At 45.3% G+C, this 115,343-nt stretch carries 103 protein-coding genes, 5 pseudogenes and 1 riboswitch (1 of these 109 running past the window's edge); of the genes and pseudogenes, 2 read left to right on the forward strand and 106 right to left on the reverse strand.

Annotated features, from left to right (window positions below):
* Positions 1–134 precede the first annotated feature (134 nt).
* The 56 genes and pseudogenes from T456_RS24165 to T456_RS0113430 all read right to left on the reverse strand — a co-directional run bounded on the left by T456_RS24165 (position 135) and on the right by T456_RS0113430 (position 61,109).
* Positions 135–583, reverse strand: a pseudogene (locus T456_RS24165) (MarR family winged helix-turn-helix transcriptional regulator).
* A 119-nt stretch (positions 584–702) separates the two neighbouring features.
* Complete coding sequence (locus T456_RS21495) at positions 703–1,089, reverse strand: hypothetical protein (RefSeq protein WP_024866501.1); 387 nt, start codon at positions 1,087–1,089, stop codon at positions 703–705.
* 273 nt (positions 1,090–1,362) lie between these two features.
* Positions 1,363–1,692: an HAD family hydrolase gene (locus tag T456_RS22070; protein ID WP_081749104.1), complete on the reverse strand. Its 330-nt coding sequence runs from the start codon at positions 1,690–1,692 to the stop codon at positions 1,363–1,365.
* Positions 1,640–2,221: a hypothetical protein gene (locus tag T456_RS21500; RefSeq protein WP_024866502.1), complete on the reverse strand. Its 582-nt coding sequence runs from the start codon at positions 2,219–2,221 to the stop codon at positions 1,640–1,642. Before T456_RS21500 ends, T456_RS22070 begins: the two co-directional genes overlap by 53 nt.
* Before the next feature lie 308 nt (positions 2,222–2,529).
* The gene (locus T456_RS22075) at positions 2,530–2,667 is read right to left on the reverse strand and encodes a P-type ATPase (protein WP_197026898.1); all 138 of its coding nucleotides are present in this window, start codon (positions 2,665–2,667) and stop codon (positions 2,530–2,532) included.
* A 439-nt stretch (positions 2,668–3,106) separates the two neighbouring features.
* A pseudogene (gene minE, locus T456_RS24360) lies at positions 3,107–3,372 on the reverse strand (cell division topological specificity factor MinE).
* A 13-nt stretch (positions 3,373–3,385) separates the two neighbouring features.
* Positions 3,386–3,559, reverse strand: a complete 174-nt coding sequence (locus T456_RS22560; RefSeq protein WP_155838111.1) for a hypothetical protein — start codon at positions 3,557–3,559, stop codon at positions 3,386–3,388.
* A 229-nt stretch (positions 3,560–3,788) separates the two neighbouring features.
* The gene (locus T456_RS23260; protein ID WP_242835983.1) at positions 3,789–4,181 is read right to left on the reverse strand and encodes an AAA family ATPase; all 393 of its coding nucleotides are present in this window, start codon (positions 4,179–4,181) and stop codon (positions 3,789–3,791) included.
* A gap of 556 nt (positions 4,182–4,737) precedes the next feature.
* Positions 4,738–4,968, reverse strand: a complete 231-nt coding sequence (locus tag T456_RS24365; protein WP_024866504.1) for a hypothetical protein — start codon at positions 4,966–4,968, stop codon at positions 4,738–4,740.
* A 154-nt stretch (positions 4,969–5,122) separates the two neighbouring features.
* Positions 5,123–6,080, reverse strand: a pseudogene (gene tsf, locus T456_RS24170) (translation elongation factor Ts).
* Positions 6,081–6,129: 49 nt separating this feature from the next.
* On the reverse strand, positions 6,130–6,882 hold the full coding sequence (rpsB, locus tag T456_RS0113200; protein ID WP_024864830.1) for a 30S ribosomal protein S2: 753 nt from the start codon (positions 6,880–6,882) through the stop codon (positions 6,130–6,132).
* A 260-nt stretch (positions 6,883–7,142) separates the two neighbouring features.
* Positions 7,143–8,066, reverse strand: a complete 924-nt coding sequence (locus T456_RS0113205) for a hypothetical protein (RefSeq protein WP_197026900.1) — start codon at positions 8,064–8,066, stop codon at positions 7,143–7,145.
* Entirely contained in the window at positions 8,002–8,259 is a 258-nt protein-coding gene (locus T456_RS0113210) for a hypothetical protein (protein ID WP_024866506.1), read from the reverse strand. Before T456_RS0113210 ends, T456_RS0113205 begins: the two co-directional genes overlap by 65 nt.
* Before the next feature lie 15 nt (positions 8,260–8,274).
* Entirely contained in the window at positions 8,275–9,231 is a 957-nt protein-coding gene (locus tag T456_RS0113215) for a DUF6115 domain-containing protein (RefSeq protein WP_024866507.1), read from the reverse strand.
* A gap of 74 nt (positions 9,232–9,305) precedes the next feature.
* On the reverse strand, positions 9,306–9,692 hold the full coding sequence (locus tag T456_RS0113220) for a hypothetical protein (protein WP_024866508.1): 387 nt from the start codon (positions 9,690–9,692) through the stop codon (positions 9,306–9,308).
* A gap of 49 nt (positions 9,693–9,741) precedes the next feature.
* Positions 9,742–11,319 carry a DUF342 domain-containing protein gene (locus T456_RS20220; RefSeq protein ID WP_024866509.1) on the reverse strand — a complete coding sequence of 526 codons (1,578 nt, stop codon included), beginning with the start codon at positions 11,317–11,319 and terminating at the stop codon, positions 9,742–9,744.
* Between the two features lie 21 nt (positions 11,320–11,340).
* Entirely contained in the window at positions 11,341–12,114 is a 774-nt protein-coding gene (locus tag T456_RS0113230) for a FliA/WhiG family RNA polymerase sigma factor (RefSeq protein WP_024866437.1), read from the reverse strand.
* Positions 12,115–12,141: 27 nt separating this feature from the next.
* Positions 12,142–12,483 carry a hypothetical protein gene (locus tag T456_RS0113235; RefSeq protein WP_024866436.1) on the reverse strand — a complete coding sequence of 114 codons (342 nt, stop codon included), beginning with the start codon at positions 12,481–12,483 and terminating at the stop codon, positions 12,142–12,144.
* A complete protein-coding gene (locus T456_RS0113240; protein ID WP_024866435.1) occupies positions 12,480–12,965 on the reverse strand; it encodes a chemotaxis protein CheD in 486 nt (161 codons plus the stop codon). The genes T456_RS0113235 and T456_RS0113240 overlap by 4 nt, the downstream gene beginning before the upstream one ends.
* Positions 12,966–12,977: 12 nt before the next feature.
* Positions 12,978–13,610 carry a chemotaxis protein CheC gene (locus tag T456_RS0113245; protein WP_024866434.1) on the reverse strand — a complete coding sequence of 211 codons (633 nt, stop codon included), beginning with the start codon at positions 13,608–13,610 and terminating at the stop codon, positions 12,978–12,980.
* A 14-nt stretch (positions 13,611–13,624) separates the two neighbouring features.
* Complete coding sequence (locus tag T456_RS0113250; RefSeq protein WP_024866433.1) at positions 13,625–14,119, reverse strand: chemotaxis protein CheW; 495 nt, start codon at positions 14,117–14,119, stop codon at positions 13,625–13,627.
* Positions 14,120–14,138: 19 nt separating this feature from the next.
* Positions 14,139–16,260, reverse strand: a pseudogene (locus T456_RS24175) (chemotaxis protein CheW).
* Positions 16,261–16,405: 145 nt separating this feature from the next.
* On the reverse strand, positions 16,406–17,476 hold the full coding sequence (locus tag T456_RS0113260; RefSeq protein ID WP_081749097.1) for a protein-glutamate methylesterase/protein-glutamine glutaminase: 1,071 nt from the start codon (positions 17,474–17,476) through the stop codon (positions 16,406–16,408).
* 2 nt (positions 17,477–17,478) lie between these two features.
* Positions 17,479–18,201, reverse strand: a complete 723-nt coding sequence (locus T456_RS0113265; RefSeq protein ID WP_024866430.1) for a flagellar brake protein — start codon at positions 18,199–18,201, stop codon at positions 17,479–17,481.
* A gap of 42 nt (positions 18,202–18,243) precedes the next feature.
* Entirely contained in the window at positions 18,244–19,176 is a 933-nt protein-coding gene (locus T456_RS0113270; protein WP_024866429.1) for a MinD/ParA family protein, read from the reverse strand.
* Between the two features lie 17 nt (positions 19,177–19,193).
* Positions 19,194–19,967 carry a DEAD/DEAH box helicase family protein gene (locus T456_RS20230; protein WP_242835985.1) on the reverse strand — a complete coding sequence of 258 codons (774 nt, stop codon included), beginning with the start codon at positions 19,965–19,967 and terminating at the stop codon, positions 19,194–19,196.
* Positions 19,968–20,209: 242 nt separating this feature from the next.
* Positions 20,210–21,682, reverse strand: coding sequence for an ISLre2 family transposase (locus T456_RS0113280; protein WP_024864352.1), 1,473 nt, complete (start codon positions 21,680–21,682; stop codon positions 20,210–20,212).
* 94 nt (positions 21,683–21,776) lie between these two features.
* On the reverse strand, positions 21,777–22,262 hold the full coding sequence (locus T456_RS0113285) for a hypothetical protein (protein ID WP_024866510.1): 486 nt from the start codon (positions 22,260–22,262) through the stop codon (positions 21,777–21,779).
* A gap of 1 nt (position 22,263) precedes the next feature.
* A complete protein-coding gene (gene flhA, locus T456_RS0113290; protein WP_035802112.1) occupies positions 22,264–24,321 on the reverse strand; it encodes a flagellar biosynthesis protein FlhA in 2,058 nt (685 codons plus the stop codon).
* 38 nt (positions 24,322–24,359) lie between these two features.
* Positions 24,360–25,508: a flagellar biosynthesis protein FlhB gene (gene flhB, locus T456_RS0113295; RefSeq protein WP_024866511.1), complete on the reverse strand. Its 1,149-nt coding sequence runs from the start codon at positions 25,506–25,508 to the stop codon at positions 24,360–24,362.
* Positions 25,483–26,268: a flagellar biosynthetic protein FliR gene (locus tag T456_RS0113300; RefSeq protein ID WP_024866512.1), complete on the reverse strand. Its 786-nt coding sequence runs from the start codon at positions 26,266–26,268 to the stop codon at positions 25,483–25,485. The genes flhB and T456_RS0113300 overlap by 26 nt, the downstream gene beginning before the upstream one ends.
* Before the next feature lie 9 nt (positions 26,269–26,277).
* Positions 26,278–26,550, reverse strand: a complete 273-nt coding sequence (gene fliQ / locus T456_RS0113305; protein ID WP_024866513.1) for a flagellar biosynthesis protein FliQ — start codon at positions 26,548–26,550, stop codon at positions 26,278–26,280.
* 18 nt (positions 26,551–26,568) lie between these two features.
* A complete protein-coding gene (gene fliP, locus T456_RS0113310; RefSeq protein WP_024866514.1) occupies positions 26,569–27,513 on the reverse strand; it encodes a flagellar type III secretion system pore protein FliP in 945 nt (314 codons plus the stop codon).
* Entirely contained in the window at positions 27,514–27,849 is a 336-nt protein-coding gene (locus T456_RS0113315; RefSeq protein ID WP_081749106.1) for a flagellar biosynthetic protein FliO, read from the reverse strand.
* Positions 27,850–27,870: 21 nt separating this feature from the next.
* The gene (gene fliY / locus T456_RS0113320; protein ID WP_024866516.1) at positions 27,871–29,118 is read right to left on the reverse strand and encodes a flagellar motor switch phosphatase FliY; all 1,248 of its coding nucleotides are present in this window, start codon (positions 29,116–29,118) and stop codon (positions 27,871–27,873) included.
* 4 nt (positions 29,119–29,122) lie between these two features.
* Positions 29,123–30,106, reverse strand: a complete 984-nt coding sequence (gene fliM, locus T456_RS0113325) for a flagellar motor switch protein FliM (RefSeq protein WP_024866517.1) — start codon at positions 30,104–30,106, stop codon at positions 29,123–29,125.
* A gap of 41 nt (positions 30,107–30,147) precedes the next feature.
* Entirely contained in the window at positions 30,148–30,687 is a 540-nt protein-coding gene (locus T456_RS0113330) for a flagellar basal body-associated FliL family protein (RefSeq protein ID WP_024866518.1), read from the reverse strand.
* Positions 30,688–30,708: 21 nt separating this feature from the next.
* Positions 30,709–31,539: an OmpA/MotB family protein gene (locus tag T456_RS0113335; RefSeq protein ID WP_024866519.1), complete on the reverse strand. Its 831-nt coding sequence runs from the start codon at positions 31,537–31,539 to the stop codon at positions 30,709–30,711.
* On the reverse strand, positions 31,539–32,342 hold the full coding sequence (locus T456_RS0113340; protein WP_024866520.1) for a motility protein A: 804 nt from the start codon (positions 32,340–32,342) through the stop codon (positions 31,539–31,541). Before T456_RS0113340 ends, T456_RS0113335 begins: the two co-directional genes overlap by 1 nt.
* A gap of 49 nt (positions 32,343–32,391) precedes the next feature.
* A complete protein-coding gene (locus T456_RS22085) occupies positions 32,392–32,565 on the reverse strand; it encodes a flagellar FlbD family protein (RefSeq protein WP_081749107.1) in 174 nt (57 codons plus the stop codon).
* Between the two features lie 448 nt (positions 32,566–33,013).
* Positions 33,014–36,148, reverse strand: coding sequence for a flagellar hook-basal body complex protein (locus tag T456_RS23870; RefSeq protein WP_024866521.1), 3,135 nt, complete (start codon positions 36,146–36,148; stop codon positions 33,014–33,016).
* Positions 36,149–36,279: 131 nt separating this feature from the next.
* Complete coding sequence (locus T456_RS0113355) at positions 36,280–36,705, reverse strand: TIGR02530 family flagellar biosynthesis protein (RefSeq protein ID WP_024866522.1); 426 nt, start codon at positions 36,703–36,705, stop codon at positions 36,280–36,282.
* A 22-nt stretch (positions 36,706–36,727) separates the two neighbouring features.
* Positions 36,728–37,405, reverse strand: a complete 678-nt coding sequence (locus T456_RS21520) for a flagellar hook capping FlgD N-terminal domain-containing protein (protein ID WP_024866523.1) — start codon at positions 37,403–37,405, stop codon at positions 36,728–36,730.
* A 26-nt stretch (positions 37,406–37,431) separates the two neighbouring features.
* Positions 37,432–38,916 carry a flagellar hook-length control protein FliK gene (locus T456_RS0113365; RefSeq protein ID WP_024866524.1) on the reverse strand — a complete coding sequence of 495 codons (1,485 nt, stop codon included), beginning with the start codon at positions 38,914–38,916 and terminating at the stop codon, positions 37,432–37,434.
* A 172-nt stretch (positions 38,917–39,088) separates the two neighbouring features.
* Complete coding sequence (gene tyrS, locus T456_RS0113370) at positions 39,089–40,309, reverse strand: tyrosine--tRNA ligase (protein ID WP_024866525.1); 1,221 nt, start codon at positions 40,307–40,309, stop codon at positions 39,089–39,091.
* 380 nt (positions 40,310–40,689) lie between these two features.
* On the reverse strand, positions 40,690–42,585 hold the full coding sequence (locus tag T456_RS22100; protein ID WP_155838112.1) for a substrate-binding domain-containing protein: 1,896 nt from the start codon (positions 42,583–42,585) through the stop codon (positions 40,690–40,692).
* Positions 42,582–44,363, reverse strand: coding sequence for a cache domain-containing sensor histidine kinase (locus tag T456_RS0113380; RefSeq protein ID WP_024866527.1), 1,782 nt, complete (start codon positions 44,361–44,363; stop codon positions 42,582–42,584). Before T456_RS0113380 ends, T456_RS22100 begins: the two co-directional genes overlap by 4 nt.
* 35 nt (positions 44,364–44,398) lie before the next feature.
* Positions 44,399–45,403, reverse strand: a complete 1,005-nt coding sequence (yjfF, locus tag T456_RS0113385; RefSeq protein ID WP_197026901.1) for a galactofuranose ABC transporter, permease protein YjfF — start codon at positions 45,401–45,403, stop codon at positions 44,399–44,401.
* Positions 45,400–46,440, reverse strand: coding sequence for an ABC transporter permease (locus tag T456_RS0113390; protein ID WP_024866529.1), 1,041 nt, complete (start codon positions 46,438–46,440; stop codon positions 45,400–45,402). The genes yjfF and T456_RS0113390 overlap by 4 nt, the downstream gene beginning before the upstream one ends.
* Positions 46,437–47,939: a sugar ABC transporter ATP-binding protein gene (locus T456_RS0113395; protein WP_035802168.1), complete on the reverse strand. Its 1,503-nt coding sequence runs from the start codon at positions 47,937–47,939 to the stop codon at positions 46,437–46,439. Before T456_RS0113395 ends, T456_RS0113390 begins: the two co-directional genes overlap by 4 nt.
* 100 nt (positions 47,940–48,039) lie before the next feature.
* The gene (locus T456_RS0113400) at positions 48,040–49,086 is read right to left on the reverse strand and encodes an ABC transporter substrate-binding protein (RefSeq protein WP_024866531.1); all 1,047 of its coding nucleotides are present in this window, start codon (positions 49,084–49,086) and stop codon (positions 48,040–48,042) included.
* 213 nt (positions 49,087–49,299) lie between these two features.
* Positions 49,300–50,214 carry an Rpn family recombination-promoting nuclease/putative transposase gene (locus tag T456_RS0113405; RefSeq protein ID WP_024866532.1) on the reverse strand — a complete coding sequence of 305 codons (915 nt, stop codon included), beginning with the start codon at positions 50,212–50,214 and terminating at the stop codon, positions 49,300–49,302.
* A 215-nt stretch (positions 50,215–50,429) separates the two neighbouring features.
* Positions 50,430–51,647, reverse strand: a complete 1,218-nt coding sequence (locus T456_RS0113410; RefSeq protein ID WP_024866533.1) for a response regulator transcription factor — start codon at positions 51,645–51,647, stop codon at positions 50,430–50,432.
* Between the two features lie 67 nt (positions 51,648–51,714).
* Positions 51,715–58,089: a family 43 glycosylhydrolase gene (locus T456_RS0113415; RefSeq protein WP_024866534.1), complete on the reverse strand. Its 6,375-nt coding sequence runs from the start codon at positions 58,087–58,089 to the stop codon at positions 51,715–51,717.
* Positions 58,090–58,698: 609 nt separating this feature from the next.
* The gene (gene surE / locus T456_RS0113425; RefSeq protein ID WP_024866535.1) at positions 58,699–59,418 is read right to left on the reverse strand and encodes a 5'/3'-nucleotidase SurE; all 720 of its coding nucleotides are present in this window, start codon (positions 59,416–59,418) and stop codon (positions 58,699–58,701) included.
* The gene (locus T456_RS0113430; RefSeq protein ID WP_024866536.1) at positions 59,418–61,109 is read right to left on the reverse strand and encodes a DUF3298 and DUF4163 domain-containing protein; all 1,692 of its coding nucleotides are present in this window, start codon (positions 61,107–61,109) and stop codon (positions 59,418–59,420) included. Before T456_RS0113430 ends, surE begins: the two co-directional genes overlap by 1 nt.
* A 124-nt stretch (positions 61,110–61,233) precedes the next feature.
* Positions 61,234–61,332: riboswitch (THF riboswitch) on the forward strand.
* 59 nt (positions 61,333–61,391) lie between these two features.
* Here T456_RS0113430 and T456_RS0113435 point away from each other — a divergent pair.
* Positions 61,392–61,958 carry a folate family ECF transporter S component gene (locus T456_RS0113435; protein WP_024866537.1) on the forward strand — a complete coding sequence of 189 codons (567 nt, stop codon included), beginning with the start codon at positions 61,392–61,394 and terminating at the stop codon, positions 61,956–61,958.
* Between the two features lie 88 nt (positions 61,959–62,046).
* Here T456_RS0113435 and T456_RS0113440 read toward each other — a convergent pair whose 3' ends face one another.
* The 6 genes from T456_RS0113440 to T456_RS20255 all read right to left on the reverse strand — a co-directional run bounded on the left by T456_RS0113440 (position 62,047) and on the right by T456_RS20255 (position 70,429).
* A complete protein-coding gene (locus T456_RS0113440) occupies positions 62,047–63,405 on the reverse strand; it encodes a bifunctional folylpolyglutamate synthase/dihydrofolate synthase (protein ID WP_024866538.1) in 1,359 nt (452 codons plus the stop codon).
* Positions 63,386–64,255 carry an ATP-grasp domain-containing protein gene (locus T456_RS0113445; protein WP_051465035.1) on the reverse strand — a complete coding sequence of 290 codons (870 nt, stop codon included), beginning with the start codon at positions 64,253–64,255 and terminating at the stop codon, positions 63,386–63,388. Before T456_RS0113445 ends, T456_RS0113440 begins: the two co-directional genes overlap by 20 nt.
* Before the next feature lie 2 nt (positions 64,256–64,257).
* The gene (locus T456_RS22565; RefSeq protein WP_024866540.1) at positions 64,258–66,948 is read right to left on the reverse strand and encodes a hypothetical protein; all 2,691 of its coding nucleotides are present in this window, start codon (positions 66,946–66,948) and stop codon (positions 64,258–64,260) included.
* A gap of 100 nt (positions 66,949–67,048) precedes the next feature.
* Positions 67,049–67,726 carry a glycerol-3-phosphate acyltransferase gene (locus T456_RS0113455; RefSeq protein ID WP_024866541.1) on the reverse strand — a complete coding sequence of 226 codons (678 nt, stop codon included), beginning with the start codon at positions 67,724–67,726 and terminating at the stop codon, positions 67,049–67,051.
* A gap of 1 nt (position 67,727) precedes the next feature.
* Positions 67,728–69,056 carry a ribosome biogenesis GTPase Der gene (gene der / locus T456_RS0113460; protein WP_024866542.1) on the reverse strand — a complete coding sequence of 443 codons (1,329 nt, stop codon included), beginning with the start codon at positions 69,054–69,056 and terminating at the stop codon, positions 67,728–67,730.
* Between the two features lie 8 nt (positions 69,057–69,064).
* Positions 69,065–70,429 carry a radical SAM protein gene (locus T456_RS20255; protein ID WP_035802176.1) on the reverse strand — a complete coding sequence of 455 codons (1,365 nt, stop codon included), beginning with the start codon at positions 70,427–70,429 and terminating at the stop codon, positions 69,065–69,067.
* A gap of 130 nt (positions 70,430–70,559) precedes the next feature.
* Between T456_RS20255 and T456_RS0113470 the strand changes: the two genes are divergently transcribed.
* Positions 70,560–71,756, forward strand: a complete 1,197-nt coding sequence (locus T456_RS0113470) for a ribose-phosphate pyrophosphokinase (protein ID WP_024866543.1) — start codon at positions 70,560–70,562, stop codon at positions 71,754–71,756.
* A gap of 135 nt (positions 71,757–71,891) precedes the next feature.
* Here the strand turns inward: T456_RS0113470 and T456_RS21530 are convergent, their stop codons facing one another.
* From T456_RS21530 to T456_RS0113695, 44 genes and pseudogenes are all read right to left on the reverse strand, one after another.
* The gene (locus T456_RS21530) at positions 71,892–74,399 is read right to left on the reverse strand and encodes a sensor histidine kinase (protein WP_024866544.1); all 2,508 of its coding nucleotides are present in this window, start codon (positions 74,397–74,399) and stop codon (positions 71,892–71,894) included.
* Positions 74,396–75,091: a response regulator transcription factor gene (locus T456_RS0113480; RefSeq protein WP_024866545.1), complete on the reverse strand. Its 696-nt coding sequence runs from the start codon at positions 75,089–75,091 to the stop codon at positions 74,396–74,398. Before T456_RS0113480 ends, T456_RS21530 begins: the two co-directional genes overlap by 4 nt.
* A gap of 100 nt (positions 75,092–75,191) precedes the next feature.
* Complete coding sequence (pgeF, locus tag T456_RS0113485; RefSeq protein WP_024866546.1) at positions 75,192–76,061, reverse strand: peptidoglycan editing factor PgeF; 870 nt, start codon at positions 76,059–76,061, stop codon at positions 75,192–75,194.
* 3 nt (positions 76,062–76,064) lie between these two features.
* Positions 76,065–76,430 carry a YraN family protein gene (locus T456_RS0113490; protein WP_024866547.1) on the reverse strand — a complete coding sequence of 122 codons (366 nt, stop codon included), beginning with the start codon at positions 76,428–76,430 and terminating at the stop codon, positions 76,065–76,067.
* 17 nt (positions 76,431–76,447) lie between these two features.
* The gene (locus T456_RS0113495) at positions 76,448–76,747 is read right to left on the reverse strand and encodes an EscU/YscU/HrcU family type III secretion system export apparatus switch protein (RefSeq protein ID WP_024866548.1); all 300 of its coding nucleotides are present in this window, start codon (positions 76,745–76,747) and stop codon (positions 76,448–76,450) included.
* 11 nt (positions 76,748–76,758) lie between these two features.
* Entirely contained in the window at positions 76,759–78,591 is a 1,833-nt protein-coding gene (fliK, locus tag T456_RS0113500) for a flagellar hook-length control protein FliK (RefSeq protein ID WP_024866549.1), read from the reverse strand.
* Positions 78,588–79,349 carry a ribonuclease HII gene (locus T456_RS0113505; RefSeq protein ID WP_024866550.1) on the reverse strand — a complete coding sequence of 254 codons (762 nt, stop codon included), beginning with the start codon at positions 79,347–79,349 and terminating at the stop codon, positions 78,588–78,590. Before T456_RS0113505 ends, fliK begins: the two co-directional genes overlap by 4 nt.
* Positions 79,349–79,888, reverse strand: a complete 540-nt coding sequence (gene lepB, locus T456_RS0113510; protein WP_024866551.1) for a signal peptidase I — start codon at positions 79,886–79,888, stop codon at positions 79,349–79,351. Before lepB (T456_RS0113510) ends, T456_RS0113505 begins: the two co-directional genes overlap by 1 nt.
* Before the next feature lie 36 nt (positions 79,889–79,924).
* A complete protein-coding gene (ylqF, locus tag T456_RS0113515) occupies positions 79,925–80,797 on the reverse strand; it encodes a ribosome biogenesis GTPase YlqF (protein ID WP_024866552.1) in 873 nt (290 codons plus the stop codon).
* A gap of 14 nt (positions 80,798–80,811) precedes the next feature.
* Complete coding sequence (gene lepB / locus T456_RS0113520; protein WP_024866553.1) at positions 80,812–81,411, reverse strand: signal peptidase I; 600 nt, start codon at positions 81,409–81,411, stop codon at positions 80,812–80,814.
* A 90-nt stretch (positions 81,412–81,501) separates the two neighbouring features.
* Positions 81,502–81,852 (reverse strand): 50S ribosomal protein L19, encoded by a 351-nt coding sequence (gene rplS / locus T456_RS0113525; protein ID WP_022763985.1) that lies wholly within the window; start codon positions 81,850–81,852, stop codon positions 81,502–81,504.
* A gap of 104 nt (positions 81,853–81,956) precedes the next feature.
* Positions 81,957–82,382 (reverse strand): cytidine deaminase, encoded by a 426-nt coding sequence (locus tag T456_RS0113530; RefSeq protein ID WP_035802179.1) that lies wholly within the window; start codon positions 82,380–82,382, stop codon positions 81,957–81,959.
* Between the two features lie 33 nt (positions 82,383–82,415).
* Complete coding sequence (locus tag T456_RS0113535; protein ID WP_024866555.1) at positions 82,416–83,357, reverse strand: ABC transporter permease; 942 nt, start codon at positions 83,355–83,357, stop codon at positions 82,416–82,418.
* Positions 83,357–84,508 carry an ABC transporter permease gene (locus T456_RS0113540; protein WP_024866556.1) on the reverse strand — a complete coding sequence of 384 codons (1,152 nt, stop codon included), beginning with the start codon at positions 84,506–84,508 and terminating at the stop codon, positions 83,357–83,359. The genes T456_RS0113535 and T456_RS0113540 overlap by 1 nt, the downstream gene beginning before the upstream one ends.
* Entirely contained in the window at positions 84,508–86,052 is a 1,545-nt protein-coding gene (locus tag T456_RS0113545) for an ABC transporter ATP-binding protein (RefSeq protein WP_035802183.1), read from the reverse strand. The genes T456_RS0113540 and T456_RS0113545 overlap by 1 nt, the downstream gene beginning before the upstream one ends.
* Before the next feature lie 107 nt (positions 86,053–86,159).
* Positions 86,160–87,389, reverse strand: a complete 1,230-nt coding sequence (locus T456_RS0113550; RefSeq protein ID WP_024866558.1) for a BMP family lipoprotein — start codon at positions 87,387–87,389, stop codon at positions 86,160–86,162.
* A 54-nt stretch (positions 87,390–87,443) separates the two neighbouring features.
* Positions 87,444–88,220 carry a uridine phosphorylase gene (udp, locus tag T456_RS0113555; protein ID WP_024866559.1) on the reverse strand — a complete coding sequence of 259 codons (777 nt, stop codon included), beginning with the start codon at positions 88,218–88,220 and terminating at the stop codon, positions 87,444–87,446.
* Positions 88,221–88,328: 108 nt separating this feature from the next.
* Positions 88,329–88,856: a ribosome maturation factor RimM gene (gene rimM, locus T456_RS24370; RefSeq protein ID WP_442855982.1), complete on the reverse strand. Its 528-nt coding sequence runs from the start codon at positions 88,854–88,856 to the stop codon at positions 88,329–88,331.
* A pseudogene (trmD, locus tag T456_RS24375) lies at positions 88,839–89,552 on the reverse strand (tRNA (guanosine(37)-N1)-methyltransferase TrmD); the annotation flags it as partial. The gene rimM and the pseudogene trmD, both read right to left, overlap by 18 nt.
* Positions 89,553–89,604: 52 nt before the next feature.
* Entirely contained in the window at positions 89,605–89,832 is a 228-nt protein-coding gene (locus T456_RS0113565) for a KH domain-containing protein (RefSeq protein ID WP_024866561.1), read from the reverse strand.
* Between the two features lie 40 nt (positions 89,833–89,872).
* A complete protein-coding gene (rpsP, locus tag T456_RS0113570; protein ID WP_024866562.1) occupies positions 89,873–90,118 on the reverse strand; it encodes a 30S ribosomal protein S16 in 246 nt (81 codons plus the stop codon).
* Positions 90,119–90,200: 82 nt separating this feature from the next.
* The gene (ffh, locus tag T456_RS0113575; RefSeq protein ID WP_024866563.1) at positions 90,201–91,565 is read right to left on the reverse strand and encodes a signal recognition particle protein; all 1,365 of its coding nucleotides are present in this window, start codon (positions 91,563–91,565) and stop codon (positions 90,201–90,203) included.
* The gene (gene ylxM / locus T456_RS0113580) at positions 91,565–91,903 is read right to left on the reverse strand and encodes a YlxM family DNA-binding protein (RefSeq protein ID WP_024866564.1); all 339 of its coding nucleotides are present in this window, start codon (positions 91,901–91,903) and stop codon (positions 91,565–91,567) included. Before ylxM ends, ffh begins: the two co-directional genes overlap by 1 nt.
* An 87-nt stretch (positions 91,904–91,990) precedes the next feature.
* Complete coding sequence (locus T456_RS0113585; protein WP_051465036.1) at positions 91,991–92,836, reverse strand: AraC family transcriptional regulator; 846 nt, start codon at positions 92,834–92,836, stop codon at positions 91,991–91,993.
* 1 nt (position 92,837) lies between these two features.
* Complete coding sequence (locus tag T456_RS21535; RefSeq protein WP_024866566.1) at positions 92,838–93,923, reverse strand: glycoside hydrolase family 25 protein; 1,086 nt, start codon at positions 93,921–93,923, stop codon at positions 92,838–92,840.
* Between the two features lie 5 nt (positions 93,924–93,928).
* On the reverse strand, positions 93,929–94,807 hold the full coding sequence (locus tag T456_RS0113595) for a YitT family protein (RefSeq protein ID WP_024866567.1): 879 nt from the start codon (positions 94,805–94,807) through the stop codon (positions 93,929–93,931).
* A gap of 2 nt (positions 94,808–94,809) precedes the next feature.
* Entirely contained in the window at positions 94,810–96,033 is a 1,224-nt protein-coding gene (ilvA, locus tag T456_RS0113600) for a threonine ammonia-lyase (RefSeq protein WP_035802187.1), read from the reverse strand.
* Positions 96,026–97,021 (reverse strand): signal recognition particle-docking protein FtsY, encoded by a 996-nt coding sequence (gene ftsY, locus T456_RS0113605; protein ID WP_024866569.1) that lies wholly within the window; start codon positions 97,019–97,021, stop codon positions 96,026–96,028. The genes ilvA and ftsY overlap by 8 nt, the downstream gene beginning before the upstream one ends.
* The gene (gene smc / locus T456_RS0113610) at positions 97,021–100,578 is read right to left on the reverse strand and encodes a chromosome segregation protein SMC (RefSeq protein ID WP_024866570.1); all 3,558 of its coding nucleotides are present in this window, start codon (positions 100,576–100,578) and stop codon (positions 97,021–97,023) included. Before smc ends, ftsY begins: the two co-directional genes overlap by 1 nt.
* On the reverse strand, positions 100,578–101,273 hold the full coding sequence (rnc, locus tag T456_RS0113615; RefSeq protein WP_024866571.1) for a ribonuclease III: 696 nt from the start codon (positions 101,271–101,273) through the stop codon (positions 100,578–100,580). The genes smc and rnc overlap by 1 nt, the downstream gene beginning before the upstream one ends.
* A gap of 91 nt (positions 101,274–101,364) precedes the next feature.
* Entirely contained in the window at positions 101,365–101,601 is a 237-nt protein-coding gene (acpP, locus tag T456_RS0113620; RefSeq protein WP_024866572.1) for an acyl carrier protein, read from the reverse strand.
* A gap of 29 nt (positions 101,602–101,630) precedes the next feature.
* Complete coding sequence (gene plsX / locus T456_RS20275; protein ID WP_035802190.1) at positions 101,631–102,632, reverse strand: phosphate acyltransferase PlsX; 1,002 nt, start codon at positions 102,630–102,632, stop codon at positions 101,631–101,633.
* A gap of 123 nt (positions 102,633–102,755) precedes the next feature.
* A complete protein-coding gene (rpmF, locus tag T456_RS0113630; protein WP_024866573.1) occupies positions 102,756–102,938 on the reverse strand; it encodes a 50S ribosomal protein L32 in 183 nt (60 codons plus the stop codon).
* An 862-nt stretch (positions 102,939–103,800) separates the two neighbouring features.
* Positions 103,801–104,595 (reverse strand): hypothetical protein, encoded by a 795-nt coding sequence (locus tag T456_RS0113640; protein WP_024866575.1) that lies wholly within the window; start codon positions 104,593–104,595, stop codon positions 103,801–103,803.
* Between the two features lie 372 nt (positions 104,596–104,967).
* Positions 104,968–105,771, reverse strand: a complete 804-nt coding sequence (locus tag T456_RS0113645; protein WP_024866576.1) for an EFR1 family ferrodoxin — start codon at positions 105,769–105,771, stop codon at positions 104,968–104,970.
* A gap of 172 nt (positions 105,772–105,943) precedes the next feature.
* A complete protein-coding gene (locus tag T456_RS0113650; protein ID WP_024866577.1) occupies positions 105,944–106,804 on the reverse strand; it encodes an AraC family transcriptional regulator in 861 nt (286 codons plus the stop codon).
* Between the two features lie 193 nt (positions 106,805–106,997).
* On the reverse strand, positions 106,998–108,032 hold the full coding sequence (locus T456_RS0113660) for a branched-chain amino acid aminotransferase (RefSeq protein WP_024866579.1): 1,035 nt from the start codon (positions 108,030–108,032) through the stop codon (positions 106,998–107,000).
* 83 nt (positions 108,033–108,115) lie between these two features.
* A complete protein-coding gene (locus T456_RS0113665) occupies positions 108,116–109,483 on the reverse strand; it encodes an AI-2E family transporter (protein WP_024866580.1) in 1,368 nt (455 codons plus the stop codon).
* 30 nt (positions 109,484–109,513) lie between these two features.
* The gene (locus T456_RS0113670; RefSeq protein ID WP_024866581.1) at positions 109,514–110,329 is read right to left on the reverse strand and encodes an Mrp/NBP35 family ATP-binding protein; all 816 of its coding nucleotides are present in this window, start codon (positions 110,327–110,329) and stop codon (positions 109,514–109,516) included.
* Positions 110,330–110,359: 30 nt separating this feature from the next.
* Positions 110,360–111,346, reverse strand: coding sequence for a glycosyltransferase family 2 protein (locus tag T456_RS0113675; protein ID WP_024866582.1), 987 nt, complete (start codon positions 111,344–111,346; stop codon positions 110,360–110,362).
* A 110-nt stretch (positions 111,347–111,456) separates the two neighbouring features.
* A complete protein-coding gene (locus T456_RS0113680; RefSeq protein ID WP_024866583.1) occupies positions 111,457–112,113 on the reverse strand; it encodes a hypothetical protein in 657 nt (218 codons plus the stop codon).
* Between the two features lie 20 nt (positions 112,114–112,133).
* Positions 112,134–112,430, reverse strand: coding sequence for a hypothetical protein (locus tag T456_RS0113685; RefSeq protein WP_024866584.1), 297 nt, complete (start codon positions 112,428–112,430; stop codon positions 112,134–112,136).
* A gap of 31 nt (positions 112,431–112,461) precedes the next feature.
* Positions 112,462–113,319, reverse strand: a complete 858-nt coding sequence (locus T456_RS0113690) for a hypothetical protein (protein ID WP_024866585.1) — start codon at positions 113,317–113,319, stop codon at positions 112,462–112,464.
* Positions 113,320–113,390: 71 nt separating this feature from the next.
* Positions 113,391–115,343, reverse strand: the final stretch of a protein-coding gene (locus tag T456_RS0113695; RefSeq protein WP_024866586.1) for a type II secretion system protein. Its footprint extends 6,333 nt past the window's final position; the window shows 1,953 of its 8,286 coding nt (coding positions 6,334–8,286); its start codon lies beyond the right edge, outside the window; the stop codon is at positions 113,391–113,393.

Raw genomic sequence — 115,343 nt, forward strand, 5'->3', positions numbered from 1 at the left:
CTCAGAACTCATAAAAACCTCCATAAAGAATGTGCGTTTTTGTTAATTTTTTGACTTGTTAAGACAAAAAGAAAATAAAACGCACAAATGACCGATTATCATTATATTTCTATAAGTTGAAAAAACAATAAAGATTATCTTACATTTCCAATAATCTTATATAAAAGATTGTAGAGAAGCTCTGATTCTTCAGGGGACAGTTTAACACATGAGCCCATTGCAGGAGGAATAGAAAGAGCGCGCTCTCTAAGCTGCTCTCCCTCTTCGGTGATGGTAACCAGAAGATTACGCTCATCCTCATTGGATCTCTCTCTTGTTATATAGCCCTTGGATTCAAGCTTTTTAAGGACAGGAGTAAGTGTACCTGAATCAAGGTACAGTTTCTCCCCTAAGGTTTTTTACATTGAGTGACTTCTGCTCCCAAAGCACCATCATAGTAATATACTGGGTATAAGTCAGATCAATCTCATCAAGATATGGCTTATACTTTCTGATGATCTCCCCTTTGAACAAGGCATAAAGCGGGAAAGCAAAGCTGATTCCCAAGTTTTAAAGTTTCGTATTTTTCCTCTTTTGCACTCATGTAAAACCTCCAAGAATAAATTTTATACTATTTAATTATATCACAAATTTGCGAATGCGCACAATTAATTTTTTAAACCTTTTTTAGTTAATTCTATCTGAAATCTACTTTCGATATAGCTAAACAGCATAGTTTAAGTATCTCATAAACGGTTCTGTCGCTATTGCAAACAGCACAAACAACATAACACATTCAATCGAAACATATGATATAGAAAAAAGATCATTAAAAATAAATGCTGCAACCACGATACCAACAACGCATCCAAGTATTACTCTCAACCTGTATTTGTTAAGAGGCATACAGATATTGGCAAGGATAATGAATCCCACTATTGCAAGAAGGAAGGTGGCGGCAACTGAAACATCGGATGCCTTCACTCCAAAGGTATTGCCAAAAATAACCAGGGCTGCAATAGCCAGGAAATCCGTCAGAGCTGCGGCCATGGCCTTTAGAAGCACCTTAACAAGGAAATGTCCTTCTATCCTCTTGTTATTGGGCTCCATCGCAAGGAAGAATCCGGGAATTCCAATGTTAAAAAGACTTTATCATGGTTATCTGTGACGGCTGCAAAGGATATGTTACCACATTGATAATGGAGAACAAAGCTAAAAGCAGCGAGAAAATGGTTCTTTACCAGGAACAGAGTCGCAGTTCTTTCTATATTATTGATATTCCTTCTGCCCCTCTGCCACTAATCATCGGCATCTTGGAAAAGTCGCTGTCCATAAGAACTACCTGGGCCAGCCTGAACTGCAGCTCGGAACCGGCAGCCATTGCTATGGGAGCAGTCCAGCATCCTTCATGGCCAGTATATCGTTAACACCGTCCTCCCGTCCATGGCAACGGTAATGTCCATCTGCCTTAAGGGCTCTTACAATCTTCTGCTTCTGATCCGGTGTCACTCTTCCAAAAACGGTATACTTCCTGACAGCATGGGGAATATCCTCATCCATCAGAGTTGTCGCATCAACATACCTGTCGGCATTATCAATTCCTGCATTTTTAGCAACTTCCGATACTGTCAGAGCATTATCACCGGATATAACCTTAACATTAACATTCTGCTTTTTGAAAAATGCAAAGGTTTCGAGTGCTGATTCTCTGATCGGGTTCTGGCAAAAGGATAAACATCATGGGAACCGTATTGGCCCCGTCAAGGTACCCTTCCGGTGCAGGAATCGAAGTACTTTCGGAAGTGGCCTCCACTGCCTGCGTTCCGTCAGCTCCTCCGAAATATCTTGCAAAGCAAAGGACTCTCAGTCCCTTTGCAGCATAACTGTCTATTATCTCCTTATACGCAGGATATTTGTCCGTAAGAAACATATTCCGGCGCGCCCAGGACATATGTAGCATTCTAAACTGTACAGAACTGTACTTGTACTTGGATGTGAAGGGATGGAAAGAAACGCTTCCAAGGCTGCTCCTTAAGGGAAATAGTCTTTCAAGAGCTCTCATGGTGATATTCTCATCAGGGATACAGCTAATATATTCCGCAACAATATCCACCACTCTCGGGAATTCCTCCCCGTCCTTGGTTCCGTCCGGCAGTACAGCATCGGCTACAAGCATGCTGTTATCGGTTATGGTAACCTGTCTTGTCGACGCATATGGTATCAACTCTGGCAAGAGCTTCAAATACTTCTCATATCGTGAAGCATAACCCTCTGCCTTGCCAGTCTTATGGTACTAAGTCCGAGAGTAATACTAAGTAAAAGATATAATCCCTCCGGGATCATTCCGAATAACGGCTGCCACCATTGAAGGAACACTCTCGAAAAAGAATTACCCTGGATATAAAAGCTTTGTACAAAAAAGGCAGATTCCCGATAGGAATAATGATAAGTCCGGCAAAGGCTACAATCCTGTTAATGGATTTAACCATTTCACTCTGTTCAGAAGAAGGCATCTTCTTGGCTCTTAACATAAGCTGGGAAATATATGACTCATGTCCCACCTTTGTGAGCCTTTGCAAGACATTTTCCGGACACAACAAAGCTTCCGGACATAAGTGATGAACCGGCTGTCTTTACAATCTCATCAGCTTCACCGGTAAGAAGCGCCTCATTGACCGTTAACTTCACCGCTAATGACCTCTGCATCGCACAGATCTGAACTTCCCCGCAGAAAGAACTATCACATCCCCGAGAAACAAGCTTATCTATCGCAAACTATCTTCTCCTTACCGTCACGTATCGCAGTAACGGTAGACTGGAATTCAGGACCTTAAGAATCATCAAAGTATCTTCTTGCTCTTATCCCCTGAAATATTCCGATCAGCGCATTACATATGATAACAGGCAAAAAAGTCCAGCGAATAAAAGCGCCGGATATGATAAGCAATATAGCCATGAAAAGAAGATCAGGTTAAAGTAATGGTGAAGATGTTTCTCTTTAATGATCTGACCGTTGTCTTAACGATATTTTCAATTGTACATTGCCCTTCCTGATTATAAAGCTCTTTGGCTTTTTTCAGAGGAAAGGACCCATTATCTTATTATCCATAATCACTTAGAAGTATGATCATCGTTCTGTGATAGGTATATTTGCATAAAGTGCAGGAACAGTCTTACCCGTATTATCCTCAGTGTCCAGTCTGGGTAATATTGATATCTAGTATTCCATATCGATCTCTGCATATTGCGACAGAACTTCTATGATATCGCTGCGGATCTTCTGCATGATATCAGGTGAACATGTTGCTCTGTCAGATACAAGGACCAGTGTTTAAGTCTGTCTTTGCCACATCGCTGGAAGGATTTTTCCTTAAAAATATCAGATATTTTCATAATCAAATTCTCCTTATCTCTTCCTTGAGAGCCAGCCAAACAGTCCCTTTCTGGCTTCAAGATCCAGGAAAGGAAACGTTCTCACCGGTAAACTCTGCGCAAATATCATGTAAGGCCTGTCCGCAAAGGAATTAATCTCCAACCAGCGCTCACCGTTATTGTGGGCAAATGACAATGTTCTCATCATCGGGAACCTGACCAATGATGTTCAACAGCCAGAATCTCCACAAACGTCGTCTGCAGACATCATGGTCGCTCCCTTGAGAGAGGTCAGGACGAAAGTCTGTTTTACAAAAGCTGGTGATTCTTGATCTCTTTCGCCTCAAAGAAGACCGATGATGCCTGTCAGCATCAACGTACTGCAGATACTTCAGGTGTAGTTACAACAATTGCTCTGTCAGCACCTGCAATGGCAATTAAGGAAGCCCTGCTCGATTCCTGCCAGGACAGTCGAGAATGATGTAGTCAAACTCTTCCTTAAGTTCCTCTGTAAGTTTCTTCATCTGCTCAGGGTGTACGCTGTGCTTGTCCCTGGTCTGAGCAGCAGGCAAAAGAAACAGTGTGTCATATCTCTTGTCTTTAATAAGAGCCTGTCTTAAATTTACAGTTCTCCTCGATAACATCAACGATGTTGTAGACGATACGGTTCTCAAGACCCATAACCAAACGTCAAGGTTTCTAAGGCCTATATCCGTATCAATAAGAACTACTTTTTTGTTTAATTTGGCAAGGCCGGTACCGATATTGGCCGTTGTTGTGGTTTTACCAACTCCGCCCTTACCTGATGTGATAACTATTACTTCTCCCATACTTTCCTCCGTTTAAAATACTGTAAAATCTTCTTAAAAAATGAAGTGTCATACGATGTCTTAACAATATGACCATTCTCTATATAAGCTACTTCTGCCATCTTATCGTTCCAAGGAAATTTCTTCTTGGTTTTTGATCCTGGCACCCTTTTTCAGCATCAGGAGATATCGCGATTGCATCCCCGATCCTGACCTGAATAGGAGCAAGCTTAAGTGCCATTATGACTGAATCGTTGTCGCCTTCACATCCGGCAAAGGCATTTACCTCTCAGCTCTCCGAGAATAAATATACTGCCCTTGGAGACAACATTTCCTCCCGGTTTTAACATCTCCTAGAACTAATAATGCTCTTGTCGCTCTTAAAATCCTGACCGGATCGCAAATTGCCTCTGTAAATAACAGCATCTCCGTCAGCAAAGGTCGTTATCCTGTGAAGCTTTCGGAGCATCCGAAGTTCTCCGTTACTGCGAAGTACTCCAAGCCTGATAAGTTCCTCCTTCTCAGACTGCTCATCAATAATACAGATATGTGAAGATTGGAATTATCCTCAATGATCCTAACTATCTCCATCGGCTTCCACATCTGACAGGAACCTTCCTCTAAATATAAGTCCCATATCATGTTTGCCCAAGAAAAGAAGAATGCTTCCCGCGAATTTCTCCGCAACCTTCTGTTTGAGATCATTGAAAGGAACAGACGGATCCAAGACCAGAATTATCCCTGACTTGGTCCCCTTGATAGTGACATTTGGCTTCCAACTAAGATCACCCACCCTTTTTTCATACATCTTGTATGTTCGGTCTTTCCTGAACACACCATATACAAGTATATGCTATTTGCCTCTAAAATTAAAACCGACAAAATACATAAATAATGGATGTTTTTTATTACAAAAAAATGGAGCCCCGGGATAGTCCCGAGGCTCCGATTAAAATCAGATATTATTTAAGTGTACCAGCCTGCTTAGCAACTTCCTCAGCAAAGTTCTCGTTCTTCTTCTCGATACCCTCACCGGTCTCGAAACGAACGATCTTCTTGATCTTAATATTTGCGCCGTTGTTTCTTGCCAACCTGTGCAAGTACTGAGCTACAGTCTGCTTACCATCTTCAGCCTTAACGTAAACCTGCTCATTGAGGCAGATCTCCTTGAACTCTTTGTTAAGACGACCGATAAGCATCTTCTCGATGATCTCCTGAGGTTTTCTCTTTCCTTCAGGAAGCTCCTCGTTCTCCTTCATAGCCTGAGCAAGGAGGATCTCCTTCTCATGGTTTCTGTAATCCTCTGAAATATCCTCAGAAGAAATGAACTTGGGATTAAGAGCTGCAACCTGCATAGCTACATTCTTAACTGCATCCTTGATCTCATCGTTTACAACATCTGTATCAGCCTCAACAAGAACTGAGATTCTTCCGCCGCCGTGAACGTAAGGAACTACGATTACCGTTCTCAGCTACAACCTTCTCGAAAACGTCTGATTGAAAGCTTCTCAGAAATAACTGCTGTGATCTCAACAAGTGCATCGTTAACAGTCTTGGAACCGTCCTCGATCCACTTCTCAGCCATAAAGGAATCAAGATCCTTGGAATCAGACTCAACTGCCTGCTTAGCAACAGCCTCAACAAATGCCTGGAACTTCTCGTTCTGAGCAACGAAGTCTGTCTCTGAGTTAACCTCAACAACAGCTGCTGTCTTGTCATCCTTTTACTGCGATTCTTGTAAGACCCTCTGCAGCGATTCTGCTGGCCTTCTTCTCAGCCTTCATGATACCGTTCTTTCTAAGGTACTCTACGGCTGCATCCATATCTCCGTTAGTCTCTGTAAAGAGCCTTCTTGCACTCCATCATGCCGGCGCCTGTAGACTCACGTAACTCTTTAACCATTGCTGCTGTAATAGCCATTTATCTATCCTCCGTAAGATGTGTGTTTATTAAAATTCAAAAGATCAGATCAAGCCTCAACTGTCTCTTCTGCAGTAGCCTCTTCCTCTGCAGACTGCTCAGCTGCAACATCAGCCTCAGCACCCTGGTTAGCCTCGATAACAGCATCTGCCATCTTACCAACGATAAGCTTTACTGCTCTGATAGCATCATCGTTACCGGGGATGATGAAGTCAAGCTCCTCGGGATCGCAGTTTGTGTCGCCGATACCGATAAGAGTGATTCCAAGTGACTCAGCCTCCTGGATGCAGATTCTCTCCTTCTTAGGATCTACTACAAAGATAGCATCGGGAATTCTCTTCATGTCTCTGATTCCGCCAAGGTTAGCCTGAAGCTTTGAAAGCTCCTTCTTAAGCTGAGCTACTTCCTTCTTGGGAAGAACATCAAAAGTTCCGTCTTCCTGCATCTTCTCGATCTTCTTCATTCTGTCGATTCTTGACTGGATTGTCTTGAAGTTTGTAAGCATTCCGCCAAGCCATCTCTCGTTAACATAGTACATTCCGCAACGCTCTGCCTCAGTCTTAACTGCGTCCTGAGCCTGCTTCTTGGTACCTACGAAAAGGATTGTTCCACCCTGCTGTGCAATCTCGAATACTGCCTTGTAAGCCTCGTCAACCTTAACAACTGACTTCTGAAGGTCGATGATGTGGATTCCGTTTCTCTCTGTGAAGATGTAAGGAGCCATTTTAGGGTTCCATCTTCTGGTCTGGTGTCCGAAATGTACACCTGCTTCAAGTAACTGTTTCATTGATACAACGCTCATTTTGATACCTCCGTTTGGTTAATCTTCCGTACACCTTGTGCCCGCTACTCCTGCAGTGCGTCTCCTGTCAGGCAGGCTCCTCTTCTGATCGACAATGCCGACACCGGAAAAAGAATCGGATGTACGTGTGTATTTGTTACTGCCATAGCCTTAAATGGGCATAAACAGCCCTATAAGCCCACAGCTTTTATATATTATCATACGGATTTTGATAAATCAACAAAAAAATAAGACATTATCCACATTTTTACGGTAATGTCTTATTTCGTGATTATATTTGCAACCTGTTCGTAGCTTGCGCCCTCGGGAATTGTCTTTACTCCCGAACGAATTATTCTGTCTATATGCTGTTCAACAAGATATCTGTTAAAAGAGCTTGCGTTGTCGATAAGTCCTTCTCTTTCAAGGATGGCTGCCACCGCTTCAGAGCCAAGTCCGCCGGGGATTGTAACACTCTTTCCGGATGCTGTCTGAGTAGATGACTGCGAACCTGATGATGAGCTTGAACCTTGAGATGTCTCTGTTCCTGTCGATACGTTTGTACCGGTTCCCGTTCCTGTCCCGGATTCCGATGAGGTACTTGTTCCTGTTGAAGTACCGGAATTACCGGATGAAGTGCTTTCTGATGAAGAGCTTCCGGATGTATTGCCTGACGCAGAAGTCTTACCTGTACTTGTATCGCTTCCTTTCGTCGAAGAGTTTTTTCCGGAGGATGCAGTATCTGTGGAAGTGCCTGTCGCAGTTTCTGCCGAAGTACCGCTGGAAGTACCGGTTACCGTCTCTGTAGAATTACCACCGGATGACTTCCCGGTCGATGTTTCAGTTGAAGAACCGGTTGACTTCCCGGTTGATGTCTCAGTTGAAGAACCGGTTGACTTCCCGGTTGATGTCTCACTTGATGCGGAGGCTGACTTCCCGGTTGATGTCCCGGAACCCGTATCCTTGGCAGAAGCTACATCGGTAGTCTTTACCTGTCCTTCTGCTGCACCCTGAGCATCATCGCCTGAGCTTTCACTCTGAGATTCTCCCTCTTCTGCATCCGTACCTTCTCCTTCTTGCGCTTCTCCAGCCACGCCAGAAGAAGGTTGATCTGGCGAAGTGACTGTTTGGTCGACTTCCTCAGGTATTTTTTTCTCCTGCTTGACCCAATGGCGTATCGGATGAAGATGTATCTGTTTTTTCATTACTATTCCCTGCCTCTTTGCTGTTCTGAGAAAGTGTGCCGGTTCCGGCCTCTATCATTCCGAGCTCCTTGGCTCTTCTGATAACCTCGGCATCACTAATGGTGGTCTTCCTGCCACCAAGGGCAAAGCCCATGACGATAGCGGTGAGAATTATGCCGATTCCCATACCGCGAAGATAATACTTTAGTTTCATTAAATATCTTTTCCTTTATCTTACTTTTCTGTGTTTGTTTGAAAGATCGATAACCAGTTTCACTTCACCTATTCCAAGGCCAAGTTCTCTGGCAATGACCATATTTGATTTGCCCTGCTTGTGCATCTCAAGGATCTGTCTGTTCTGGGAAGCGGGATCATTGGCTGTAAGTTCCTCCATGGATGTGTCAGGATTTTTGGCCTTGCCCTGAACTCTGACTGCTTCCTTAATGGGAATCACCTTTGAATCGGATTGCTGCTCTGTGTCGCCCTTTCCTCCAATAATATGGAGTCCGTTTAAATCCTCCGCATTCAGGATCTCAGCCGGAATCTCCTCAAGAACTTCAAGTTCCTTAAGGTTCTTCTCATCGACGTAACCGCTCTCTATGCTGCCCTCAGGCTGGGGCTGTGAATTAACAGGAGCCGGTGCATCGGCGTCAGCCTGATCGTTCTTTTCTTTATATGGAATATGGATTCCACTGAGTTTATCCTCAGCTTCATCAATATACACTGCCCGAAGATTAGATGCCTCTTTTGCCTCCTTGGCTGTAGCCTGGGCATCAAGAACAGCCTGCTTGGCTTCATCAGTCTTTCTTGAGACTTCGGAGACAACAGACGTAAGATTTTTGTGCTTGTCATTGAGCATGTCATACATGAACATGACTTCATCATGATTTTTGTGGATATCATTGATAACGGTATCAGAGTACTCGCCGATGGCTGACATCTTCTCATTGGAGATGCGCTCCATTGCTCTCTCTGTCCTGTCCAGAGTATTGTCAACGGTATCGTCGACCATATTTTCGATGGTTTCCTTCTGATCCTCGACCTCACGTCTAACAAGCTCACGAATTTCTTTTTCCATGAGCATCTTTTCTTCTTCATCCATTTCTTTACCGGCAGGAAGAAGGTAACCCAATATTATCGCAGCGAATCCTGCGACGATGAGAACAATCTCTGTGATACTTATCATAACTCCGCCCAAAAAATCCCAACAAAAGAGTCGCGTTTTAAAAAAACACGTTTCTTTATTATAATATAGAACCGTTAAATCTTCAAATCAAACCCCGATGACAGATGAAGGTCCACAGGTTTCCCATTCCTGTCCCTCATGTTATCTGCTATTTTTTCCATCTGCTCTGTGGTCAGCTGACGCTCAACAACCTCGTCGTCGTCCCCCTGGTTTCTACGACGATTTTTGCCTCCGTCTCCCATGTACTCATTAGAGCCCTTGTCTTCCGCATCAGCGTTCATCCCGTCCTGTGAGATATCATTCTTGGTGTTGACCTGATGCTGTTGATTCTCAACCTCATTGTTGAACTGAGTCTGGAAGTTGTGCTGATCCGCAAGGGGTCTGGCTTCCTCTGCAGCTTTAATGCTGGTTACATCCGTTGACGTAGCCATTACGCCAAAATCAATTCTGGTTATGGACATCGCTCATACACCTCCTCTCTCCCTTTATATATCGGCCTGCGAGCCTTTATCATATAGGTGCAGTCCGTACATCTCCCGAGTTTATAACAAACTTACTGTATTGAACAGGCTTTTTTACTATCATGGAAAGCTCCCCTATGTTGACAGTCGTCCCGGGATATGCTGTCCCCTCAACAATAACTTCAGCTTCCTTGGACTCTGCCAGCTTTGCCATGAGCTCCGAATATTCTGCGGAATCCTGCTCAATCTGCTGCGTAAGGGTTTTGTTCATCTCTATAAGCTTCTTGGCATTGGCAACCTGGTCAGGAGTGAACTTGGCGCCGGCCTTAAGCATCTTGGTAAAACCATCGATGGTGGGCTTTATACTATCTATATTTTTGCTGGCTGTCTGGATGTTCTTCTGCAGCTCTTTTAACCGGATCTTAAGCTGCGGATCTGCACCGACTTCGATAATAGTATTGGCTCCCATCTCAGACCCCAGCACCTTTGCCCTTATCTTATCTGCTGCAGTAACCTTACCGCCTGCTATGAAGCCTCTTCTTCCGGTAACGGTTATCTCTGTTCCCGAGGCCACCGTCGAATGAAGTATACATTCGCTGGTGATACTGCCTTTGGCCATTATGGTGGCGTTCTCAATGAACTTGGTGACAACATTTCCGCCGGCTTTTATATTGCCGCCTGCCTTGGCTCCGCATTCAAGTATAACATCTGCCCCGGCATCAAGTGTAGCCCCTTCTACGATTCCTTTTACAACAATATTTCCTCCGGCCTTTACGCTGAAATTAGAAGCTATGACACCCTTTACTTCAACGCTGCCTTCGTATTCGATATTACCTGTGGAAACATCGACATTCTCAAGTACAAGAACATCTGATACGGTGATCTTGCCTTCTTTTATGGTAACGTGGCCTGACTTTCCTGCTGTAAGTGTAAGCTTATCTTCGGAAAGGACCGTGTTTTTGCCGTATTTTATAAAAGCGGATTTCACGGCATGAGGCTTGATGTTCTCGCCGTGAACATTTATACCGGGTTCTCCCGGCTTTTCGGGATGCAGAGTAGCCAGAAGCTGTCCGGCTTCCACATTGTTAATAAGATTCAAATGGAAATAGTCAACACTTCCGTCCTCTTTAAGGGTAGGCTTTGCCCTGAGATTTGCATTGAAATGAAGCTCAACTTTCGCATCCCGGCCCTGGACAACAGGTTTTCCCTGAGCGACAACAAGCGTTTTACAGTACTGCCTGTGTTCAAAAAAGTTATGTATAACATCTTTGTTGATGCCATAATTAACTTTTCTGTAAGCGAGACTGCTAAGGACCTCATTCTCAGTCATCAGCTCCGCTCCGTTTGATGGCGGGTAAAAAAATGCTGTGACAGTCATGCGGTCCTGAGAAATGTCGAACTTACAAGCCTCACGTTCAGGAAGAATCTGAGCGTCATTAAAGAGAACGACACTTTCGTCTGCTTTTGTCACAGCGTCATTGATTACAACTACGTCGTATTGAATTTTCCGATCGTCAAGATAGTCTCTGACATCGTTGACGTTTAGCGGGTCCCCGCCATCTGTCGGTGCAAACACTTTGATGCCGGTGCCTTTTGGCGTGATCACCAGTTGAAAATAACCATTCATTCTTTTTACCCCGCAACCATATTATCTTGAATTTGTGAGTATCCCTAGATATTTGCCGAGTTTCTCCCTCATCTTCTGAAGAGCCCTGGTGTGAAGCTGAGAAATTCTGGACTCAGAAACCTCAAGAACTTCGCTTATCTCCTTAAGTGTCAGTTCTTCATAATAATAAAGCAGTATGACTTTCTTCTCCTTGTCAGTCAGAAGTTCAAGAGACTCAGCCAGCATCTTCTTAAGCTCTTCCTTCTCAACCGCCTCCTCGGGCTTTACGAATGAAGAACTGTGATTATTGGAATCATCGGTAATGTCTGAACCCTGATCCATAAACTCGTTCAAAGAAACAACGCCGGTGACTTTCATCTGGTTCTGCCAGTTCTGATACTCATCTTCGCTGATCTCCATTTTTGCAGCGATCTCGGCATCGGTGGCAACGTGGCCGCCATCTCTTTCTATCTCTCTGATAGCCGCATCGATTTTCTTCTGACGTTGTCTGATGGTACGGGGAATCCAGTCCATTTTCCTTATCTGATCCAGAATAGCTCCGCGGATCCTAAGACTCGCATATGTCTCAAATTTAACGTCTTTCATAAGATCGAATTTATCTATGGCATCAATAAGTCCAAAGATACCATAGCCTACAAGATCATCGTATTCCACGTTAAATCCAAGGTACATACTAAGCCTTCCGGCAACCAGTTTTACCAGAGGAGCATACTCAAGTATCAGCTTCTCCCTGATATCAGCTGACTTGGTCTTATTATATTCAGTCCATAATTTATTTCTGCCTGCCTCGTCCATGCATCTTTTCCCCGGTCAATATTTTTTCTAGAAGTCAGATGTAATATTCTGGTCATCCACAGAGGTTACATCTTCACCACCCTCGGCTTCCATTGCGGCCCTTGCCTCTTCCTCAAGTCTTTCAGCCTCAGCTTTTTCGGCCATGGCTTTCTCGTAATTCACATCGAGGAACCTGTTTATCATCTTCTCAATGATAAGTCCGATGATAAGGAACACCACAACGGATGCAAAAACAATAATAAACCAATCACGTACCGGATAGTGCTTAAAGTAAGTGAAAAGAGCTATGATCGCTGTACATCCAAGCACTATCAGCGGTGTGATCAGTTTTGTATTAACTTTTTTAATCTGTTCAATATCGGTATTCATATGGTCTTCTCAGGCTTTCCTACAGCTCTGATAACAAAATTACCGTTCTCGGGATAAAAAATAACTGTCCTTCCGTAAGAATCTCCGGTATCCTGTGCCAAAACCGGAATGTTCATCTCCTTGAGCTTTTTAAGCGTGGCCTGAACATTTCTGTCGCCGACACGCATAGCGTTATTGCTTGACTGAAAAGCAAACATCTGAGCTCCGCCTGCGATCTTGGCCACAAGCCTTGATCTGCTGGCTCCTTTTGCAACTATCTGCTTTATGAGCTCTTCTATGCCCGTATCGGCAAACTTGGGGATATTAGAATTATTTTTTATCTCGGTTGAATCAGGTAGCATGATATGTGCCAGGCCGCCTATCTTGGTAACAGGGTCTCTCACAGCAATTCCCACACAGGAACCAAGTCCCAGTGTAGTGATTCCGTCAGGGCTGACACAAATATTCAGATCGGCCATACCAACCTTAATAATTTGGCTCATATATTTCCCTCATTAAACATCAATGTCTCCCATTCCGAGAGATGACAGAATCTTTTTGTAACCATCCATATCAGGCAAAAGAATGAAATATCCGCTAAGCTTAAGTTCATCAAAGAACTGAGTCTCAATCAGGAGTATCTTGTCGCCCATCATTCCGAACTGGATAGCCGGTACGCTAAGGATGGCAGCTGCCATATCAATGGCCACATAAGGAACCGAAGGAACAAGCTTAAGGTTTGTCATCATCGAAAGTGAATTCAGATAGGATCCGGTGATGATATTACCTACTTCCTTTAAGGCTGACATTTCAACCTCATCAAATTCCTGGTCTTCAGGTTTGGCGCCTGTTCCCATAAGCTTATCCACGAGATGTCTTGCAGCCTGCTTGCCAAGAAGGAACATGATACTTCCGTCTATATCTCCCTCCACTGCAAGATAAATGCCTGCCATTATCTTCTCTGCTCCGCCCATCATATCCCCGACATCCTTGAAGTCAAGAAGTCGTACCTGAGGAACAGACATATCAACCTTTGTTCCAATCATCTGCGCCAAGGCTGTAGTGGCATTACCGGCTCCGATATTGCCCAGCTCCTTGAGCACATCAAAGTACTGGCTGGATAAATTATCCAGACTCATTTCTCCCATATTCAATCCTCCAATCAGCCTGCGTTAGAAGCCTTCTCTTTTACTTCCTTCTCAGCCACAACAGCGTCCAGATCAAGAATAGAAACGAGGCCGCCGTCGTAATGTCCGACACCGTTTACGAATGACGCATTGGCTTTGCCCTTCTTGTCGTCGTAACGTACCTTCTCAATATTGTTGGAATCAAGAGTAAGAACCTGATTAACCTGATCTACAATAATGCCCACAAGATCTCCTTCACCGGTCTTAAGAATGATGATCCTGCTCTTGCCGGTGATCTCATCTTCAGCAAGTCCCATCTTCATTCTTACGCTCATTACAGGAACGATCTCACCACGGATATTGATAACTCCCTTTAAGTAATCGTCAACCTTGGGAACTCTGGTGATCTGCTGCATTCTTACAATATTATCGATGAATTTGATGTTGATGCCATACTGCTCATCATCAATCTTAATAACTATATACTGGATAAGTTCTCCGCTTTCCTTATTATCTCTCAGCTCATTCATATCGATAATCTCCCTTTCTTTAGATTATTGAATTGGTATCAAGGATAAGAGCAATCTCGCCGTCTCCAAGGATAGTAGCGCCGCTGATAAACTTACATTTAGCAGTGTACTTGCCAAGAGGCTTGATAACTATTTCCTGCTGTCCCATCAATTCGTCGATAACAAGTCCAACCTGCTGATCGCCCTTTCTGGCGATAACCACAACCATGTCCTCATCGGGAGATTTTGTGGATTCTGTATCAAGGACTTCATTGAGCCTTATGATAGGAGTTACGCTTCCACGAAGATTGATAACTTCCCTGTTCTCAACCAGCTTAAGATCTGAAGGTGTTACATCTTCGATACTCTGGATGGAATCAAGAGGAATAGCATATTTCTCTTCGCCGATGATAACCATGAGAGCCTGGATGATAGCCAGTGTAAGAGGAAGTCTGATAACCCATGTGGAGCCCTCTCCAAGCTTTGTTCTAACCGTTACTTCACCGGAAAGTGATTCTACCTTTGACTTAACAACGTCAAGGCCTACACCTCTTCCGGAAATTTCAGATACCTGCTTTGCAGTAGAGAATCCGGGATGGAACAAGAGCTCAACGCACTGCTTCTCTGTAAGAAGAGCTGCCTGCTCGGGAGTAACTACGCCCTTTTCAATAGCCTTATTCTTAACTGCTTCTGCATCGATACCGTTACCGTCATCACCAACCTCGATAACAACGCTGTTGCCATCCTGGAAAGCGTGAAGGAAAATCTGTCCTACATCGGGTTTGCCACGCTGTGCACGAAGTTCAGCTGACTCAATACCATGGTCGGCACTGTTTCTTATAAGGTGCATCAGAGGATCACCGATCTCATCAACCACTGTACGGTCCATTTCTGTCTCTTCACCGGTCATGGTCAGTTCCATCTTCTTGCCCAGTGTCTTGTTAAGATCACGGATCATACGAGGGAATTTCTGAAGTACGCTCTCAATAGGAACCATTCGAACTTTCATGACAGATTCATGAAGGTTTTGTGGTTACACTCTCAAGGTACTCAATCTGTTCATTTACGTTGCTTACGCCTGAAGTGTTGGCTGCGGAAATAAGTGAGTTCTTCGCAATGATAAGCTCACTTACCAGGTTCATGAGAACATCCAGTTTCTCTATATCAACACGAACTGTTCTGTTAACAACAGGCTTTCCGACAGGCTTCTTGCCTCCGGCTCCGCCGGCTGCCGCTGCGGGTGCAGGTGCCTGAGCAGCTGCGGGAGCAGGTGCAGGTGCCGCTGCCTTAGCGGGTTCTGCTGCAGGTTCAGGTGCGGGAGCTTCTTCCTTATCTTCAGTGCTCTTGGCACCGCTTAAGTCAAATTCTCCGCATTCACAGCCTTCAACTTCCGAAACGGCCTTAACAATCTCTTCGACCTTTTCTTTGGATTCATCTGTAATCACAACAAGGCTGAAGCTATATTCAAATTTTTCGTCTTCAATATCCTGAGTTGAGGGATCCGATACTGCGATCTCACCAATTTCTTCCAGGCCTTTGAATACAAGGAAGCCTCTTGCTGCCTTAAGAATACAGGACTCCTGAATATGTACGGTCACGCCGTAAATCTTCTTGCCCTGAGAAGCAGCTTCTTCCAATGTGGATTTAACTGATGGATCGAGTTTGATAGCTCTGTAATCTGTTGTTCCGTCTGCGCCGGCGGGAGCATCAGATGCAGGTGCTGCTTCAGCTGCGGGAGCTGCATCGGCAGCAGGAGCTGCAGCGGCATCGCCGCCGCTTGTACCATTCCTGATATCTGCAAGAGCTTTTATGATGTTCTGGTGTTCATCAGTACCCTCGTCCTGATTCTCAGTGATGTTGTCTACATATCCCTGAATAGCATCAAGACACTGCAGGAGAACATCAATATCCGCGGATTTGATCTTGATCTTGCCGCCACGAACATCGGAGAATACATCCTCCATATCGTGGGTAAGGTTCTGCATCCTTGTATAGCCCATTGTTCCAGCCATACCCTTCATGGAATGGGCAGATCTGAAGATCTCGTTGATACAATCCTCGTTCTCGGGATCCTGCTCCAGAGTCATAATGTTGTCATTAAGTGACTGAAGGTGCTCCTTGGCTTCATCGAGAAAGACACTTAGATACTGGGAAACATCCATAACCTATTTACCTCCATATAGAAATGTGATAGATTTCAAAAGCTTAGCACGTAATTGCGCATACTTTTGAACATAATATCGGCATTCTGAATGGAGGAATTTAGAAACATAAGATAAAAGAAAAATTAAAAAGTAATGAAAACCCTCAATTCACGCCGACATTCATTATGATTTCCTGGGCTACATTCTCAAGCTTTACAACCTGATCAACAAGTCCAGCTGTTGCAACTGCTTTGGGCATTCCGTATACGGTGCAGGTACTTTCCTCCTGACCGATAACATGTACTTTTTTCTTAGATTTCAGATTCCTGATTCCTTCGGTACCGTCCGCTCCCATTCCGGTAAGTACGACACAACAGATCTCGTCGTAATCGGAATCCATGAGGGACTCGTACATATAATTTGCACAGGGCCTTACACCCTCTCTTGTGGGGCCGTCCACATAGTGGATAGTGCTCTTACCGCCGCTCTTCACTACATGCATATGTTTGCCGCCCCTGGAGATGTAAACTGTTCCGGCCTGAAGAACATCGCCTTCAGCTGCCTCTTTTACGTGTACCTCTGACAGAGAATCAAGTCTCTCTGCAAGAGATGCCGTAAATCCTTCAGGCATATGCTGTACCAGAACTACCGGAGTCTTGAGGTTCTTAGGCAGCTTCGGAATAACTGACTGAAGTGCTCTGGGACCTCCTGTTGAACTGGCAATGGCAACGATCTTATTACCGGTAATCTTGCTGGCAGATTTGGTAACCAGCTCGATAACCTTGCGGGATTCCTTGGCTTCTTCAAAAGAGAATGCCTTGGGTGCGGTAGGTGCCTTACTGTTTGCCACAGCAGCCAACGTGTTGATAAACTGCTTTGCAAAGTCCTCACCCCTGCACTCGGAAGCTCTGTCAGGCTTGTGCACAAAGTCAAGAGCTCCCAGATCGAGCGCATCCATGGTAACCTTTGCACCTTCCTTGGTATCGGTGCTGGCCATCATGATCTTGGCTCTGATCTTGAGTCTCTGTACCTCTTTGAGCATCGTTATACCGTCCATACGAGGCATGTTGATGTCAAGAACTACAGCGTCATAGGTATTCTTTTTAAGAAGTTCCAATCCCTCAATTCCGTCTTTGGCCTTGTCAACCACCTGGAATCTTGAATCTGCATTAATAATATCACTTAATACAGTTCTCATGAGTGCAGAGTCATCAATAATAAGAATTTTTTTCATAATTAAGTCTGCTTCTTTCTGATTTTTCGTTCTTCCTCAAAGATAAAATGAATGATATCTTCTCTGGAGGTTTCCTCAATGTACACGTACTGAATGCGGTGCTCAAAAAGTCCCGGCCTGCTCTCCAGTTCCTGTACCTTCAACACGTTACAGATCATCTCATACTCTTTGGGGTAGGCAGTTCCCGGCAGATGGTATGCACAGTATATCGTGCTTCCCTCTTCGTATTTGAAATTAGCCACAAATCGAAGACCGCCGCCGCTGATGTCTACAACAACGCTCTTTTGGAGATTGTCCCCCGGCTCAACAAGATATTTCCTGTTCTTCTCGAAAGCCTCAAGCTCCTCCTTAGAGCACATTCTGGATTTTAACTCCAAAGCACAGCTGAATCTGTAGTACTCTCGCCTTTGCAGTTTCTGTAGTTCACTTGTCAGATCCAGAACCAGAATATACATGTTGTCGCTTCGGTATCTGTCGACAATCTTGGCAAAGCACTGAAAAAGCCCTCTCGTGCTGTAGAAGCAAAGGCTGTACTCACCATCAACAGGTAAAAGAACTATCTTCCCCCTCTCAAAGGGCATCAAGATCTCAATCCTGTCGTCTGAAGTCACATCCATTATCTTGCTCATATAGATGTGCTTGGTCCGTACATCCTCATCCATCCATATCTTGCCCGTAGCCTTCAGTTCCACTCTGTTGCCTGGTGAAATATAGTCAGTGAGCATGTAATAAGTTATCTCCAATCATTAATATAATAATATTATACCCTAATTTGGTGCTGCCGGTGAAGTCGATTGATTGGAAGGAATCTGCGTGCTGCTGAGCTTCCTTCCGGTGATGATATGGGAAAAGAATGCCGCCATTCCCCTCTGCTTGACTTCTGTAACATCTCCCGGATTCATGAGCTGGTTTGCAATATTCTCAAAGGCTCTTACAGACTTGGCATTGGGATATTGCAAAGAAACCGGCGACTGCTGCATAACACTCCTTGCAAGCATCTGGTCCTGCGGGATAGCCCCCATGTATGTAAGCGGCAGTTTCAGATAGCGGGCGACAACTGCGTTGAGCTTGTTAAAGAGCTGCTGTCCCTCGTCATCAGATGAAACCCTGTTTGACACCACCTTGACTTTGGTATTCTCCCTGGAAAACCTCGGAGACTGATTGAGAGCCTTAAGCAGCGAATATGAATCGGTGATGGAAGTCGGCTCCGGTGTAGTCACCAGAATGATCTCACCGCTTGCCACAAGGAACTCCATAACCGCGCTTGAAATTCCGGCTCCCGTGTCAACTATTATTATATCCGCAATCGCATCAAGCTCTGCCAGGTTGACAATAATATAAACGAGATAATCCCTGCTTAAGTTGTACATTCCGGAAATGCCGGATCCTCCTGAAATAAAGCCTATGCCTTCAGGCCCCCAGGTGATGATATCCTTTATATTCTTGCCCTGATAAATCAGATCGCTTAAATTGTGCTTCGGTATAGTTCCGAACATGATCTCTATGTTGGCCAGTCCAAAGTCCGCATCGAGAATGATGACTCTTTTGCCCATCTTCCTGAACTGTACAGCCAGGTTAATGGCTACATTGGATTTGCCGACGCCGCCCTTGCCGCTGGTCACCGTAATGATCCTGGCAAGAGGCCTTTGAGGCATGCCGGAGTTTTTGATTATATTTCTTAACTGTGTAGCCTGATCCATATAAGATTACCCAACAATTAACTCTTTCCACCCAATAAATTCTTGACTATGCGCTGTGCATCAAAGACAGCGATGTCATCAGGTACATTCTGACCGTTTGTGATATATGCGATCGGAGCCCCTGTATGTATCCTGATGTTGTAGAGATTGCCCTTGGCTCCCGTCTCGTCCATCTTGGTAAAGATGAGCTTGTAGGCCACCATCTCGGAGTAAGCATCTGCTATTTCAATAAGATCCCTGTACTTGGTTGTGGCTGAAAGCACAAGATAATTCTCGCATTCCATCACATCCTCGAGAGTACGTATGAACGATTCCACGCCCTGCTTAAGTTCCTCGTTGTGAAGAGAATGTCCGGCAGTATCTACCATGATAAAATCATAGTCCTTGAAATCTTCCGCTGCCTGTCTCATCTCCTCCACCGAATAGATAACCCTGAAGGGGATCTCAAGTATGGACGCATAGGTGCGAAGCTGCTCTGCCGCAGCAATACGGTATGTATCCACAGTCAAAAGAGCTACTTTCTTTTTCTGATTGATACGAAGTTCCGTTGCCAGCTTGGCTATTGTGGTTGTCTTGCCGACTCCGGTTGGTCCGATGAATATCTCAGCTCTGGGTCCTTCCGCATTAATGTCAATGGGCTCTGATTTGCCGAACTTCAGAACCATTTTCTGGTAGACATTGGCAAGAGCATAATCAAAGGGAAGACCGGGTTTACTGATCTTCTCCACCTCGTCCGTGAGCTGATTTACGTATATCTCATCTACTTCATTCTCTATAAGAGTATTATACAATAATTTGATAAAGGAGAGTGTCTCCTCGGATATAGACGGCGTAAATTTACTGTAGGATTCGAAAGGGTAGATTGCCCCTGTGATCAGTTCAGATGTTCAAACCTTACTCATTATAGCGCCTGGTTGGAGGACAGTTCAAGGCTGTCATTCTAATCCTTGGTCTGTAGTCAAGCAGATCAAGGATAGGTGTGCGCTCTGGCGCACTTTATTCAAAGGCAGAGGCGTCAGCCTCTGGCTTCCTTTTAGAACAGTTTCCAGATGTAGTTATGCATTCCGATGCTCATCCACTTCTTCAGCTCTGAACTAAGCTCTACCTGTATGCTATCGACATACTTTCCCCACGCCGGATGGGAATACTGTTTTTCTCTTACATGCGCTACTACAGTCTCTACTTCTTCTGCCCCAGCAGCCTTAGGCATTACTGTCTTCTGGTAACGCACAAGTTCCAGCATATCCCTTTTGTTCCATGTATAGGCACTGAGTCTTGCCATCTTATCAGCGCCTTTTCGACTCCAGCCCATTGGAGTCATGCTCATTCTTTTTGACAGGACATGACTGACATGACCTTCAGTACTACATCCAGGAATCCTCCTGTATCTAAGCCTTGTCTTGGCTGCAGACCAGTTATCAAGTATATAATCAGCGCCTTCTTGCACACGTTTCATTTCCTTGTCGTTTGAGGCATGATATTCAAGCATATCTACCACAGACAGGAAATCTTCCTTACTTCCATCCTTGATCATTTCACAGAGAAGCTTTCTGGCATCATCAGCACTATCCATCAAATGGTTTGTCATCTTTATCAGGTATTTTTTGAGGTGGAACTCGTCCATCACATATGTGATGCCACTTATCCTTTTTCCCCCAGCCTTAATCCAGGCTCCACCATCTGCTCCTAGGTATATCCTCTTTATGCTGCTTATGTCATAGTTGTTGTCAATATATGTGTAGACTTCATCCCAGAGTTCACTGTTTGCTTTGCCTTCATAAGAACCACAGAAGAAATGGGCATTAACAAGGTGATGTCTTGTACTCTTGGGAGCATCCTTTTCAATGCCCTCATGAACATAGATAAGCTTGTTTATCATTCCATTGAGTTTTCTTCCATACTGGTTGACCTGGAGATCCCCCTTTTCCTTCTGGAACTGAAGCGACACATGATCTTCATCAGCCTCTATATACAGATACTCAACCTTGCGTTTTCTGCCTCTTCTTTTCTGTTCCTTGGGGAACTCGAGAGCATGTATCTTATCCTTTACAGTCTCTTTGCTGACCTCATCAAGGATGCTTGCTGCTTGTCCACCTTTACGATAAGAGGTCTGAACGCTCTCTGATAAGAGCTGTGCTATGGCATCTTCTGACATCCTTTCATGAGGGTCAAATGAAAGCATGTCATCCAGTAGATATCTGCGTTCTCCAGTCACCTTGTTCTTAAACAGTGTCTTGGAAAACATAACCTTTCCAATTGAGGTGATAAGAGACTTCTCGTCAGTCCTTACCACTTCCCATCTTTCCTTTCTCACAGGACTGTCTTTTAATATCTGGTTGCAGGTTGTAAGGGTTTCAGAAATGTAATCCAACGCCATCTGAAGCGCTTCATTCCTGACCTTGTATATGAAACCTGCAAAGTCTCTCGGATCCTCTGAAAAATCTTTTGATGCCTTCTGAAGATTTGGTACTCCATTCTCAATAAAATGCTGTATACTATTTAACACAAGGGGACTCCTCCGTTTGGTTATTTTGGCTTGGACACCGTAAATAACTATATCACGAAGGAAATCCCCTTTTTCAATTAATCCTACAAAAACTTTACGCTAGCTCGGATATATCCGGTGAAGGTGCAGCCTTTGTCACAGGCTCCTCAGGCTCTGCTGCAGCTTTTTCATAGGTCTTTGGTTCCTCTTTCTCGGTTTTTAAAAAGCTCTTTTCCAGAAGATTTGAGAGATTATCCAGCTTCTCTTCAATGGCGCTGTTATCATCCTTGACATCCGCCGCGGGTTTGAGGGCACTCCCGTTACTGGAAGCTATGATTGTATCTCTCTGCCCCGAATCCGACAACGCACTGTTTCTCCCCACAGGCCTGGCGTTCTTGTCCGGAGAATATGTCCTTACGGGCTTTTCCGATTCCTCCTCAAGAGCAACGGTCACCTCAATCTTCTGTGCCTGGAAGAAAGAAAAGAATCCACTTTTTTTAGCCGGGCGAACATTCATTACCACAATGTTTTGTCCCAGCTCCCTCTTGGCTTCTTCCGTAGCCTCACTCTCAGTTTTTCCAACATACTTTTTGATAATCATACTATGCAGTTACCATCCCCACAGATTGTAATTCGATAGTCGGTTCTACTTCATTGTAGGATATTACAATAAGATCTTTGTAATAATCCTGGGTCATCTTCTTGAAATACATCCTCACAATAGGGGATGCCATGATGATGGCCATTCTTCCGGAATCCTCCAGCTTTCTTACCTGCTCCCCGACAGCCGTGAGAATGGACTTGGTCCTTGCGGGATCCAGAGTCAGATATGCTCCGGTCTCTGTCTGCTTGATACTGCTCATGATCTCCTGCTCTATCTTGGGATCCAGGGTCACTACGCTGGTAGTCTCGCCGGGAATGAAGTACTTATTGGATATGGCTCTCTTAAGGCTCTGCCGTACATACTCCGTTAAAATATCCGGATCATGGGTTGAAGGTGCAAAGTCAGCCAGGGTCTCAAATATGGTAACAAGGTCTCTGATGGATATTCCCTCACTGAGGAGATTCTGGAGAACCTTCTCAATCTCACCAAGACTCATGAGCTTAGGCACAAGCTCGTCCACCAGTGCCGGATTGTTCTCCCTTAAGTTGTCCACAAGGTTCTGAACATCCTGCCTTGTAAGGAGCTCTGCGATATGCTCCCTGATGATCTCCGTAAGGTGTGTGGCAATGATCGAAGGTGGATCTACAACGGTATAGCCAAGGCTTTCCGCTCTCTCCCTCTGCCCCTCCGTGATCCATGTTGCGGGAAGATGGAATGAAGGCTCCACTGTAGGAATACCTGTGATTTCCTCCTCAACATGTCCGGGATTCATGGCCATGTAGTGGTCAAAGAGAATCTCTCCGTCACTGACCTGTATACCCTTAATTTTAATGATATATTGATTGGGATTCAACTGAATATTATCACGCAATCTGATAATGGGAACTACAGTTCCAAGCTCCAGAGCCACCTGACGTCTGATCATAACAACTCGGTCAAGAAGGTCACCGCCCTGGTTAACATCAGCAAGCGGAATAATACCGTATCCAAATTCCAGCTCGATGGGATCCACCTGCAAAAGGCTCGTAACATTCTCAGGCTGCCTTATCTCTTCAGCCTCCTGTTCTTCAGGAGTTGCCACCTCTCCTTCTACAGCAACCTCTTCCATGGTCTGGCTTGTGATCCTTCCAAGAACAATAAAAGCTGCACCAAAGGTGACATAAAGTATAGTCGGCAAAGGTGAAAAGATACCAAGGCCTGCCACTACGCCACCCACAAGATAAAGAGTCTTGGCTGTACCGAAAAGCTGGCCGATAAGTGCATGTCCGAAATCTGCCTCTTTTGACCCCTTTGTTACAAGGATACCGGTAGACATGGAGATCATCAGCGAAGGGATCGAGCTTACAAGTCCGTCACCCATTGTCAGGATTGAGAAGGTGTTAATAGCTGTATTAACATCCATTCCCTGTCTGATAACACCCATGGCAATACCGCCAACAAGGTTGACCGCTGTGATGATAAGACCCGCGGTGGCATCTCCCTTTACGTACTTGGTAGCACCGTCCATGGCTCCGAAGAAGCTGGCCTCTTCCTGGATCTTTTCCCTTCGGTTCTTGGCTTCGGCATCCGTGATGGCGCCGGTATTAAGGTCCGCGTCTATGGCCATCTGCTTACCGGGCATAGCGTCCAAAGTAAATCTTGCCGATACTTCAGCTACACGCTCGGAACCTTTGTTGATAACCATCAGCTGAACGATGATGAGAATGATATAGATGATGGCTCCGACGATCAGATCGCCGCCGCCCACGAAGGAACCGAATACCTCAATAACCTGTCCGGCACTGCCCTGTGTCAGAATGAGCCTCGTAGATGATACGTTCAGCGCAATTCTGAAGATCGTGGTAAACAACAGTACAGTCGGGAAAAAAGACATCTGCAAAACTTCAGTGGCGAACATGGCCGTAAACATGATCACAAAGGAAAGTGACATATCAAAAGCCAAAAGAACGTCAAGAAGCCAGTCCGGCAGAGGAATAATGAGCATGACAACAGCAGCCACAATGTAAAGTGCCAGACCATAATCAAATACACGACCTTTAATCTTACTAAGATCCATCATTATCCTCCTTTCGGTTTATTACAGTTACAAACGGGTCAGACTTTACCCTGTAAGTGATATACATATGCAAGAACTTCAGCTACCGCCTTGTAGAGTTCAGGCGGAACAAGCTCGCCAACTTCCACGTTGGTGTACAGCATCCTGGCAAGAGGCTTGTTCTCTACTATTTCAACGTTGTTCTCTCTGGCCACTTCCTTGATCTTCTGAGCCAGATAGTCAGCACCCTTAGCAACAACTATAGGTGCATCGTTTTCATCCGCATCATATTTGATGGCAACAGCAAAGTGAGTAGGGTTGGTGATTACAACGTCCGCCTCAGGCAGCTGCTGCATCATCCTTCGCCTTGAAGCCTCCATCATTCTTCGCTTCTGAGCACCCTTTACAGCAGGATCTCCTTCCGAGTTCTTGTACTCGTCCTTTACTTCCTGCTTGGTCATCATCATGTCCTTATGGAACTTCCTGCGCTGATAGATAAGATCAATAGCGGCTATAACGATATATGCGGCTGCAAGACGTATTCCAAGGTCTATGATAAGTGAGCCCATAAGCCCAATGGCCTGCTTGAGCGGTATGTCATACAGAAGGAAAAGAGATTCCGTCCTTCCGGTAAAAAAGCTGTATATAACTGCTCCCATTATTACCAGCTTAAGTATTGATTTTCCTAGTTCAAAAAGCTTCCTGGTGGAAAAGATCTTTTTCATACCGGAAATAGGATTAAGCTTTGAGAGCTTTGGCTGCAGAGGCTTACTTGTAGGTTTGAATCCAACCTGAACAAGATCGCTTACAAAAGCAATGATAAAAGCGATAATAAAAAACGGAGCTGAAATAATAAACATCGTAAATATGGCATTTGTCAAAAGGCTCCGCAGCAGTTCTACGGGTATATACCCTTCGTAGGTTCTTGCCACGTTGGGGATGTTGTTATATATCCTGCTGAAGAGATTCTGAAAGTTGGTACCCATGAATCCATAGCCGATCCTGAGTATCAGAAACAGAGCCATTAAAGAAAAGGCTGTCGCAACCTCCTGGCTCTTGGCTACCTGACCTTCCTTACGGGCATCATCCAGCTTTTTGGATGTAGGCTCCTCTGATTTCTCGGCGCCGTTTGCATCTTCAGCAAAGAACTGCAGGTTATATTTAATTAGTAACCCGGATTCATCATCCGCCCTGCAAACTGTATACAAAATCAGTTATCAGCTCCTTTGTATTGATAAAGATAAAGTTAACTGCCTGATTCATCATGGCAACGGTAAAGAACATTATCACAAGTCCTATAACGATCTTTATCTGTATACCAACCGAGAACATATTCATCTGAGGTGATACTTTGGCAAGAACACCCAGAATGACGTTGGTGGTAAAGGTAATGATAAATATCGGGAGGCATATCCTGAATCCGATAACCATGTAATCCTTGGTGAAATTCAGAATTGCCTGAAGCATTCTGTCTGAATGAATAACTGCCCCGTTTATGGGGATGATCGTAAAGCTGTCCACCAGTGCCCTTAAAATAAACTGATACATTCCGGTAAGGATAAGAGCAACAGTAAGGAACTGTGAATAAAGCGAACCGGTTATTGTCACCTGCTGGTTAGTGGAGCTGTCAAACATACTGACCATGGATAAACCGATCTGCATATCCGTAATGGTACCGGCAAATGCGGCTATCTGGTTACACAAAAGAACCGAAAGTCCTATTACCAGGCCAACCATGGCTTCCTTTAGAACAATAACGGCATAACCGGCCACCGTATTGTAATCCGGCGGATAAAAAGGAACCGCACCGTATAAAAGTATTGATATCATAAGCCCGTAGCCGATCTTGACCACATTTGGAGTCTGAGTTCCGCCAAAGAAAGGACAGACAAATATGAAACTCATTATCCTTACGACAATAAGCAGATAAACTTCAAGATCGCCGTAGCTGAAGGTGTAATCTATCATAGTCTTCTCCTAGCGCACATACTTGGAGAAATCCGACCACAGATTTGTAATGTATCCGGACAGCTCTGTCAGCATCCAGTTACCGATAAGTATTATCATCATGAACACTCCGATAACCTTAGGCACGAAGGTCAGGGTCTGCTCCTGAATGGAAGTAACCGTCTGAAAAATTGATATAACAAGTCCGATGGTCATTGAGGTCAAAAGAACCGGAAGTGACATCTGGATAATAAGAAAAAGAGCATCTCTCATTATCTGATTGATATCTGCTAAAGTGATCATCTCTTAATCCCTCCTCTGCTAATAGAAGGACTTGACCAGGTTGCCTATGATAAGGCTCCATCCGTCCGCAAGCACAAACAACAGTATCTTAAATGGTAACGATATAGTGGTAGGCGGCAGCATCATCATACCCATACTCATAAGTACCGATGCCACTACCATGTCTATTACAATAAACGGTATGTAAATAAGGAAACCGATAATAAACGCCGTTCGAAGTTCACTTACTATAAAGCTTGGAACCAGCACTACATTGGGAATGCTGTCCAGCTCCCCGTCCCATTCGATGCCGTCTATCTGCATAAAGAGCTTTACATCCTTGGTCTGGGTCTGTCCGTACATGAACTGTCTGAAGGGCTTCATCACTTCCGTCATGAACTCCTGTTGGTCCAGATCGCCGTTCTCAAAGGGAATGACCGCATCGTTATAAGCCGTTGTAAGTGTTGGCTGCATAATGAAAAGAGTCATAAAAAGTGCTATACCTATCATTACCAGGTTTGGCGGCGATGTCTGTGTACCGATGGCAGTTCTTGTGAAATGCAATGCTACGACGATTCTGGTAAAAGAAGTCATCATAACAAGCAAAGTCGGCGCAAGAGCGATCAGAGTCAAAGTGATCAGTATCCTCAATGCACCGTTTAACGTACCGTTTCCATTGTCATAGGTAACAGTTACGGTATTTGCAATATTAAGCTTTTTAAGATCATCGGGATCTTCCGAGGAACCGGGATCGTTTATATTGGTCCTCTCATCTGTGGTTCCCGTAAGATTGGATTCTCTTTCTGTAGTGGGATCTGTGGGAGTGGTATCTACAACGACACTTTCCGTAGCCTTTGCCTGAAGAGGAACCGCAAAGGTGAGGAAAGAAAACATAAAAAGAAGGGCAAGGGCCGCAATAAGCCCTTTCCTCAGAAGTCTTCTGACAGAATTATCCAGTTTAAACACTCCCCGTCTTTTGTTCATCTACTTCTTTTTCTCACTCTTAAATTTTTCAAGGATATCCTTGAAACTTAAGGCATCTTCAGGTCCATCCTCCTTGAAAACAAGGTCCTCCTTGGATATATCCCCTAAAAATGTTACTTCATCTTTGCCCACGGCAATAGCAAAGTACCTCTGCCCTACCCGGACTATCTGAATATACTTTGTAGTTGATATCCTGGCAGTCTCCAGGATCTCTATGTTACCGGTAGAGGTCTTTTCCTTCTGGTAGCCTGCCATCCATTTGGTAAAAAAGTAGGTGGCAGCCAGTACGATTACGAATACCAGTAACATAGTCACGAACTGCAAAAAAGAATTCATTCCCCTAAATATGCTCCCCAATCACTGTACAATTTCAGTTACACGGACGCCAAAACTTTCTTCGATAACTACTACTTCTCCCTTGGCTACAAACTTGCCGTTAACAAGAACATCCACAGGCTCACCGGCAACCTTATCAAGCTCGATGATGGTACCCGGCGCAAAATCAAGGATATCTGAAATAGGCTTAGCTGTTCGTCCAAGCTCAACAGTAACTTCAAGCGGTACATCTTTGATGATTCCAATGTTCTCCCCGCCTGCCATAATGGTGGTTCCGCCTGCGAAGGTCTGGAACTGGGCCGGCTGGATGTTCATATTCATCATCTGAGGTGTCATCTGCATCTGAGGCATAGCCATCTGGGGCATTCCCATCTGTGGCATTGCCATCTGCGGCATAGGCTGTGCCATCATGGAAGGATCCATTGCAGGCATAGGAGAAGGTGCCGGTGCAGGCATGGGCTCCGGTGCAGGTGCGGGCGCAGGTGCCGGTGCAGGCTCGGGTTCTGAGGATGTGGCATCTCCTGCAATGACCGTATCCTTAAGAGCCTTGGCAAAGTCAATGGGATACAGCTGCATAAGAGTTGAATCCACAAGATCTCCCACCTGCATCTTGAAGGAAATCTTAACGAAGGTTCCCGTCAAGAATTCTGCAATATCAGAAGGATCATTGTTGATCATATCCAGCAGTGTAGCCTGAGGCGGACTGATATCAACCTTCTGATTGATCATGGTGGAAAGAGATGTGGCAGCAGCACCCATCATCTGGTTCATAGCCTCAGAGATGGCTGACAGCTGAAGTTCTCCGATCTCACCGTCTGTATTGGTTCCGTCACCACCCATCATAAGGTCGGTGATGACCATTACATCGTGTTCCTTAAGAATAAGAATATTGGTTCCGTCAAGACCTACAGTATATTTGATCTGGATAAATACACAGGGCCTCTCATAGTTGTCGATGACATTCTCCCAGTTGGCAAGTTCAACCTGAGGTGTTGTGATATTTACCTTCTGATTAACCAGTGAATACAGCGTAGTAGCTGAAGATCCCATACTGATATTGGCTACTTCACCAATGGCATCCTTTTCAGAGTCAGTCAGAAGAGTCTCATCAATATTACCTCCCCCTATAGGCGGTGATGCGGCAGCAGCTTCCGCCGGTGCCTCCATACCAGAATCTACAGGAGCATCTGCAGGCGCAGCGTCCCCACCGGAAGTATCCATACCGGCTAACAAAGCATTAATTTCGTCCTGAGATAACATTCCATCCATGCTCCTACTCTTCCTCCTCTCTTACAACCGACGTTATACGTACGGCATATTTATCTTTTGCGGTACCGGGCAAAGCTGTGAATTTATATATATTGCCCACGTAAACCTGCATATCTGTATTAACTCTGTTATCAAGTCTGATAATATCTCCCGCCTGCAAATGTACAAAGTCATTGACCGATACATTGCACTTGCCAAGGATTGCCTTAACAGGCACATCCACATGCCTTACCATAGCTTCCAGATTCTCCTTGTAATCCTCTTCCGCATTCTTCTGCATTGTGGAGAACCAGAACTTGGTATTCAGCTTGTCCATAACACTCTCTAAAGTGAAATATGGAAGACACACATTCATAAGTCCCTCTGTATCACCGATCTTAATATTCAGTGTTACAATGGCGATCATGTCTGTGGGAGAAATAACCTGGGCGAACTGCGGGTTGGTCTCAATCCTCTCCATTACAGGATTGATGGCAACTACGTTCTGCCATGGCTCCACCATAAGCTGCATGCATATGGTTACAAGCTTCTCTATAAGCGGCATTTCAATATCAGTAAAAGGTCTTGGCTTATCAAGGCCGGTGCCTTCTCCTCCAAGCATTCTGTCTATGAAGGAAAAGCCTATATTGGCCTGCAGCTCAAGAATGATCGTTCCCTGCAGCGGGAGGAAACTGATAACTCCCAAAATAACAGGATTCGACAAGGCATTGCTGAACTCCGAATAAGTAACAGTCTCAGAGTTGGCTACAGATACCTGTACATTCTTTCGCAGATAAAGAGGTAACGTGGTAGATAGCAGTCGTCCGTAATGTTCGTAGATCATCTCCAGCGTTCGAAGATGTTCCTTTGAGAACTTGGCCGGACGTTTAAAGTCATAATCCTTGACCTTTTTCTCGTCCGAGGCCTGCATCTGATCCACATCGAGCTCACCTGTACTGAGTGCTGAAAGCAGACTATCTATTTCGCTTTGTGACAGTACTTCACTCAAAACGTATCTCCTCTCAATTTAGTCAGCTTTTAGTCAGTCCATCAGGAAAAGATAACTTTACTGAAGCTCACACTGTAGATAAAGTTTGAGCCAAACAGTTCCTGAATGGCATCAAGGATTTCTGTCTGTATACCTTCCGTGTCAGCCTGAATCTCTTCCATGGAATGTGCAGAGATCACATCATTAACCTTGGACTTCATAAGTTCCTTCATGCTGGTAAGCTTCTCTTCGGTACCCATGGTGGCGTAATCCGGTGAAGCTGTGTTCATGGAGAAAACGATATCAACAACCATGATATGGCTGGATCCGTCGGAGCTGGGTTTCAAATTGATCATCATCTCATCGTCACCGGCCAGGTTGAATACTGCCAGGTCAGTAACAGCAACGTTGCCTGATGCGGAGCCGGAAAATCCTCCGGTATTGCCGCCGTTAGCTTCAAGTTCAAGAGCTCCCGCAATGTCAGAGATAAGCTTTGCTGTCTGAGAGTTAGTGGTCATGACACTTAGCATCATGAATCCGGTCATGGCAAGGTTAACTATTACAAGTGCCAGGATAATGATCGCTAAAAGATTCTTTTTCATAAGATTTATTCTCCTTACGCTTTAATATGAAGCACTAAGTGGATTGTAGATCTTTATTTCAACACGTCTGTTTCTGGCTCTGCCTTCATCCGTAGAATTGTCGGCTATGGGGTCATACTGTCCTCTTCCTGTATGAACAAGATTGGAAGGGTCAAGGTTTGTGTTCTCCGTAAGGTAATAGAAAATGGTAAGAGCTCTTCCGGCACTCAGTTCATCATTGTTGGCATATTTGCCGCCGCCTGACATGGGAACATTGTCCGTATGGCCTTCTATCTCTATTGTTCCTCCGGCATAGGTCTCAAGTATCTGACCCACCTTTTCTATAACCGGAAGGGCATCTTCCTTGATATCCGTCTTACCTGAATCAAAGAGAATTGCTCCCTGGATCGTAAGCTGTACATACTGGCTGGTATAGTTAAGAGATACCACATCATCGATGGCTCCGTTCTCAAGAGCATCTTCTATTTTGCCCGCCAGTTCCTCGGAAGCTTCCAGCTGCTCTTTCTCAGCAGCTTCCAAAAGCTCTTCCTGTTCCATATCCTCTGCTTCCCTGTCTTCCTGCTTGGTCTTGTCTTCCTGAGCAATACCCATGGAAGTCACATAAGCGGAAAGCTGCGTCAGCTGGGATATACCGTCTCCAATAAGAGCTCCCTGGCCTATGGCCATCTCACCGCCGTTAAAGATACCGAATGCAGAACTGAATGAAGCAGCAACCTCTTCAAACTTGGCTGCATCCATATTAGCCATTGAGAAAAGCAAAACGAAGAAGCAAAGGAGCAGGTTCATCAGATCTCCGAAGGTACCCTGCCACGCCGGCAAGCCGGGTTTTATTTCTTCCTGTCTTTTTGCCATTATTCTCCGCCTCCGTCGCCGCTGCCGTTCTCGGCCTCGTAAGCTGCCCTGTCAGCAGGTGACAGGAATGATTTAAGCTTCTCTTCTGTAACACGAGGGTTCTCACCTGCCTGGATTGAGAGAAGTCCCTCTATAACAATGCTCTTAAGCATATATTCCGCATTACTTCTTGCCTTGAGCTTGTTCTCTGCAGGATAGCAGAACCAGTTGGCAAGAACGGAACCGTAGAATGTCGTAATGAGGGCAACCGCCATGGAAGGTCCGATTGACGAAGGGTCCGACATGTTCTGAAGCATAAGAACCAGACCCAGCAGGGTTCCGATCATACCCCAGGAAGGTCCCATTCCGGCAACATCGCCAAAGAATGAATAATTGGATTTATGGCGCTCAGCCATGGCATCTATTTCAGCTTCAAGAATGCTCTTAACAAGTTCAGGCTCTGTACCGTCGACTATAAGCATGACACCCTTTTTCATGAAGGCATCCTCAAGACCGCCGGCAGCTTCTTCAAGAGCAAGAAGTCCTTCCTTTCTTGCTGTATTGGAAAGATCAATTATGGACTTGATAACAGACTTTGTATCATCATTGGGCATCTTGAATATCAGTGTGTATGACTTAAGTCCGCTGAGGAAACTGGGAAGGCTTCGTGATCCCAGAACCGCCATGAACGCTCCGCCGAATGTGATCATGGCCGAAGGAGCATCCAGGAAGTACTTTACACCTGTGATTCCCGCAGAAAATACAATACTGAGGATCATGAATATGAAACATAATCCTACTCCAAGCAATGACGCAATATCCACAAAAATACCTCCTTGTTATATAGAAAGCTGCTTGCTGATCATTTACGTATTAATCATTACCTATTATTCTGATGATCTCTTCAGGACTCTCTTTCACCAGAAGTTTCCTTCCGGAGTACAAAATCAGGACTGTATCAGGCGTAGCCTCAACAGTCTCGATAAAATCACTGTTAACAAGAATCCTTCTTGTATCCATCTTTGTAAGTTCTATAAGTTTACTCATAATTTCACTATTTAGAAATATTTCACCGATATTTGAAACTTTATTTCCGCATACTATTATTTTAACACTTAATACACCCAAAATCTGCTGCTTACGTTCACATTTTGGACACATTTGAACTATAATTTCATTTGTTGGGAAGCTTGATGAAATTTTATTTAGAACATCCTGTCTTCCCCCAACACACCATCCATGAAGATTGCCAAAGAGAATTATGGCATAATACTACATATTGTGGTATTTAAATAATTGTACCACTATTTGTCAAAGATAAATAGCCTTTTTTGAAAATTAGATAATAAAAATGGACCCCTTGGGCATAGTTTCGGTCCAAGGGGTCCATCCCATATTTTTTTAGTGATCTGTTCCTTCCGTGTACAGTTATTATTCTACTTGTAACGAAGGTTCTATTCTATGGGAATTCTATGAAACTTTAATTAAATAATTATTATCTCTTGAGGTTTGTAAGCTCCTCGAGAAGTGTATCGGATACTGTGATGATACGGCTGTTAGCCTGGAATCCACGCTGTGTTGTGATCATCTCGGTAAACTGTGCCGAAAGGTCTACGTTGGACATTTCCAGAACACCGGTGTTCATGTAGCCACCGTCAGTGGTGATATCCTGAACTGTAGGATCTCCTGAGTTAAGGGTTGATGTATACAGGTTGTCTCCCTCTTTTGAAAGACCGGATGCATTAGCAAACTGAGCTGATGCGATCTGTCCAAGGAGCTTTGTCTGTCCGTTTGAATATGTTGCGTAGATCTGTCCGTCTGTACTTACGGATACACCGTTCATCTCACCAACCGCACGGCCTGTGTTAAGGCTTCTCTTGTCTCCCTTTACAGCTTTGATTGTTGAGGAACCGTTGGTGTTGTAGTTTGTAAGAGCTGCGAAATCGATGGTCATGTTTCCGGCCTTATCAGCCTCATCGGGATTTGATGCTGATGCCTGGAAACCGAAGGCTTCAAGTCCGGGATAATCCTGGTTGAACTTCATTGTTACAAGGCCGCTCTTTTCGCCGTCTGCTGTTACAAGCGCACCGTTTGCTGCGTTGAATGCAAGCTGTACAGTGTGATCACCGATTGTAAGCTTGATGCTTCCGTTGTCTGAACCACTGGAGGAGATGATCTCATAGGTTCCGTCTGTTCCGTATGCATCTGCTGCTTCATCGGAAATTCCGTATACTTTCTTCAAAAGACCTGCTGTATCGGTCTTGGCTGCCTCGAGAAGGTCAGCGATATTTCCCTTTACGGGAACATCTCCGAATGCACGAAGTGATGTGTAATTTGATGTTCCGTCTCCGTTATCGGCTGCTGTGTACTCATCTGTTGTGTTCTTGGGATCCTCTGTTACATTGTGGGAAATGCTTACAAGTCCGTCTCCTGAGAAGGAAATCTTGTAATCATAACCTTCGATGTTGTTAAGAAGATTCTGAACGTCCTCATTGGTTGAGAATACATTTGTAAGGATCTCTTTGTAAACATTGCTATCCTCTGTGAACATTCCGGCATTGGATGTAAGGGAATAAGCCTTTGCATACTTGTTGCTGTCAGTGTTCTTATATACGTAGGAAGGAGATGTTGTAGGAATCTCATAAGGAGCCTGAAGGCTTCCTTCTGCCTCGTTCTTAAGCTTGAAAGTTGTATCCCATGCAATAGGATTCTGTGCGTACTGCTTTGTGGGATAATCGATGATAAAAGCAGGTGTTCCTGATACTGATCCAAGGAAGAAGCTGATATCACTTCTGTCTCCTGTGTAACCGCCGATTTCCTCGGTGGAAATTGTATCCATCTGTCCATTCACCCAGGTTGAAATCTGGCTTGCTGTATCCCTGATGTCCTGTGCAGTAACTCCGTTTTCGTTAAGCAGGTCTGCGTAAGGAGCAAAAGCTGCATCATCCATACCGCTTACTTCAGTAAGAAGTGCAAGAGTAAGATTTGCTGTTCCGGGATGTTCTGTGGAAATAATGTCATAAAGGCAATCATAACTTGTCTGAGAAAGATAGTTTGGATCACTTGTGTCTGTAGTATTTACTGCATAGTTGGTTGTTGTATCCTTGGTCTCAAGTCCTTCGTTGAGGATTGTCAGAACCTTTGTTGTTCCGTTGTATTTGTAGAACAGCTTATCTTCTGTATTGTTTGCAGGATCCTGTGCCTTCCATGCATCAATTGCTGCCTGAAGAGTTGTGCCGTTTCCGTCATCGAAGTAATCCTTCTCATTTGCTGTTACAAGAGCTGACGCCTGATAAGACTGTCTCTCTGCTGATGTAGCAACAAGGCCAAGCTTCTTCTGGATAGCAATGCTTCCGCTTGCATATGTGTAAGTATAGTCTGAGCTTACATAAGTTGCTGCATTGGAAATTCCGAATACAGTTGTGAGGTAATCTGCATTGAGATCTCCTGCATTTCCGTTTGAATCAGGGATGAGGTAGGAAGATCTTGTTGCAGGATCAACGAAGTACTTATCGCTGGTTGATGAGAAAGCATAGTTTGCTGTAGCATATGCTCCGTTGGAAACATCATTCTGTGTATAGGAAATTGTGATGGCTCCGGTTGTAGGGTTGATCTCGTAGGTTGCGTTTACCTTATCTGCGTAAGCTGCCTCGTCACCGTCTGTTACGCCATAAGCTGACTTAAGAAGTCCCTTATAGCTCTTTTTACTTGTGCTGAGAATATCTGCAAGGTTACCGGACTGGGGAACGTTCTCGTACTTAACATCTCCGCCTTCTGCATTGATGGTAACGTGCTCGCCGGTTGCATCTGTAACGAATGAGTACTTGGAATCAGCTGCTATATCCTGAGTTCTTGTGGTTGCCTCTGTATCTCCGAAAGTAATGTTATCAAGAACGCCTGATCCAAGAGACTTTCCTGTGGAATCAAGTACGTCTGAAAGTGAAAGTGCATAGAGGTGATCTGTTGCTGTATTTTTAAGGATGAATTTGCCTGTGTAAAGATATCCCTTGTTGTCATAGAACTCAAGGGTGATGGTCTTACCGTCATCTGAGAGGATGTTAGTATCGTTGTCGTCGATGTTTCCTGAGAACAGGGATGCTGTTGTGGAAGCAGGTGAATATGTGCTGTTAGCAGCGCTCATGATCTGAAGGCTTGAAAGACCGCCGTTCTTATTGATCGTGATGGCACCTGTCTCTCTGTCTTCCTGTGCTACCCAGCCCTGTACAAGATATCCGTTTGACTGCATTGCCAGGTTTCCTGCACCGTCAACGTAGAAAGAACCGTCTCTTGTATAGAGGTTCTCTGTACCGTTGTTAACGATAAAGAATGAGTTACCTGTGATCATGATATCAAAGGGATTGTTTGTGGTCTGAGTTGCACCCTGAGATGTAATTGCTGTATTGATAGCACCTGACTTAGCGCCAAGACCGATCTGACGTGCGTTTACACCACCCTTTGTCTCGGTAGCGCCTGATGCGGTCTGGGTTGTCTGGTACATAAGGTCTGAAAATGTAATAGACTGGGATTTGAAAGATGTGGTGTTAACATTGGCAATGTTGTTACCAATAACATCCATCTTGGTCTGATGTGTCTTGAGTCCGGCTACACCAGAATAAAGTGATCTCATCATAAGGCAAAGTCCTCCATCATTTGAAAATATCAGATTTCGGACGAAGCAAGAGTTTTGCTGTAGATCCCGGCAGTCTGTCCGGGTTCAGAAGATTTCCTGGCGGTGAAACATCGGTCACCGCTTCGGTCCAATCATGCAATAACTGCTCCGTCTATGTTCGTGAATACATTACTCTTGTTTTCTGTCTGATCCATTGCTGTTACCACCGTATTATTAGGGACGTTTACGATGAATGCCAGCTGATCAACAAGAATCAGTGAATCTTTGATGCCCTTTTCACCGGCTTCTATCTTGCCCTGGTTCAGTCTCTGCATCTGATCCTGAGTGAGCTCGATATTACGAAGGCTTAGCCTGTTCATGGCATGCTTTGAAAACTTAACAGTTCCTTCACTGTTAATATTATCGGCACCACTTTGGATTTTATTTAGAACAGATGCAAAAGAATTTTCTCCCACAGGCAAAGATTCTTTTTCTTTGCCTGTTTTGGGAGTATTAGGATTCAGATACTGATCCTGGACCTGTCCGATTGAAAAGAACTGACGATCATCCATTAACATGCTCGTTATTCCTCCAATTTATTTACTCTTCGGTCTTGAAAGTCCTGTAGTTGTCGCCTCTGAGTTCATCAATCCTGTTAACATACTGAAGAAGTGATGTTACGTAGTTGGGATTCATGAGACCCTTGGCTTTGTCTGTCATGTTGTTCATGTAAATTGTATACATGGCATCGATGGTTGCTCCGTGCTGCTCATCGCTGATCTCTTCAAGGTTCGGGAGCTTATCGATCTCTTTTTCGAAATCAGCTATCATATCGAGAGCCTGTGTATAGTTGGAATCCAGAACCTGAACAACATCGTCCACATTGTAGTTCTCACCGTTGATGTTCACATAAGCTTTGTTGCCGCTGTAGGTCACGAAATCAACCGTTCCCTGAACCTCAGAGGTTGTTCCCTTATCGGCGTTGGTCTGCTGAACGATAACTGTTTTTCCTACAAGCTCCGATGCCCTTGACAGTGACATGGAGTTTGCCATATTGTTCAGCTGCTCAACCTGTGTGAATGTTGCATACTGTGAGATGTATTCAGTATTAGATGTGGGTTCCATGGGATCCTGATATTTCATCTGTGCAACCAGGATCTTAAGAAAAGAATCTTTGTCGTAACCGGTAGGCGCAGCGTTTTCGGATTTGGTCTTGTTTTCGCCGTTTACGACTTCACCGTTTTTAATAATAGCGCTTACAGAATTAACGTCGCTCATAATTACCGTTCCTTTCATTACTCAGATCAGGCGCTGAAATCAACTGTATTTCCGTTCATTGCCATCATCTGAACCGCGATCCTCTCGGCGTCGCTCATCTCTTCAACGGGAGTTTCCTCTTCCACCTCTGAAAGGTTGATCCTTCTAAGAGGCTTTGTCCCCTTATTTCCCTGAGCATCCGAGGGGTCTCTGTTTTCATTGCCCTGCTCCAGATTCTGTTCGAATGCGTGGCTTGCGATGGTGATCTCGATTGAGGTTACTTTTATGCCCTGCTCTTCAAACTTCTGCTGAAGCTGTACCATCTGGCTCTCCACAGCCTCTTTTACCAGTTCGTTCTGAGCTGTGAATTTGGCTGTGATCCCGTCCTTACCGCTCTGTAAAAGAACATTCACATTACCCAGGCTTGCAGGATGAAGCGCAAGTTCAAGGGATGTCTCCTCCGGTCCCTGCATGATTGTGATCCTGTCTGTGATCTGGCGGATGATGTTCTCCATCTGTGCTCTGTCGGTGTAGCTCACCTGACTGAAGCTCTGTGTCTCGGGAACTGCCTCTGTTATGTTGTTTACGATCTGGTTAAAAAGATTTGTGGATTCCGCGCCCCTGTGAAGATCCTGCTTGCTGCTGTCATTGCTGCCTTTATTTGCATTCTCGGTAACAATCTCTACCTTGGGTTCTTCTTCGGGCTGATCTGAGAATACCTCAGACTGTGGTGCTTTATCTAATATCTGCTCTTTGCCGATCACCGCTTCCTTATTGATGTTCTTTGCATCTTCGGGAACAGCTTCCTCGACGTTCTGCTGTAATACCGCTCCAAAGTTTTCCTTGGTGTCATCAATTGCGGCTTTCAGCTCTTCTTCTGATAAGTCGAACTCATTCATAAGCTCGCTTCTCATACTTTCCGCACCCTCCATGAGGTCCTGCAGTGAAGTATAAATATCAGAATCTGTTATAAGTTCGGTGACATCCTCCGATCCGGAAACCTGTGCTACCAGCGGTATTATGGTCTCGGGATTCATCATATCCGCTGCCATAAGTCCAAGTACCTGCATAGCATTTATCATTGCATCTTCCGGAAGTTCAAATGCATCTGTGATCTTCTCTATGATCACCTTGCCATCCTCATTGATGGCCTCCTGCAGCTCTTCATTAGCCTCCGTGCCCTGTGTTTCGTTTGTCTGTACTGTGTCTGCAACCTTTGCTGCATCATCTTGTCCCTGGGTGGATGATACTTCTTCAGTTGCCTTGGCATCTTCGGCGATCCTGTTTGTATACTCGGTAGTGTCATTCTTTGAAGCCTTCGTCTCATTCAAAGCTTTTTTCACTTCCCTGCTTGCCGCCTGGCTTCTGTCGCTTACAAGATTGTCCGTAACCTTGCTGAGCACTTTATCAAAGCTCTTGTCCTGTGACTGTACGTTCTGCTTTTGGCTTGTGACATTCGAAACAGTTGTGGCTGCAGTGCCCTGTGACAGGTAAGCTGCGATCGCGCCTACCACGTTGTTCGCACTGCTCATCAAAACCCTCCTTTCATATTTGGAACAGGCATAATCCACCTGACCATATTCTTACGTAATGTATATCGGAATAATATCTTTATACTTAACCCTGTTTTCATTATTTTTTTCGATCAAAAGAAATAGCGGCAACAGTCCAAGCTGTGCCGCCATTTTAGGTTTCTTAACTTAATTATACCGTAACTTTCTTGAAGGACTTCTTGCCCTTTCTTACCATAACGCCGTCCCCGAAGGAATCCTTTGTGTAGGTTGTCTTAACATCGGTTACCTTCTCGTCGTTGAACAGAACACCGCCCTGCTCAACTGCACGTCTTGCCTCACTTCTTGTTGTGCAAAGACCTGCAGAAACAAGAACCTGAAGGATATCAACAACGCCGTCTCTGAAATCCTCTTCCTTAAGAGCAACAGAAGGCACGTTTGCCATGTCTCCACCGCCTGCAAAAAGAGCTCTCGCAGCATCCTGGGCTTTCTGAGCTTCCTCTTTTCCATGAACAAGAGCTGTAAGCTCGAAAGCAAGGATCTCCTTCTTCTCGTTGATGCGTGATCCGTCCCACTTCTCCATCTCCTGGATCTCCTCGATAGGAATGAAGGTGAGCATCTTGATGCACTTATCAACATCGGCGTCACCGACATTTCTCCAGTACTGGTAGAAATCGAAAGGTGATGTCTTGTTGGGATCAAGCCATACAGCGTTTCCTGCGGTCTTGCCCATCTTGTTGCCGTTGGAATCGGTAAGAAGTGTGATGGTCATGGCATGAGCGTCCTTGCCGAGCTTTCTTCTGATAAGCTCTGTGCCGCCCAGCATGTTGCTCCACTGGTCATCTCCGCCGAACTCCAGGTTGCAGTTGTACTTCTGGAACATGTAGTAGAAGTCGTAGGACTGCATGATCATGTAGTTGAATTCAAGGAAGGAAAGTCCCTTCTCCATACGCTGCTTGTAGCACTCTGCTCTAAGCATGTTATTAACCGAGAAGCACGCTCCGACCTCTCTTAAGAGCTCGATGTAGTTCAGGTTCATGAGCCAGTCGGCATTGTTTACCATCATAGCCTTGCCTTCACCAAAATCAATGAACTTCTCCATCTGTCTCTTGAAGCACTCTGCGTTATGATCGATGTCTTCTCTTGTGAGCATCTTTCTCATGTCGGTTCTTCCTGAAGGATCACCGATCATGGTTGTGCCGCCGCCGATAAGGGCGATGGGCTTGTTGCCTGCCTCCTGAAGTCTCTTCATAAGAGTAAGGGCCATAAAGTGTCCTGCAGTAAGGCTGTCTGCAGTACAGTCAAAGCCGATGTAGAACGTGGCCTTTCCTGCGTTTACCAGTTCCCTGATCTGCTCCTCGTCAGTAACCTGAGCGATCAGGCCTCTTGCCTTAAGTTCCTCATAGATCTGCATAATGCACCTCCTAAGTGTTGTGATCACGAAGGGTAATAAAAAATCCTCCGCGACCAGTTAATGATCACGAAGGACGAATTAATCGTGTTACCACCTTCATTCACGTATGACTCACGCCATGCGCCTCAATAAGTACCGGGTCAAAAGAATCTTTGACTTTTATACTCTTCCGAACTGACGCTTCGGTTCTCGTCACGGCTTACTTGGATTGTCCGTTTTTCCGTGCAGCTTACGGAGGTATTCACCAATATTCTTAACTTGCGCCTCTCACCATCCGGCAACTCTCTGTAGTCAGTCAATATTTGTTACTTATTCCGGTCACAGCCTTTAGTATTTAATTACTTAATGATTTTATGTTCTTGATTAAAAAAAGTCAACCCTTAGTACAGCCTCTTCCTTATATATTCATCCGCAACCGCCTGGTCATAAACCTTCTCATCGGTGATGATGCGGAAAGGCATCTGCTTGCCGCTGCAAAGATCCCGTATTGCCTTCATAAGCTGTGGTCCGATAACGGGATTACACTCAACGGCGCAGGAAAGCTCGCCTCTTACCATGGCTTCAAAGGCCTCCGTGGTGGCATCCACCGAGATTATCTTAACGTCAACATCGGGCTTTATGCCGTGTTCCTTAAGCTCTTCGATTGCTCCAAGGGCCATATCATCATTCTGGGAAAAGATAATGTCGATATCCCACTCATTGTTCTCGAGATATTCACGGACTACTTTTCTTCCTCCCTCAAAGGTGAAGTCGCCGTAGTCGGAATAGCTGATCTCATACCCGGGATTTTCCAAAAGAATTTCCCTGAAGCCCTGATCTCTTTCTTCTGTGGGAGAGGCGCCCACATTGCCCATGATCTCCATTATTCTCAAGGTGTCCTTGGTTTTACTTACATTATCCCTGATCCATCGCATGGCCCTTCGGCCCTCTTCCACAAAGTCAGCCCCAATATAAGTGGTGGTGAGGTTCTCCTCGCGGTTCTCAACAACCACGTTTCTATCGGACATGATAACAGGAATCCCGGCAGCTTTGGCTTCTCTTAAAACCTCATCCCAGCCCGTTTCAACAACGGGAGAGACCACGATAACATCCACGCCTTCATTTATAAAAGATCTGATGGCCTCAAACTGCTTCTCCTGAGACTGATCGGCTATCTCCATGTGAAGATCAATATTAAACTCTTTTGCCGACTCTTCAATGGATTTGGTATTGGCAAGACGCCAGTTACTCTCCTGGCCTACCTGTGAATAGCCTACCTTTATCTTCCTGCCGTCATCAGCGGTTTCTGCATTGATGCGGCTTAAATTTTCTTCAACATTTGTACTGTCAATAATATTGCTTCGAAGGATGACCTGCTTAGGAACGCCACTTTCGTTATTAAGGATGGAAAGGGCGTAGTCAATAGCTTCTTTTCCGCCTATAGGACAGGAAACGGTGGCCTTAAGCCTTCCCTGGGATACCAGGTCAAGCCCCTCGTCCACTCCTTTAAAGCCGTCGCAGTCTACAGTCATGACTTTTTTATCCAGCCCCATGAACCTTAAGGCATCGCAGACTCCGAGGGCCATACTGTCACTGTAGGTGAATACCACATCGGCGTCTTTAACAATGCGCTTGGCAGTGATGGTCATATCATAGGCGGCATCCTTGGACTCTGTGCCAAGATAGACCTCATGGATATTTATGTTCTTTACATTTTCAACGGCGCTCTTAAATCCGGAGAGCCTCTCTGTTCCCTGGACAGAGGTGGGATTTCCGGACAGCACAACAACATCTCCTCCTTTTTCACCAAGGAGATTTACAATATAATTTCCTGCCTGCTGACCGATAACTTCATTGTCGGGACCGATATAAAGCGTGTAATCGAATCCTTCTACCGCTCTGTCCATAACGATAACGGGAATGCCGCTGTCATGGACCTCTTTGATCTTATCTCCCATTATCTTCTCGTCGCAGGGAGAAATGATAAGAAGATCGATTCCAAAGCCTATGAGATTGTCTATATCCTGGATCTGCTTGGAAGCATTTCCGGTAGCATCCGTTGTAACAATGCGAATGTCTTCGTATTTATCGGTCTCTTCCCTAAGCTCATTGATAAGGGCGACTCTCCACTCCTCTCGCATATTGGCCTGGGACACGCCGATGATGGAAGACACGCCGTCCTTATTGCCACCTTCCCCGAAGGGAATATAGTGACAGCCGTAAAGAGCGATAGACAGGGAAGCCACCGCGATGAGCACAGCAAGAATATGCCATTTTGTTTTTATATATTCCGTCACCTTATGCCATTCTCCTCTTCAATATATGGAATGTATATGGAGATCCTGGTGCCGATATCTTCGGTACTCTCGACTTCAACCCTGTAATCGTCATGGTATCTTTGCTGGAGTCTTTCTTTTACATAGAAAAGTCCAAAGCTCTCCTTGTCGTCAGCCTTTATCTCAGTGGACCCGGTACCGGTCTTTAGAAGTTCTCTTAAAGAATCTCTGGTGTGCTCATCCATTCCCTTTCCGTCATCCTCAACAGTCATGCAAATGCTGTCCTCTATGCGGTGTACGGAAATATTGATATGCCCGGTTCCTCTCTTAAGCTTAATGCCGTGATAGATGGCATTCTCCACAAGAGGCTGAAGGATAAGCTTGGGAACCTGGTGCTTCTCGCAGTCCTCATCGGAATCTATCTCAAAAAGAAGCTTGTCTTCATATCTTGTCTTCTGAACGTAAAGGTAACTGGATATATAGTTGATCTCTTCCTTGATGGTTATATAATCCTTGCCGTGGGAAAGGCTTATTCTGAAAACGTTTGTCAGAGCGTCCACGAGACTCACTATATCTTTTGCCCCGTGCTCACGGGCCATCCAGTTGATGGTATCTAACGTGTTATAGAGAAAGTGTGGCTTGAACTGCTCCTGAACGATCTTAAGCTCCGCCTTCCTTTTGAGGTCTTCCTCCTGCCTTACCCTGTCAAGAAGCTCCTGGATCCTTTCGATCATGTGGTTGAAACTCATGCCAAGGTCATAGATCTCGTCGCGGCTGTTGCTCTCAAACCTCAAGGAAAGATTACCTTCCCTGGTCTTTCTCATAAGATCACGAAGGTGCTTGATTGGTCTTGTAATGTTGTCGGAAACCCTAAGGGACAGATACTGAACCAGGAAAAGAGTCGCCACCAGAATTCCGCCGAAGACCCACATCATCCTGTTGTAATCCCCCATCAGCTCATCATAGGAGGTGACGCTGACAGTCTTCCAGCCGGTCATATCCGACCTCTTAAAGCGCACAAGGTACCTGCTGTTTCCGATGCCGACGGATATGGTCTCGTTTTCGTCGGTGAGCCACTTAGGGTCTATCCTGTAGACCACCGGATTGATGGGCGTGTACACCATGTGGTCCTCTTCATCCAGCACGAAAACAAAGCCCTCGCCTCCAAGCTGAGAGTCCCTAATGGCTGAGGAAATGATGCTGTGCCCTATGTCCACCAAAAGAACACCTTCAACTTCATCGCTGTCTTTGTCCTTGACCGCTTTGACTATGGAAAAAACATCATCCACTGAATATCCAACATCTGTGGCTATATTCCTGCCGGTGACGGTACTTATCATGTGACTTGAATCAGGATCCAAAAGAGCTGCTTTGTACCAGCTCTCCTTTTGAAAAGAGTCCCTGGAAATTCTGGTGATGCCGGTACTTATATAGGCGTCCCCGGAATCCGCATAGAGCATCCCTGCGATCTCATCGTACCTGCCCATAACATTCTGCATGGTCTTTATGATCTCGCCTGCCTTCACATCACCGCCGCCCTTAATGTCTGCAGCAGCAATCTCATCAGATAAGGTAAGAACCAGCTTATCAAGGTCCTCCATATAGGTGTCCAGAGTACGGCTTACCTGAGTCACGGTCTGAGATGACCTTTGAGTTATATTCTTTCTTGCTTCACCGGCCGAGAAGGTGATTCCCACGATTCCGACCAAAATAAAGGGGATGAGGGCAATGAATATCTGTGACAGGATCAGCTTGGTTCGTATCTTGGTTATTCCCGCTCCTGTCCTTAGCATATTCATTACTCTCATCCCCGATTCGCTTGATATTTGATATGTCAGGCAGCTGCCAGGCTCTTGCCCTTAGCAGACTCAGCCCTAACAGCAATGATCCTCTGAACCACGATAAAGAAACAAAGAAGACCCGCGATGGTTACCTTGGTCCACCATGTATTCAGATTCTCGTATGTAACAATGGTCTGGATGATGCCCTGTATCATGGCACCTACAGCAGTTCCAAACACCGATCCGACACCGCCGGTAAGAAGTGTTCCCCCGATAACCGCTGAAGAAATGGCATCAAGCTCCATACCCATGTTCTGCAGTCCGTATCCTGCCAGGGTGTAGAAACTAAATACAACACCGGCCAAAGATGCGCAGAAACTGCTTATAATATACGCTCCAATCTTGGTTCTTGCAACATTAAGACCCATAAGTTCTGCAGACTGTTCACTTCCTCCGATGGCATATACCGCTCTTCCGAAGGGAGTCTTTTTGAGAATATAAAGACCTGCCACAAGAACTGCCACAAATATAAGAACGTAATAGTAAATCTTTCCGTTAAGCGCCTTGGATTCACCAAGCTTTATCTGTATCCTTCCAAGAGCCATGAACTTGAAGAACTCATCCGTGATGGGGATGGATGCTTCGCTTATAACGACGCACAATCCTCTCATTAGGAACTGTCCCGCCAGAGTAACGATGAATGGCTGAAGCTTAAAGTAGTGGATAAGACTTCCCTGCACTGCTCCGATGATTATACCGATGATCAGCGCCATGGGAATTACAATATAAGAAGGAATTCCCTTCTGAAGGCTGTAGGCCATGAACACACCGGTAAAGGCTATGGTTGAGGAGATTGAAATATCAATGCCTCCTGTTATAAGAACGAAGGTAATACCTATACCCGCTATCATCAGATATGCATTGTCATTAAAAAGGTTTAAGAAAGTAGACAATGAAAAGAAATGGTCATATCTCACTGATCCGAAGATAAACATTATCAGGAACAGCACAATTGTCATTGTCAGTGAAATATTCTTTATACGCAGCTTCTCTCTCATAATGCAACTGCCTCCTCTTTCTTCTTGCTTACTGCAATCTTGCTGATATGCAGCTTGAATTTGCCGGACTGTGAAAGGCAGATCACAATGATAAGAAGCGCTTTAAGCACTCTGATATAAGCTGCGGGTACGCCCAAGGCAAGAACTGTTGTGGTGATACTCTGAACGATAAGAGCTCCTATTACACTTGAGAAGATTGAAAATCTTCCGCCCATGAGGTTGGTTCCGCCGATGGCTACAGCAAGAATGGCATCAAGCTCAATATTAAGTCCTGCATTATTACAGTCAGCGCCTTTGATTCCTGCACTCTCAATAAGTCCCGCAACTGATGCGAAGGCTCCTGAAATAGTGTAGATTGCAAGAAGGAATCTGTTTACCTTGATTCCCGCAAACTTTGAAGCCAGTGAATTACATCCGATGGATTCAAGGAAAAGTCCGAAAGCAGATCTATGAACAAACAGCAGCAAGATCCCTACAAGGAAAAGAACTATGTACAATGGGAATGGGAGTCCGAATATATATCCTCCGTTTATGAAGTAATACGCATCGGAATTGATAGTGATGATCTTGCCGCTGGTGATCAGCTGTGCAATACCGCGTCCCGCAACCAGCAGGATCATGGTTGCAACGATTGGCTGTATCTTGATCTGGGCTACCAGGAATCCGTTCCAGAGACCGCAGATGATTCCTGCGCAAACTGCAAGGATTATAGCCATGGCAACATTGCCGCCCAGTCCGGGAAGCAGGTTCCCGTTTATGATGCTGCAGGCAATGGCTCCGCTTATAGCCATAACAGAACCTACGGAAATATCGGTTCCGCCGGTAGCCAGTACCATGGTCATGCCTGCTGCAAGGATCATGAGCTTTCCGCCGTTTCTGAAAATATCAATGATCCTGCCGTAGAAATGTCCGTCCACTATGGAAATGGATAAGAACTCACCTTTTGTCATTATGGTGTTGAACAATATGATGGTCAGGAAAATAATCACAGGCCAGAAAGCCTGTTTCTGGGATAATTTATTTATCTTATTTTTCATTTACCTTCTCCTCCTGCCATGATCTGCATTACCGCTCCTTCTGAGATGTTGTCCCCTACAACTTCTCCTGCCTTCTCCATATCCTTGAGAACGACAATTCTTCTGCAGCATCTAAGCTCTTCATCAAGCTCGGATGATATAAAGAGAACGGCCATACCCTGTGCTGCAAGATCAATGACTATCTTCTGGATCTCGGCCTTTGTACCGATATCGATTCCCCTGGTGGGCTCATCCAGCATAAGAAGCTGCGGATTTGTGGCAAGCCATCTTGCAAGGATAACCTTCTGCTGATTGCCTCCCGACAGGTTCTTTATAAGCTGATCCGCGTTGGGAGTTTTTATCTCCAGCTTCTTGATGTATTCGTCGGCTATCTTCTGAGCCTCTTTTTTCGATATCTTTTTAAACAGACCTTTCTTGGCCTGAAGTGCCAGAGCCATGTTGTCCCTGATGGAGAGGTCTCCTATGATACCTTCCGTCTTTCTGTTCTCAGGGCAAAATGCCAGGTCTTTTCTTATGGCATCCAGAGGATGCTTTAGGTGAACCTTCTCCCCGTTGATAGTAAGTTCACCTTCATTTACCTGATCTATTCCAAACAGTACTCTTGCCGTTTCCGATCTTCCGGATCCAAGAAGTCCTGAAAGCCCCAGTACCTCACCTCGTGAAATTGTAAGATCCATACCCGAGATACTTCCCTGATGTGATACGTTCTTCATGGAAATCAGCTCATCGCCTGTTTTTGTTCCTTCTTTTTCGGCCTGACCTTCCTTCAAAGATTCATTAAGGGCCTGATAGTCCTTACCGATCATCTTTGATACCAGTTCCATTCTGGGAAGATCGGCGGTATTGTAAGTGCCTACATACCCGCCGCTTCTAAGAATTGTGATCCTGTCTGTTACTTCATAAACCTGATCAAGGAAGTGGGTTACGAAGATGATTCCCATTCCTTCCTCACGAAGCCTCTTCATGATTGCAAACAACTTATCTACTTCAACCTTGGACAGTGAGCTCGTGGGCTCATCCAGAATCAGTACCTTCGCCTGTATGTCACTGGCTCTTGCTATTGCCACCATCTGCTGAATAGCTACCGAATAGTTATCCAGTCTCTTATTTACATCAAGTTTAAGATCAAATTTCTCAAGAAGTTTTGTAGCCTCTTTGCTCATGGTTGCCCAGTCGATGGAGCCCATCTTTGTTCTGGGCGCTCTGCCGATATATATGTTCTCAGCAACCGACAGGTTGGGACACAGATTAACCTCCTGATAAACCGTTGAAATGCCCAGCTGCTGGGCTTCATTGGTGGATCTTGGATGGATCTTTTTCCCCTCCAGCTCGATCTTGCCTTCATCTCTTTCCTCTACACCGGTAAGTACCTTTATAAGTGTTGACTTGCCGGCACCGTTTTCCCCAAGAAGTGCGTGGATCTCTCTCGCTTCAAGCTCAAAATGTACATCGTGCAGCGCGATCACTGCCTTGCCGAAGGTCTTGGTTATACCTTCCATTGTTAAGAGTTTGGTCTGACTGCTCACCCTTCTCCTCCTTTAGAAAATCCGCTCCGAAGTGTAAACGGAGCGGATTATTTTTTTATAGACTATAGACTGATCAATATGCGCGGGAATCGATCACATCTGCAGCGATATCTGAAGTGAATACGCCGTCCACTGACTTAACCCACTTTTCAACTGACTCGCCGTTCTTAAGCTTTGCAGCTGTCTCGAAGAAGAGCGGTCCAAGAAGAGGGTTACACTCAACTGTGCAGTTAGCCTCGCCTGCTACCATAGCCTCGAAGATGCCCTTTACGCCGTCTACAGAAACTGTAACGATGTCTTCGCCGGGCTTAAGGCCAGCTTCTTTGATAGCTTCGATTGCGCCAAGAGCCATGTCGTCGTTGTGAGCGTATACGCCTACGATATCAGGATTGGACTTAAGGAATGACTCCATAACTTCCTTACCCTGTGCTCTTGTGAAGTCACCTGTCTGAGAAGCTACGATCTCGATGTCGGGATAGTTTGCAGCTATCTCCTCATCAAAACCTGTCTTTCTGTCTGTTGCAGCAGAAGCACCAACTGTTCCCTCAAGCTCTACGATCTTACCCTTGCCGCCGATGAGCTCTGCCATCTGCTTAGCAGCTTCTTTTCCCTCTTCGATGAAGTCGGAACCGATGAATGTAGCATAGAGGCTCTCATCAACATCTGCTGTTCTGTCAAGAAGAATGATGGGGATTCCTGCATCCTGTGCCTCAGCAAAAACCTGATCCCAACCGGTCTCAACTACAGGTGCAAGTCCGATAACATCAACGTCCTGCTCGATGAAGCTCTTGATAGCCTTGATCTGGTTCTCCTGCTTCTGCTGAGCATCAGCGAACTTCAGCTCTACAGTATCAGTATGCTCTGCAGCATAAGTCTGGATTGACATTGTCTCGGCATCTCTCCAGCCTGACTCCTGTCCGATCTGAGCGAAACCAACAACAAGCTTCTCGCTTCCTGCATCCTCAGTTGCAGGTGCCTCAGCCTTGGGAGCCTCAGCCTCTTCAATTGTAGCGGCAGGTGCCTCTGATGCAGCAGGTGCAGGAGCAGCGCTTCCGCAGCCGGCGATTGATGCAGCAACCATAGCTGCACACAGAATTGAGCTTAAAAATCTTTTCTTCATATTATCCTCCTTGGTGGCCTGTCCCCCAGGCCTTACGTTTGTTTACAATACTGATTCTAGCTAAGGAGGATATAAATGTATTTAGATTGATTTGTCCGGATTTTATACTTTTTTGTTCTTGCGGGTGCTGACAACGATTTTGGTGCAAAAAATGAGCCCGACATATTAATATGCCGGACTCTCAATGCTATATCTTACTCACTACAATATTATTTACTTTTTCTTATTTGCCTCTTTATATTCAGCAAAGAGTTTCTCTAGATACTCCGGGTCATTTGAAGCTTTCTTGACATCCTCATCACGGTTCTGGGAAAAGAGCCAGCTTATAAGATTGGACATACTGTTTATGCCCTTCTTCTCACCATTAATTTGGCCTTTTTTGTAATTTGCCCTCGCTATTAACTGTTTTGCATTTAATTCCTGCAATTCTTCTGATAACATATTTGCCACCTCCGCCATATGTTCTCTGAGAAATGGTTTTAAAATGAAGTCCTCCGGCATTACTCCCAATGCCCTGCCTACAGCTTCTCCTATATCTTTCAGCTCTTTTCTGAATTCTCGTATAGTCTGTATAAACCATGAATACTCATAAAGTGGTCTACAGGCTTCCATAAGTTCTTTGTTTCGCCCATAGTTTATATTTATCATCCTGACCTTTACTTCTATATCTGCATTTTTCCTTGTACTCTTGGAAAAAGAATCGCTGAGCCTAAGTATCTTTTCATCAGGCTCATCCTTTGTTCCATTGTAGAATACAACCAGCTTAGGTGTAGGTATCCGCAATAATTCCTCACCATATTTATCAAGATCATTGGATGATATATATCCATCATATACCGCCGATATGTACTGCATCATCCTGAGGGGCATATTGGGATTATATGTTGATTGATGTTCATACAAACTGATATATCCTGCAAATAAGAATGACGTATCATTCTTCATATGCACATAAAGATATTCCTCAAGCGTATTAAACTCAATCTCAGTTTCGTCTTCATAGGAAGAACCATTAACTGCATTGTACAGACTAAGTGTCCATTTCTTGTTTTCCGGTCTTCCGAAAACGAAGTTAAAGAGCCGATCCTTGTGTTCCCGGCTTGCGCTTATTACTTGTAATTCTTTCAATAATTACTTCTCCTTTAATTATAAATTTTAGCTTTTTCCTTATCAAGGGAATTTGCAGTGAAATACTGCGCTTGCCATGAACATGACAAGAATGCTCAGAACTGAGCAAATAGAATAATAACATAGAAAAATATGATTGTAAAATCACAAAAAAGGAAAAGAGATATAACAAAAGACTAGCCAGTCCCCTTAAAACAGGCCTGGCTAGCTTGATCTTATTTATTCTCCTTAATAGATTGCCTGTACTCGGCAGGACTGATTCCAAGTTTCTTCTTGAACACAAGACTGAAATACTGCTGGGAGGTGTAACCCACCTTCTCTGCCACCTCGTAGATCTTCATCTCCTCATCGTGAAGAAGGATACTCGCCTTCCTCATTCGAAGATTGGTGAGATAATCAACAAAGGTACATCCGGCCTCCTTACGGAAGATTCGGCTTAAGTATGCCACCGAAAGTCCTACATTGTCTGCGGCCTCCTGAAGAGAGAATTCCTCTCTGGAATAGTTCTCCTGGATCAGCTGCATTACAGCTTCAAGAATTGAGGAATATCCGGTATTCTCAGAAGCCTTGGAAAGTGCTTCCTGATAAGCGGCTGCAATCGAGCCGGCTCCGTTTCCTGCGGAAGTTTCTATTACACACTTAACAGGGAGGATTCCGGAAATGTAATTTATATACTCATTGCATTTCTCTTCCAGTTCCTCTGAAGAAATCTGATCTGTAACAAGAACCAGGTTCCCTGACTCGTCCCTGCACCTGCTCTCAAGGGCAAGGGATGCAAACATCTCAAGAGCGATGTTCTCGGAGACAAAGTATAGAAGGTCCTCATTCCAGTTGCTGTCGATATCCTCAGTGGGCTTTGTATCTATTCGGACAAGGATCAGGGAATATTCCTCAGGGAGCTTTAAATTCAGATATTTGCACTCTTGAGTGATCTCATCCTCTGAAAGCCGTCCATCGATTATCTTCTTGGAAAGCTCCGCAATAAGCAGTTCCCTGCTCTCGTTCATCTTGTCCCTGGCCCACTCCAGGTACTTCTTTTCCATCTCTTCGTCGCTGCGCTTGCTTAGAGCCTCCCGGATCCTTCCAATGAGCTCATCGAAAGGATCCTCCATAAGAGGCTTTAATACATAGTCAAATACACCAAGGCCAACAGCCTTTCTTGCATATTCAAAAAGATCATATCCTGTCACTATCACTACAAGTGCCTGAGGGTAAAGCTTTTTCAGCTCCTTTATGAAATCCAGGCCGTTCAAAAAAGGCATGTTGATGTCCACAAAAAACACATCTATTACTGTGGACTTGGCCTTCTCAAGGGCCACCTCACCGTCTTCCGCTTCAGCCACAACTTCAAAGTCGTCGTAGGCTTTAAGAAAACTAATGATACCTCTTCTGATCATAGGTTCATCATCTGCTACAAGAGTTCTGTATTTCATAAAACACCCCCGGAAACGTTTTCATGCCCATATATCATAACTTTTCAGATCATGACAAACAAGTATCTTAAAACCATTTAAGTATCTTTTTTATAATACTTGTCACTACCCTGGCAACAGTCTTGACCACTGTCTTAACAACTGCTGTGATAGCCTGTACTACTTTCTCTACAGGAACCTTCGGAGCTTCCGGTTTGTCGGGCTCATCAGGTGTATCCGGTTCATCAGGAGTATCTGGCTCTTCAGGATCCTCAGGATTCTCGGGCTCTTCAGGTTCCTCAATTACCGGAGGCTCAGGATTGGGAGCGGTTGCACTCTCATAATCGCAGTACTCAATGTAGTCCAGAGCCGCTGTCTCTTTTCCGCTTACACCTGTTACGATAACGGTATTGCTGCCTTCATTCAAAGCCACCTTAAGTTCGTATCCGAACCAGTTGTCTACGCACAGTCTGTTGCCTGAGTTTGCGTTAAAGTTGTAAACAGCTTTCTCATATTCCTGTCCGTTGACGATTGCCTTAAGTGCAGCACCGTTAACATTTGCTGATGCGCCAAGATACAGCATGTACTCTCCAGCCTGTGCCACATCAAAGGTAAACTCAGCGGTCTTTGACTCGTCATCAAATCCATATACACATGCATCAGCTGATGAATTGTAAGTCTGAGTCGCACCAAGTCCTGAAAGCACTGCATCCTCAGCCTCAAGTCGTACATAGGAAGCCTTCTTTGTTCCTGAAGGTGTCTTGATCATGTCAGTATACTCCGCTGCAGTTCCGAGGAAAGGTGTGCCGTCTTCATTCCAGTAGGATCTCTGTACTCTTACGCCTCTTCCGTTCCAGCCGCCTCCTGCATAAACTGTTGCGTGATAAACAAGGTAGTCCTCCTTGCCATCGGGAGATTTAACAAAGCATGCATGACCTGTTGAGAAGGTTGTGCTGTCGTTCTTTTCAAATACAGGCTTTGTTGCCTTGATCCAGGATGACTTCTCCATGGGATCCGCACCCTTCTTGAGTGTCAGGCATCCGAGGCAGTAAGTATCGGACCAGGAACCGCTTGCTGAATATACGATATTAACTGTTCCGTCAGGAGCTACAGCGATTTCAGGTCCCTCATTGATTGTGGGATGCTCGTTAACTTCCCATGCAAATTCAGGTCTTGAAAGCTCAACTCTGTCTCCGGAAATTGTTGTGGGTGAATCCATCTTTGCAATGTAGAGTCTCTGCTCTCCATCGACAAATCCATCCCAGCCTGACCAGATTGCATAGAGCTGTCCGTCAAGTTCAAGAACAGTCTGGTCAATAGCCCATCTGTCAGTCTCAGGGCTCATCTTGCCCTTAAATACGTACTCACCCTGCGCATCGTCAGTAACGCTTTCAAGAACCATCATGCGATGATCTGCTCCGGCGCCGGCGGTGTAGTAGATGTACCACTTGCCGTCAATAAAGTGAAGCTCAGGTGCCCAGAGCTCTCTTGTGGGCTGATCTCCTGAAGGCATGTATACGCATACGGGCTCTACTTCGCCGATCCTTGAAAGCTCAGCGGACTTTGTAACCCAGATTCCGGTGTCGTTGCGGCCCATACGAACATAGTAGTAATATCCGTCATGGTAAGTAACGAAGGGATCTGCTCCGTAGTTTACGATCATGCTCTCAAAGGTGTCGGTTGAATTAAATCTGACCGTATACTTCTGGACATAGGAAGGATCGTCAGTGTTATAAACAGTCACGTAGCTCTCCGGCCTTTCTGCGGTTGCCTGAGTAACCTGTGCCTTGAAGCTTTCGTTTGCGCCATCTTCAAACTTAACGGATACAGCAGGGAGATTCTCCAGGTCACCTTCAACGGTATATACCTTCTTATCTCTGCTAAATCCCTCAAGAGCTGTATCTCCGATCATGATCTCATACTCAGGTTCTTCCATAGTATGGAAAAGAATGTAATCCAGTTCCGCAAAGCTGTTGTCACGGCCTGAGTGAGAAACGCTGAAGGTGTTCTCACCTTCCTTAAGATCAACGTATACGCTGTAAAGTGACCATACATCCCAAACAGTTGCCTTGGTATATTCAACAACCTTAGCAGATGCCTCGTCGCCGTTTACCCAGTATCTGTGGGAAGTATTGGGGAATGCTCCCTTGTCGCCGTCTGCAGCGATGTCTACTCTGTAGGTTCCATCTGCAGGGGCATTTATCTTCATGGTTACAACAGATGATGTATCATCGATATATCCAACTTTGTAGCCGCCGGAAGCATCGCCTCTTTGAGTGACTCTTGCCTTTCCGGTAACTGTTCCGCTCTCAGCCTCAATCTTAACGGTGATAGCCGTAATCTCTTTTGCCCCGATCTCATCCATGGTAAGTGCTCTGTTGTAAATCTTAAGGTTGTCGATATAGCCCTTAAAATTCCTTCCTCCTGTAAGTGATCTGCCAAGGAACATATCAAGGTCTCTTCCAAGCTCGGAGAGGTTTCTGTTCTTGACACTTCCAAGATACAGTCCGTCGGCATAGAAAGCAATCACATGATCATTCACGGTGAGGTCAAGATGGATCCATCTGCCGTTATTTCCGTAGCTTGCACTGCGAACGCTCTTAACGCCCTTTGTTCCTCTTGCTGTGTTTCCGGCTGCGGTCTCATCGTCAGTTACTCTCACAAAGAGATACTTATCGGAACTGCCGCCAAGTCCAAGAACCATGCTCTCGGAATCTGCGGAAAGAGCCTTAACATCAAGGCTTATTGTCAGTTCTTTTGCCCCGTCAAAAGAGCCTTTGCCAAAAGCAGCATAAGCTTCATCTGAGCCATCAAGATAAAGAGCTTTGCCGTTTGCCTCGTCCTTAAGGACTGCGCCTCCAAGGAGGTTAAGTCCAAGATCTTCGCCCTTGGATACTGCCTTAGTACCGTCTACGTTCTCGAAATCATACTCAGCTACAGGCTCTGCCTGTCTGTCTAATTTGGCAAAAGAGCCTTCTGCTACGCCGTAAGCTTCAACAAGCCTTTCATACTCAGTTGCGGTAACAGGAAGGATTACGCCGTGCTTGCAACCTTCCTGGGCTGTGTATTCATCCTCATTAAGAACATGGATGCTGTTAGGGACGCTAAGATCGGTGGTTGTGAAAGGAATATATCCTCTTGTTGCTCCGCCGTACTCATCCAGCATTACGCACCATTCATCCCTATCATTGAACTTGAACATGGTGCCACCCTCGTAATTTCCTCTGAAAGACTCAATGCAGCCTTCTGCTGTGTTTGCAATGTAGCTGTAGTTATTGCCAACCACGTTAAAGGTCAGGTTACCTATTGTCTTAGTGGTCACCTCATCGCCATAGGAGCGAAGCTTGCCGCTGGCCTTATCAAGTCTTACGTACATTCCGTCTTCTATCTTGGTAAGTCTGTAGTAATCGTCTCCAACCTTCAGCATGGAAGTATCGATATTGCTTCCGAAGTTATTGAAGAGCTCAGGCTCTGTAAAGTTGTAGAAGTCTCTTGTTCTTGAAACAAAGGTATACTGTCTTGCATAGTTGTCAGCTGCGATCTTGCTGGCCCAGAATACAAGGTACTCTCCTGTTGCCTCATCATAGATTGCTTCAGGAGCCCATGCACATCCGCCGCCGATGGAACCTGCTACATCAACATTTCTTTCGTTGGTCCAGTTCACAAGGTCTGTGGACTCCCAGATTGTAAGAGCTGTGCTGCCCTGAGTTGAAAGTCTGTCCCAGGGAATGTTATTGCCGTACTTGTAGATATCCTGATCTGTTGCAAGAAGGAAGAATCTGTCTCCCTCAGCGCTTCTTATGATATAAGGATCTCTTGTTGCTTTGTCACTTACGTCTGACTTAAGTACTGCCTCGTTGCCGTTAAGAGCTGTCCAGTTAAGACCGTCGTCGCTTATACCGTAAAAAATATCCTGCTCACCCTTTTCTCCGGGAATTTCCTTGAAGTGTGCATAGAGATATCCAACGTAAGCTTCATCAGCATTTTCTTTTGCAAGAACAGTGACTTCAAATTCCCTGGAAAGAGAAACACCGTCAATAGTTCCGGTAACGGTAAGTGTTACCTTCTCGTTCTTGCTGCCTCTTGTAACAACGCCTGCAGGGATGTCATAATAGCCATCCTGCTCTTTGTCTTTGGAAGTGATCACTTCTTCGTTGTCAGACTTCCAGGACAGCTCTGCCTCTCCGGAAACTGAAGGAAGTGTGATGTTTCCTCTAATGGCATCTGCTCCGGGGATTACAAGCTCATCCAGGATCTTTTTGAGGTCTTCCTTGATCTTGGCATCTCCCAGGATAACAGTACAGGTAACTGAGAGATCTGCATCTCCAAGGTTCTCCACTTCTTCGGGAAGAGTTACTGCTCCCTCTACCTCAATGGATTTACCCTTAAAATCAGTGTCTTTTACGTTATTCCAGGTTACAGATGCAGTATGGTCGCCTTTACTTGTTGCTACTGTTACTTCTGTGGGAAGTGCCGCATTTACATCTTCAGCGTCCGCATCGTCCGAAACCTTTATATCATCGGGATTTACTGCTTCGATGAAGTTTGCCACATCCACCGCTCCTGAAGGGAGTCTCTGGGGTGTAATGGTGGGTCCCATTACCTCAAGAACAGTCTCGCCGTTGGCGTCCTTGGTGAAGTGTATCCTGTCTATGCACAGCTGCCTTGGCTCAGTGCTGTTAAGATCATGGTGGCTGTGATAAACAATGAACAGCTCAGTTCCGTCGGGAGATACTGTGATGCCGTGATGTCCCGTACCGTGAACTGTCGAATTGGATTTCATTATGGGGTTATAATCGTATTTCTTAAAGTCACCAAGAGGTGAATCAGACACAGCAAAGGCTGAACCGTAGTGGATGCTCTGGAAATGAGCTCCTGAATAGGTGAGGTAATACTTGCCCTCATAAGTCAGCATGAAGGGTCCCTCATTGATGTTGCCCATATCCTGATCCCAGCCCTGGTTAGCTGCAACGATCTGCTTTAAGGTATCTTTTTTGATGGTCTTCATGTCATCTGAAAGCTCAGCGCCCCAGATAACATTTCCGCCTGTGAAGCGAACATAATAGATGTAATATTTCCCTGAAGCTTCATCATAGAAAATATGTGCATCTATATTCTTCTCAGTTTGGTCCATGGGCTCTTTAACTTCCTGAGTGAAAGGTCCCAGAGGAGAATCACTTGTTGCTACACAGATCTGCTCATTTGCCACATAGTACATGTAGAAGGTTCCGTCTTTTTCGATAAGGTCGGGAGCCCAGAATCCGGTTGTACCCCAGCAGTCTTCTTTGCTGAGTGCATAGCCCTGATCTGTCCAGTGAACAAGATCCGTAGATGTGTAAACCTTTATTCCATGGGTGTCGTCTCCGGCATTGGTGGGATAAAGGAAATAAGTTCCGTTGTGATACAGAACATCGGGATCTGCGCAGTGATTCAGAAGAGGATTTGTATAGCTGTCATATAAAGCTTCCTCGTCATACTCACTTACCGCAAGATTTTTAAAGCTTGAATGAGAAAGCCAGTTCCTCATTCCGATTCCGCCGCTAGCGTGAGTTGTATCGTTGATATAGAGCTTGGCGTAATTCTCACCGTTATAATCCGCATAGCAGGTAATATGAGAACCGCTGGCAACTACGGTAAGATGATAGCTTTTGCCATACTCAACCTTCATCTTCTTGGTAGCTATCTCATACCAGTTGTTTCCGGAGCATCGTCCAAGGATCATCTCCTGTCCTTTGGCGTTGATTCCAAGATAATATCCGAAATACCCGTCGTTTTGGCGATCGGCACCTTTTGATGCACGGAAAAGGATTCCGCCCTGGGCACTGGATTTATCGGAAAGATCCGCCTGTCTTTCTACGGTTACATCTGCTTCCAGCACAAAGTTGTCAAAGTCCTGTCTCTTAGAGATTGCCTTGTTTCCATGACCGCCGTCGATCCTTACCACATCATCTGATGCAGACCAGGTTCCCTGTGCAGGACCTGTGTAAAGATCGAACTGTGACAGATCATTCATGTCTACTGCCCAGAGAAGATCTCCTCTTCCGGGAACAGCTGTCTGTCTTGGATCTGTCGCAGGTGCGCTCTTTGCAGTTACAAAAAATTCTTCTGATTCTTCCTCGAGTTCCTCCTCAGGTTCTTCCTTATCGAGTTCTTCCTCGACTTCCTCCTCGGGCTCTTCCTCGTCTTCCGGGATCTCGCCTTTAGCAGCCTTATCTTTTTCTTCTTCAGGCTTTTCCTCATCTTCATTTACGATATTGGAACTTTTCTCTTTTCCGGCTTCTAAATCCTCTGAATTAGCAGCGCCGTTTCCGGCCGAACCTTCGTCCGTCTGATCATTCTCAGCTTCAGTCGGAGCATCATTTACCGGCATTTCTTCAGCCGCATAGGCAACCTGTGAGCCTATGGTCTGCAAACCCAAAGCTGCGGCCAGAGCCAGTGCATAGAACCTACTGTTCTTTTTCAAAATTCTTTCCCCCTTTACTTTTTTTCAATATCTTCTCTTGTTCTAAGAAGGCTCTTTTACCGGCTAAAATCCCCATAAAAATACAGCCGGAAAGCCCCCACGATTGATATTCTATCATCGGGTTTTCCGACTGTATTTATAATATTTGAGCTTGTTTTTATAGATTTTTGACCGGCTTATAATTATCGCCCTATTTACAAAAGTGTTCTATTGTACAAATGAGAATTGTTTTTTTCTTGTGTTGGAAGTGATTAGGCGCTGTATGCCGAGGGATATGTGAATTGAGTCCTCTCCGACGCAAAGCATTCTACAAGCTGATTGAGTCGGTAAAATATCCCAAAAACTTGACGCTATATCGACAAATAGCCTGTTTGAGCACTTAATTATCGTGATAGCGTTTGTGTTTCGTGAATTCTTTACATTATTTCGCAAATATCACCGACGCAAAACTCCATAACAGACAAATGCGTCGGAAGTGCCGTTGCCGAAATCATCGAAATCTTGTAAGTCCTCAGCATATATCCAATTACGCAATCTGAGAATCAGTCTATACCAGCCATAATTATTATCAACACAAATGTAAAAAGGAATATATTTATTTGATACCGATTAGCTTATGTTCCTTACAACGCCTACGGATACGTGATTTGAAAGGATGGCACCGTAGTCTGTTCCCTCATCTTTCTTGGGGTTGTATACTCCGTCTACGCTCACCAGCATGCCTCCGTCGGGAAGCTTTTCATCAACCTTGTATCTGTCGTCAAAAAAGGACATTCTCGAAACCTTCCTGTCCCAAAGTACGCCCTTGCACTCAGCGAGGGTGCATCCCGGGAAGTTCACATTCCATACCTGTCCGGGAACATACTCCTTATCGATGAGTTCTCCCAATATCTCCACAAGATATCTGTCCGTCACCTCATGTTCGTCTCCAAAGTGCTCAGAAAAAGCAATGGCAGGAATACCCTGAAACTCTGCTTCAAAGGCAGCTCCAAGGGTTGCGGAATACTGAATATCCGCAGCCACATTGTAGCCGTAGTTGATACCCGTAAGAACCACATCGGGAAACTTTGGCATAACATTAAGCTTACCCACTCTTATGCAATCCGCAGGCGTGCCCGTACAGGAAAAGCCATGTACACCTGGAATACCCATATCGTAGGGATGAACCTCAAAGGACTTTCTTAATGTGATGCTGTGAGATGCGGCGCTTCTCTGATCGTGAGGCGCCACAACCCATACCTCTCCGAATTTACTTGCCGCAAAGGCAAGTCTTCTTATTCCGTCTGCATCTATTCCATCATCGTTGGTTATAAGAATGTTTCTGCTCATTATTTTTCCTTTATCTTAAATTCATAGCCTGTATTGTAGCATGCAACATAGAGTGTATCATCCACTGCCTTGATGAATTCAGGCGCAGAGTTTACGGGAATTGTTTCAATTCTCTCTCCTGTGTATCTGTCCAGTATATAAAGATAATCAGGCTCCGCGGTAAATCCGTAGCCGCAGATAATACAGTCATCTATGACCTCAAAGGTCTCTGCATTTGCAGTCTGAGGCTCCGATCTGAAGGCGAGCTGTCCGGATTCAACATTTATTCCTACGATATAACTTGAGTCCGGCTCTTCCGACGCATATCCGTTCATGCTCAGCTCAACGTACAGCATGTCATCAACAAGCCTTGCCCATCTGATATACTGAGTTTCTGCAGAGTACTTATCAGATTCCTCATCAGGTCCGTTTGCCAGAGTATAGAGATCAAAATCATAGAGTTTCTCGGAACTTGCTGCGTCATAGATTTCCAATCCCGTATACATATAATCATATTCCACAGATGCGTCGGGAACATACCTGTAAGTTCCATCCTCATAGGGGAATTCTTTTCTGGGGATGTTATTATCATCACACCATACAGAGATGTCGATCCAGTCTGTCTTATCTTCCTTGGTCTTTTCCAGGGTAACATACTGAGGGTTCTCTTTACTGTAGCTATAGTTGGTAAAGCCTTCCCAGCAGGGATTTGCTATAGTTGCAGAGCCTTCATATACGGGTTCCTCGGGCCCTACCTCAGTAATCTCCGGATCTTCCTCATATTTTACATACCTATCTGCATCAAATTTCTCCGCAATCTTAAATGCATCAAGTACCAGCCCGGGATACTCGGAATCAGGGAAATTCATCTCAAGGTACCCTGTTGCATAGGAAGCAACATCGTAGGGTGAAAAGTAAATCCAAAGCCCATCCGGAAGAACAGCCCAGTTGAACCTGTCCTCAATAAGTTTCTGTTCAAAAGTATCGATCTCTTCGTTGGTCTCATAGTCAAATCCGATGTCGTAGGACTTAAATTCCTCCTCGCACTCGGGGTATGTATCGTATAGTCTTTGCCAAAACATCTGTGAAGTCTCAGCTCCGGGTTTAGCGGTTATCACATCCGTCAAAGGCACAGTGTTTCCGGTTACAGGATCAAAGTTATAATATTCTGTACTGTGAAAGGGATGAGCGCCGCCGGAAAATTCATAATTAGACACCGCAAAGGTAAAGAGCCTGTCATCCGCTCTTACAATGTTTACGGTTTTCTCAACAGTATAAGCCCCGTCGGTAGCATAATTATCAATAAGCTTAAAGTGCCCGTAGGCTTTTACCGTTCCTTCAGTTTCCTCTTTCCAGCTGGCGTTATATCTCTCTAAAGTATCACGAAGCTTGGGGAATTTTGCAGAAAATTCATCCGTGAAATAAAACTCGGGATATTTGCCGGTGCAGATCACATCTCCTTCGCTTACGCAATGAATATTGTGATTTATAATAGTGATCTGTCCCTCCGAATTCTCTTCACTTTTTTCGTTATTTTCCTCATTTGTCTCAGGGAAAAGAGCCTCCGTCAGCGTAGACTCTACTGAAGAAGCAGCGTTTTCTTCACTGTCTTCTTTTTTGAAACTGCAACCTGAAATTACAGAAACGCATAGTGCAGAAACAAGCGCCATTGTAAGCGCCTTTTTAAAATAAAACATACATTTTCTTTTCATAACCACTCCTCTTTACAGGCAATCGCCCTATTTACGCAAAAAAAGCCTGTCACCCAATTTTACAAAAACATATCTTGTATTACAAGGACAAATACAGTATTATGAATTCGTAAAAAATAACAAACGCAGAGTAGACATTAAAGCGTTAAGTGCCCGGTGAACAGGGAGTTGTCACTGGGACGAAGGGTCTTTTCCCGCGGTTTTAGTGTCGCATCCCGCTGCTACATCGCCTGTGAGTATGTCCTCCGATGTGGTTAAAGGAACTGCAAAGGAGGTGTTTTTATGTCTAATAACAATTCTTTGTACCGGAAATCCAACGTATCTTCTCTTTCAAGGCTTAAGGAGACAAAGGTTCTGACCTTCTGCGGAATGATGGGCGCCCTGGCTGTCATCCTGGGCTATGTTGCCACAATCAAGGTAGGTCAGTTCATCAGGATCGGCTTTTCCAATCTTCCCAACCAGATAGTTGATTATCTGTTCGGACCCTGGATCGGAGCTATCTTCGGTGGAGCAATGGATGTTATCAAGTGGTTTGCCTCAGGTGATGGCAATTTCTTCCCCGGTTTTACCGTAACTGCCATGCTTGGAGCCGTGATCTTCGGTATTTTCCTTTACAACAAGCCTCTTAGTGTTAAGAACGTTGTCATTTCTCAGCTTGTTCAGAAGATCATCTGTAACCTTGTTCTAAACACTCTATGGCTCAATCTTCTTTATGGCCAGGCAATCGCAGCAATCCTTCCAGGAAGGATCATATCCAACGCTGTAATGCTTCCCATCGACTGCTTTATCATGTATGCAGTACTGAAGGTTGTCAGCAAGGTGGTTAAGCCCTACTTCGATGCGAAGTAAATATTGGTAAATAACGATAAAAGAGCCATGTATCATTCCCTGTGATACATGGCTCTTTCTTTTGGTTTCATTTCTATTGATCCCGCGTTCAAATATGCTCTTTAAGTTTTGTTACTTCAGATATAACTGAGGTTGTTCCCAGTATCACTGCAGGCTTTCCAATAGCCTTGGCTTTTTCTATGGCATCCTTTACAGATGCTGTGGGAATAGCTTTAATACCCTCTTTCTCCAGTTCTTCGCACTGCTTTGATGGACTGAATACGTAATGAGGATTGCCGGACTTTGTGATAATAACTGTGTCTGCAAGTGACTTCATCATGCGAGCCACCCCGGCATAATCCTTATCATCGGGAATTCCTATGATAACCGTTGCCTTTTCAATTTCATAGCTTTTCAAAACATCAATAACATTCTGACAGCTGGCGGAGTTGATACAGGCATCAAGGATCATAAAGGGGTTGCGTGATATAACTTCCATTCTTCCGGGATAGCTTAGCTTCTGAAGCTCCCTTCTTGCCATGTCTTCATCAAGACCGTTAAAACCATCAAGACTATCATCAAAGCTGTCAAGACCATTAAGACTATCAATACCACCAAGAATATCTGCAGCAGCTGCCATGGCCAGTGCGCAGTTTCTCGCCTGGTGCACACCAAGAAGCGGAATTGTAATATCTCTAAACAGTGCTTCTCCTATTACAACATCAAAGATCATCCCGCCCTGAGAATATCTTACATTCGTAGCCATAAAGTCTTTTCCGTATTCCTTAAGAGTAACTCCAAGGCTGTCTGCTCTATCCAGTATCACCTTCATGACTTCGGGCTTCTGAGGCGCCACATAAACGCATTTCTGCTCTCCCGTAATAACATGGGATTTATCCCTTGCAATCTCCTCCAGCGTCTTTCCAAGTTCTCTCGTGTGCTCCAAAAAGATGCTGTTTATCACCGCATACTCATGTTTTGCATTATTGGCATCGTCAAACTCTGCACCTTTGCCGCACTCGATAACATTAAAGTCCGTGCCCATATCATTAAAGTAAGTCAGCGCCAGATCCGCCTGTATCCCGATGGGACTGATACATACATCTTCCGGAAGAGTTTTCTCAATCTCATCAAGTTCAGGCTTTATCAAAGTCATATACTTTGCAAAATCGTCATCGCTGATCTTCTCCCCATCAATCCTGAACCTGTCGTTGAAGTCAGTAATATGAGGGCTTGTAAAAAGACCAACCTTATACCTGTCCTTGAGAAGGCAGGAAAGCATATTGGCAACAGAGCCCTTTCCCTTGCTTCCGGTTATCACAACCGCCGGGGAAACGGACTTTCTCCTCAGCAATTCATAAGTAAGATCAGGCCTTCTTTTGACTGAGTCCTTTGCATTATAGTCCCAGTGTTTTTCAGCCTTCAGATATGAGCTGTATACGTAATCCTCAGCTTCCTGTCTGTTCATCCTCAAAGTCCCCTTTGATAGTCTCCATGATCATCCCTGCAATGTTCTTACCTGATGACTCCTCGATCCCCTCAAGCCCCGGCATTACATTTATCTCGCAAAAATACGGTTTATCCTCTCCAAATAAAAGATCTATCCCGACAAATTCAACACTGCTGCAAAGATAAATATCCCGCGCCAGAAGCCTTATACTGTCTGTGATCTCAAGGGGTTCCACCGATGCCCCAAGGGCCACATTGGCTCTGAAATCTCCCTGGGATTTTCTGATCATACCGGCTATAACTTCCCCTCGCAGACTGAATATCCTCATATCCCGCCCATAGCTTGTGGAAATGTATTCTTCAAACAACAGCTCTTTTTCCGGGCCGTAGGTATCAAGGAGCCTTCTGTAATCCTCCGGGGATTCTACAAGAGAAATCTGCTCCCCCATGGAGCTCTCAAGCCCTTTAGCCACAAACGGCGTTCCCACTTTCCTGACCACTTCCTCATAGGGCAAAAGAGCTGTCCCAAGAACATACTTTGGAACTAGGAAATCAAGGGATTTGATATCTCTTAGCTGTTGATACTTGTTGATATACCTGTTAAAGGAGTGAATATCATTATAGCTTCGCTCTCCAAGTTCATTGATCCTGTCCTTGAGCTTCCCCCACTTATAGCGGTTAATGACGAAATCTCTTTTCCCAAGGAGCTGCCCGCAGTTGAATATACCATCGGCAGTCACGTTAGTATCGTGGATTCCGATTATCCTAAGGTCAATCCCGAGCCTTTTCGCTTCCTCCACAAGTCTGTTGCAGGTATAGGCACCGGCCATGTTGTTATATTTTTCTATCAGGTATCCACTTAATCCCATTATCACTTCACCTTAACTCTCTCTTCACTCAGGGCCAGATACAGTATCAGTATGATGGCCAGGATGCATATAACCACGCCGCAGATTATACCGGCAACGGAATTTGTAAATATCTCAAAGGCAGTAAGTACCTGCGCCACAGCCAGCACTGTACCCAGGATAGCTATCGTCTGCTCCTGGGAATGCCGCTTAAAGGCGTGAACCATATCCCTTTGGACTATGACAATATCGTTGATGCTGTTCATCTTAAGGGCCCGCCTTCCCGAGGAAGGGATTCCGATCTCATAGTCCGAAAGCTCGTCCTTTTCCAGCACTCTCAAGGTTATGATATTATCCCCGAAGCATATCTGGATCTTATCGTTCTCTGATACGCCCAAAAGACTCATCATATTGCCGTTAAGTCTTGCAACACTGTTCTTGTCATCAGTATCGCCGGCCCAGCTGGTCTTAAGGATATATTCAGCTCTTCCGATGGTGATCTTGAGGATCTTCACCCAGATCCGGTTTCTAAGGCTGCGAAGCCTGTCTCTAAGATTCTTTTTGGCAGGACGCTTTTTGGGCACCCTTATCATGTCCACCATGCTATAGGCCCCGATGCTCTCAAGGTACTTTACGACCCTAGCAGCAGACTCTTCATAAAGAGCTCTCTCCTCAAGAGAAGCCGCCTCGTCAGGATAAACAAGCTGATAATAGGCCTGTCCCGGAATCTTGCTGTAGCATCTGTCAAAATCTTCCTTCGTGATCTCAGGCTCCGAATCGCCATTTGCACCTGTTTTTTCCTGTCTTTCCGACAGTTGCACAAGAATGTTCTTGTATTCCTCTGCCCGCAATGTCTTTAAGGGCTTTTCAAGGTAGCCCATCATGAGTCTGTAATATCTTGGCATCATGACTTTTTTGGCTTCAGGCGTACCATCTTTGCTCTTAACTCTTCCGTTATCCTTATAATCCGAATTCTCCACATCAATATGGATTCTGGAATCGGAGTATCTGTTGATAAGCTGATATTCGTATTTATCTGCGGACTGCCTCTTAGCCTTAAAAAGAGCCGTGGAAAGGGCAATTCTGTTTACCTGATCCGCTTTTGGAACTCCTATCTCGTAGCGGTCAGTGTGATTTTCATACACTATTACGGGAGCTCCCCTAAGCCCCGGTACCTCTTCCAATCCCTCAATCCACTCTCTTCCAAAGAGAAGCTCAATAAGACGGTTTGTAAGGATAACATATTCCGGCTTTGAATCCTGCAAAGAGTCCCCAAGGAAGCTCTGAAGTTCAGATAATGTGACCTTATTTACAGCATTTACCCTGGCTGTCTGGTGTACTCCTTCAGGGGAGCACACGTGTACCAGGTCATTAACTGTAAATGCACTTTCCTCACTTATAGGAAACTCTATTTTATCCTGAGGTATATGTGACTTGGAACTGGCCTGCCAAAGCCTGTAAACATCATAACTGTCAGCCATTGGATCCATTGTATCAAGAAGATTTATAAGCTTCCCTGCAGCCTTAAGAACATCGGCTTCGAGGACCTCGTCTTTTTCGCCATACACATATTCTTCAGTAAAAAGAACCAGCTTATCAAGGAAGTCTTTGTCTTCCCCATAAGCGCTGATCTTTATCCCTCCCTTTGCCGCAGGATCTGTTTCAAGCTCCACTACCGTATTTACGACATTTGCAGAAATAAGGGCGCAGTAGTCCCTCTCCATCGCCTTCTTTTCCGCATCTGTTCCCGGGGTCTTTGAAGCTGTCAGAAGGCCGCATCCCGTACTTACAGCAAGCTTTCTTGCCATCTTTTGCAGATTCTTATATTCCTTTGAGCTGCTTGAGGCGCCTTTATTCTTAACACACAGAACAACATCCGATGCTCCTGGGGTCACTTTAAAGAAATTTGTCTTACCTCTTCCGCTCCGGCCTTTTTCAAATGCCTTCCGGCAGGATTGAAGCCTCTTTTCCCAATTGGCATTTTTGATTTTATCATCGTAATCTATTATTCCAAGGAGATTAACGATATTCACAAGGCTGCGGATCAATGAAGAAAACATAGCCCTGTTTCCCGGATCTCTGTATGTTCCGTTAATCTCAAGCTGCACGCAGGCAGTATCCGTATTTTCCGAAATGAATTTTGTAACGGTGTTCTGTCCGCCTGCATCGAATATTTTGTTTTTCCAGATTTCTTTTTTATTGGTTTCGCAGTATCTGATACCGCTTTCCAGAAGGCTTTTTATGATATCCGCGGCGAATTTGAATCCATGAAGAGACGGATCCTCCTCATAAGCAGCGCCTTTTGGAGAATCCTGACGGGGAGCTGTTCCCATCTCGGCTGCATATTCCCGCTCTTTGGAAGCACCGTGAATATCGATCAGAAGCTTCACATCGTGCTTCTCAAGATACTCCTTCAGTGCATCCTGATAGTCGTTGGTTCCGGGCTCATCATAATTTGGATCGCAGTTTGTGCTTTTGCAGGCATAGATCACATGGCAGCCTGTCGCCTTGTGAAGGAACCTTGCAATACCTCCGGTGTACCTGTCGGCATATTTAACTGTTCCGTTTCTGAAATGATTGACCGCATGAGGTGCTGAGATCATTACAGGGATAGTGCCTTTCTCAATTGTAAAAGCAGTATCACTCTCTCCGTCGTAATCGTTAGCCTGAAACGGAGCATCAAGTTCTTTTACCTCATCTACAAATCTTCCCATAGCCGGTTTACCTTCCTTGAATCATTGCTCACTAATCTATTATAAGTAATCCTTGGCATAAAAAAAAGCGCCAACCACGTAGGTTAGCGCTTTTGATAAATCAATCTACCTTGTTTTTCTTGAAGATGTAGGTCTTTCTCTCCTTGCCGGCAAGAAGCTTCTTGATATTGCCTCTGTGCTGGAAGTAAGCAAGGGCTGTAAGGAGGAACAGAATCACATATACCTCGATAAGTGCGCTCTGAGGTATCTGGGTTCCGATCACACCAAAGCCGCCCATCTGACCGTAAATAATGGTCATAATGAAAAGACATGTGTAATAGAAAAGGCTGCATACCGATACGATATGGAACAGGTTAAAGGGAACGAAGAATGAGATCAGTCCCATAAGGAAAAACAGCCAGGTATACTGAATGCTAAGGTAAATGGTGTAGCCGGCGGTACATGCAATTCCCTTGCCGCCCTTGAAATGAAGGTGCAGAGGATAATCATGTCCCAGAACGCTTCCTGCAGCTGTATAGGTCATGTACAGGATCATGTAATCGGGATTGTTCCTGCCGAAGATCAGGTAGCTTACAAAGATAGCCAGCATGCATTTAAGCATATCCCCCAAAAGAACTATCGCTCCGGCCTTAGGTCCCATAACACGAAGGGTGTTTGTGGTTCCCGCATTGCCGCTTCCTACGCTTCTGATGTCTACGCCCTTCATCTTGCAGTACATAACTGCTGTCTGAAAGTGCCCAAAAACGTAACCGATAAGTAAACATACAACTCTTTCCATACTATTTGTCCTCTTTTCTCTCCCTGATAATAAATCTTAAAGGTGTACCCTTGAAACCAAAGGCCTCCCTTATTTGATTCTCAATATATCTAGTGTAGCTGAAGTGCATTAAGTTCTTGTCGTTTACAAATATTACAAAGGTAGGCGGCTTGACCGATGCCTGGGTAATGTAAAAGAGCTTAAGGATCTTGCCCTTGTCACTTGGTGGCTGCTGCATTACAACTGCCTGGGACATGATCTCGTTAAGAACTCCCGTGGAAACCCTGAGAGCATGGTTCTCGCTTACTGTGTCGATCATATCGTAGAGCTTGATAAGACGCTGTCCGGTCTCTGCCGAGATGAACATTATCTCTGCGTAATTCATAAAGGCCAGAGTATTTCTGATGTCCTTGGTAAATTCCTTGACCGAGTGGTTGTCCTTCTCGATAAGGTCCCATTTATTCACGGCTATGATAACTGCCTTGCCGCTCTCATGGGCAATGCCTGCGATCTTGGCATCCTGCTCTGTTACACCTTCCTCGGCATTGATGACGAGAATCGCTACATCAGCTCTCTCAACTGCCCCGACAGTCCTTACGATCATGTAGTGTTCCAGTGCATCCTTGACCTTGTTCTTACGGCGAAGTCCGGCGGTATCGATAAACACATATTTCTTGCCGTTGTGCTTGACCTCGGTATCTATGGCATCACGGGTTGTTCCCGCAACATCAGAAACAATAAGTCTGTTCTCACCGATAAGTCTGTTGATGATGGAGGACTTACCTACATTGGGCTTACCGATAATGGCAACCTTAATGGAGTCATCTTCCTCTTCCTCTACCGACTGCTTGGTGAAGTGGCTTACCACCTCTTCCAAAAGATCACCGATTCCCTGCTTGTTGGCAGCAGAAATCGGGAAGGGATCGCCGATTCCGAGGTTATAGAACTCATAGACGTCCATCTGATCTCTGTTGTAATTATCTACCTTGTTTACACAAAGGACTATGGGCTTGCCTGAGCGCCTTAACATATCCGCTACCTGGAAGTCCGCATCCACAAGTCCGGACTTGACGTCTACCATGAAGATGATGACATCAGCTGTGTCAATAGCAATCTGCGCCTGCTCCCTCATCTGTGAAAGGATGACATCATTGGAATCAGGCTCAATACCACCGGTATCGATCAGCGTGAAGCTGTGATTGAGCCACTCGACATCCTGATAGATCCTGTCTCTTGTAACGCCCGGAGTATCCTGCACAATGGCAATCCTACTGCCTGCAAGGGCATTAAACAATGATGATTTACCTACGTTGGGTCTTCCGACCACTGCTACAATATTCTTCCTGCTCATAATTATCCTTATTCCGGCATAAGCTCACTGGCATCAAGGCCAAAGAGATCTGCCACAAACTCGTACCCGTCACTCTTGGCTATTCCTACGGGCACATTCAGTTCCCTTTCTATATCCGGAACCCTCACATCATCAAGAAGGAAATCATCTCCGCTCCTTAAGAGGTTCTCGGGAAGATACAGCATCTGTCCGAGGTCCTTGCCCCGTAGCTGCCCAATGATATCCTGACCTGTAAGAAGGCCCGAAACGGTGATCCTCTCACCAAAAAACTCGTTTATTATCTCATAAACATCCACTTTAAGTCCAGGACAAATCTGCATTGCCTTGGCTGCCATGTCCCGAATGCAGGGATAAACCAGCCTTCCCGTAGCCATGGAGATGTGTCTGTTTACAGCCGCTATCTCTTTGGCCCTGGTTGCTACTGCCCGCCTGAAGGCATCTTCATATTCATCGATGAAAAGACGCATCATACCAACGCCGTTCTCCAGCTGAATATACCCATCGTAGCGCTCGGCCTCAGGGAAATCCCTTCCTGCCAGGAAATACCACTCGTCGCTGGCGTGGATGAAATGAATTCCATGTTCATTATAGACCTTTTTCTGCCATCTCTCTATCTGGTCGATGACTTTGGCTGCATCCTCGCCGTCAAAGGGCTCCAGCGGATAAAGGCCCTCTCTGTGCTTGGAAAGTCCAACCGGAACCACAGATACACTCTGAAGATTGGGAATGTATTTGGTGAGGTCTGATATGGACCTTTCAAGCTCATCACCGTCATTAACTCCCTTGCAGAGCACGATCTGGCCGTTAAGCTCTATTCCGGAGCCTTCCGCGCATAGTTTGTCCACCTTCTTGAGGGCTTCACCGGCGAACCTGTTGCCCAGCATCTTGCATCTAAGTTCAGGATTCGTTGTCTGAAAAGACACATTGATGGGAGAAAGATGGTACTTTAATATCCTGTCGATATCCGCGTCGGACATATTAGTCAGTGTGACATAATTGCCCTGAAGGAAGGACAGTCTTGAATCGTCATCCTTGAAATAAAGCGTAGGTCTCATGCCCTTTGGCATCTGGTCGATGAAACAGAAGATGCATTTGTTGCAGCAGGATCTGTAATCATCCATGAGGCCGTTCTCAAATTCAATGCCAAGTTCCTCGTCAAAATCCTTGTCAATGTCCAGAAGCCACTCTTCTCCGTCTTTCTTCTTAACAAGAATATCCAGGTGATCGTCCTGAACAAGAAACTGGTAATCAAAAATATCGCCTATTTCTTCATCATTTATTTTAAGAAGCATGTCACCGGGCTCGATCCCCATTTCTTCGGCAATACTGCCGGGGACTACCACTCCGATGACGTGACCGTTCTTTTTAGTCATATACTGTCCTTATCCAAATATGCGCAATCTTCTTGTTATTATACCTTAAAAATCTTGACGTGTCAGTAATACAGATGATAAAACAATAAGTGGATTACCACAAATCTTTTGGACTTGGAGGTTTCTTTTTATGCCCGATTTTCATCAATTGGAATCACTTATACCTGTAGCTCCCCTTAACCTTATTGTTATGGAGTCAGCCAAGGAGCTGGGTGAAAGTGTAGACCGTTATATTGCACAGTTCAGACATAATCTCTACAAAATGCCTGATTCAGATCCTGCATTTCAGGGATATGTCAGGGATTCATTCCTTATAGACTATCGCCTTGACCGCTTCAGCAGCGGAGAATCCAAGGCTACTATCCTTGAGAGTGTAAGAGGTAACGACGTTTACATCCTTACCGATGTCTGCAATTACAGCATCACCTACAAGATGTACAACTATGTTAACCACAAATCTCCCGATGATCATTATCAGGATCTTAAGCGTGTCATCGGAGCCATTACAGGCAAGGCAAAGAGAATAAATGTTATAATGCCCTTCCTCTATGAAGGCAGACAACACAAGAGAAACGGAATGGAATCCCTGGATGCGGCTCAGATGTTTAAAGAGCTTCACGACATGGGCATATCCAATTTCATTACCTTTGATGCTCACGATCCCAGAATATCAAATGCTAAGCCTCTGGGCGGATTCGACAATTTCCTTGCATCCTACCAGTTCATGAAGGCTCTTTTGTCACATATAAGTGACCTTACCGTTGATAAGGATCACCTGACTGTCATCTCTCCCGATGAGGGCGCCCTTGACAGAGCCGTATATTTTGCAAATGTTATCGGTGCTGATACCGGTATGTTCTATAAGCGCCGTGACTACGCTCACATCGTAAACGGCTCCAACCCTATTGTTGCCCATGAGTTCCTTGGATCCGATATCTCCGGCAGGGACGTTATCATCATCGATGATATGATCTCCTCCGGTTCCTCAATGATCGACACAGCCGGACAGCTCAAGAACATGGGAGCAAAAAGAGTCTTCATCTGCACCACTTTCGGTCTTTTCACCGACGGTATGAAGCGCTTTGATGAGGGCTATGAGAAGGGCTATTTCGATGCAGTTATTACTACTAACCTGACCTACATGAACGATGATGTTAAGTCCCGCAAGTACCTGTTTATCGCAGATATGGGCAAGTTCCTGGCAACCATCATCGACTTCCTTAACCACGACGCATCAATGTCCACTGTTAACATGCCTACCGACAAGATCCATGAGATCGTCGAGAAGTACAACAACGGACTTATTGCACCTGAGCTTTACGAGTAATTAGCATTATCCAAGCAGCAAAAAACCTCTTCGAAGACTGATCTACTCCGTCCTTCGAAGAGGTTTTCTTATATTTGTCACTATGCTGATGCCGCTATGTCGATTATGCCATTAAGGGCCATCATTCCGCGCCCATCACTTCGCTGCCTTAAGTTTGATTATTACTTTGAACAGATCTCCGTCAAGAGCTATATCAAAGGTTCCATCCTGGGCAGTGGTAAGGTTCTTGGCTATTGAAAGTCCAAGGCCGCTTCCCTCTGTAGTCCTTGATTCGTCTCCTCTGATAAATCTCTCTGACAGCTCTGCTGCATCTATATTAAGCTCCGATGCAGAAATATTCTTGATGGAGAATATCACCTCATCTTCGCTTCCTTCCTTCTGAAGCAGATGCATGTCCATATATACTCTGGTTCCCGGAAGGGCGTATTTGCATACGTTGTTGAGAAGATTCTCTATAACACGCCACAAATGCCTTGGATCAGCCATAACATTCATCACGGGTTCATCGGGCTTGAAAATCGGCTGAAGGTTGCTCCTTTCGAACTTCTCATAGAACTCGCCGATGGTCTGATTTACCATCTCAACAAAGTTGATCTTGTTCATCTGTATGCTGATATTTCCCGAGCTTATCTTGGAGGCCTCCACAAGGTCCTCGGTAAGCTGCTTGAGCTTCTGGGACTTGGCATCAAGCACTTCGATGTACTCTTTTACCCTGTCGTTGTCTATCTCCTCACGCTTAATAAGGTCCACATAGTTAATGATGGAAGTAAGGGGCGTCTTGATATCGTGAGAAACGTTGGTGATAAGATCAGCTTTAAGCTTCTCATCCTTCATGCTTGTATCAACTGCCTTGTGAATACCGTCTCCTATGGAATTTACCGCCTCCGCAAGGTTGATATTATCTCCGTGAAGTCCTTCAGTATCTACCTTGGCCTTAACGTCGCCGTTCTTGATGTTCTCTATGACATGAATGATCCTGTCTCTGTCAAGGTTCTGCCTGTAAACATAGATTCCCACCAGCACGTCCATACATACCGCAACTATTATGCCGGGGATCCCTGCCTTAAACAAAAGCAGATTCATGGCAACAAAAAGTACGAAGGGTATCCAGGTCCTTATGATAACATTGCCGTTATCGGTGGTATTAACTATAAGATTCTTAAATCCTACCGACAGCGCCCTGATAAAGCTCTCTTTCCAGGCCTTCTTCTCTCTTGCCCTGCGGATAAGGGAATAAACCATGTAAAGGAATCCGATGCTGGCTACAAATGCCCCAGCTGCAAAAGCATAAGGGAAATATGAAGCCCTTACCATGCTGCCGTAGCTGCCCTGAACTTTTCCAAGAAGAGCAAAGAAAGCCGCAGGAACGGACATTATAAGAAGTCCGATTAGAACAATTCCTTCTGTGTATATCCTGCCGACAGGTGCCGCAGCTGCAGGTGCAGAAGGCCCTGCCATACCCTTTACATCATTATCCTCCGTAATCGGGCGTATTCCTGCTATATAGATGATCATCAGCACAAGATAAGCAAGAAATGCCATGACACCGACAACGATCAGTGCGTTCCTTCCGGGCATATACTTGGTAAAGTTGCTCCTGCCCTGGATAAAAGAATCTTCTGCTCCGTAATTAGCAGTATCAACTCCGATATAGATCTTAACCTGGTCGGGATAAGCATAGCTGTAGGACTTTACGATACTCCTAACAACATTCTCCTTGAGCTGGGTATTGGTATCATAGGTAAGCTCATAGGGGCAATAATATACGTATCTTCCGTAGTTCTTAAAAAGCTCTGATATATCAATTCCGGTAGTCTCTCCCATCAGCTCTGTTACATTGGTAAAGACCTCTGTCTTGCCGTTGATGGATCTTGTGATATAGTACCTTAAATTGGTGTTCAGATAGTCATAATACTTAAGGGCCTTGGCGTATTCCTCATAGTTATTAAGCAGGTCTTTTGCCGACTCCTCAACATAGCTGCAGATGAGATTGTACTCTTCCCAGGATGAAACCAGGTCTTCAATGTTCTTGCCGTCCACGGTCTGATATCTGGACAAAAGAACTGTGTGCTCCCCGCCGGAAGGTACCGAATTGCCAGAAATTGCAAAATATACGCTGTTGCCCTCGATCTGTGAATTGAGGTAGGAATTCATTCCACCGGCATATCTATTGTCCTTAAGATGTGTGTAGGTGGAAAAGGTGTTGAGGAAATTAGCACTCTCCTCATCGGTAAAACTCCTGGTCTCATACTTAAATCCGCTCTGAGCCCACTTAAGAAGGTCAGACAGATAATAAACCGCAGTTACATAGTCACCGGTAAGGGCTGCTCCCCTGTTGACATAGGCCGTAACATCAATCTTCTTGCGGTCGTCGTAAAAGCCCGAGGTCTCAAGCTGTGACCTTACCGCTACATGCCTCAAAACATCCGAGATGTTATTCCCCAAAATGTTGTTGAACAGGTAGGAATCCTCGTAGCTTCTGCTGTTGTCGGATTCATAGAGGTTATAGGATGTGTCTCCGCTTAGCCCTCTTATGACTATGGATGTGCCCGCTATGGACACGGCTGCCACAAAGGCAATACATGCGGCCAAAAGGTGCTGGATAACCCGTATGACCCGCTCTTTTTTCATACTTTTTTTCATCTGGCGTCTTCCTCAATCTTGTATCCCACGCCCCACACCACTTTAAGGTATTTGGGCTCACGGGGATCCACTTCAATCTTTTCTCTGATATGTCTGATATGGACAGCTATTGTGTTGTCTGACTTATAGGCGTGGTCTCCCCAGATATTCTCATAGATTTGCTCAATGGAGTATACCTTTCCCTTGTTCTTGGCAAGGAACGCAAGAATCTTGTACTCAATGGGGGTAAGCCTTACCACCTCATTGTAAAGGGTGCAGATCTTGGCATTATCATCGATCACAAGACCTCCGCTCACATACACGTTCTCGGACTCAACTGCCGTTCCCAGTGTAGTGAATCTTCTGACATTGGATTTGACCCTTGCCACCAGCTCAAGAGGATTAAAGGGCTTTGTCACATAGTCATCGGCTCCGATATTGAGCCCAAGGATCTTGTCTGAATCCTCGGATTTGGCGGACAGAAAGATCACCGGTATCGTAGAAAAGCGCCTTAATTCCTTCACCATGTGAATACCGTCAAGCTTAGGCATCATGATATCAACAATCGCCAGCTGGATCTCATTCCTGCGAAGGACTGACAATCCCTCCTCGCCGTCGTAAGCCTTGAAAACCCGGAAGCCTTCCTGCTCGAGATAGATCTCAATGGCCTCAACTATTTCTCTGTCGTCGTCACACACTAATATATTTTCCATATCGTCCTCAACTTTCACTATTAATTAAATCATTAAATTCTTAAGATTTACCGTCGAAATTTCTTAAGATTTCTTAAGAAATAAACGAATATTCGTTAATTTAGGGTTTTATTGACAAAAAAGCGCACAAGTTGCCCCTATTCTCTCCATGAATCCTGTGGGAGAACAAAAGATCCGGGTTGCATCTTGTACAGATATCGGTGACTATAATGTTCTCTTCCTTAATTCCTGCGGTCAAAAGAGTCATCTTTATGGCGTTCCACAGATAAAGCCTGTATTTTCCCTCGGGATACGGCACAAGGATTCCTCCATCCGCAAGTTCTTTTTCCGAAAAAGCTTCCCTTATCTTCGTCGCCACATCCTCGCCTATCTCGTAACACTCGCCGCAAATAGAGGGACCTATGGCGCAGATACAGTCTTTCGGGTCAGTGCCGTAGCACTCTTTCATCCCGGCAACAGCTCCGCCCGATATTCTACCCACGGTACCCTTCCAGCCTGAGTGCACAAGGCCAATGGCTTTATTTACCGGATCGATGATATATACCGGAGGACAGTCCGCGTGAAAAGAGCCGAGAATTATTCCGGGAACATTTGTGATAAGACCGTCGATATCCGTGTAGTCCCGAAGCCTTGCGGGGCCTTTGCCTCTGTCTTCCTCTGTCACAACTCTTATGTTTGTTGTGTGGGTCTGGAAGGTGCAAACAAAATCATCAAGGCTCCTTCCATGTCCCAAAGCGTCGGCGATCCTTCTGTAGTTCTCATCCACAGCCTCTTTTTCATCGCCTCTTGTATAGCTTAGGTTGCACTCGCTGTAATAGCCCTTTGAGACGCCTCCAAGCCTTGTGCTGAAGAGATGGTCAACAAATCCAAGCTCCTCTATCCTTGGAAAAACAAGATATTTAAGGCCATTGTGATCCCTAAGCTCCATTGTCTTTTCATTTCCGTATCTTTTAATCCTGATGTTCTCCATTCTTCACCCCACGTAATCAAAAGCATTTTTCAGCCATTTAGCAGTAAGCGCCCCGGCATCTGCGTCCAGCGCCAAAACATCGTATCTTACCGGCGTATCAAGGTCATATCCCTTACTGTAAAGGTAGTACCGTGATACCCTGCAGATCCTCTTCTGCTTTACAATATTAACGGCGGCCTCGGGGCCGCCGAATCTGTCACTGCTTCTGTATTTAACCTCTATAAAACAGATATACTTTCCATCCCTGGCTATAATGTCGATCTCGCCGCTTTTGTTTCTGTAATTTGTTTCCATAACCTCTGCGCCATTATCCTCGATGTATTGAAGCGCCAGAGATTCATAACCTGTACCTACACTTCTTTTATTCAAATCATTACTCCGAATTTTTATTTCCTGCTCTTGTCCTTGGCTTTGATCTTATCCATGGCATCAACAAATACCAGAATCTCAGCCACAACCTCATAGAGCTCGGGAGGGATCATCTCACCGATCTCCAGACGTGAGAGAGTCTCCGCCAGCTTATCATCCTCGTGGACAGGGATCTTGCTCTCCTTGGCCTTCTCAATGATCTTTTCAGCCAGAGCGCCTTTTCCCGAAGCTATGACCTTGGGGGCTCCGTCTTCATTGGGATCGTAAGCCAGCGCCACCGCGGTTTTTACTTTTTCTTTTTCCTTATTGTCCGGCATAAAACCTCACTTTAAGCCCTGGCATCAAAAGAAGCTGTGGAGATCACGGGAGTCTTCATGACATCCAGCATCTCATCCACCGCCGCATCCTGTCCGTCCATTTCATCATGGAGCTTCAGGGTAACATTCATGGAATAGCCGCGCTTTTCAAGCCTTTCATTCAAAATATGTATATTGTCATTGATAAGATCAATAACGGATTCATCAGCCACATAGAAATTCGTGGTGACCTTTGTATCAAGAAGCTTAACATATACATCAACGGGGCCCATATGCTCCATATCAAGGTGAAGCACGGCGCTGACAGAGCCGTCTTCACTCATCTTACTATGTTTGTTCCTGTAAACGAAAAGATCTCCGTGAACATTCTGCCCCGTCATCTGAAGAGGCAGCTGGACATACTGGAACATCTGATTAAGCTGGTTCATGAAATCAAGATTGTTCTGCAGGTTATTGGCAGCCTGCCCAAGCTTGGACTCCGCCCCAAGGGTATTACTGATGGTCTCCGTAAGGCCCTTTATCTGATTTCCAAGCCTCTGGTAGAGATTATCTATATTCTCCTTCTTCTCAACATCTCCGGGTTTAAGGGTCCACTGGGAGGAGATACTGTCCTTAAGAAGCTTACTGTAATCCTCGTGGGAAAAGATATTTTTCCATACCGTCTTGTCTCCTAAGGTATTAAGATCTGACTGCTCAAAGGCCTGTGACAGCTCTTTTAGCAGCTCCTTCTGGGCAAGCTCAAGCTTTGGAGAAGACTCTCCGTTTTGGGTAAGTTTAAGGGCTTCGTTGTAGTTCTTTATGGTATCCTCGGAAATACCAAGGTTTCTTAAGTTATCAACAAATCTTGAATCTAGCTGAGGGGCCTTGGCAGAAGCATTCCCTCCGGAAGCTTCTTCCCGGACAGCATTCTGCTCAGCCTGTACATTGCCGGACTTGGCACCTTCTTCGCTTCCCTCAATCTCGCCCTGCATCGCAGCGGCTGTTTCAGGAGATTGTCCCATGGTCTCGGCCTTTGTTCCCTGTTCCTGTACCTGTTCCTGCACCGGCACCTGTTTGCCATCTGCATCGGCAGCGGGCTCCTCTGCCGCAACCTGCCCTGCAGCCTCTGCCTCTTTTCCCGAAGCTTCTGCAACACCGCTTTCAGCCATCTGTGCTCCTTCGGAAAAGAGCTTTAACACCTGCCCGTAGAGCTTTAAAGCAGCGGAATCATTTCCCGCACCTGACAGCTCATTAAAGGCTTCCGGAAGCTCATCTATGATGCTTTCCATGGCGTCAGTCACCTGGTGCTCGTAGTTCTTGTAATTCTGGAACTGCTGTATATTGTTTTCGTTGATAGGAATATTGAGGCTCTTCATCTCAACCATGGTGGAGATTGAAGTGTTTTGATAGGTCTGAAGATTTTTGCTCATCTCAAGAAGCGCTTCCCTGTTAATGGGAAGCTGAGCTTCCATCATATCTTTGACCATTTGGATATTGTCATTATTGATCTCAAGACCTGCAGCCGCAAGCGCCTTTAAGGTGCTCTGGTCTGCAGAGGTATTCTCATAAAGCGGTGTTATGGACACGCCCCCGGGGCCTGAAGACTTAACGTTAAAATTCAGAGTCTGGCCTTCGCGGAGGTTCATGCCGTCCTGAAGTTTGGCGGATATGACTGAATCGCCGACTTCCACATTGGCGATCTTACCGCCCTCGGTATCTGTAATTGACACAACAGTTCCCTGTATGGTGGAGCCCGTCTTAAGCTCAGGGAGCTTGCCCTGGCTCTCACTGCCGGACTGGGAAACCTCCCTGCCATCCACCATAACCTGTCTGCTCAATTGTGATACATTAGAAATTCCGTTCATACAAAGTTTCCTATAAATGATCTTCTATGTATCGGACAGGGGCCGTATTTCTTGATGGCTGCTATATGATCCGCGCTGCCGTATCCCTTGTTGGAGTCAAATCCATATTCGGGATATTGCAAGGCCATCTCCTTCATCACCCTGTCTCTTGTCACCTTGGCTATAATGCTGGCCGCCGCAATTGAAACGCTCTTGGCATCACCCTTTATTATGGATATCTGCCGGTAGTCCTCAAGCTGCGGGATATGCACAGCATCGATCAAAAGAGCCTGTGGCTTAACCGAAAGGCTGTTAACAGCCTGTGTCATGGCTTCAAAGGTAGCCTGCAGAATATTGATCTCATCTATCCTCTCACAGGTAGCGGATCCGATCCCCACAGCTACAGCTTTGTCCATGATGACATCATAAAGCTCTTCTCTCTTTTTTTCGGATAATTTCTTGGAATCGTTTAGATACAGAATATCACTGTCTTTAGGAAGAATGACGGCAGCTGCGTAGACAGGTCCTGCCAAAGGACCGCGGCCCACTTCATCTATGCCGCACAGATACCCCAGATCCCCATACTGTTTCTCATACTTTTTCATTTCTTCTATGCGGGCTATTTCCGCATAGAGAGCCTTCAGCCTCTTATCGGCTGTCTCAACAAGCTTACGGACTCCCGCTCTTTCATCCCCTGCAAAAGAGTCCTTGAAAGCCTTAAATTCCTCCTCACTGCTGCAGCCGGAAAGAATCTCCCTGATCTTGGTCATGGACTGCATCAGTCTACACCTCCGAACTTGGAGAAAGGATAGATCCTGATAAAGGCCTTTCCAAGGATCTTATCTTTATGGATATTCCCTACTGAAATATCCCTGCTGTCCATACTGTGATTGCGGTTATCTCCCAAAACGAAGTATTCGTCCGGTCCAAGGGTCACACCGTCGATAGCTCTTCCGGGATCCTGGATAACCTCAGCACCGTACCCCTCGTCCAGCTTGGTTCCGTTTATGTATATATTTCCGCTCTCATCAATCTTAACGGTCTCACCGGGAAGTCCGATGACTCTTTTTATGAAGTACTGGTTCTTGCCGTACTGATAAGGGAATATGATAATGTCAAATCTTAAGGGATCGCTGAATCTGTAGGTCACCTTATCCACTATAAGGGAATCTCCGTCCTGCAGTGTGGTCTCCATTGACTGTCCGCTTACTTCAGTTCTTTGTGCAACAAAAGTAATGAACAAAAATGTCAGTGCAAAAATGACTGCCAGGTAAACAATTGTGCTTGCGATCTCTTTTAATACTGTCTCAAATTTCATATTCTAGTCTCGCTTCCGTGCCTTGGCACTAATTTATTAAGGACGCTCCAAAGATAATCTTCCAAGCCTGCCGTTTCTGAAATCATCCAGAAGAAGGGCTGCCGCTCTGTTTAGGTCAATCTCAGCTCCCTGTTTGAAGCACTTTCTGTTGAAAGCGATTGCCGAGAGCACAGCGCTTGTAGGTGTGGAATACATCTGCTCTTCGTACTCCGAAACTTGCTCCTTTGTTATATTATACTTCTCAAATACAGCATTTGGATACGTTTCTGACAATATTTTTATAAGTTCACAGGCCAGTTCTGCGATATCAAGGTTATCATCGTTCATTGAACCTATCAAAGCCAGATGAAGTCCTACGGTATCATCATCAAACTTAGGCCAGAGAACACCCGGCGTATCAAGAAGCTGCATGTTCTTGCCAAGCGAGATCCACTGTTTACCCTTGGTGACACCGGGCTTATTTCCGGTCTTGGCAGAAGCCCTTCCGGCAAGCTTATTTATGAAAGTAGACTTTCCGACATTGGGTATTCCTGCTACCATCGCGCGGATAGGTCTTCCCACGATGCCTCTTTTCTTGTCCCGCTCTATCTTCTCAGCGCAGGCATTCTGCACCAGCTCTTTTACCTTGCCTGCATCATTGCCGGTCTTGGAATTCATCTCAAGGACAAAGTAGCCCTGCTTCTGGTAGTGTTCCTTCCATCTTGCGGTAACTGCAGGGTCTGCAAGGTCTGCTTTGTTGAGGATTATAAGCCTGTACTTGTTCTTGCCAAGCTCATCAATATCAGGATTTCGGCCTGCCGCCGGTATCCTGGCATCTGTCAGTTCTATAATTATATCTATGAGTTTGATGTTCTCCTGCATCATCCTCATAGCCTTGGTCATATGACCGGGATACCACTGATAATTCATAGGCTCTCCATTTCTCAATAGTTGTTAAGGACAAGACCGGCTCCTGCCTCTTCATACTGAAGCTTGAACCATACCTTTCCCACCATCATACTCTGCTTGACTACGCCGATATTGGCGCTTCTGGAGTCTTCACTGTTATTCCTGTTATCACCCAGGACAAAATACTCTCCGCTGCCAAGCTTAACGGGATTGGATGCTATACCTGCATCCTCTATTTTATCATATATATCCTTCTTGCCGTCACGTTCCTCTCCGTTTACATAGAGAATTCCGTCCGTTATCTGAACGGTCTCACCGGGGCCTGCTACGACTCTTTTTACATAGTAATGGGAATTAGCGTTGCCATTTGGCAGAAATACAATGATATCACCAATCTTGGGACTGAATATCGTAAGCGAAAGCCTGTTGACCACAACACTCTGTCCGTTGCTGATGGTAGGCTCCATGGAATCACCGATTACCTTGACCTGCATGCCAAAGGCAAGCACAAGGCCAAGGGCTATAAGTCCTGCAACAATGGTGATGGATATCCAGGAAAAGATCTCCCGGATAAGTTTTGGAGTTATCTTCTTTTTCTTCTGATGAAAAGTAAGTGTATTTCTTCTGCGAAACATTAAAGATACCTCACAAACAAAGATTTTTGTGTTTTTCCATGAAAAAAGGCAATTACTATCTTTACGACAGTAACTGCCTCTGAAAACAAGTTATCTGGTAACAAGCTCCTTAACCTTAGCCTTCTTACCTGTAAGTCCCTTAAGGTAGTTCAGCTTAGCTCTTCTTACCTTACCTCTTCTAACAACCTCAACCTTCTCAACGATAGGTGAGTGAAGGGGCCATGTCTTCTCAACGCCAACACCGTAAGACTCTTTTCTTACTGTGAATGTTGTACGGTTGCTGCCGCCCTGGATCTTCTTAACTGTTCCCTCGAAAACCTGAACTCTTTCACGGTTTCCTTCCTTGATCTTAGCGTGTACTCTTACAGTATCACCTGTGTGGAACTGAGGCGCATTGGCGTTCAGCTGCTCTTTCTCGAGCTCTTCGATAATTGTACTCATATTTCTTCTCCTATTTCCATGGACGTTCTTAAACGCAATTAATGCATCAGAGGACCGTCTGATTGTCACAACGTACTATAGTTTAACAAAGAATAGAAGAAAAGTCAACCCAAAAGATCTTTCGGTCCGAATCTGTCGGGAATTATCTCAGGGAGTGTATATTCTGTGTACTTATCTACCGACTGAGCACAGAATATCCTGAAATCATCCTTGCAGAATTCGCTCATTACCTGTCTGCAGACACCGCAGGGTGAACAGAAAGGAAGGTCATCCCACTGTCCATCCGGGCCGCCCGCAACGGCAATTGCCTTGAAATCCTTCACACCCTCGCTTACAGCCTTGAAAAATGCTGTTCTCTCAGCGCAGTTGGTGGGTGTAAAAGCAGCATTCTCGATGTTGCAGCCTGTATAGATGGTGCCATCGGCTGCAAGGAGCGCTGCTCCTACATTCCAGTGTGAATATGGAGTATAACTCATTCTCCTCATGTTAAGAGCTGTTTCAATAAGTTCACGTACGTTAATGTCTTCCATATTTTTGTCCTATCGTGCCCTTTATTATATAAATTACCTTGATCCCTTATCGTAAGGAATACCCTCTGCCTTAGGTGCTCTTGAATTGGATGATGTAAATGCAAGAACAATAAGTGAAATGATGTAAGGCATCATGTTGTATACGGATCCGGGAATATTCAGAGCTGCCAGGAAATCAAATCCTGAGTATACGTTTGAAAGAGCTCTGAAGAAACCGAACAGCAAGGCTGCAAGTCCGATATTAATAGGTTTCCACTGACCAAAGATCATAACTGCCAGAGCAAGGAAACCAAAGCCTGCTACACCAACTTCGAACTTCCACTCACTTACGCCGGCTGTGATATATACGATACCACCGATACCTGCCAGCATACCGGAGATAAGAACGCCTGACCATCTCATGGTGTAAACGTTGATACCTACGGAATCCGCAGCCTGAGGGTGCTCACCGCAGGCCATAAGTCTTAAGCCGAATCTGGTCTTGTAAAGAATTACATAAGCCAGGATAAGCGCAATAAGTGCTACCAGCATGAACCAGTTGAACTGGAAAGAACCGATGGAAACAACCAGTGCCTTCTTGGTCTGTACATACTGAACAGTTGAAGATACGTTGTCAGGGTTCTCTGCAATGTTGATGGACTTAACGATTACAGTAGCTGCTGCAGCTGCCAGCATGTTAAGGGCTGTACCTACAAGGGTCTGATCAGCCTTCAAGTTGATACATGCAACCGCAAGAAGCATTGAATAAATAACTCCGCAAAGGATAGAAGCTGCCATAACAGCCAGCACAATAAGAAGTGCCGGTGTAGACGGACTGATGTACTTAAGTGTAAGCGCTCCGCCAAGAGCTCCCATAACCATGATTCCCTCAAGTCCCAGGTTGATAACACCTGAGTGCTCTGAGAAACATCCACCCAAAGCTACGAGAATCAGAACAGATGCAAATAACAGTGTGTATTGAAGAAGCAGTACCATTACTTGTTACCTCCTTCCTCTTTTTTGCTCTGGACAATCGGTGGCTGTTTAGCCCTCTCATCTCTTGCCCTGAGCCAGCCGTTAAGCTGGATCTTGAAGAACAGAACAAAACCGCACAGATAAATGATGATAGCGGAAATGAAATCCGAAATCTGTGAAGGATAGATATTCTTGTCAAGATAAGAACCACCACTGGTGATGTGCTGGATAAAGTAGGAAGCAAAGATTGTTCCGATAGGATCCAGACCACCAAGGAAGGTAGCGGCAATACCGTTAAAGCCCATTCCGGGAACCGATGACTGTGTTACGGACCACTGCTCGTATCCTGTAAGGAACAGGAATGCTGCTCCAAGACCTGCAAGAGCACCGCCGATGAACAGTGTGATTATAACGTTTCTCTTCTCTTTCATTCCGCTGTACTTGGCAGCATCCTTGGCAATACCGGTAGCCTTGATCTCATAGCCGAATACTGTCATGCTCAGGATTACCTTAAGCAGAATTGCGATAAGGATCGCAAGAGGAATTGCTATTGTAACATATTTGTTATTTGAAAAAAGTTTCTCCATTCCCAGGGAAGGAAGGATTGCTCCCTTGTTGACACTGGCAACCTGTACTGTATAAGGGCTGGCAGTCTCTTTAACTCCTGAGAGGAGCATGTTAACGGTGTAGAGGCCGATCCAGTTAAGCATGATACCTGAAATAACCTCGTTAACGTTAAGGTAGGACTTTAAAAGACCTACAATGATTCCGAAAATTCCGCCTGCAATAAGAGCTGCAAGAAGGCAGATGATCCAGGGCATCTTAAGCTGCAGTGCGCAGAAAAGAGCTGCTCCTGCTCCTGCTACATACTGTCCTGCCGCACCGATATTGAACAGACCTGCCTGATAGCAGAACTGGATTGAAAGTGCGCACATAAGAAGCGGTGCTGCCTTTACCAGGGTATTGCCGAGATACTTCATGGCAGCTGCCTTGGTAGGATAAGTGAAATAGTTCTTAAGAATTGTGATTATAGCTTCCGTTGCTCCTGCGGGGTTGATGATAAGAAGTGCAACATAACCAACCAGCAGACCGATAACGATGCACAAAAGCGCAGCCAGAGTGGACTGTACGGCAGGTTTTGAAAGGAAGCCTTCAGATGATTTTTTGCCCATTATGCTCCAATCTCCTTTCTCTTAGCGCCTGCCATGTAGAGACCAAGCTCTTCCGGCGTTGTTGTCTTGGGATTAAACTCTCCAACCAGCTCACCCTCGTACATTACAAGGATCCTGTCGGAAATACTCATAACCTCTTCAAGCTCAAGGGATACCAGAAGCACTGCGTGTCCTGCATCTCTCTGAGCGATAAGCTGCTTGTGGATATATTCGATAGCACCTACATCCAGACCTCTGGTAGGCTGAACCGCAATAAGAAGATCGGGATTCTTGTCGATCTCTCTTGCGATGATGGCCTTCTGCTGGTTACCACCTGACATGCTCCTTGCGATTGTAGCTGCACCCTGGCTGGATCTGATATCGTACTGCTCTATCAGTTTGTCAGCGTAGCTGTTGATGGCGCCCTTCTTAAGGAAGCCTGCCTTGGTGCTGAACTCAGGCTCAAAGTATCTCTGGAGTACCAGATTGTAAGCCAGTGAATAGTCCATAACAAGACCATGTTTGTGTCTGTCCTCGGGAATATGGCTCATACCGCTGGTGGAACGCTCTCTGATGGAGGCATGGGTAATATCCTTGCCTGAAAGAGTGATCTTGCCTGATGTGCAGTTCTCAAGTCCTGAGAGTCCGTAAACCAGCTCTGTCTGTCCGTTTCCGTCGATACCGGCGATACATACGATCTCGCCTTCACGAACGTCAAAGGATACATTCTTAACAGCATTATTGTGATGGAGCTTGCTGGGTACTGTCATGTTCTCTACATGAAGAATTACCTTACCTGGCTCCTTGTCCTCTTTGGTTGCTACCAGCTGTACATCACGGCCAACCATCATTCGGCTGAGCTCGTCCTGGTTGGTATCGGCAATGTTAACTGTTCCGATATACTTACCACGGCGAAGTACCGAACATCTGTCAGCAACTGCCATGATCTCAGCAAGCTTGTGGGAAATGAAAAGAATAGACTTGCCTTCTTTGGCAAGGTTCTTCATGATCTCCATAAGCTCATCGATCTCAGCAGGTGTAAGAACGGCTGTAGGCTCGTCGAAAATAAGAATCTCGTTATCTCTGTAGAGCATCTTAAGGATCTCTGTCCTCTGCTGCATACCTACAGTAATGTCCTCAATCTTGGCGTCGGGATCTACCTTAAGGCCATACTTATCAGACAAAGCCATAACCTTTTTCCTGGCCTCGTCCTTCTGAAGTATTCCGTGCTTGGTAGTCTCATCACCGAGAATGATGTTGTCCAGAACCGAGAAGCACTGAACCAGTTTGAAGTGCTGGTGTACCATTCCGATACCAAGGTCATTGGCATCATTGGGGTTATTGATCTTAACCTCAACACCGTCCTTCTTGATGATTCCTTCCTCAGCCTGGTAAAGACCAAAAAGCACACTCATGAGAGTGGACTTACCTGCTCCGTTTTCTCCCAGAAGTGCGTGGATCTCCCCCTTCTTTAGCTGCACTGTAACATTATCATTGGCTATAATACCCGGAAACCTTTTGGTAATGTTCAGCATTTCAATAGCATATTCACTGTTTCCTGCCATTGACACACCCTCCATACTTTTATTTCGTTTTCCCTATAGTAAGAAATAAGGCCGGAAGATTATGAGTCCGCCGGCCCTAATGACCAAATGGCCATAATAAGTTTTAATTACTTAATGTTGCCCTGGAAGTTGATCTTAGCTGTTGTAGCTGAAGGCTGCTCAGCGGAAGAATCGTTGGAAACTGTGATCTTGCCGTTAACCATATCAGCAACAAGTGCGTTGTAATCAGCCTCTGTGAATCCATCTGTCCAAACAGTTGATGAAGGAAGACCTACATAGTTGAGGCTCATGTCATCAGCAGATACAAGACCAAGAGTCTGGATCTTGCCTGCATAAGAATCCCACTGACCATCTCTGATAGCTGAAAGCAGTGTGTTAACTGTAGCCTGAAGACCCTTCATAGCAGATGTAACTGTGATGCCATCGCCGAACATTCCGTCGATTGTGGCCTTCTGGTCAACGTCTACACCGATAACCTTGCCGCCAACCTTAGCAGCTGCCTCACCAGCAGATGTGAAGATACCACCGCCGCAAGCGAATACAACTTCTGTGCCGCCCTGATACCATGTATCCATAGCAGCTGTGATGTCGGAATCACCGTAGAACTGGTTACCATAAGCATAGTTGATCTCTACGTCTGTGCCAAGCTCTGCAGCTGCAGCGTCAGCACCCTGTACGAAACCGTAACCATAACGGATAACAGCAGGAACAGCCATTCCACCAAGGAAACCGAGCTTTGTGAAGCCCATCTTTACTGCTGCATAACCAGCCATGTATCCGGGAAGCTCTTCCTGGTATACAGCTGAGAATACGTTAGCAAATGTCTCGTTGTTGAAGTCTGACTCGTCACCCTCAAGATCGTACTCAGAAACGTCAAGAGCTACGAACTTAACATCGGGATACATATCAGCTGTCTCTTTGATAGCGCCTGCGAAAGCGTAACCGGGCATAACTACTACGTTATATCCATCAGCTACTGCCTTGTCGATCATGGCAACTCTCTCAGCATCTGAATCACCTTCGGGCTTGTAGTATGTGAAGTCAACGCCGTTAGCCTCACCAAAAGCCTTACATGCCTCATATGTTGACTGGTTGAAAGACTGGTCTGTGATATCGCCGTAGTCTGTAACCATAGCAACCTTCATGAAAGTTGCGTCAGCAGCGGGCTCAGCTGCCTCTGTAGCCTCAGCAGTCTCTGCAGGAGCTGCTTCCTCTACTGTTGTCTCTGTTGCCTGAGTATCTGTTGTCTCAGCAGCAGGAGCAGCAGAATTGCCGCAAGCTACGAGAGAAGATACCATTGTTGCAGCCATAAGAACTGCGAGAAGTTTCTTTTTCATAATTTCCCTCCGTTTAATAAAATATGATAGAAACATTTATAATAAAACCATATTTCAGGCTTTATCCAATTTAATGAGTTCCCTGATAGCCTCAATGGTGGTCTTGTAAACGATCTCCATATCATGGGCCTGGGGATTGGGAAGTCCCTTTTTAGCTCTCTCCTGGTTAGCAACTACAAGGAGAACAGCTCCTGTCCTTGCTCTTAAGTAGTCACCCACAACGAAAAGTGTTGAACTCTCCATCTCTGAGCAAAGGCATCCGCACTTGATCCAGGCATCCCACTTGTAAAGAAGCTCCGGGCCAACCGGCTTGGTCTCCGGCTCATGCTGCCCGAAGAAGGAATCCTTACACTGGCATACACCAACGTGATACTTGGCTCCGTTCTTCTTAGCACCTGTAACCAGTGCATTTACCACATCAAAAGTAGCCACAGCCGGATACTCAATGGGAGCATACTCTTTGGATGTACCCTCGGCACGGATGGCTCCGGAGGCAATGACAATATCGCCGCCAACTACGTCATCCTGCATTCCGCCTGAGGTTCCCATACGGATAAAGGTATCTGCCCCGCACTTATAGAGCTCTTCCACGCAGATAGCTGTAGAAGCGCCTCCTATACCGTGAGACATAACACTGACCTTCTCTCCGTCCAAATAACCGGTGTAGCAGTTGTATTCTCTGTTATATGCAACAAATTTAGGATCGTCAAAATATTTGGAAATAGATTCACATCTACCCGGATCACCTGTAAGAAGTACATATCTTCCTACATCTCCCGGTTTAACATGTGTATGGTACTGATATCCTGCACCTTCTGTATAGTCTACCATATTGGTTTACCCCAACATCTTGTGTTTAATTAATGTATCATATCAAAATACATATATACTTTATTATAATTCATTTAACCCTAAAAGTCACCAAAAATTAAAATTATATTAATTAAGCAACCCTTCCATTACATGAATTATAATCCTGCGATTCTCCACATCTATCTGCTTGATGCACTCCTTTATCGCAGGTATGTAAACTTTCTCCTCCGAGTCCTTGAGAGTCATCTCATAGACATCGTTTGCGCCTGTCTGAAGGATCTCCGTAAGAGTTCCCAGCTCTTTTTCCTCTTCATCCACGATGGTCATGCCGATAAGATCCGCGCAGTAATACTCCCCGGGCGCAAGCTTGATGGCGTCTTTTCTGTCGATGGTAAGCTCGCACCCCTTGAACTTCTCAACATCGTTGATGTTGTCGAACTGCTTGAACTTAACAATGACAAATTTCTTGAAAAATCTTGCACTCGCAATATCAAGGTCAATCTCCTCGCCTCTCTGGGTGTGAAGCCTTACCTTCTTAAGTTTCTTAAATCTTGCTGGATCTTCAGTTGTGGGGAAAACATTTACCTCTCCCTGAAGTCCGTGAGTTGATGCTATAACGCCTACCTGAAATCTCTCTGTTTTCATATATTCCATGTATAGATCAGGTCTCCTCTCTTTTGTACGAAGCACACACTGTTTGTGCCTCCACTCATCAACCTTTTTGTGATCACCCGACAAAAGGATTGCCGGAACTTTCATACCCATCCACTCCTCAGGCCTTGAATACTGCGGGTATTCAAGAAGATTCCCCGAAAAGCTCTCGGTCTGGGCGGACTCATCATTATTCAGAACTCCCGGAACCAGCCTTGAAATGGCATCTATCATCACCATCGCCGGAAGCTCGCCTCCTGTAAGGACATAGTCCCCTATTGAGACATAATCCGTAACTATTTCCTGAAGAACACGCTCGTCGACGCCCTCATAGTGTCCGCACAAAAACACCAGGTCCTCTTCCGCAGCCATGTCCGCAGCCATCTTCTGGTTAAAGACAGCTCCCTGAGGGGTCACATAGACAACCCTTAGTTTCCTGTCCTTGTCAAAAGAGCCATCACCTATCCGGTCCTTTATGGAAAGGTAACAGTCATAAATAGGCTGAGCCTGCATCAGCATGCCTGCCCCGCCCCCGTATGTATAATCATCCACCTTGCGGTGCTTAATGTCGTTTGAAAAATCCCTGATGTTTACAGCCTCAAAATCTATAAGGCCTTTGTCCCTGGCTCTGCCCAGAATGCTTGTATCAAGCCCCTGTTCCACCATCTCAGGGAAAAGAGTCATAATATGAAATCTCATAGTTTTCGTGTAATAATGCCGCCCCAAAGAACCTTTGAGACGGCATATAAGTTTAGATTATCTCTACATCCACCTTGAGGTCATCTCTGGTTGATGCTGCCTTAACAACGGCACGGATTGCCTTAGCAATGCGGCCCTGTTTTCCAATTACTTTGCCCATGTCTGAAGGTGCTACATGAAGCTCAATCATTATATTGCGTCCGTCTTTCTTCTCGGTAACAACAACTTCATCCGGATTATCGACAAGCGCCTTTGCGATAACTTCAACCAATTCTTTCATTGCTTTACCTCCGGCATTATTATATTGAAATCACAGAAAATTATTTCTGAATGCCGGCCTGTCTGAACAGCTTAGCAACTGACTCTGTAGGCTGAGCACCGTTTGAAAGCCACTTCTTTGCAAGCTCCTCGTTAACCTTTACTGTGCTGGGATCTGTGTTGGGATCGTATGTTCCGATCTCCTCGATGAACTTACCCTGTACAGGGAACTTTGAATCAGAAACGATGATTCTGTAGAAAGGAACCTTCTTCTTACCAATTCTCTTTAATCTGATCTTTACTGCCATTTTAATTTCCTCCATTTTTAATTATAAGATAGATTGATTGTTTTATATGTATCTAACAGCATTTGCTGGAGACATATCTGATTTAGAAAAACTTGTTGCCGCCGAAGCCGCCGAATTTACCAAAGCCGCCTCGTTTGCCCATGAGTCCGGGCATCTGCTTCATCATCTTCTGGGCCTGGTCAAACTGCTTGATGAAACGGTTTACGGCTGCAATGTCATTGCCTGAGCCCTTGGCAATCCTGAACTTCCTCTGGGGAGACATGAGCTTGGGGTTCTTGCGCTCCTCGGGAGTCATGGAAAGCACGATGGCTTCAAGTCTTGCCAGCTGCTTCTCATCAGGAAGCTGATCATCACTGATCTTGGCTCCCATACCGGGAAGCATTCCCATGATGGCACCAAGGCCGCCCATGTTTCTCATCTGTTTCATACTCTCAAGGTACATTTCGAAATCGAGCTTGCCCTTCTTCATCTTCTGGGCCATCTCTTTTTCTTTCTCGGCGTCCATCTCGGCATTGGCTTCAACTGCCTTGTCGATAAGACTTAAGACATCGCCCATACCAAGGATACGGCTTGCCATTCTGTCGGGATAGAACTGCTCGAGATCTGAGAGCTTCTCACCCATACCTACGTAGAGGATAGGCTTGCCTGTAACAGCCTTTGTGGAAAGCGCTGCACCGCCTCTTGAATCACCATCCATCTTGGAGAGGATGATACCGTCGATGCCGACCTTCTCATTGAACTCGGAAGCTACATTAACCGCTTCCTGACCAGTCATGGCGTCGACAACCAGAAGTGTCTGGTGTACCGTAACTGCCTTCTTGATATCGATAAGCTCGTTCATCATGGCTTCATCGATCTGCAAACGACCGGCTGTATCTATGATAACTACGTTGTTGCCTTTCTTTTTGGCTTCCTCAAGGGAGGCCTTTGCGATCTCAACAGGACTTACATCAGTTCCCAGGGAAAAGAAATCCACGCCCTGCTTCTGCGCATTGATCTGCAGCTGGTCAACAGCGGCAGGTCTGTATATATCACCGGCTACCAGCATGGGCTTTCTGCCCTTCATCTTGATCTTGCCGGCAATCTTGGCTGCTGTGGTTGTCTTACCTGCACCCTGAAGACCGCACATCATGATGACTGTGATCTCATTAATGGGCTGGAACTTGATCTCCGTGGTATCGGAGCCCATAAGGGCGGTCATCTCTTCATTAACTATCTTGATGACCATCTGTCCGGGATTGAGTCCCTTTAAGACATCCTCACCAACAGCTCTCTCCTGTACGGAGTTTACGAACTGCTTCACAACCTTAAAACTTACGTCCGCTTCAAGAAGAGCCATCTTGACTTCCTTGAGGGCAGTCTTTACATCCTCTTCTGTAAGAAGACCTTTGCTGCGAAGACCTTTAAATACATTTTGCAGTTTATCTGTAAGACTTTCAAAAGCCATTAACCAAGCTCCTCTATTATCTTCAAGGCTATTTCACGAACATCTGTCGCAAGATCATCGCTGTTCCCGTTTTCGGAAACCTTAAGGAGCTGATCTGCGTTATTCTTGATAGCTTCAAATCTTCGTATCATATGAAGCTTGTTCTCATAGCCCCAAAGGGTGTTGGTGCATCTCTTTATAAGATCATGGACACCCTGCTTACTGATGCCATGTTCCTCTGCAATCTCAGTAAGGGACATATCATTATAAACAGCAGCTTCATAGATCTGTCTCTGATGATCTGTAAGAAGCTCACCGTAAAAGTCATATAACAAACCCTGTTCTACGATCTTCTCCATAGTACCTCACCTTTTAATGCACAATGGCTATAATAGACTAAAAAAATATAAGTGTCAAGTATTTTTTCTTGACACTTAAAAGTCTGCTTAAACTCTTATATCCGAGGGCAAAATCCCCAGCTGGTTCTTAAATGCCCTGCTGAAGGATGAATAGTCCTTAAAACCGCAGTCAAGGCAGGCCGCAGTGGCTGCCGTTCCCGACATTATAAGGTTTCTTGCCAGGATAACCCTCTTCTCGGTAATATACTGATGTATGGAATAGCCGGTCTCCGACTTGAATATCCTCATCATATGATACTTGCTCATAAAGAAGTGATCCGCCAGGGAATCAATGGAAAGGTCACCGGTGAGGTTTTCGGTGATGTACTCTATAAGCTCTATAACCTTCCTGTTGTATCTGGCTTCCGGTTTAAATCCCATGTCCTCACTGACACAGGCTTTATTAAACTCTATAAGAGCCCTGAGCACATCAAGTCTTACAGTCAGCTCTCCTGCGTATTCGCTGTCTTTTTTCGCCAGGTCTTTTTCCAGGATCTCTAAAAGCTCATATATGGAGGCGCTGACATTGCCGGGAAATCTTACCACATAGCTCTTAAGCTGCCTTGCTTTTTCAAAGGCATCAAGAAGGCCGTACTTCTCAAGGAACTCGTTCTTGAGGTAAAGGATGACCCTGTCGTAGTCTCCTTTGCCCCGGCTTTTTCCGCTCTCCGGCTTATGGATAAAAAACCTGTTAACAAGCACAAAATCGAAGGGCATAAGCTGGTACTCAAGCCCTTCGATATAGTATTTAACGTCTCCGCTGAGAATAAGGATCAGTTTATGAAAATCATGGTAGTGAAACGGAACATCCAGACTTTCCCCGCTTCTTATGTGAAAGAAGTGAAAATCCTCATCCAGATAGCCCTTCTGTTCATAATCTTCCAAATTGCTCATATCAATAGTCCGTTATGCAGATATTAAGGTCCACATCTCCGTCAATTCCGTCAACTCTTCCGCTCTTGCTGTACTGCCAGATATCAAAGTGATAAGGATAGTACAAAGGAAGTCCGTAGTAAGCAACCCATATGTCGTAATCATCCACGTCCGCAGCGTCCATAAGAAGTGTGTAGGAAGTTACGTTGCCGTAGATCATGGGGGTGTAGCCGGCTTTTTTCACTGCTTCACAGAATACCTTTACCACAGCCTCGTACTCGTCGGTGGTTAGATTTGCTGTTCTTGCCTTGTCCGACTCGGCGTATTCCACGTCGATGACTACAGGGTAAGTGATCTTGTAGGGTTCAATAAGATCAAGGATCATCTGAACCTCTTCCCTGGCCTCATCTTCGTTGATGGCCTGGGAATAGAAGTAAACTCCCACATCAATGCCGTTCTCTGTAGCGCCTTCTACATTATCGGTAAAGTAGTCGTCCTGAAGGAGCTTGCCCTCGGTAGTGCCGCGGAATCCCGCTCTTACCATGGCAAAATCAATACCGGCATCCGCAACCTGCTTCCAGTCAATCTCTCCCTGGAATCTGGAAACGTCCACACCGATCTTGGACTCCACTGTAGAATCATCGCCGACGTAGGTCAGATACCCGTCATCGCCGTAGTCAAAGTCCTCAGCTGCAAAGCCGTGGTGCTCGATGGCATCCGTAATGGGGAAGAAATAATATCTGCCCTGATTGGCCACAACTATCTGGTCCGGGAAAAGAGATCTGATGGCTGAGGTGGTTCCCTCGCCGTTTTCAAGCTTCTCCTGGATCATCTGTCTGATGGAATTTCTGGTCTTCTCCTCCGCTTCCTTGGAGGCCTCTTCCACAAGCTTCTGTGCCTCATAGGAGGTATAGTAGCCTTCCGAGTTGATAGCCTCAAGTTCGCTCCTTACAGCATCCTCCTGCCTTTGAAGCGTAGCGTTCCTGATAAGAAGTACCACGCTGAAGGAAAGAGCCATAAGTGCAACCAGGCTTAAGAATATTATGGATATGATATTTTGTGTATTTCGCACACCCCTGCGCTGTCTGTAATCCCCGTTATTACTCATAATATTTACATTCTCTCGTCGAAATAGCTCTTGTATCCCTCGCCGAAGATCTCGCTGGCGCTGGAAATGATCATAAATGCATTGGGATCCTCTTCCCTTACAATGTCCTCTGCCATGGGAGAAAGTCTCTTTTTAACCGCACACATGATGACCTTCTTCTTCTCTCCGCTGTATGCGCCCTGGCCAAATACGTGGGTTGCTCCGATATCCAGTTCATCAAGAAGCCTTGCTGTGATGATATCCGGTCTGTCAGATATGATATAGATGAGCTTTGCTCCGTCCTTACCATAAAGTACGTAGTCAACAACCGCACTCACAACCATTACAGCCAGGAAGGAATACAGCGCTGCCGCAAGATCATGGAAAACGACAGCGGCAATGCACAGCACCACCATATCCGTAAGGATATAGAGAACACCCACCTTGAGGTGAGGATAACGCAGTCTCAGTAACTTAATTATAACATCTGTACCGCCGCTGGTGGCATGACATTTAAAGATAAGTCCAATTGCCACGGCAGTCATGGCCGATCCGAAGGTCACTGCCAGAATCATGTCATGAATAACATACTGTCCGAAGAACTTGGTGCAAAGATCGGTAAATACCGAGATCATAGCTGTGGCGTAGATCGTTGAAATGGTAAATCTTATTCCGAATTTCCAGATGGCTATGATAAGTATCGGGATATTTAGAAGCAAAAACCACATACCGGTTCCGATTCCCACAAGTCTGTTCAGTACAATGGCAAGACCTGTCATGCCTCCGGGAGCCAGGTTATTGGGATCCACCAGAAGGCTGGTGCCAACGCCGTAGATCAGCGCCGCAAAGGTTATGATCAGGTACTCTTGTACTCTCTTCTTGGGAGAAATCTTTTTTGAATTCATATTTAAATATTTGTCCTTACTATTCTTGGCTTATAGCCGTTTTCATTAAGAGCATTCATGATCTGCTCTTTGTGCTCTGTGCCGAAGGCCTCGAGAGTGATACGAAGCTCCACTGCGGCATTTCTGTTAATTGATACAAACTGGTTGTGCTCAAGCTTGATAACATTACCTTTAACCTCGGCAATGATGCCTGATACTCTTGAAAGCTCTCCGGGCTTGTCGGGCAAAAGAACCGACACGGTAAATATCCTGTCTCTCATGATGAGACCCTGCTGAACAACGGAGGACATAGTGATGATATCCATGTTTCCACCGGAAAGTACGCAGGCAATCTTCTTGTCTTTGCAGTCAAGCTGCTTAAGGGCAGCTACAGACAGAAGTCCGGAATTCTCAACAACCATCTTGTGGTTCTCAACCATATCGAGGAAGGAAACAACAAGATCCTCATCGGGAACTGTGATGATGTCGTCAAGATTCTTCTGAAGATAGGGGAAGATATGCTCTCCCGGTGTCTTAACAGCTGTACCGTCAGCAATGGTATTTACTGAAGGAAGGGTAACAACATGACCTGCCTTGAAGGATTCCTGCATGCAGTTAGCACCGGCAGGCTCAACGCCTATTACCTTGATCTTGGGATTAAGGAGCTTAGCCAGTGTTGATACGCCTGTAGCAAGTCCGCCTCCACCGATGGGAACAAGGATAATGTCTACCGTAGGAAGCTCCTTGATGATCTCCATGGCAATTGTGCCCTGTCCTGTTGCAACATCCAGGTCATCGAAGGGATGAACCATGGTGTAGCCATTCTCCTCGGCCAGTTCCTGAGCCTTTCCGTAGGCTTCGTCATATACATTTCCGTAAAGGACCACTTCGGCTCCCATGGCCTTGGTCCTGTTTACTTTCAAAAGAGGTGTTGAAGTGGGCATACAGATTGTAGCCTTCACTCCGTACTGCTGGGCAGCATAGGCAACGCCCTGAGCGTGGTTACCCGCTGATGCGGTGATGAGTCCTTTCTTGCGCTCCTCATCGGTAAGGGTGGTGATCTTGTAGTAAGCACCTCTTACCTTGTAAGCACCGGTTCTCTGAAGGTTCTCGGGCTTTAAGTATACCTTGTTGCCGGTCTGCTGGCTCCAGTAATCACTGTAGATCAGCTTGGTATCAAGGGTTACCTTCTTAACGTCCTCGTAAGCCTCCTCAAATTTCTCAAGGGTCATCTTCTCATCAGCCATTGTTATTGTCCTCTTCTTCCATAGATTCTTCTGAAACTTCTGATTCTTCGGGCTCTTCGTCCCTTTCAAGCTCTCTGTCAAATAGAGCATCTACAAACTCATCCGAATTGAAACGCTCAAGGTCGTCTATTCCCTCGCCAACTCCTATGTATTTAACAGGAATATTGAGCTCGGAAACGATTGCTACCGCAATGCCTCCCTTGGCTGTTCCATCAAGTTTGGTCAGAACTATGCCGGTGAGATTAGCTGCCTCACCGAACTCCCTGGCCTGATTTATGGCATTCTGGCCTGTGGTTCCGTCAAGAACAATGAAGTTCTCCCTGCAGATGCCGGACAATTCCTTGTCGATTATCCTGTTCATCTTGGCCAGCTCTTCCATCAGATTCTTCTTATTGTGAAGTCTTCCCGCAGTATCAACGATGAGAATATCGCAGTCCCTTGCCTTGAAGGCACCAACGGCATCGTAGATGACGCTGGCGGGATCTGCTCCTTCTCTTCCTGCTATAAGAGGACACTCCGCTCTGTCAGCCCACTCTTTGAGCTGCTCAGTAGCTGCTGCTCTGTAGGTATCCGCGGCTGCAATGATGACTTTTTTGCCCCGGTTCTTGAAAATAGCTGCAAGCTTGCCGACAGACGTGGTCTTACCAACGCCGTTTACACCGATCACGAAGATAACAGTCTTCTGCTCCTCAAAATCGTAGGCGTGCTCATCGGTCTTCATCTGCTCCCGGATATTATCAAGAAGCAGCTGCTTGCACTGGGCAGGGTCATGAATCCTTTGTGCCTTTACCTGCTCCCGCAGCTGATCCATGATGCGGCTTGTGGCATTAACGCCGATGTCGCCCATGATCAGTGTCTCTTCAAGCTCCTCGTAAAAATCATCATCAATGCTTGAATAGCCTCTGAATACGTTATCGATTCCCTTGACAATATTGTCTCTGGTCTTTGAAAGTCCCTGAGACAGTTTTGCAAAAAAGCCATTTGCCATCAGTTAGTCAGCTCCTTATCAATCAGGTTAACGCTTACCAGTGTTGAAACACCCTTCTCCTGCATGGTGATACCGTACAGTCTGTCGGCACTTTCCATGGTTCCTCGGCGGTGTGTGATAACAATAAACTGTGTGTTCTTGAGTTTGTGAAGATATCTTGCGAATCTCACAACGTTGTTCTCGTCCAGGGCCGCCTCGATCTCGTCCAGAAGACAGAATGGTGAGGGCTTTAAGTTCTGGATTGCAAACAAAAGAGCTATGGCTGTAAGAGCCTTCTCTCCGCCGGACATCTGCATCATGTTGACAAGTTTCTTTCCCGGAGGCTGAGCGTTGATGATGATTCCGGATTCCAGAATATCCTCGCCCTCGGCAAGCTCCAGGGTTCCCTTACCGCCGCCGAACATCTCCTTGAATACCTTATCAAACTCTGTATTTATAAGCTTGAACTGCTCCATGAACTGGTTTCTCATGGATTCGTCAAGATCCTTGATGATCTCCTTGAGCTGCTGCTCAGCCTCAACCAGGTCATCATGCTGGGTCTTCATGAATGTATATCTCTCCATCAGGTTCTTGTAGTCCTCGATGGCGTTTACATTTACGTCTCCCAGTTTTCTGATGGCATCCTTGAGCTGAGATGTCTCTTTTCTCATGGAAGGAACATCCGTCATCTCCTCATCACGAAGCTCTGCGGCATCTGTGAGAGTGATCTCGTATTCGTTCCACATGTAGTTGATCTGGCCCTCGATGGCTTCCTGGCACTTCTCACGTCTGCTTGATAGACGTATTACTTCCTTGTCCAGGTCGTTCATCTGCTTGTTCAGTTCCTCGGTCCTGCCAAAGAACTCCTTCTGGGAAACTGTCAGGTTGTTCTTCTGCTGTTTCTTCTCTTCAAGAGCCTTGGAAGCGTCGGACTGTACATCCACCGATGCCTCGATGGTGAGCCTGATCTCTTCAATATCGTGCTGATACTGGGCAAGAGCTTTGGCGTTGGTTTCCTTGGAATCAAGGATTTCCTTAAGCGCCTTCTCCTCAGCCGCAATCTCCGCATCAACACGGGTTAAGTTCTGCCTGTGGAACTCCTGTTTCTGTACCATTTTCTCGTACTGGATATCCCACTTGGCTACGCTCTCGTTCTCTTTCTCTTCAAGCTCGTGAAGGCCGTCCAGTTCTGCCTGGTATTTCTCAACCTTCTCCGTGCAGCTCTTCTCAAGATTCTCAGATTCTTCAAGGGACAAAAGAGCTTCCTCCCTCTCGGAAGCTATCTCGGCAAGCCTTGTCTCGATCTCGTCGTTCTCAGCCTTAAGGTCTGAGTAGCTGCCCTTCTGCTCGTCCTGCCTCTGCTGCTCATTCTCAACATTGATCCTGGCAGTATTCTGGGCAATGAACTTGCCCTGGAGTTCGGTCCTGAGCTCCTCGGCAAGGGCACGAAGTTCATTCCTCTTCTCCTTGTCCTGCTTTATCTCTTCCTGGAGAGTATCTATTGTCTCTTTGTATTTCTTAACATTGCTCTCAAGTTCTTCCATCTCACGACGTCTTCCAAGGAGGTTGGAATTGTTCTTGAAAGCACCACCGCTGATGGCACCGCCGGGAACAAGAAGTTCTCCCTCGAGGGTTACCATTCTGATGGTATAGTTATATTTCTTAGCGATCTTAACCGCGTTATCAACGTTATCTACGGCAACGATCCTGCCAAGCATAGCCTTGGCTACAGGCCTGTACTTTGGTTCTGTCTCAACCAGCTCGTCTGCCATACCAAGAACGCCAGGCTCATTCAATGCCTCTTTTGCCTTGAGTTCAGGCGGATTATCAAGAGACGTAAGGGGAAGGAAAGTTGCTCTTCCTGCCTTGGTCTGCTTGAGGTATGCGATCATCTTCTTGGCAGTCTCTTCGTTGTCGGTAACGATGTTCTGAATGTTACCGCCAAGAGCCACCTCGATGGCTGTCTCGTACTTATGGGGAGCCTTGATAATGTCTGCAACAACACCGATGATGCCCTTGGTGTCATCCTTGCGCTCCATTACCTTCTTGACGCTGCCGCCATATCCCTCGTAGCGCTCGGTAAGGTTGGCCAAAGCTTCAAGCCTTGACTTCTCCTGCTGATAAAGTTCCTGGCTCTTGCGAAGCTCTGTATCCTTGCGGCCCATACCTTCACGGATAGAGACAACCTCAGCCTCGGTGTCCTTCATCTTCTTGTTCATCTCGGAGATCTCGGCAGTGATCCTGTCGAACTCATCCCTGAGTTTCTTTAAGGTCTCCTCCTGCCTGGACTCATCGGAGCGGGCCTTTACCAGCTTGCCGGTAAGTTCTGCCTTTCTGATGTTAACCTGTTCCTTCATGGTATCCAGGGAACTGAGTTTGGACTTTATGGTAGCCCTGGTATTCAGGGTCTCGATGATGGTGCTCTTGCACTCCTCAATCTCATTATTGATATTCTCAATCTTTGTAAGGATTGAATTGAGCTCTTTTCTAGCCTCTTCTCTCTCGGAGGAAAGTTCTGAAGCCTCTTCATCTATCTCTTCCTGCTCGGTGAGATAATTGTCCCTCTCAACCTTCCTGGAAGACAGCTTCTCTTTTTCATCCTGCTCACGCTTTGTGAAGTGAGCGTCATTCTCAGAAGCGGATTTGATCTTCTCGTTCAGGATTCCGATCTGGCCCTCAAGTTTCTCCTTCTTGACGGATGAGTCAGTGATCATGGCCATTGCATCATCGATTTCCTGATCAAGAATCTCTATTTGCTTCTGGATATTCTCGTATTCATCCTTGGTAAGCTCATAATTGGCTCTTGCCTCCTCCAAAGCTCTTGATGCGATCTCAAGATTCTCGGAAGCCGCCTCCAGCTGTTCCTTCTGGAGTTTGTTCTCAATAAGGAACATGTTCACATCAAGGGTCTTAAGGCGTTCTTTGTGCTTCAGATATTCCTTGGCAACCTCGGACTGTTTCTCCAAAGGTCCTATCTGCTTCTCAAGCTCTGACAGGATATCAGAAAGTCTGGTGAGGTTTATCTTCTCCTCCTCCAGCTTCTTGATAGCAGTATCTTTCCTGGATTTAAACTTAACGATACCTGCGGCCTCGTCAAAGAGGTTACGTCTGTCCTCGGGCTTACTTGAAAGGATCTGGTCGATCTGGCCCTGTCCGATAATGGAATAGCCCTCTTTACCGATACCTGTGTCCATAAACAGCTCATTCACATCCTTGAGCCTGCAGGTAGTGCCGTTTATCATATATTCACTCTCTCCGGACCTGTAAAGACGCCTGGAGACAGTTACTTCATCGTAGTCAATTTGAAGTGAATGGTCGGAATTATCAAGGGTAATGGCCACAAATGCGTAGCCAAGGGGCTTACGCAGCTCAGTACCCGAGAAAATGACATCCTGCATGGAACCTCCACGCAACTGTTTGATACGTTGCTCACCAAGAACCCACCTGACGGCGTCGGCAACATTACTCTTGCCCGAGCCGTTAGGTCCTACAATTCCGGTGATACCGTTGTGAAAATCAAATTTTATCTTATTGGCAAAAGACTTAAAGCCATGGATCTCAATGCTTTTTAAATACATTACTTCTGATCTTTCAGAGCAACAAGCGCCTGATAGGCCGCCTTCTGTTCAGCCGCCTTTTTGGTCTTTCCTGCTCCCTCTCCCAATTTCTTTTCTCCTACAAATACGCGAACCTCAAATATTTTATCATGTTCGGGGCCACTTTCGCCACATATTTCATACTTAATATCGCCCAAATTTTCTCCCTGGGCCATTTCCTGCAAAAGAGATTTGCTGTCCACAAACATCTGCACAGCATCTATATTTGAAAGCACATAGGTGTCGATAAACCGCTTAGACTCCTGAATTCCCCCGTCAAGATAAAGAGCTCCGATAACAGCCTCCATAACATCGGCTATGATGGACTCCTTGTTCCTTCCGCCGGTGGCCTCCTCGCCCTTTCCAAGCTGAATATAGCTTCTAAGGTCAAGAGCATCCGCATCATAGGCAAGCGCAGGCTCGCACACAAGGCTGGCCCTCATCTTGGACATCTCTCCCTCTTTCTTGTCGGGAAAAGACCTGTATAAGAAAGCGCTGGATATCATCTCCAGTACTGCATCTCCAAGGAACTCAAGTCTCTCGTAATCAGGGCGTTTGTTGATCTTCTGTTCATTGACAAAAGAGCTGTGGGTAAAAGCCTGGGTGATGAGCGCCTTGTCCCTGAATGTATAACCTATAATCTGTTCAAATTTACTTATCTGTTCTTCTGTAATCATAGTTCTCCTTACACCATGCGGGCGTGTACATAAAAAAGATGAGGCAGCCCCTTAAGAACTGCCTCAGATCATTTCAAAGTAAGTCGATAAATTATTTGCCTGAAATAGCGCCCTTAAGGAGTTCAACAGCCTCGCCGACTGTCTTGATGTTCTCTGTCTTCTCGGGATCGATCTGTACGTCAAACTCATCCTCAAGTCCCATGATGATCTGGAAAAGATCCAGTGAATCTGCACCAAGGTCCTCTGTAAATGTGGTCTCAAGCTTGATCTCTTCAGGATCAACATTAAGTACGTTGGCTATAACTTCTTTCATCTTTTCGAATTCCATATTATATCTCCGTTCTAAATCTTTTTTATTCAAGAAAGCTTTTCGCTAATCTTCTCACTAATTTTCATTTCTGTAAAGGTCACACATTGCAAAATAGAATTCTTGACCTCTATCTCATTGGCACTGCCGTGGGTCTTAACAACAAGGCCCTTAAGTCCCAGCATAGGTGCTCCGCCGTAGGAATCAAGGCTGTATCCTGCAAGGGTCTTCTTAAGCTGATCCTTGACAAGAAGAGCTCCGATCTTGGTCTTAAGATTGGCCATAAGTCCCTTCTTGATAACGTGTACCAAAGACTTGGCTACTCCCTCATACATCTTGAGGATAACATTTCCAGTGAAAGCCTCACATACAATGATATCAGCTCCGCCTGCGGGAATATCCCTGGCCTCGACACTTCCGATAAAGTTGATGTCGGGACAGTTCTTGAGGAGAGGAAATGCCTCTTTGACCAGAGCATTGCCCTTCTCTTCCTCGGCACCGATATTGACGATTCCCACCGTGGGGTTCTTCACTCCCATGATGTTCTCCATATATACGGTACCCATCTTGGCGAACTGAACAAGATGGCTGGCTCTTGCATCAACATTGGCTCCGCAGTCGATAAGAAGCGAATTGCCCTTCTCTGTGGGAATAAGAGGAGCAAGAGGTGCTCTGTCTACGCCCTTAAGCCTTCCTACTATAACCTGACCGCCAACCAGTGTGGCACCTGTACTGCCTGCAGAAACATAGGCATCGGCCTCACCGTGATTGACCATATACATAGCCTTTACTATAGAAGAGTCCTTCTTCTTACGGATGGCCATTACCGGAGGCTCAGCCATATCAATGACTTCCGTGGCATCCACAACTTCTATCTTCTCTTTATCGTAATCATATTTGGAAAGTTCACTCTCAACCACATCCTTCTTACCAACAAGGAATACCTTGAGAGAATCACTCTCTTTGATCGAATCCACAGCGCCCTTAACGGTGACAAAGGGTGCGTTATCTCCGCCCATTGCATCTACGGCAACTCTAACAAGCCCGGACATTCTTCACCTCCCAAAATAGTCTTAACGATAAACATCATACTAAAGTAAAATACAAAAATCAAGGCTTTCCGAACGAATCCGGAAAGCCTTAAATTCCTTGAAATATCGCGCTTTTAGCTAAAATTAGTCCTCAACTTTAACAACGCTCTTCTTATTGTAGTAGCCGCACTTCTTGCAAGCCATGTGGGGCTGCATAAGAGCACCGCAGTGACTGCACTTAACCAGTGTAGGAGCTGTCATTTTCCAGTTAGCTCTTCTCTGATCTCTGTGGCCTTTTGATGATTTATTCTTAGGGCAGATTGACATTACGTAACACCTCCTTACCGTATCCGTATAAGAAACTGCCTTATTTACAGGCAATTATTTACGTTTTTCATTTGCATACTTTGATATTGTACTAACAGAGGCGCATTTTGTCAACTATTATTTTTATTGGGGTGAGGTGGTGGGTTTTCCGGGGAATTTTTCAGAGAGTTTTCCAGTTTTTTTCCAGGCATGCGCGTGTTTCTTTTCCCAGGCATGGAGTGTTGCCTTTTTTAGCATGGAGTATCTCTTTTCCCGGGTATGCGCGTTTCTTTTCCCGGACATGCGCGCTTCTTTTCCCGACATGCGCGTTTCTTTTCCCAGGCATGCGCGTTTCTTTTCCCGAGCATGCGCGTTTCTTTCCCCGAGCATGAGCGTCTCTTTTCCTGCTTCCGACCCAGCGCAAGCATTTCACGGTATTAGTCGGACGATATTCCAACCTTTCATGATCTTTCTCCGACTAACATACCCTCATTCCCCTTCCTAATCGGACGATAGCCCAGCCTGTCATGGGTTCTCTCCGACCAGCATGCCCTCATATCCCTTCTGGGTCGGACGATAACCCAATCTGTCATGGATTCTCTCCGACCAGCATGCCCTCATATCCCTTCCGGGTCGGACGATAACCCAATCTGTAATGGCTTCACTCCGACTAGCATGCCCTCATATCCCTTCCGGGTCGGACGACACCTCAATCTGCCATGATTTTTCTCCGACTAGCATGCCAACGTTTCCCTTCTGGGTCGGACGCTACCTCAATCTGTCATGATTTTTCTCCAACTAACATGTCCACGTTTCCCTTCTGGGTCGGACGTCACCCCAATCCCCTAATCCCCTAATCCATCCCCTAATCCCTTAATCCCCACTACCTAAGCAAATAGTCCTCAATAGTACTCTTGTATGTCAGAAAATCAAAACTATTCTCCTCATCCTCAAAGGTCATGATCAGGTTCATGCCCTGAATAATTCCCGAAGGGCCATAATTCTTAAGCTTCCAGAAGAAATCATTGTTGCGATACTCCTGGTTTCCCATTTTCCCGAAGTGTTCCCAGTACACAATCTTCCGGCGCTTAACATTGAGGCAGGTAAAGTCAGGGTAAACAATTGAACCATCCTTCAGTTTCAGCGGAGCTTCATATTTATATGGAATTCCCATCATCTTCAAATTATCTGCGATGATCACTTCTGATTTAGAACGTACTTTTTCTCCCTTTGATGTAGTTTGCCCTTTGTCTTCCGGGTATTTAGGGTTTGGCTCATATGGAATTGAAAGCCACCTGCTGGCAAAGTCAGCGTCCTCAAGTATGTATGGCTTTACAAGTTGCTGCCTTACCGGGTTTAGATTGTTGTAAGATGCTTTGAGCGGATCGGATTTGTATTCGTCTATTACTGATTCGATCAGCTTTTGTTTTGTGTAAATGCTCTTTTCAATTATTTCTGCATAGTTCTTTTGTGCAAGTGCCTTTGCTGTTTGTATTTGATCCTTATGAATATAGATACCGAGTTTTTTCTCCGAGACCTTTCGATGATAGAATTCCGGCTTCGTTGTAGTATGCGAAATACGAAGGGATCCTTCCGGAGCATTTTCTATATCACGCTCGGCAGATACAAGTAACGTAGCTAAACGCTCACGTTCTCTAAGCAATTCTTCTATTAACATATATTTCTCCAAAGTGTAAAATATGCGCTTTGAATGCCGCGAACCGGCACGCACTTTTATTGAACGTTCGAGAAAAGAATGTCCGAACAACTGAGAAGTATAAATTGAAATGCAAGTGATGTCAAGCAAAATTCCGTTCCTGATAGCGTAAAGCAAAACTCCCGCTCTGTTGCTAAATAGAACGAATACCCCGGCTATTCGTTTCTAATCCTTGGTCTGCTTAACTACAAAAAATCTGCCACGGAATGTCTGTCAACCCCAAAGCCGCGAAGCGGTGCGCCTAGCGCAGGGTTTACAGGCATTCCATGGCAGATAAAATAACTAACAAGCAGATCAAGGATTATTCTTTCCGCTAATACGAGTGTGTATCAATCATGTACCACTGGAAAAAGCAGCTTCCACATGAATAATACTCTGTGTAAGGTCATCTACTGTAACTTTGGGATTGTGATAATGCTCACGCTTATCAGTGATCTCACCGATAGAAATTGCGCTCTTAGGACAGAACTGAAGGCATCCAAGGCACTGAATACAGTTGGTTCCTATTTTGGCCTTCCCGTCAACGATCTCTATGTTCTCACGTGGACACAGTCTTACGCACTGTCCGCAGGCGATACAGTCATTGTTTACCTTAAACTGCGCTGCCTTTTTAGCTGCGATTCCCGTCCAGGCCTTGTTCTCAATGGCATTAACAGGATTGCGGGGCGGCTTCTTGTCCTTATTTCTCTTAAGCTTAATGCTGGCAGCAACTTCCCATGCCAGCTTCTCACTTCTTGCCTGTGCGTCAGCCACGTTGAGCTTGGGCATCATCAGGTCGTGAGGGAAAAGCCAGATGCAGCTGCACTGGTGAGTTACGGTTGCCCAATAGTTAAGAGGAATAATGTCATTAAGTGAAGAAAGACCGATTCCCGCATAGGAAGCGGACATGCTAATTCCGAAAGTATATGCCGAAGGAGAAACCTTTATCTCTTTGGCGTACTTAAGTACATCCTCGGGAGCTCCACCGCCAAAGCAGGGAAATACAAAACCTACTCTCTCCGCCTCTGTCACATCGGTGATCTCAGGTCTTTTTCTCATCATTATGATATCGGCTCCGCCAATGTTCTCAGCGACGTTCTTGGCAAAATTCAGGCAGTTGCCGGTGCCGGAATAACAGAAAATAACGTTTTTATGCATAGCAAACCTCCTACAGTGCTGTGATATATACCATTATACTACTGTCCGGAATCTACGGTGCAATAAAAAAAGCGGCGAGGTCAACGGGCGATGCAACCCGCGACGACACACCGCGATGCAATTTAAGGCAGCCCTTATCAGACTCAAATGGCACAGAGCTCCCATAACAGCTTCATTTATTACAGTACTGCGAGTACTTCTTGGGCGAGATCCCCACCGACTTCGTAAAGGCCTTAAGGAAGTTGCTGTAGTCCGAGAATCCGCAGCGGTCACAGACCTCGCTCACCCCAATGCCCTCAGCAAGAAGCGACTTGGCAATAGATATCCTGCGGGCAGTCAGGTACTTGTTGATAGTCGTACCTGTGGCTGATTTAAAAATCCTGCATATATAGGACTCACTTATATAGAAGCGTTTAGACAGATCACCGATACTTACAGGATATTGAATATTGTTATTTAGATATGAAAGAATGGCATCAACCTGCTCATTGTAGGTAGAGGGCTTTTCTGTCTCCTTGTTGTTCTCCCTATCCTCTATGATCTGGTTTATCATAACAAAAAGCTCAGTAAAAGTAGCTCTCTCAAGAAGATCATGGCCAAAACCGTTACTGGTCACAATCTTATTGATGAAATAAAGAAAACGTCCCTGCTGCTCCTGTGTGAGGCTCACCTTATGAGAAAATCCTTCAACGCGGTCAGAAAAGCAGGCATCAAGATTGGTCTCTTCACTGGATATGCTCTTCATATACTCCGGATCTATCATGATGACGATCCTCTCGTGAAGCTCACTGTCTATCTGTGTAAGATAGTGTGAATCATACTGATTTATAAGGAAAAGATCTCCCGGCATAATGTCATAGACCTTGTTATCAATAAGGAACTGCTTGCCGCCGGAAATAGAGAAATAAACCTCATAGCAGTCATGGATGTGCATTTCCATAGCTTTCTCATCCTTATAGAGATGAGCAACTGAGAAATACTTGTTCTCTATACTAGCCGCCATGGCTGCCTTGCAGGAATTGAGTTCTTTCATAGATACCTCTGAATATGCTTAATATGTGCCGAATTATCAAGAGTGTAAGCCCTTACATCAGTTACCTCCTTATTGTACATTCCGGCTTCAGTATTTGCAAGTTTTTTCCTTGATATACTTTTAACGTGGAAATATTTGTAATAGAGACACAAAAAAGAGCTGCAAGCAACCGCCCGCAGCTCTTCCATTATTCTCACATCTTAATCTCGTGGATCCATCCCTCAGGAGCCTCTACAGTACCCATCTGGATTCCTGTAAGTGTATCGTAAAGCTTCTTGATAACAGGTCCCATCTCCTCACAGCCATCCTTGAAGACTATCTCCTTGCCGTGATCATTGATCTTGCCAACAGGGCTGATAACAGCAGCTGTTCCGCAAAGACCCATCTCAACAAACTCAGGAACCTCGGAAAGCTTAACAGGTCTCTCCTCAACGTTCAGTCCAAGGATCTCCTTAGCAACATATACGATGGATCTTCTTGTGATTGAAGGAAGAATTGAATCTGTGTGGGACTTGGGAACTACCAGTCCGCCGTCCTTTGTAACGAAGATGATGTTTGCTCCGCCAGTCTCCTCAATGTAGGTTCTTGACTCTGCATCAAGATATACATTCTCGGCGAATCCCTCTTCATGAGCGGTAACAATTGCATGAAGACTCATTGCGTAGTTAAGACCAGCCTTGATGTTACCTGTTCCGTGAGGTGCTGCCCTGTCAAGATCACTGATCTTAACAACGATGGGCTTAGCGCCGCCCTTGAAGTAAGGTCCTACAGGAGTTACGAAAATTCTGAACTGATACTCGTCCGCAGGCTTAACTCCGATAACGTTGCCTGTTGCGAACATAACAGGTCTGATGTAAAGTGTAGCGCCGCTGCCGTAAGGAGGAACCCAGTCAGCATTGGCTGCAACAACCTCTTCTACTGCCTTTATAAATCTGTCTTCCGGGAAAGCAGGCATCTCAAGTCTCTTTGCGGAATCAACCATTCTCTTTGCATTGAGATCAGGTCTGAAAGTAACGATCTTTCCATCCTCGGTCTCATAAGCCTTAAGACCCTCAAAGCATTCCTGTGCATAATGAAGAACTCCGGCATCCTCGCTGAGTGTAATGGTTGCATCCTCAGTGATCACACCGTCATCCCATTTTCCGTCCTTGTAATTGGATACGAATCTCTTGTCGGCAACATGATAAGCGAATCCAATGTTTGCCCAGTCTAAATTTTTCTTAGCCATAATAACAGCTCCCCTTCCCGCACTTTAACACGTCAAAGCACTAATAAGTTTCATTATAAAACTTTATCATTTTTCGTCAAGACTCATTTCTTCTTATTATCTTTATCTTTTTTCGAGCTGAAGATCCTGCGGATAGTCGATTCCTCTTTTACCGCATGGAATCTGGTGTTGCTCTTGTCACTAAGAAGTTTTCTCTCACCGTTCTCAAGATATGCAAGATCGTAATAATCTGCTGTCTCGGTGCTAAGCCCCTTCCCCGCCAGGAAATGATTGGTAATACGGGAAAAGAGTGCGTAAATGACTGCAAAGATCGGCACACCGATAAGCCATCCAACGATACCCCACAGCCCTCCGAAGAAGGTAATTGCGAAGATAACCCAAAAGCTTGAAAGTCCGGTACTTCCGCCAAGGATCCTCGGTCCCAGGATATTTCCGTCGAACTGCTGAAGCACAATAACGAAAATCAGGAACACCAGCGCCTTGATGGGGTCGATCAATACCAGCAAAAGAGCTCCCGCTCCGCCACCGATGTACGGTCCAAAGAACGGTATGATATTGGTCACACCGACGATAACCGAGATCAGTACCGGATAATTGATCTTCAGAATAAGGCATCCTACGTAGCAGATAACGCCGATAATAAGCGAATCAATGAGCTTGCCGCCGATGAAGCTCTCAAAGGTCTTGTGAACAAATCTGAATCCGCCCACCAGCTCATTGGCAAAGTTTTCCTTGAACAGCGCATAGGCAAGTTTCTTGCCCCTTGTGGTAAATCTCTCCTTGGAATTGAGCACGTAAATGGCAACAATGAAGCCTACAACCAGGTCAAACAGTATTCCAACCGCCGACATGATGCTCCTGGAAGCCGTCTTTACAATGTTTCCAAGGCTGCTGACCTGGGGCAGGTAATCCTTTAAGTTCTTGGTCACAAATACGCTCAAAGTCTCATAATAGGAATCCAGCTGTGAATCAATGAACGCCTGAAGCTCTGGGTTGTTTGCCAGGAACATGTTGGAGTACTCATCAATATTCTTGATGTATCTGGGGAAGTTGTTGACAATCTCCCTTAGGCTGACCACCAGCTGAGGAATAATGCTTCCAAAGAGGCTGTACAGTATCAGAATGAATATCAGCATCGTAATAAGGACTGCGATTCCCCGCATCTGTTTTCTCTTGCCACGGTCTGCATTTTCGGCAAAAGAAACATCATATCCCCGTTTTTTATAGATAGGCATCAGGAGTTTGTGCTCCAGCCCGTCCAGAAGCGGTATGAGAATATATGCTATTACAATTCCGATCAGGATTGCCGAGATGGAATCGATCATCTTGCTAAGGGCCTGGATAATGGAGTTGCCGTCAAAAATGACGTAATAGGCAAGCATAAGGCTCACGCCTACCACAAATACCGTAAGTCCCCATGTTATCTGATTTTTCTCAGGTTTAATCTTCATAGCTTTATCCTCAACAGAAAAATGTCGTTATTATAAAAGTCCCTCAAGGGTTTCGGTAAGTGTATCAAGGCAGTCGAATTCAATCTCCTCTGCCTCTCCCGCATCGCACTTTGCCGCAAAATCAGGATCCATGGGGATCTTGCCGAGAACTCTAAGTCCAAGTCCCTCAGCATAGCTGTCTATCCTGCTCTCACCGAATACATAAACAGGCTCTCCGCAGTGAGGGCACTTCAAATAACTCATGTTCTCCACCACGCCAAGTACAGGGATATTCATCATCTTGGCCATGTTGATGGCTTTTTCTACTATCATTCCAACCAGCTCCTGAGGTGTGGCAACTACAATGATGCCGTCAACAGGAAGGGACTGGAATACTGTAAGAGGCACATCTCCTGTTCCGGGAGGCATATCCACAAACATAAAGTCCACATCGCCCCAGTTTACATCTGACCAGAACTGCTTAACTATGCCTGCGATAACAGGGCCTCTCCATACTACGGGGTCTGTCTCATTGTCCATGAGCATGTTGAGGGACATGATCTTAATACCGCCAACTGTAACAGCAGGTAAAAGACCTGTCTCATCAGCAAAGTTTGACTTGCCGATGCCAAACATCTTGGGAATTGAAGGGCCTGTGATATCAGCGTCCATGATAGCTGCGCTTCTGCCCTTTCTGCTCATTGCAACTGCTGAAAGGCCGGTAACAAGGCTCTTTCCTACGCCGCCCTTTCCGCTAACTACACCGATAACCTTCTTAACGTGTGTATATTCCGAAGGAGCAACCCTGAAGTTCTCCTCCATCTGTTTCTTGAAATCTTCCGGCTTCTTGCCGTGTCCGTCTGCCATAATTTTAAATCACCTTTCTAAAAATAATAATCAGCGCTTGCAGGAGTACCCGGAGTTTTCTACATCCTCCTCATCTCCTACATAGCTCTCTATGATAAATCTGGGCCTTGATTTGGTCTCCAGATATATCTTGCCTATATATTCCCCGATAATTCCAAGGGATATCATGATAAGTCCGCCGATAGCCCACACCGAAAGAACCGTCGTGGTCCAGCCGGGAATTGTATGGCCTGTGTAGTGCCTGACCAGACTGTAGATAAGTACTATGATACTGACAAAGAAGATGAAAAAGCCCAGGGAAGTTATCATCTTAATAGGCTTGATTGAAAGGCTTGTAACTCCCTCAATCGCAAAGCTTATCATTTTCCCGAGAGGATACTTGCTCTCTCCCGCAAAGCGCTCTGCTCTCTCATAATAGACCACATCGCTCTTAAAACCGATCATTGGAACTATTCCCCTAAGGAACAGGTTTACCTCTCCGAACTGCGATAAAGCCATAAGTGCCCGCCTGCTCATAAGGCGGTAGTCCGCATGATTGTACACGGTATTGGCTCCAAGTCTGTTTATCAGTTTGTAGAAGCCTTCTGCAGTAGCTCTTTTGAAAAAAGAGTCTTTGGCTCTTGCGGATCTTACTCCGTAAACCACATCACAGTCTTCATTGTTGAACTTATCAACCATGGCCTCGATGGCATTGATATCATCCTGAAGGTCTGCGTCCATGGAAATAGCCGCATCGCACAGATCAGCAGCAGTCATCAGCCCTGCCAAAAGAGCATTCTGATGTCCCATATTCTTTGAAAGATTGAGCCCCTGAAAAAGAGGATTCTCTTCATGGAGGCGACAGATAATATCCCAGGTGCTGTCTTTGGAACCGTCGTTGACAAACAGAACTCTGCTGTCTTCGGATATCTTGCCCCGGGAGATCAAATCTTTAAATTTGGCGAGAATACGTGCGGATGTTTCAGGCAGAACCTCCTGTTCGTTGTAACAGGGGATAACGCAGAATAACCTACCCATAAGGTACTCCTCCAAGTCAAATCATATCTATACTATGATAATACATTTTAATAAGAAACGCCACAGCATCTAAGCTGTGGCGCTAAGTAAAATCAGTATTGTTTTTGTATTTATGGAGGAGTCACCGGAGGGGTTACAGGCTTTACTCCTGCCAGAGGTTTTACTCTAAACTGCGAATATGCAAGAGCCTTTGTTTGTGCATCGGTTGCAGAAAGTGCCGGTTTTGAGCCATCATCAACCCACAAGGTTATAATAAATACCTGGTTTGTGTTATCCCACTGAATCGCGCCTCCATCGAGATATGCCTTAAGGAAATATCCGCTTCCTCCGCTTCCTGCACGATTTGCAGCGGTGTAATTTGAGCCTGCTACAAGAGGATAGACGGTTGTAGTTGTTGCACCGTCCTGAGTAGTAACGCTCTGAATTTTGATCTCTCCGCCATTAGCTACAGTAGTATCTCCATCCTGGAATATTATCTTACTATTGGCTCCCATTCTTCTGGAGCTGCTAAAGTAAGTATCAAGCGAATTTCCGCTTATCTCAATATCTCTGGCATAGGTGAGCTCATTCTGAAGAGATGACGTGAGAGCCGAGCAAAGAAGCTGTGCTTCAGATGCCCTGGTTTCTTTGACCACATTTCCAACTCCGAGATTAAAGCACTGGATTATTATGGTAGTCGAAAGCATCAGAATAAGAACAGCAAACAAAAGCTCGGCAAAAGAAAAGCCTTTGCTTTCTGACAGCTTGATCTTTAGTTTTTTTACCACGTTCCTCATACGCATAAATGTTACCTGAAGTAATAATAAACAGATTTATCTTCACGACACCAGGTTATATTACCGGAAAGTGAAATCGTACCGGTTATATCTATTGTATCCCCGGATGTTTCTACCGGAGATACATAAGTAGGATACTTTGAAGCCTCCGACGTTCTTGCCTCATAATTGATCCGGGCAGCAGCAACTATAGCCCCTGCAAGCATGACCATGGCAGGAACGATTATAAGAAGGGAACTTAACGTTTCGGTTAATGTTTCCCCTCGCTTTGATTTAAGCTTGTTTCTCAATAATCCTATGATTCTCATATGTCTACCCATTTTCCAAGTATTAAGCAATTTATGGTGCCACGTATACATTCCTCAGCTGATCTACAGGCCAGGTAACAGAATAGCGGGAAACTTTGACCAGTTCCTCTCCATCCACGTCAGCCAGAACATCACTATAATCCACTGTAATGGTCTCATTAGCTGCATCTTTTTCCCCGACGCAGACATATTTATCTGTTCTTACTGCGGCACTTGCATCCATCCTTACTATATATTTGGACTGTTCAACACCGGCAGAATTTAATACCTTGGCTGTCGTTACAGCATTTATAGACAAGGATTTGTTCATTGTAAAAACAGTTTCGACGTCATATTTATCATGAGTATGCGGATTCTCATAGTTCGTCTTAATGGTTTCCGTCATGGTATCGACTGTTCCCTGCCCAATCTTCTGAGCCATGCCATAAACCATTGTCTGTACGGCTGTTCCTGCGCTACTGAGTGATGTTTTACCAACAAAAGCATTAAAAGTTTTGGGTTCTTCGCCGGGACCCGGCTTCTTAAATTCAGTATCAGCTTCAGAAGCATTGTAGTATCTAATCGCCGTACCTGTTGCGTCTTTCTGCTCAATGTAACGATAGCTTAAAGTCAGAGCATCATACTTAAGGTCATTCCCTTCAGGTGTTTTAAGCGTATTTCCTGTTGGAAACTCTGCCACAGCTCCGCTTCCGGAGAGGGCTTCAATGATAACTCCCGACATGGACTGGGCAAGGAGAAAGGCCTGTTCGTCATATTTAAGTTTCTTTACCCTTGATGCGGCGCTGAATGCTGCATTTATAACCACAAAAGAAATCATTGCAGCAAACATAAAACCAACAAGGGCAAAGACAACAGATGCGCCTCTTTGAGATCTTATCTTCTCAGACATTATTCTGTTTTTTCGAAATAGGCCTGTTCTCAATTCCCCATCTCCATTTGCTTAACTGTAAATAATTACTGTTATGGAACCCAAACATCAATCTGTCCGGTCGGATTTCCATCTGAATCATACAGATCGATAGTATACTGTATTCCGGAAGTACTGCCTTCAACATATGCGGTCTTATCGGCATCCATCATATTTCCGTTTCTGAGCTTACCGAAGTTGTCAACAACCGTATATGCTTGTGTAGTACCTTTAATAAAGAAGAATGATTTATACATTTGATCATTAAGGGTCGCAGTAATTATTTCTTGTACTTTCTGCGCTTTTGTCTTTACTGCGGTAGGAAGATCACTTATATCTGCTGTAACTATACTTGATCCATCAGCTCCTATCCTGTAAGCCAGAGCCTCATCCCAATACCAGTTACCTATATTGCTTCCCGCAGAAGCATAGTAGATTTTTGCTTGGTTAGAAGGATTAGCAGGATCAAACTCAAGGCTGTAAGATGACTTACTGATACTTACAGTGGTCGACCCTATGCTCTGTATATCAATAATATCTGAAGAATCAGATTTATTGACTGCTACCAGTTTCGTAGTTACGGTATAGTCATTTGGCTGCCTGTTAGATACAACAGCTGCAGCCTGAGCACTTATCGCCGAATCAGCATCATTACCTATATACTCGTACGTAGAAACTGATTCTACTGTGTAGTGTATTGCAGGTGCATAAGTCGCGTCATTCCATGCAAACAATGCTTCCTGCCAGGTTTCTCCTGTCGGAATCTCAACAGTGCTTGCAGCCTCAACAAGGTCAAGAGGATCATACTTGCTATAGTCTACTGCACTCTTTGCGGTAAGAATATTCGTATCCAAGTGATAACGTATTGTTATTACCAGCGGCTCGGTAAGAGTTCCTTCAGGTCTCAGAACTGAAATGGACGCACTGGTATCAGTAGGTGTCACTGCTTCCGCTCCTTCTACCTGATACTGATAATAACTATATCCCATAATGGAAGGAACTATTATCTGTTTCAATGCATATGTGGTAGTCTCTTCATTGGTAGATATGACAATATCCGTACCATCAATATTAACGCATGCCTTAACTATATACCTCCACTCCGGAGCTTTATCATATAAGAAAGTAATGTTTAATCCATTTTCTATAACAACCTGTTGTGCACCCGTCAAAGGTTCATAGCCAAGCAGATTATCATAGGATCCATATACATGGACATCTTTATCGGACACTTCCGTATCTTTATCAGTATACAGAGGTGGATTAACGGTCAGATTAGTACCTTTCGCAGCATACCTTTCAACTCTGAATATCTCTTTGTTGCCATCTGAGAAATCACGACAGGTTATCGTATAGGTAGTCTTTTCAGTAATGGTCTGCCACTTCGCATACAGAGTCATGTGACCTGTAACCAATGATTCATTTTCCTTAAATTCTACCTTAAGGTCATCCATCGATGAAGGTGTATCTGCTCCGATATATTTGTACCATCCTAGGAACTTATACTCACCAATGATTTCACCGTCTTTCGTTTTGATCACGTAGAAAATACCGTCGGTTTCAGCAGAACCGGTGTTAGTACGCGTCTCTATAATATAGTTATAATCATCATCTCCATAAGGTGCCTTTACTGTAGGAAGAGTAGAAATCGTATTGCCATAAGGCACAGGATTAGGAGTAATAGTCAGATCGCTATCAACACCACAGGACAAATTATCCGGATAGAACGGGTTAAATTTAACGTTACAATTGCTAGGCGCCCAGTTCGCAAATATCTGCATATCCTCATGGTTCATGAGCAGCTTATCATTCTCCACAAGAAGCGAGCTTATTTTCTCACAGTTGTCCAGCAGTATGTGTCCATCACTATCAGCAATCTTTGTACTGTCAGAAGGAATACTGGAGGTGTACCATCCATCAAACACATAATCAGAACCGGCATTACCTGAAATTTGAGTAGAACTTGGCAATGCAGTTATTTGCTGCCTATATAGGTATGATGTAGC

Source organism: Butyrivibrio sp. FCS014 (genome assembly GCF_000526935.1).
Lineage (GTDB): Bacteria > Bacillota > Clostridia > Lachnospirales > Lachnospiraceae > Butyrivibrio.

What these genes read in the sequence shown, in the direction of transcription:
- T456_RS21495 (WP_024866501.1), bottom strand. Translation starts at nt 1,089, where the DNA reads ATGGAGCCCAATAACAAGAGGATAGAAGGACATTTCCTTGTTAAGGTG.
- T456_RS22560 (WP_155838111.1), bottom strand. Translation starts at nt 3,559, where the DNA reads ATGATGAGAACATTGTCATTTGCCCACAATAACGGTGAGCGCTGGTTG.
- T456_RS23260 (WP_242835983.1), bottom strand. Translation starts at nt 4,181, where the DNA reads ATGGGAGAAGTAATAGTTATCACATCAGGTAAGGGCGGAGTTGGTAAA.
- T456_RS24365 (WP_024866504.1), bottom strand. Translation starts at nt 4,968, where the DNA reads ATGTATGAAAAAAGGGTGGGTGATCTTAGTTGGAAGCCAAATGTCACT.
- rpsB (WP_024864830.1), bottom strand. Translation starts at nt 6,882, where the DNA reads ATGAGCGTTGTATCAATGAAACAGTTACTTGAAGCAGGTGTACATTTC.
- T456_RS0113205 (WP_197026900.1), bottom strand. Translation starts at nt 8,066, where the DNA reads ATGAAAAAACAGATACATCTTCATCCGATACGCCATTGGGTCAAGCAG.
- T456_RS0113210 (WP_024866506.1), bottom strand. Translation starts at nt 8,259, where the DNA reads ATGAAACTAAAGTATTATCTTCGCGGTATGGGAATCGGCATAATTCTC.
- T456_RS0113215 (WP_024866507.1), bottom strand. Translation starts at nt 9,231, where the DNA reads ATGATAAGTATCACAGAGATTGTTCTCATCGTCGCAGGATTCGCTGCG.
- T456_RS0113220 (WP_024866508.1), bottom strand. Translation starts at nt 9,692, where the DNA reads ATGTCCATAACCAGAATTGATTTTGGCGTAATGGCTACGTCAACGGAT.
- T456_RS20220 (WP_024866509.1), bottom strand. Translation starts at nt 11,319, where the DNA reads ATGAATGGTTATTTTCAACTGGTGATCACGCCAAAAGGCACCGGCATC.
- T456_RS0113230 (WP_024866437.1), bottom strand. Translation starts at nt 12,114, where the DNA reads ATGGACGAGGCAGGCAGAAATAAATTATGGACTGAATATAATAAGACC.
- T456_RS0113235 (WP_024866436.1), bottom strand. Translation starts at nt 12,483, where the DNA reads ATGAATACCGATATTGAACAGATTAAAAAAGTTAATACAAAACTGATC.
- T456_RS0113240 (WP_024866435.1), bottom strand. Translation starts at nt 12,965, where the DNA reads ATGAGCCAAATTATTAAGGTTGGTATGGCCGATCTGAATATTTGTGTC.
- T456_RS0113245 (WP_024866434.1), bottom strand. Translation starts at nt 13,610, where the DNA reads ATGGGAGAAATGAGTCTGGATAATTTATCCAGCCAGTACTTTGATGTG.
- T456_RS0113250 (WP_024866433.1), bottom strand. Translation starts at nt 14,119, where the DNA reads ATGAATGAGCTGAGAGATAATAAGGAAAGCGGAGAACTTATCCAGTAT.
- T456_RS0113260 (WP_081749097.1), bottom strand. Translation starts at nt 17,476, where the DNA reads ATGAAAAAAATTCTTATTATTGATGACTCTGCACTCATGAGAACTGTA.
- T456_RS0113265 (WP_024866430.1), bottom strand. Translation starts at nt 18,201, where the DNA reads ATGCTCACTGACTATATTTCACCAGGCAACAGAGTGGAACTGAAGGCT.
- T456_RS0113270 (WP_024866429.1), bottom strand. Translation starts at nt 19,176, where the DNA reads ATGGATCAGGCTACACAGTTAAGAAATATAATCAAAAACTCCGGCATG.
- T456_RS0113285 (WP_024866510.1), bottom strand. Translation starts at nt 22,262, where the DNA reads ATGATTATCAAAAAGTATGTTGGAAAAACTGAGAGTGAGGCTACGGAA.
- flhA (WP_035802112.1), bottom strand. Translation starts at nt 24,321, where the DNA reads ATGGATCTTAGTAAGATTAAAGGTCGTGTATTTGATTATGGTCTGGCA.
- T456_RS0113300 (WP_024866512.1), bottom strand. Translation starts at nt 26,268, where the DNA reads ATGATAGATTACACCTTCAGCTACGGCGATCTTGAAGTTTATCTGCTT.
- fliQ (WP_024866513.1), bottom strand. Translation starts at nt 26,550, where the DNA reads ATGATCACTTTAGCAGATATCAATCAGATAATGAGAGATGCTCTTTTT.
- fliP (WP_024866514.1), bottom strand. Translation starts at nt 27,513, where the DNA reads ATGAACAAAAGACGGGGAGTGTTTAAACTGGATAATTCTGTCAGAAGA.
- T456_RS0113315 (WP_081749106.1), bottom strand. Translation starts at nt 27,849, where the DNA reads ATGAATTCTTTTTTGCAGTTCGTGACTATGTTACTGGTATTCGTAATC.
- fliY (WP_024866516.1), bottom strand. Translation starts at nt 29,118, where the DNA reads ATGGATGGAATGTTATCTCAGGACGAAATTAATGCTTTGTTAGCCGGT.
- T456_RS0113330 (WP_024866518.1), bottom strand. Translation starts at nt 30,687, where the DNA reads ATGAAAAAGAATCTTTTAGCGATCATTATCCTGGCACTTGTAATAGTT.
- T456_RS0113335 (WP_024866519.1), bottom strand. Translation starts at nt 31,539, where the DNA reads ATGGCAAAAAGACAGGAAGAAATAAAACCCGGCTTGCCGGCGTGGCAG.
- T456_RS22085 (WP_081749107.1), bottom strand. Translation starts at nt 32,565, where the DNA reads ATGAGTAAACTTATAGAACTTACAAAGATGGATACAAGAAGGATTCTT.
- T456_RS23870 (WP_024866521.1), bottom strand. Translation starts at nt 36,148, where the DNA reads ATGATGAGATCACTTTATTCTGGTGTAGCCGGACTCAAGACACATCAG.
- T456_RS0113355 (WP_024866522.1), bottom strand. Translation starts at nt 36,705, where the DNA reads ATGTTAATGGATGATCGTCAGTTCTTTTCAATCGGACAGGTCCAGGAT.
- T456_RS21520 (WP_024866523.1), bottom strand. Translation starts at nt 37,405, where the DNA reads ATGAGCGACGTTAATTCTGTAAGCGCTATTATTAAAAACGGTGAAGTC.
- T456_RS0113365 (WP_024866524.1), bottom strand. Translation starts at nt 38,916, where the DNA reads ATGAGCAGTGCGAACAACGTGGTAGGCGCGATCGCAGCTTACCTGTCA.
- tyrS (WP_024866525.1), bottom strand. Translation starts at nt 40,309, where the DNA reads ATGCAGATCTATGAGGAACTTAAGGCAAGAGGCCTGATCGCTCAGGTT.
- T456_RS0113380 (WP_024866527.1), bottom strand. Translation starts at nt 44,363, where the DNA reads ATGAATATGCTAAGGACAGGAGCGGGAATAACCAAGATACGAACCAAG.
- yjfF (WP_197026901.1), bottom strand. Translation starts at nt 45,403, where the DNA reads ATGAGAGAGAAGCTGCGTATAAAGAATATTTCACTGACAATGACAATT.
- T456_RS0113390 (WP_024866529.1), bottom strand. Translation starts at nt 46,440, where the DNA reads ATGAAAAATAAGATAAATAAATTATCCCAGAAACAGGCTTTCTGGCCT.
- T456_RS0113395 (WP_035802168.1), bottom strand. Translation starts at nt 47,939, where the DNA reads ATGGAAGGTATAACCAAGACCTTCGGCAAGGCAGTGATCGCGCTGCAC.
- T456_RS0113400 (WP_024866531.1), bottom strand. Translation starts at nt 49,086, where the DNA reads ATGAAGAAAAGATTTTTAAGCTCAATTCTGTGTGCAGCTATGGTTGCT.
- T456_RS0113410 (WP_024866533.1), bottom strand. Translation starts at nt 51,647, where the DNA reads ATGAAATACAGAACTCTTGTAGCAGATGATGAACCTATGATCAGAAGA.
- surE (WP_024866535.1), bottom strand. Translation starts at nt 59,418, where the DNA reads ATGAGCAGAAACATTCTTATAACCAACGATGATGGAATAGATGCAGAC.
- T456_RS0113430 (WP_024866536.1), bottom strand. Translation starts at nt 61,109, where the DNA reads ATGAAAAGAAAATGTATGTTTTATTTTAAAAAGGCGCTTACAATGGCG.
- T456_RS0113435 (WP_024866537.1), top strand. Translation starts at nt 61,392, where the DNA reads ATGTCTAATAACAATTCTTTGTACCGGAAATCCAACGTATCTTCTCTT.
- T456_RS0113440 (WP_024866538.1), bottom strand. Translation starts at nt 63,405, where the DNA reads ATGAACAGACAGGAAGCTGAGGATTACGTATACAGCTCATATCTGAAG.
- T456_RS0113445 (WP_051465035.1), bottom strand. Translation starts at nt 64,255, where the DNA reads ATGGGATTAAGTGGATACCTGATAGAAAAATATAACAACATGGCCGGT.
- T456_RS22565 (WP_024866540.1), bottom strand. Translation starts at nt 66,948, where the DNA reads ATGGGAAGATTTGTAGATGAGGTAAAAGAACTTGATGCTCCGTTTCAG.
- T456_RS0113455 (WP_024866541.1), bottom strand. Translation starts at nt 67,726, where the DNA reads ATGGAAAGAGTTGTATGTTTACTTATCGGTTACGTTTTTGGGCACTTT.
- der (WP_024866542.1), bottom strand. Translation starts at nt 69,056, where the DNA reads ATGAGCAGGAAGAATATTGTAGCAGTGGTCGGAAGACCCAACGTAGGT.
- T456_RS20255 (WP_035802176.1), bottom strand. Translation starts at nt 70,429, where the DNA reads ATGACTAAAAAGAACGGTCACGTCATCGGAGTGGTAGTCCCCGGCAGT.
- T456_RS0113470 (WP_024866543.1), top strand. Translation starts at nt 70,560, where the DNA reads ATGCCCGATTTTCATCAATTGGAATCACTTATACCTGTAGCTCCCCTT.
- T456_RS21530 (WP_024866544.1), bottom strand. Translation starts at nt 74,399, where the DNA reads ATGAAAAAAAGTATGAAAAAAGAGCGGGTCATACGGGTTATCCAGCAC.
- T456_RS0113480 (WP_024866545.1), bottom strand. Translation starts at nt 75,091, where the DNA reads ATGGAAAATATATTAGTGTGTGACGACGACAGAGAAATAGTTGAGGCC.
- pgeF (WP_024866546.1), bottom strand. Translation starts at nt 76,061, where the DNA reads ATGGAGAACATCAGGATTAAAAGATACGGAAATGAAAAGACAATGGAG.
- T456_RS0113495 (WP_024866548.1), bottom strand. Translation starts at nt 76,747, where the DNA reads ATGCCGGACAATAAGGAAAAAGAAAAAGTAAAAACCGCGGTGGCGCTG.
- fliK (WP_024866549.1), bottom strand. Translation starts at nt 78,591, where the DNA reads ATGAACGGAATTTCTAATGTATCACAATTGAGCAGACAGGTTATGGTG.
- T456_RS0113505 (WP_024866550.1), bottom strand. Translation starts at nt 79,349, where the DNA reads ATGCAGTCCATGACCAAGATCAGGGAGATTCTTTCCGGCTGCAGCAGT.
- lepB (WP_024866551.1), bottom strand. Translation starts at nt 79,888, where the DNA reads ATGAAATTTGAGACAGTATTAAAAGAGATCGCAAGCACAATTGTTTAC.
- ylqF (WP_024866552.1), bottom strand. Translation starts at nt 80,797, where the DNA reads ATGAATTATCAGTGGTATCCCGGTCATATGACCAAGGCTATGAGGATG.
- lepB (WP_024866553.1), bottom strand. Translation starts at nt 81,411, where the DNA reads ATGTTTCGCAGAAGAAATACACTTACTTTTCATCAGAAGAAAAAGAAG.
- rplS (WP_022763985.1), bottom strand. Translation starts at nt 81,852, where the DNA reads ATGAGTACAATTATCGAAGAGCTCGAGAAAGAGCAGCTGAACGCCAAT.
- T456_RS0113530 (WP_035802179.1), bottom strand. Translation starts at nt 82,382, where the DNA reads ATGGAAGACATTAACGTACGTGAACTTATTGAAACAGCTCTTAACATG.
- T456_RS0113535 (WP_024866555.1), bottom strand. Translation starts at nt 83,357, where the DNA reads ATGGTACTGCTTCTTCAATACACACTGTTATTTGCATCTGTTCTGATT.
- T456_RS0113540 (WP_024866556.1), bottom strand. Translation starts at nt 84,508, where the DNA reads ATGGGCAAAAAATCATCTGAAGGCTTCCTTTCAAAACCTGCCGTACAG.
- T456_RS0113545 (WP_035802183.1), bottom strand. Translation starts at nt 86,052, where the DNA reads ATGGCAGGAAACAGTGAATATGCTATTGAAATGCTGAACATTACCAAA.
- T456_RS0113550 (WP_024866558.1), bottom strand. Translation starts at nt 87,389, where the DNA reads ATGAAAAAGAAACTTCTCGCAGTTCTTATGGCTGCAACAATGGTATCT.
- udp (WP_024866559.1), bottom strand. Translation starts at nt 88,220, where the DNA reads ATGGTAGACTATACAGAAGGTGCAGGATATCAGTACCATACACATGTT.
- rimM (WP_442855982.1), bottom strand. Translation starts at nt 88,856, where the DNA reads ATGGAATATATGAAAACAGAGAGATTTCAGGTAGGCGTTATAGCATCA.
- T456_RS0113565 (WP_024866561.1), bottom strand. Translation starts at nt 89,832, where the DNA reads ATGAAAGAATTGGTTGAAGTTATCGCAAAGGCGCTTGTCGATAATCCG.
- rpsP (WP_024866562.1), bottom strand. Translation starts at nt 90,118, where the DNA reads ATGGCAGTAAAGATCAGATTAAAGAGAATTGGTAAGAAGAAGGTTCCT.
- ffh (WP_024866563.1), bottom strand. Translation starts at nt 91,565, where the DNA reads ATGGCTTTTGAAAGTCTTACAGATAAACTGCAAAATGTATTTAAAGGT.
- ylxM (WP_024866564.1), bottom strand. Translation starts at nt 91,903, where the DNA reads ATGGAGAAGATCGTAGAACAGGGTTTGTTATATGACTTTTACGGTGAG.
- T456_RS0113585 (WP_051465036.1), bottom strand. Translation starts at nt 92,836, where the DNA reads ATGAGCAATTTGGAAGATTATGAACAGAAGGGCTATCTGGATGAGGAT.
- T456_RS21535 (WP_024866566.1), bottom strand. Translation starts at nt 93,923, where the DNA reads ATGAGTAATAACGGGGATTACAGACAGCGCAGGGGTGTGCGAAATACA.
- T456_RS0113595 (WP_024866567.1), bottom strand. Translation starts at nt 94,807, where the DNA reads ATGAATTCAAAAAAGATTTCTCCCAAGAAGAGAGTACAAGAGTACCTG.
- ilvA (WP_035802187.1), bottom strand. Translation starts at nt 96,033, where the DNA reads ATGGCTGATGAGAAGATGACCCTTGAGAAATTTGAGGAGGCTTACGAG.
- ftsY (WP_024866569.1), bottom strand. Translation starts at nt 97,021, where the DNA reads ATGGCAAATGGCTTTTTTGCAAAACTGTCTCAGGGACTTTCAAAGACC.
- smc (WP_024866570.1), bottom strand. Translation starts at nt 100,578, where the DNA reads ATGTATTTAAAAAGCATTGAGATCCATGGCTTTAAGTCTTTTGCCAAT.
- rnc (WP_024866571.1), bottom strand. Translation starts at nt 101,273, where the DNA reads ATGATTACAGAAGAACAGATAAGTAAATTTGAACAGATTATAGGTTAT.
- acpP (WP_024866572.1), bottom strand. Translation starts at nt 101,601, where the DNA reads ATGGAATTCGAAAAGATGAAAGAAGTTATAGCCAACGTACTTAATGTT.
- plsX (WP_035802190.1), bottom strand. Translation starts at nt 102,632, where the DNA reads ATGTCCGGGCTTGTTAGAGTTGCCGTAGATGCAATGGGCGGAGATAAC.
- rpmF (WP_024866573.1), bottom strand. Translation starts at nt 102,938, where the DNA reads ATGTCAATCTGCCCTAAGAATAAATCATCAAAAGGCCACAGAGATCAG.
- T456_RS0113640 (WP_024866575.1), bottom strand. Translation starts at nt 104,595, where the DNA reads ATGTTAATAGAAGAATTGCTTAGAGAACGTGAGCGTTTAGCTACGTTA.
- T456_RS0113645 (WP_024866576.1), bottom strand. Translation starts at nt 105,771, where the DNA reads ATGCATAAAAACGTTATTTTCTGTTATTCCGGCACCGGCAACTGCCTG.
- T456_RS0113650 (WP_024866577.1), bottom strand. Translation starts at nt 106,804, where the DNA reads ATGAAAGAACTCAATTCCTGCAAGGCAGCCATGGCGGCTAGTATAGAG.
- T456_RS0113660 (WP_024866579.1), bottom strand. Translation starts at nt 108,032, where the DNA reads ATGGCTAAGAAAAATTTAGACTGGGCAAACATTGGATTCGCTTATCAT.
- T456_RS0113665 (WP_024866580.1), bottom strand. Translation starts at nt 109,483, where the DNA reads ATGAAGATTAAACCTGAGAAAAATCAGATAACATGGGGACTTACGGTA.
- T456_RS0113670 (WP_024866581.1), bottom strand. Translation starts at nt 110,329, where the DNA reads ATGGCAGACGGACACGGCAAGAAGCCGGAAGATTTCAAGAAACAGATG.
- T456_RS0113675 (WP_024866582.1), bottom strand. Translation starts at nt 111,346, where the DNA reads ATGGGTAGGTTATTCTGCGTTATCCCCTGTTACAACGAACAGGAGGTT.
- T456_RS0113685 (WP_024866584.1), bottom strand. Translation starts at nt 112,430, where the DNA reads ATGAGAATCATAGGATTATTGAGAAACAAGCTTAAATCAAAGCGAGGG.
- T456_RS0113690 (WP_024866585.1), bottom strand. Translation starts at nt 113,319, where the DNA reads ATGTCTGAGAAGATAAGATCTCAAAGAGGCGCATCTGTTGTCTTTGCC.